Raw genomic sequence first — 113,448 nt, forward strand, 5'->3', positions numbered from 1 at the left:
TCCTGCTCATCGCGGTGAGTTACTGGCTGTACTCCCTCGTGCGCAACGCCGTCCCGGAGCAGAAGGCCGCCGCCCTCGCCAACGCCGACTGGATCTGGTCGGCGGAGCAGTCCATCGGCCTCGCCTTCGAGGAAACGGTCAATCACGCGGTCAATTCCGTGACATGGCTGATCGTGTCGATGAACTACTACTACGCGACCCTGCACTTCATCGTGACCATCGGTGTGCTCGTGTGGCTGTACCGCAGCCACCCCGGCCGGTACGCCGCGACCCGCCTGGTCCTCTTCTCGACGACGGCGGTCGCCCTCCTCGGCTACTACCTCTACCCGCTCGCCCCGCCCCGCCTGATGAACGGGGCGAACTTCATCGACACGGTCCTCGTCCACGAGACCTGGGGCTCGATGGCCTCGGGCGACTTCAAGAACATGTCCAACCAGTACGCGGCGATGCCCTCGATGCACATCGGCTGGTCGCTCTGGTGCGGGCTGACGATCTTCGCCCTGGCCAAGGCACCCTGGGCGCGCATCCTGGGCCTGCTCTACCCGATGGCCACCCTCGTCGTGATCGTGGCCACCGCCAACCACTTCTGGCTGGACGCGGTGGGCGGCATGGCCTGTCTGGCCTTCGGTTACGCGCTGTCCCGCGCCTGGTACGGATCGCTGCCTCACCGGCTGCCGAAGTGGGTGCCGACGGGGAAGAGCCGACTGACCGGGGTGCGCACGGCCCGGCTGCCACGACCGGGCCCGGCGGCGGACGCGCTGGCCCGCGAGGACGCCCCGGCGACGGCGGACACCCCTGTCCGCGAGGACGCCCCGGCGACGGCGGTCCGCCACCCGTAGCGCGTACGGCGCTTGAGGGGCGGGGCCTCGGCGGCGCCCCGGTAGTTCCGAAGGCTCACCCCGCCCCGTAGAACCGCTCCTCCACCACCGCCCGAGCCCGCCGCGTGATCCGCCGGTAGTCGTCCAACATGTCCCCGACATGCCCCGGCTCGTACCCCAGGTACCGCCCCACCGCCGTCATCTCCCGCGACTCCGACGGGAACGTGTCGCCCGGCCGTCCCCGCACCAGCATCACCGCGTTGCGCACCCGGGTGGCCAGCACCCACGCCTCGTCCAGTGTCTGCGCGTCCTCGGCCGGAATCAGCCCCGCCGCGCACGCCGCGGCCAGCGCCTCGCGCGTACCGGTCGTCCGCAGGCCCGGCTCCGCCCACCCGTGCTGCATCTGCATCAGCTGCACGGTCCACTCGACGTCGCTCAGCCCGCCCCGCCCCAGCTTCGCGTGGAGCGTGGGGTCCGCACCGCGCGGCATCCGCTCGGACTCCATGCGCGCCTTGAGCCGGCGGATCTCGCGTACGGCGTCCTCGCCGAGGCCCTCCATCGGATACCGCAACGGGTCGACCAGCTCGATGAAGTCGCGGCCCAGCTCCTCGTCGCCCGCCATCGGTTCGGCCCGCAGTAGCGCCTGGCTCTCCCACACGAGGGACCAGCGCCGGTAGTAGGCCTCGTACGACTTCAGAGTGCGCACCATCGGCCCGGTCTTGCCCTCCGGGCGCAGATCGGCGTCGATCAGCAGCGGCGGATCGGCGGTGGGCAGCTGGAGCAGCCGGCGCATCTCGGAGATGACCGTGTTGGCGGCCCGGCTCGCTTCCTCGTCGCTGACTCCCTCGCGCGGCCGGTGGACGAAGAGCACGTCGGCGTCGGAGCCGTAGCTCAGCTCGTGCCCGCCGAAGCGGCCCATGCCGATGACGGCGAACCGGGTCGGCAGGGTGTCGCCCCACCGCTCCCGTACGGCGGCCCGCAAGGCGCCCGCGATGGTCGCGGCGTTGAGGTCGGTGACGGCCGAGCCGACCCGGTCGACGAGGGCCCCGTGGTCCTGCTCGGCGGGGCTGTCCTCGGTGCCGTACGAGCCGATGAGGTCGGCGGCCGCCGTACGGAACAGCTCGCGCCGCCGCACCCCGCGCACCACCGCGATCGCAGCCTCCGCGCCGTCCGCACGCCCCACCGCGGCCACCACCTCCTGCTCCAGGTGGTCCCGGGTGCGCGGCCGCAGCCCCTCCGGGTCGCCGAGGATCGCCACCGCCTCCGGGGCCCGCAGCAGCAGGTCCGGGGCGAGGCGGCCCGCGGAGAGGACCCGGGCGAGGTTCTCCGCGGCCGCTCCCTCGTCGCGCAGCAGCCGCAGGTACCACGGGGTCTTGCCGAGCGCGTCGGACACCTTGCGGAAGCCGAGGAGCCCGGCGTCCGGGTCGGCGGAGTCCGCGAACCAGCCGAGCAGCACCGGCAGCAGCGTGCGCTGGATCGCCGCCTTGCGGGACACCCCGGAGGACAGGGCCTCCAGATGCCGCAGGGCGGCCGCCGGGTCCGCGTACCCCAGCGCCTCCAGCCGGATCGCGGCGGCCTTCGCGCTGAGCCGGGACTCGGCGGGGGCCAGCTGGGCGACGGCGTCCAGCAGCGGCCGGTAGAAGATCTTCTCGTGCAGCCGCCGTACGACGGAGGCGTGCCGCCGCCACGCCTTGTTGAGTTCGGCGACCGGATCGGTGCGCATCCCGAGCGACCGCCCGAGCCGCCGCAGGTCCGCCTCGCCCTCGGGGACCAGGTGGGTGCGGCGCAGCCGGTAGAGCTGGATGCGGTGCTCCATGGAGCGCAGGAAGCGGTACGCCTCGTCCAGCTGGGCGGCGTCCGCGCGCCCCACGTATCCGCCCTCGGCGAGCGCCCGCAGGGCCTCCAGCGTGGTGCCGCTGCGCAGCGAGCCGTCGCTGCGCCCGTGCACCAGCTGGAGGAGCTGGACGGCGAACTCCACGTCCCGCAGCCCTCCGGGCCCCAGCTTCAGCTCACGCTCGATCCGGTCGGCGGGGATGTTGTCGACGACGCGGCGGCGCATCTGCTGGACGTCGGGGACGAAGTTCTCCCGGTCGGCGGCCTGCCAGACGAGCGGGGAGACCGCCTCGACGTACTCCGCGCCCAGCTCGGGGTCCCCGGCCACCGCACGCGCTTTCAGCAGCGCCTGGAACTCCCAGGTCTTGGCCCACCGCTGGTAGTAGGCGAGGTGGGAGCTGAGCGTGCGCACCAGCGGCCCGTTGCGACCCTCGGGGCGGAGGTTGGCGTCGACCTCCCAGATCGTGCCCTCGACGGTGTTCTCAGAGCAGATCCGCATCATGTGGGCGGCCAGCCGGGTGGCGGCCTGTATGGCCCTGGTCTCGTCGACCCCGTCCCGGGCCTCCCCGACGAAGATCACGTCGACGTCCGAGACGTAGTTCAGCTCCTGGCCGCCGCACTTGCCCATCGCGATGACGGCGAGCCGGCACCGCGCGGCGTCCTCGGGCGCGGACGTCCGGGCGATGGCGAGGGCGGCGCGCAGGGTGGCGGTGGCGAGGTCGGCCAGTTCGGCGGCGGTCTGGGCGAGGCCGGTGGTCCCGCAGACGTCGCGGGCGGCGAGGGTCAGCAGGCACCGGCGGTAGGCGACCCGCAGCGAGTCCGGGTCGACGGCGTCGGCGAGCCCGCGCTCGAACTCGGCGACCCCCGGATGCAGGTCGACCGCCTCGTACGTGACGAGCGCCTGCCAGTCGCGCGGATGCCGGGCCAGGTGGTCCCCGAGCGCCTCGGACGCCCCGAGGACCCCGAGGAGCCGGTCGCGCAGCGGCTTGGCGGTGACGAGGGTGTCGAGCAGCACCTGCCGCCCGTCCTCCGTCTCGGCCTCCACGAGCCGGACGAGGCCGCGCAGGGCCAGATCCGGGTCGGCGGTGGCACCGAGCGCCTCCAGGAGGACGGGGTCGGACCGTACGGAGGCGAGGTCGTCCACCTCCAGGAGCCGTTCGGCGGCGGACGGGTCGGTGAATCCGTGCCGCAGCAGCCTGGTGAACGTACTGCTTCTGCGCCCCGGCACCGTCGTCATTGCACGCTCTCCTGCCGCCCGAACCGATCTGCGAAACTGCTCGCCGCCCGTTGGCCGCGCCACAGCGCTTCGAGCCTAAGGGCTGTGCGGGCGGATTCGGGACGCGGCCACGGCCCGGCTGACGACTACTGCGCTGCGGTGCCGATGACGACGGTGGCGTACAGCTCCTCGCAGACCACCACGCGCGGGACCAGTCCGGCGCTGCCGACGACCTCCACCGCCGCGTCCCGCTGCCGCTCACTCGTCTCCACCAGCAGGCTCGCGCCGGGCGCGAGCCACCCGGGCGCTTCGGCGGCGACCCGGCGCATCACGTCGAGCCCGTCGCCACCCCCGTCCAGGGCGACGCGCGGTTCGTGGACGCGGGCCTCGGCGGGAAGGAGTTCGACGTCGTCGGTCGGTACGTACGGAACATTGGCCAGCAGCACATCGACGCGGCCGCGCAGGGTGGCGGGCAGGGGGCCGAACAGGTCGCCCTCGTAGACCTGCCCGAGGGCGCCGACGTTGCGCCGGGCGCAGCGCACGGCGGCGGGCTCGACGTCGCAGGCGTGCAGTTCGGCCGCCGAGGCTTCGGTGGCGAGGGCGACGCCGAGCGCGCCGGAGCCGCAGCAGAGGTCGACGACGACGGCGCGCCGGGGTGCGAGGGCGACGGCCTGCGCGACCAGGAATTCCGTACGGCGGCGGGGTACGAAGACGCCGGTGTCGACGCCGAAGCGGCGGCCGCGGAACTCGGCCCAGCCCACGACGTGTTCGAGCGGGAGCCCGGCGGCGCGGCGTTCGACGAGGGCGGTGAGTTCCTGCGGGGACCGGGCCGCCTCGTTCAGGAGCGCGGCCTCGTCCTCGGCGAAGACGCAGCCGGCGTGGCGCAGGGTGGCAACAGTGGTGGAGAGGGAACTCACGGGGTGAACGGACATACGAGCGAAGCCTTTCGGGAGTACCGATGGGCGCTCCGCGATCGGCTAAGCCGTCCGTCCGACGTCTGCCGTCCGTTCGACGCGATCGTGCGAGGTGAGCACCCAGCCTGATCCAGCGGTAATGGGTCTCACCTCCTCGGTCCGTCCCCGTGCCGGTGCACGGGGGGCGTAGCACTGGGTCGTAACCCTACAACAGCGGGTGGTTCACAGGTCCACGCTGTCGCGCGGCTCCGTAGGCGTCAGGAACAGCGCGGCGATCACACCGGTCACCGGCCGGGGACCCCCGCCTACCGGGGCGCAACGGCCGCGACCACACCCCTAGCGGCCGTTCCGTCCGGCCAGACCCACCCGGCGACCAGGTATCCGGACGGCGTCCTGGCGGCCTCCTCCGCCCGCAGGACCCGGTTGACCCGGACGTCGAGCCCGCCCTCGGCTTCAGCCCCGTGCACAGTGACGGTCGGGTCGGGGGTGTCGCTCTCGTCCTGGTGCTGCGGCACCGCCTCGCCGCGCATGAGCGCGCGCAACTGGGCCATCACCACCGGGTCGTGGACGCCGTCGTAGATCCACCGGGTGCCGAGCACCCCGTGCTCGGACGTCCCGATCAACGCCTCGCCGGGAACGTCCTCCAGCGCCGCGCCGCGATAGCCCAGCGGCACCGCGTACGCCACCGGCTCCCGCTCGGTGGCGTGCGCCACGATCATGAACTCGATCCCGACCTCGCCGTCCGGATCGTCCAGCCGGAAGCCACCGGCCTTGACCGGTTCCGGTGTTTCCGCGTCGCCCGCATACCAGCTCTGCTTCGGAAGCCAGTCGGCGAGCAGTTCCAGCTTGGTGGGCGACATCGTGGTGCGATGAACGGCGGCCATGCGAACTCCTTTGTCAGGCCCAGGAACCGGGACCGGGACCGTCAGTACGGGACCATCAGAACCGGGACCGGTCGACGTCGATCTCGTACGCGATCTCCCAGCGGATGTCCGGGACGATGATGTCGGCGGTCTCCACCGGGCGTCCCTCGTTGTCGTAGTACGTACGCTCCAGCTGGGTGACCAGGTCGCCCACGGAGATCCCGAGCAGGTTGGCGTGCTCGCGGGTGGCGCGGGCCGGGCGCGGCACTTCGAGGGCGGTGACGATGTGCACGCCGATGGAGTTCATGCGCTCGACGACTCCGGCCTTGCCCTTGGGGCCCATCTCGGGGAGCAGGACGGGCGTGCCGCCGGTGATGGCCATCGGCTCCCAGCTCTTGGCGAGCTGGACCGGCTGCCCGTCCGCGAGGAACTCGTAGTCGGTCACGACGCACAGGTCACCGGGCTCGATCGCCAGCCGCTCGGCGATGTCCTCGGTGGCCGGGACCCGGGCGGCGCTGTTGCACTCCCAGACGCCCGCGGCTCCCTGGTCCCGCATGTTGGCGCGGAACGGGCTTCCGTTGCGCTGCTCGCGGTGGCGTGAGCGGACCATCCTGCGGCGCTCGCGGGCCTTGCGGACGTACGTGCCCGAACCGGCGCGGCCTTCGAGGATGCCCTCGATGATCAGGCGCTCCATCGCGCGCTGGGCGACGGACTGGCCGACGCCGTACTCCTCGGCGAACCGGGCCCGGGAGGGCAGCTTGTCACCCACCGCCCATTCGCCCGCCTGCACCCGGGCACGGAGAGCGTCGGCCACCTGCAAGTACGGCGTATCGCGAGGCATTTCAGCGGCTCCGTGAGGGGTGCGGCGTTCCGGGCTCGACATTGACAAAGCTAACCCATCAGGTTGAAGCTGAATACTCAGCATTACATGGAGTGACATCAGCTTCACCAGGGGAGAAGTGTGCGCTCAGCTCAAGCGCGGGCAGTGGCCCTGACCGGCATGCTCACCGCCGCCATCGGCGCCGGGCCGCGCGTCGCCGACACCGCGGCCGGTATCCGCATCGAGGCGGACCTCCCCGCCGAGCTCACCGAAGCCGAACACGCGGCGGTCCTCGCCGCCCTCGCCACGGCCGACCGCTTCGGGCACACCCTCACCCGCACCAGCGAGTTCGTCTGGGCCGAGATCAGCAGAGAGGCGACCATGACCACGACCGACTCCCCCGACGCGGCCTACCGCGCCCTGCTCGGCCACACGACGACGTGCGACGCCTGCCGCGCGGGGGCCATCTGCCCCGACGCCACGAAGCTCGTCCGCGTGTGGCGGGAGACCCGCGGATGAGAGGGAAACCCGCGGACGAGAAGCGGTACGACGTCCGGCAGGGCCTCCTGAACCGGCAAGGACCTCCTGAGCCCCGGCCGGACCCCTCTGGACCGGCAGGACTCCCTGAAACCCGGCGGGACTTCCCGAACCCCGGCCGGACCCCCTGAACCCCCGCCCCGGCCGCTCGTTCCTCGGCAGGGCAGCGCGGCCGGGCCGGGTTCACCACCCATCCGCTCCACGAGCGACGGAGGCACCTCATGCGTACCACCCGCCGGGCCTTGCCCGCACCGCCCGGGAGGCCCCGATGATCACCCTCTCCGCGACGGACGTCCGTGTCTGCGAGGCGTGCTGGAACGCCCCGGTCACCGCCGCCCGGCACACGCCCACCGGCCGTGACCTGCTCTGCGAGGAGTGCGCGGAGGGCGACTACCCCCGCCGCGTCGACCTCTTCCCGCCGTACGGCATCTACGGCCTGACGGCGCGCAGGGTCATGGACGACGGCAGACACGGCAGCGGCCCCCCGAAGCTCCCGCCCAACCCGGGCCCTCCCCTGCCCAACCCGCCTCCGGCCCCGTCACCGCCGGGGACACCCCCGGTGTAGGACCGGGCGCGGGCCCTCGGGACTACCGGCCGCTCGCCCCTGCCACCTCCCCGCTGCCCGTCGGCGCGGCCTTCCGGGCCGGTTCGCGTTCGTCGGTGATCGCGGGCGGCAGGGGCGAGGACCCGCCCGACGGGGTGCAGACCTCCTTGCCGCCCACCACCGCACAGGCCCGCGCGGCAGCGGGGTAGGGCGCCTCGACCATGGGCGAGTAGACGTCGTTCTCGTAGGTCACCGCGCGCTGGCTGCGCACCCCCCTGGGGCCCTCCACCCTGGCGGTGTCACCGACTTCGGCCTCCGTGATACGGGCCCATGCGGCCCGGCACCGCGGGCTGTAGCGCAGTTCGACATAGGTACGGCCCGACCAGGTGGCCGCGGCGGTCCATGCCCCCAAGTGACACCCCACGCGTTGTGAGTCCTTGTTACGGCATTCGAACTCAATACATCCGGGATCAATTCCAGCGTTTTGCCGGCCCGTCCGCTCCGCGTCATTCCCGCCGAACATCCAGGCGCCGAGCAGTATTCCGGCGACCAGCGCCAGGAATGCGGAAGCGATGGACACCAGCGTCGTTCTCCGCCGATGTCCACGACCGGGTGAATCCACCTCTTCCGGTACGGCCGGCACTTCGGCGGGATTTCCGTCGCCGTTGGGTGGCGGGGCCGCACCCGGACTTTCGCCCGCCGCTGACTCACGGTGCGGGGGACCGTCCCGGGACCCGGATCTCCAAGAACGCTTTTCCTCTTCTCTCAGCTGCTGGAGAGGGGGCGCGGCGACCCCGACAGCCGCCGCGAACTCGTTGAGCGCCGCCCGGGGCGGCACGGCCTTGCCGTTGAGGTACCGCTCCCAGGAGGACCGGCTGTAGGAGGTGCGCTCGGCCAGACCGTTGAGGGTCAGACCACTGCGTGTGCGCAGGAAGCGCATTTGCTCCGCCAGCGCACCTTGCCTCTTTCGTTGGATTTTGCCTAACTCATGCCTATCTGTCATCAAATCCGGCTTCCCTTGCGCGGAGTTGGTGCGGGACAGGGGATCCCATTCTTTCCCAACCCGGCCACCGCTCCAACAGGTCCCCCAAGTCGTCGCGCTGCGCGTCTCCGGGACGTCCTGTCCCTGCCCTGGGACCTGCTGGGACACTTCCACGTCCGGTTCGGCGACCCATACTCGTGCCGAGCCGCCGGTCGACCGGCCCGGCGGATTTCCCGAACGCGGGGAACCAGAAAGGGATTTCACATGCGTTTCACCCGGATCGCCGTCGTTGCCTCCACACTCGCCCTCGCAGGGGGCGGAATGGTGGCCACGGCGGGCTCGGCGCAAGCCGCCAAGTCGGACTGTCCCAAGACCTACCTGTGCTCGTGGGCCGTCCCGAGCTTCGTGGGCACTCCCGGAAAGGTGGCGGGCAACAACAGCAACCTGCGCCAGTACACCAAGTTCGCCAATTCCCGCTCGATGTACAACAACGGCACGAGCTGCAGCGTGCGCGTCTGGTCGGGGACCTACCAGACCGGCTCCTCCGTCGTGTTCAAGATCGGCTACCAGCTGAGCGAGACCAAGAACAGCGTGCTCAAGAACGGCGCGGGGTCGAACCGCTGGTGCTGACCGGCCGCATCCGCTGACCAGGTGGCGCCCGTCCCGGCCGCACGACGAAGGACTGCCGGGACGGGCGCCACCGCACCACCGCACCACCGCACCCAGCATCCCGAGGAGACGGCTTGAAGACCCGGATCAGCGCGGCCGTGCTGCTGCTCGTCCTGACCGGCGCCACGACCACGGCCTGCGGCACGCCCGCCCGAACTCCCGCATCCGGCGCACAGACGGACGCCCTGGTTCCCTTCGGGCGGTCCGTACCGAACCTGACGGACGGCCAGCAGCGGCGGCTGGACCGGCTGGAGCGTCGGATCGTGGACGACTGCCTGGCGGACAGGGGCGTCGAGGCCGAGCCGGTGGACCTTCCGCCACCGGCCGCCGTCAGCGACGAGATGCCCGCCTGGAATCCGTACGGCTTGCTCACCGAGGACTTCGCCGCCAAGGAGGGCTACGGCGTCACCGGTCCCGTACTGCGTGGTGAGCCATCCCTCCGGGAGGAGCCCGCTCGGGACACGGGCGACGACGAGGAGGCGTACGACAAGGCGCTGACCGGTACCGAGGCGCACGAGAGGACGGTCCGGCTGCCGACGGGCGAATCCTTCACCGTCAACACCGACGGATGCCAGTTCCGGGCCGGGGAGGAACTGTACGGCCGGGGCTGGGACCGGCTGATGTACACGTACCAGTTCCTCGCGAACCACGTGGTCGAGGACGTGGAGCGGGCCGCGGAGGTCAAGCGGGCCAGGAGCCGGTGGGCCTCGTGCATGGCGGATGCCGGTCACCCCGTCCCCGCCGGCTCCTCCGCCCGGGAACCGGTCGAGAAGAGGACGGAGACCGCGAAGGGCGAGGGCACCGGCGAAACCGAAGCGCTGCGGGCGGCGGCCCGGTACGAACTCGCCGTGGCGCGGAACGACGCCCGCTGCCAGCAGGAGAACGGCCTGCGGAAGGCGGTCTCCGACGCCCAGCGCACGGTCGAACAGCCCCTCGCCGACAAGCATCGCGAGTCGCTGGCCGACTACGCCAGGGCCTTGGACAAAGCCGTGCGACGACTCTGAGCCGCCGGGACCCGGCAGCCGCCCGCACGGCGCCTTCCAGGCCGCCGCCGACCTGCTCCTACAGCACCGGCAGCAGGTTCTTCAGCTCGAACGCGGTGACCTCGCTGCGGTACTCCTCCCACTCCTGCTTCTTGTTGCGGAGGAAGAAGTCGAAGACGTGCTCGCCCAGCGTCTCGGCGACCAGTTCGCTCTTCTCCATCAGCGAGATCGCCTCGCCCAGGTTCTGCGGGAGCGGCTCGATGCCCATCGCGCGGCGTTCGGCGTCGGAGAGGGCCCAGACGTCGTCGTCGGCACCGGCGGGGAGTTCGTAGCCCTCCTCGATGCCCTTGAGGCCCGCGGCCAGGAGGACCGCGTAGGTGAGGTACGGGTTGGCGCCGGAGTCGATGGAGCGGACCTCCACGCGGGCCGAGCCGGTCTTGCCGGGCTTGTACATCGGGACGCGGATGAGGGCGGAGCGGTTGTTGTGGCCCCAGCAGATGTACGAGGGGGCCTCACCGCCCGCGCCGGCCGCTCGGGAGGAGCCGCCCCAGATGCGCTTGTAGGAGTTGACCCACTGGTTGGTGACGGCCGAGATCTCCGCGGCGTGCGTCAGCAGGCCCGCGATGAACGAGCGGCCGACCTTGGAGAGCTGGTACTCCGCGCCCGACTCGTAGAACGCGTTGCGGTCGCCCTCGAAGAGGGAGAGGTGGGTGTGCATGCCCGAACCGGGGTACTCCGAGAACGGCTTCGGCATGAACGTGGCCTGCACGCCCTGCTCCAGCGCCACCTGCTTCATCACCAGACGGAACGTCATGATGTTGTCCGCCGTGGAGAGCGCGTCCGCGTAGCGCAGGTCGATCTCCTGCTGGCCGGGGGCGCCCTCGTGGTGGCTGAACTCCACCGAGATGCCCATGGATTCGAGCATCGTGATCGCCTGGCGGCGGAAGTCCATGCCGACGTTCTGCGGGGTGTGGTCGAAGTAGCCGGAGCTGTCCGCCGGGGTCGGGCGGGTGCCGTCGACCGGCTTGTTCTTCAGCAGGAAGAACTCGATCTCGGGGTGGGTGTAGAACGTGAAGCCGAGGTCCGAGGTCTTGGCGAGGATGCGCTTCAGTACGTAGCGGGGGTCAGCGAAGGACGGTGAGCCGTCCGGCATCAGGATGTCGCAGAACATCCGCGCCGTGCCCGGGGCTTCCGCGCGCCAGGGAAGGATCTGGAAAGTGGCCGGGTCCGGCTTGGCGATCATGTCCGACTCGTAGACGCGGGCGAAGCCCTCGATCGCCGAGCCGTCGAAGCCGATGCCCTCGTCGAAGGCCTGCTCCAGCTCGGCCGGGGCGACGGCGACGGACTTGAGGAACCCGAGGACGTCGGTGAACCACAGTCGCACGAAGCGGATGTCGCGCTCCTCAAGGGTCCTGAGGACGAATTCCTGCTGCTTGTCCATTGCCACATCCTTGCAGTTCAGACGGTCTGTGCACCACCGCCCGGGGTAGGGGGGACACTGCCAGTATCACGACCCGGGATTTCACCCACATTACGCACTCGGTGTGAGAGAGAGCACTCGGCCACCCACTACGATCGGCGACCGTGGCGCACGGCGGCGGTGGCCGAGCGGTGACCGGCTTTCCGCCCGTCGTTACCGCCCCTCCGCGCGCGTCGGTCCACGGACCGTTCTCCCGCCATCCCGGCCCCTTCGCAGAAGGACTCCACGACATGAGCTTCGACCCCCGCCACCCCCAGCCGCAGGCCCCCGACACCCGTGCGCGCGGCACCCGCAACCGGGCCATCGCCATAGGGGTGAGCGCCGCCGTCGTGGCCGGTCTGGTCACCTTCGGCTCGTATCTGCTGCTGGAGAACTCCGAGGCCAACGACAAGAACGAGAAGTCCGACGGCACCGCCGCGGCCCAGGACGGCAAGCACCCCGGCGGGCACGGCGACTCCCAGGGCGACCACGCCGGCGGGACCATCGACGGGCTGAAGTCCTGGGACGCCGCGAAGCTGGGCCGTAACCACGTGGCGGGGGCGGTCGACTATCCGATGAGGCCTCCGGTCGGCGGCGACCACAACCAGACCTGGATGAACTGCGACGGCGACGTATACGAAAAGGCCCTCCCCGACGTCAACGCGGTGCACTCCCTGGAGCACGGCGCGGTCTGGGTCACGTACAACGGCAAGGCCGCCGACGCGGACGTCGCCGAGCTCGCCGAGCGCGTCAGGAGGACCCCGTTCACGCTGATGAGCCCGTACGCCGAGCAGGAGGGCACGATCGTGCTCAGCGCCTGGGGCAAGCAGGTCACCGTGGACTCCGCCGACGACAAGCGGGTGGACCAGTTCCTCACCCAGTACGTCCAGGGCGCGCAGACGCCCGAGCCCGGCGCCCCCTGCACCGGCGGGCTGGCGGCGGTGCCGCGGTGACGGCGGAGCGCACGGCGGAGGACGGGGGCGAAGACTCCCATGCCCTCGCCGAGCGGCAGAAGACCGCGCGCGTGCGGTGGGCGGCCGGGGCCGCCGTGGCCCTCGCCCTGCTCTTCGCGGGGGCGGCCACCGTCGCCTCCGCGCGCGGCGACGGGGAGCCCGGTGCGCCCGGCGTGCCGAGTTCGCCCGCCGCGGACTCCGCCGACGCCGGGTTCGCCCGGGACATGGCCGTCCACCATCAGCAGGCCGTCGAGATGTCGTTCATCGTCCGCGACCGCACCGACGACGAGGACGTACGGCGTCTCGCCTACGACATCGCCAACACCCAGGCCAACCAGCGCGGCATGCTGCTCGGCTGGCTCGATCTGTGGGAGCTGCCGAAGGTCGCGCCCGGCGACGGGAAACCCATGGCGTGGATGGGGGACGGCGGCGGGGACGGACACGCACACGGCGGGCACGGTCTGGACGGTGGCGACGACGGTGTGCTCATGCCCGGCATGGTCCGGCGCTCCGAGCTGGAACGGCTGGGGCGTCTCGACGGCGAGCGGGCCGAGGTCCTCTTCCTCCAGTTGATGACGGATCACCACAAGGGAGGCGTCGCCATGGCCGAGGGCTGTGTGTCGCGGTGCTCGGTCCCGGCCGAGCGGCGGCTCGCCCGGGGCATGGTCGAGGGGCAGCAGTCCGAGCTGGGGCTCATGCGCGACATGCTCGCCGAGCGCGGGGCGAAGCCGCGCCCCTGAGCGTCGGTCCCGGGCCACCGTGAGTCAGCCCGCGTCCCCGCACCGGCGCACCCGAACGGGTGATTGCGGTCGCGCGCGGCCGCCCGGCCGATGACGATGGGTGCGCTCGGGGCCGTACGGCAGTGCCATCGGCACGCAGGAGGAAATCCCCCATGACGACCGCCAAAGACATCATGCACAGCGGGGCCCACTGGATTCCGGCCCACGAGACCCTTGACCGTGCGGCGCAGCTGATGCGTGAGCACAACGTCGGTGCCCTGCCCGTCTCCGCCAACGGTGGTCAGGACCGCATGGTCGGGATCATCACGGACCGCGACATCGTGGTCGGCTGTGTGGCGAAGGGGCACGATCCGTCGAAGGTCACGGCGGGCGACCTCGCCCAGGGGACCCCGCGCTGGATCGAGGCGGAGGCGGATGTGAACGCGGTCCTGGAGGAGATGCAGACCCACCGCATCCGTCGGCTGCCCGTCGTCGAGAACAAGAAGCTGGTCGGCATGATCAGCGAGGCCGACCTCGCGCAGCACCTCACCGAGGAGCAGATCGCGGGCTGGGCGGAGAAGGTGTACGCCCGCGGCTGACCACCGCGCGCCCCCGTGCCCGACGGCCCGTTGCACCGCGGCCCGGCACCCCGGACCGCTCCGGCGACGGCTCCCGGGGCGCCGGGCCGCCGTCCGTCCGGATACCCGCCGGGGGTAGGGTGGCCGGTATGGCGGCCAAGGCGCGGAGCGGGAGCGGAAAGGGAGCCGGGAGCGGTTCCTGCCGGCGGTTCCTGCTGTTCGCCGCCCTGCTGTTCGGCATCTTCACCATGCATACGGTCGGCCATCCGGCGGAACACAGCACTCCACCGTCAGCCGCCGAGGCTGCCGGGGCCACCACGACGGCCGAGGCCGCCGAGGCGGCTGCGAACGCGGCCCGCACGGCCCCCTCCGGCCACCACCCCGACGCCCCCATGAGCGGCATGGATCCGCTCTCCGTCTGCCTCGCCGTTCTCGGCGTCTGGGGGCTCGCCCTCGCCGGTTCCTGGCTGCTGCTCCGGGCGCGTGCCGACGGGCGGCCCGCGGGTACGCATGCCGGGGCCGGGTTGCCGCGGGTCCTGCGGGCGAATCCGCCGCCCCGCATATCGGTGCTCGCCAGCGTCTCGGTGCTGCGTATTTAGGAGTGGGCGTCTCACCTCCGCCCCTCAGAGATCCACCGGACCAACACAGTTCTTCAGAGGTGTATTCAGCATGCCCACCCAACCCACTCGACGCGCCCTGCTCGGCGCCGCTCTCGCCGTCGCCGGTACGGGAGCCCTCGCCGCCTGTTCCGACGGCGGCGGCCACGGCGGCACGCACTCCGCCGCTGGGGCCCAGGACTCCGGTACGTACGTCTCCCCCGACGGCAAGGAGGTCCGGGCGGCCGAGGCGGCGCGCGGCTCCGGGCCCGTACGCAAGGTCTCCCTCACCGCCACCCGTACCCGGCTCGATCTGGGCGGCGGCATCACCGTCCCCTCCTGGGCCTACGGGGACCGGCTGCCCGGGCGCGAGGTGCGGGTGACGGCCGGGGACACGCTCGACCTCACCCTCGCCAACCACCTTCCGCGGTCCACCTCGATGCACTGGCACGGCCTCGCCCTGCGCAACGACATGGACGGGGTCCCGGGGCTGACCCAGCGGGAGATCGCGCCCGGGGCCGCCTTCGGCTACCGGTTCGCCGTGCCGCACCCGGGCACGTACTGGTTCCATCCGCACTCCGGCGTCCAGCAGGACCGGGGGCTGTACGCGCCGCTGATCGTCGAGGACCCGAAGGAGCCCCTGGCGTACGACAAGGAGTGGGTGATCGTCCTCGACGACTGGGTCGACGGGGTGGCGGGGTCCACGCCGGACGCCGTGCTCAAGGAGCTGTCCGGGGGCATGGGCGGCGGGATGGATCACGGCGCGCACACCATGTCCGGCGAGGGTGAGGGCAAGGACGAGCCGGACGGCGGCGGGCCCTCGCGGATGATGATGGGGGCCACCAGTGAGCTGCTCGGCGGGGACGCCGGTGATGTGGCCTACCCGCACTACCTGGTCAACGGACGCGTGGCGCGGGATCCGGAGACGTTCCGCGCCCGGCCCGGTGAGCGTGTCCGGCTGCGGATCATCAACGCCGGTGGCGACACCGCCTTCCGGGTGGCGCTCGGCGGGCACCGGATGACCGTGACGCACACCGACGGCTTCCCGGTCCGGCACACCACCGGCGACGCGCTGCTGCTGGGGATGGGCGAACGGTACGACGTTCTCGTCACCGCCGGGGACGGGGTCTTCCCGCTCACCGCGGTGGCCGAGGGGAAGAAGGCGTCGGCCCTCGCCCTGCTGCGGACCGGGAGCGGTGCGGCGCCCGCCGCCTCCGTACGGCCGAAGGAGCTGGACGGGAAGCTGGTGGAGGCCGGGCGGCTGGTCCCGGACGAGGCGGTGGCGCTCGCGGGCCGGGCGCCGGACCGGACGATCCGGATGCGGCTCACCGGCGGAATGGCGAAGTACGACTGGGCCTTCGACGGGCAGCCGTACTCCGCGAAGCAGCGGCGGCCCGTGGAGGCGGGCGAGCGGGTGCGGATCGTCTTCGACAACGGGACGGCCATGTGGCACCCGCTGCATCTGCACGGGCACACGTTCGCGCTGGCGGGGAACGCCGCCGGGGCCCGTAAGGACACCGCGATCGTGCTGCCGCACCGGTCGCTGACCGTGGAGTTCGACGCCGACAACCCGGGGCTGTGGATGGTCCACTGCCACAACGTCTACCACGCGGAGGCGGGGATGATGACGGTCCTGGGCTACCGGGGCTGACCTGCGGTTCCGGCGGGCCCGGGAGGATTCTGCCCGGCCCGCCGGGACATCGCGTCAGAAAGACGATTACACTGGCCGACGTGCCTCAACTACGCCTCGCACTGAATCAGATCGACTCGACCGTCGGCGACCTCGCCGGCAACTCCGAGGCGATCGTCCACTGGACCCGGCACGCCGCCGAGCAGGGCGCCCACCTGGTGGCGTTCCCCGAGATGGTGCTGACCGGATATCCCGTCGAGGACCTGGCCCTGCGGTCGTCCTTCGTCGAGGCCTCGCGTCAGGCGCTGCGTGCGCTCGCCGCCCGGCTCGACGCGGAGGGCTTCGGCGAGCTGCCGGTCGTCGTCGGCTACCTGGACCGCTCCGAACACGCCGCGGCGTGTTACGGGCAGCCGGCCGGTTCCCCGCGCAACGCGGCGGCTGTGCTGCACCGCGGCCGGATCGCGCTGAACTTCGCCAAGCACCACCTGCCGAACTACGGGGTGTTCGACGAGTTCCGGTACTTCGTGCCGGGCGACTCGATGCCCGTCGTCCGCGTCCACGGCATCGACGTGGCCCTCGCGATCTGCGAGGACCTGTGGCAGGACGGCGGGCGCGTCCCGGCCGCCCGGTCCGCCGGGGCCGGGCTGCTGCTGTCGATCAACGCCTCGCCGTACGAGCGGGACAAGGACGACACCCGGCTGGAGCTGGTCCGCAAGCGGGCCCAGGAGGCCGGTTGCACGACGGCCTATCTGGCGATGATCGGCGGGCAGGACGAGCTGGTCTTCGACGGTGACTCGATCGTCGTCGACAAGGAGGGCGAGGTCATCGCGCGCGCCCCGCAGTTCGCCGAGGGCAGCGTGATCCTGGATCTGGAGCTGCCCGCCGCCGAAGCCGCGGCGCCCTCGGGGGTCGTGGCCGACGGTCTGCGCATCGACCATGTCGTGCTGTCCGACCGGCCTGTCGACACCTACGAACCCGAGCTCGCGGGCGGGTACGCGGAGCGGCTGGACGACGATGAGGAGATCTACTCCGCGCTGGTCGTCGGGCTCCGTGCGTACGCCGCGAAGAACGGTTTCAGCAGTGTGCTGATCGGGCTCTCGGGCGGGATCGACTCCGCCCTCTGCGCGGCCATCGCGTGCGACGCGCTCGGCGCGCAGAACGTGTACGGCGTGTCCATGCCGTCGAAGTACTCCTCGGAGCACTCCAAGGACGACGCGGCGGAGCTGGCCCGGCGGACCGGGCTCAACTTCCGTACGGTGCCGATCGCGCCGATGTTCGACGCGTACATGGGGTCACTGGAGCTCACCGGGCTCGCGGAGGAGAACCTCCAGGCGCGGCTGCGCGGCACGACGCTGATGGCCATCTCCAACCAGGAGGGGCAGATCGTGCTCGCACCCGGCAACAAGTCGGAGCTGGCGGTCGGTTACTCCACGCTGTACGGGGACGCGGTCGGCGCGTACGGGCCGATCAAGGACGTCTACAAGTCGTCGGTCTTCCGGCTGGCGAAGTGGCGCAACCGGGCCGCGGAGGAACGGGGCCAGACCCCGCCGATCCCGGAGGCCTCGATCACCAAGCCGCCGAGCGCGGAGCTGCGGCCGGGCCAGGTCGACACGGACTCGCTGCCGGACTACGACGTGCTCGACGCGATCCTGGAGCTGTACGTGGACCGGGACCAGGGCATGGACGCGATCGTGGCGGCCGGGTTCGACGCGGAGCTGGTGGCGAAGACGCTGCGGATGGTGGACACGGCGGAGTACAAGCGGCGGCAGTACCCGCCGGGGACGAAGATCTCGCCCAAGGGATTCGGGAAGGACCGGCGGCTGCCGATCACGAACCGGTGGCGCGAGTCGTCCTGAGGGCTGCCCGCGGGTCAGCCCTCAGGGGTGCCCGCCCGCCGGGGTCGTCCGGACACCCACCAGCGGGTCGCCCCGGCGGGTCGGCGGTCACCGGGGGCGCTCGGTGACCGCCTTGTCCCCATGCGCCGGACGGGCCTGAGGTGCCGGACCGGTCTCACGGGCTCCCGCGACCACCCGGGACGCCTTCCCCGGGCCGCGGTCCAGGAGGCCCGCCGTCGCCGCTATCGCCAGGCCCGCCAGCGCCAGCACCGCGCCCACGAGTGCCGGGGACGTCCAGCCCCAGCCCGCCGCGATGGCCATGCCGCCGAGCCAGGCGCCGCCCGCGTTGGCCAGGTTGAACGCGGAGTGGTTGGAGGCGGAGGCCAGGGTCGGGGCATCCTTCGCCTTGTTCATCACCAGCATCTGGAGCGGGGTCGTCGTCATGAACCCGACTCCGCCCAGCAGCACCACCATCACCAGCGCCGCCCACTGCACGTGCACCGTGAACGGGAACACCGCCAGGACCACCGCGAGCGCGCCGAGCGAGCCGTACAGGGTCGGGCGCAGGGCCCGGTCCGTGAGGGGGCCCGCGGCCAGGGCTCCCAGGGTCATGCCGGTGCCGAAGAGGGCCAGGACGACGGTGACGGAGGATTCGCCGAAGCCCATCGCCTTCGTGGTCATCGCCGAGAGGTAGGAGTACACCGCGAAGACCCCGGCGAAGCCGAAGACCGCGGTGAGCAGGCCCAGGAGCACCTGGCGGTTACCGAGGGCGCGCAGTTCGCGGCGGACGTCCTGGTGTGACTCGACCGGGATGCGCGGCACCAGGCGGGCCAGCGCGGCCATCGCGGCGAGGCCGATCGCGGCGACGACGAGGAAGGTCGCCCGCCAGCCGAGGTGCTGGCCGAGCAGGGTGGCCGCGGGGACGCCGACGATGTTGGCGACCGTCAGGCCGAGGAACATCGTCGCGACGGCCCGCGCCTGACGGCCCTCGGAGACCAGCCGGGCGGCGACCACCGCGCCGACGCCGAAGAACGCGCCGTGCGGGAGCCCGGCGAGGAAGCGCCCCGCGACCAGCCAGCCGAAGTCGGGGGCGAGCGCCGAGGCCAGGTTGCCCACGGTGAACAGCGCCATCAGGAGCAGCAGCATCCGCTTGCGCGGGACCCGGGAGCCGAGTCCGGTGAGCAGGGGCGCGCCCAGGACGACACCGATCGCGTACGCCGACACGAGGTGCCCGGCGGTGGGCACGGACGTGCCGAGGTCGTCCGCCACATTGGGCAGCAGCCCCATCATGACGAACTCCGTCGTGCCTATGCCGAAGGCGCTCACGGCCAGGGCGAGCAGGGCCAGAGGCATGGGGAGGACCTTTCACGGTGGAGCGGTGAGCGGTGCGGCCGGAAGCGGTGCGGCGGAGCCCGTGCGGCGGGAACGGGGAAGGCGCCACGCGCCGAACAGCGAGCCGCCGCCTCGGTGAGGGTCACCGGGCGACGGCTGGCACCGCTATATGTAAGTTACTGGAACAAATTCTCGCAGACGTTCGGCGGGGGGTGCGTCACAGCTCCACGCGGGCCGCGATCGGCAGATGGTCGCTGTCGGTCGCCGCCAGGGTCCAGGATGCCTGCGGCTCGACGCCCTTGACCATGATCTGGTCGATCCGGGCCATCGGGAACGAGGCGGGCCAGCTGAACCCGAAGCCGTCGCCCGCCGCGCCCTGGGTGGAGCGCATCTGCGAGGTGACCGCGTTCAGTGAGCGGTCGTTCATCGTGCCGTTCAGGTCGCCGAGCAGGACGACGCGCCTGACGGGTTCGTCGGCGATGGCCTCGCCGAGCGCGTCGGCGCTGTCGTCGCGCTGGTTGGCGGTGAACCCGGCGTGCAGCTTCACGCGGACGGACGGCAGGTGGGCCACGTACACCGCGACCTCTCCCTGCGGGGCCTTGACCGTGGAGCGCATGGCCCGGGTCCAGCCCATCTTGATGTCGACCGGCCTGGTGTCGGCGAGGGGGTACTTGCTCCACAGCCCGACGGTGCCCTGGACCGAGTGGTACGGGTAGCGGTCGGCCAGTGACTTCTCGTACGTGGAGACCTGCCCGCCCGGGAGCTCCTGGAGGGCCACGACGTCCGCCCCGGAACCGGCGACCTGCTCGGCGGTGCCGCCGGGGTCGGGGTTGTCGGCGTTGACGTTGTGGGTGGCGACGGTGAGGTCGCCGCCCGCGCCGGACTTGTCGGTGAGGAGGCCGCCGAACACGTTGAGCCAGACCACGGCGGGCAGCAGCAGCGCGACGATCGCGGTGGCGGAGCGCCGCAACAGGGCCAGGACCAGCAGGACCGGGATGAAGAGGGCGATCCACGGCAGGAAGGTCTCGGTGAGGCTGCCGAGGTTGCCGAACCGGTTCGGGATCCGCGCGTGGACGACCATCGGCAGGGTCAGCAGCACCGAGCAGAGGGCCAGGACGATCCCCCGCCGCCAGACGCCGCGGTCCTGCTTCAGTCTGTTCCACAGGCCCCCGAAGCGGGATTCCCCGGCCTGCGGCTGCTCCGCGCTGCCGTTGCCCGTGTCCGCTCCGTACGCCTGCACCATCGCGCTGTCCTCACTGCCTTGCCCTACACATCGCCGCGCTCCCGACCCTAGGTGATGGGCGGCTTCTTTCCCGCCGCCGACGTCCCGGGCGACCGGCGACCGTACGCAGAGCAGGACGACGAACCGGCGACCGCGGGTTCCCGGTCCGGGCCGGGCGGACGGGCCTGTGACAGAACGATCACACTCGCCCGGAGCGGGGGCTGGCGGGGGGGGCGGCGGAGTGCCGGGCCGTCAGCCGCGGGCGCCCGCCGGCGCCAGGCCTTGGAGCAGGGCGCAGATGATGCGGTCCGCGAGGTCGTCGGGGAGCGGTGCGTCGGGGCGGTGCACCGTGCGCACCAGCATGGGGCCGACGAAGAGGTCGTCGATCAGCTCCACGTCGAGGTCGTCGCGCAGCTCCCCCGCCGCGACCGCGCGCCGCACCGCCGCCAGCATCGCGACGCGCCGGGGGGCGATCACCGTGCCGAAGTACTCGTCCCACAGCTTCGGGTGGCTCTTCATCTGGGCGAACATGTTGTGCAGCAGCACCGAGGAGCGCTGGGCGAGGCCCCGGGTGCGCAGGGATTCCAGCATGACGCGCAGATCGGCGAGGCCTGCGGTGCCGGAGACGGGCGGGTCGTCGGGTTCCATGTCCCGTACGACGTCGACGAAGAGCTCCTCCTTGCCGGACCAGCGCCGGTAGATGGTGGCCTTGCCGACGCCCGCCGTACGGGCGATGCGCTCGATGGAGAGGCCCGCCAGGGGTTCGCCCGCCTCCAGGAGGGCGATGACGGCGTCCAGGATCGCGCGTTCCGCCGCGGCGGAACGCGGGCGGCCGCGGCGGGGTTCCGGGTCGGCCGCCCCGGCCGGCGGCTCGCCCCCGTCCCGCGGCGCGCCCCGGTCCTGCCCGTCGCCCTGGTCCCGCACCTGAAAACCGCCTCTCTCCGTGCTGTCGTACGCGTACGCCCTTCGGCGCTGTCGTACGGCTCCGCCCTTCGGCCCGATTCTCGCCGACCGGGGAGGCGGTGGATGACGACCCGCGCGCGGCACGGCGGATCTGCCCGGCGGTCAGCGGCCCACCGGTTCCTCCGCGGCGCGGGGCGCCGGCTCCGCCGCGGCCGCGGGGGTCCGCCCCGGCAGGTACAGGCCGACGACCACCGCGCCGATCAGGGCGACGGCCGCCGAGCCGAGCGCGGTCACATGCATGGCGTTGATGAACGCGTCGTGGGCGGCGGCGACCAGAGGCTTTCCGGCCACCGGGCCGAGCTTCTCGGCGGCCCCGAGCGTGGCCTCGATGGACTCACCGGCCACCGCCCTGGCCCCGGCCGGGACCGCGCCGAGGTGGCCCTCGATGTCGCCCCGGTAGACGGTGGAGAGGACCGAGCCGAGGACGGCGATGCCGAGGGCTCCGCCGACCTGGCGGAAGGTGTTGTTGACGGCCGAACCGGAACCGGCCTTCTCGCGGGGCAGCGCCTGCATCACGGCCACGGTGACGGGCGGCATGATGTGCGCCATCCCGGCGCCCTGGACGAAGAAGACGAGGCACAGCACCCACACCGGCGTACCGGCGTCGAACAGGGCGAACGACGCGAGTCCGGCGGCGACGAGCAGCATGCCCGCCGTGCAGACGGCACGGGCGCCGAAGCGGTCGACGACCAGCCGGGCCCGGGGCGCGAAGATCATCTGTGCGGCCGCGAGCGGAACGATCAGCAGGCCCGACTGGAGGGCGCTGTAGCCGCGCACGCTCTGGAGGTAGAACGCCGAGAAGAAGGTCACGCCCATCAGCGCGAAGAAGACCAGCGCTATGGCGGCGACCGCGGCGGAGAACGCGGGCTCGCGGAAGTACGTGATGTCGATGGCCGGGTGGCTGCTGCGCTTCTCGTGCCAGATGAATCCGGCCAGCACCAGCAGCCCGCCGACGATCGCGAGGAGCGCTGTGGCGTCGGTGAAGTCGGCCAGCTCGCCGCCCCGGATGATCCCGTACACCAGCAGGACCAGGCCGACGATGGAGAGCACGACGCCCAGCGGGTCGACCTTGCCGGGGTCCGGGTCGCGGGAGTCGGGGACCAGGACCGCCATCGCGACGAGGGCGATCACCACCACGGGGACGTTCACCAGGAAGATCGAGCCCCACCAGAAGTGCTCCAGGAGCAGCCCCCCGGTGATCGGGCCGATGGCGATGCCGAGGCCCACGCTGCCCGCCCAGATGCCGATGGCCTTGGGCTGTTCGTCGCGTTCGAAGACGTTCATCAGGACGGCGAGGGTGGCGGGCATCACGAAGGCCGCGCCGAAGCCCATCAGGGCGCGCCAGGTGATGAGTTCGCCGGGCGAGGCGGAGAGCGCGGCCAGCGCGGAGCCGATGCCGAAGACCAGGATGCCCGCGAGGAGGACCTTCTTGCGGCCGATGCGGTCGCCGAGCAGACCCGCGGTGAACAGGAGCCCGGCGAAGACGAGCGTGTAGGAGTTGATCGCCCACTCCAGCTCGCTCTGGGTGGCGCCGATGCCGGTGGGTGCGGGGCTGGCGATCGTCTTGACAGCGACGTTCAGGATCGAGTTGTCCAGCACCACGATGAGCAGGCTGAACATGAGGACGGTGAGAATCCACCAGCGGCGGCGGTGGATCGCCTCGGGTATGCGGGGCGCGGCGGGCGCGGAAGGGGGCGGCGAGGAGGCGGGAGACGGTCGGGACATGCGGACGAGCCTAACCTCATTTCGATACGAGACCGTCTCGTATTGTTAAAACTTTGCCGAACGGCCGTCGGACGGACGTGTGCGGGCCCACTTCCCGTTCGCCCGGGCGGGATGCCACCATGGAAGGGATCCGGGGACGCCGTCAGGGTGCCTCGAGATGACGAAGGAGCCGTTGGCCATGTCGCTTCAGGCTGCGCAGAATCAGCCCTCCCGTGCAGGTGCGTCACCCGACAGCAGCAAGGCGCTGTACGGAGGAAAGTCCACCCGCCGCATCACCGTCCACGACATCGCCGCCGCCACCGAGCGCGGCGAGAAGTGGCCCATGCTCACCGCCTACGACGCGATGACCGCGTCCGTCTTCGACGAGGCCGGAATCCCGGTCATGCTCGTCGGGGACTCCATGGGCAACTGTCACCTCGGCTACGAGACCACCGTGCCCGTCACGATGGACGAGATCGCCATGCTGTCCGCCGCCGTCGTACGGGGCACCAAGCGCGCCCTCATCGTCGGCGACCTGCCCTTCGGCTCGTATCAGGAGGGCCCCGTCCAGGCGCTGCGCAACGCCACCCGGCTGATCAAGGAGTCGGGCGTCGGCGCGGTCAAGCTGGAGGGCGGCGAGCGGTCCCACGAGCAGATCCGCCTGCTGGTCGAGGCGGGCATCCCGGTCATGGGCCACATCGGCCTGACCCCGCAGTCGGTCAACGCGATGGGCTACCGGGTCCAGGGCCGCGGCGAGGAGGCCGCCCAGCAGCTGCTGCGCGACGCGAAGGCGGTCCAGGACGCGGGCGCGTTCGCCGTCGTGCTGGAGCTCGTACCCGCCGAGCTGGCCGCCGAGGTCACCCGTACGCTGCACATCCCGACCGTCGGCATCGGCGCCGGCTCCGGGACCGACGCGCAGGTGCTGGTCTACACCGACATGGTCGGGCTGACCGGCGGCAAGGTGCCGCGCTTCACCAAGCAGTACGCCAATCTGCGCCAGGTCCTCGGGGACGCGGCGAAGGAGTTCGCCGACGAGGTCGTCGGCGGCACGTTCCCGGCGCCGGAGCACACCTTCCACTGAGGTGCCGAGGTGCCCGAGGCGCTCGGGCACGCCTCCCTCTGACGGGCCGAGGTGCCCCGCCGGCCCGCGCTGAACCGTTTCCCGCACCACCGACAGCCCGCCGACATCCCCCATCGGCGGGCTGTCGCGCGTTCTCCGGCCCGTCCGCCCCCTGTCGGCGGCCTGTCGGTGAGCTGTCGGTGAGCCCTGGTCCCATGGTGGGCATGGAACGAATCGACAAGAACCCCGATCACGGCCGGAACGCCGTCGAGGTACGGGGGCTGGTCAAGCACTACGGCGAGACCAAGGCGCTGGACGGTGTGGACCTCGATGTCCGCGCGGGCACCGTGCTCGGTGTGCTCGGCCCCAACGGCGCGGGCAAGACCACCCTCGTACGCTGCCTGTCCACGCTGGTCACCCCCGACGCCGGTCACGCCCTCGTCGCGGGCTACGACGTGGTCAAGCAGCCCCGCCAGCTGCGCCGCACCATCGGCCTGACCGGGCAGTACGCCTCGGTCGACGAGAAGCTGTCCGGCTGGGAGAACCTCTACATGATCGGGCGGCTGCTCGATCTGCCCCGCAGGCAGGCGCGGGCCCGGGCCGACGAGCTCCTTGAGCGGTTCTCGCTCACCGAGGCCGCCAGGCGGGCCTGCATGGAGTACAGCGGTGGCATGCGGCGGCGGCTCGACCTGGCCGCCTCGATGATCGGCAGCCCCGCCGTGCTCTACCTGGACGAGCCGACGACCGGGCTCGACCCCCGGACCCGCAACGAGGTCTGGGACGAGGTGCGGCGGATGGTCGCCGAAGGCGCGACCGTACTGCTGACGACCCAGTACATGGAGGAGGCCGAGCAGCTCGCCGAGGAGCTGACGGTCATCGACAAGGGGAGGATCATCGCCCGGGGCGGGGTGGACGAGCTGAAGGCGAGGGTCGGCGGCCGCACGCTGCACATCCGGCCCTCGGACCCGGCGGAGCTGCCCGCGATGGCCCAGGCGATCCGGGAGGCCGGCCTCGACGGGATCGCCGGTGCGCAGGCCGTACCGGACGAGGGGCTGCTGTACGTGCCCATCCTCAGCGACGAGCAGCTGACCGCCGTGATCGGGCTGCTGGGCACCCGGGGCTTCTCCCTCGCCCATGTCGCGACCGCCCTGCCCAGCCTGGACGAGGTGTTCCTCGCGATCACCGGCGACAAGGCATCCACCTTCTCCGACGCCGCTCCCCAGGAGGTCGCCGTATGAGCAGCACCACCACGACCCTGCCCCCCGCACCCGCCGGGCCCACGGGCCCCGCACCGTCGAAGGCGGCGGTGGCCGGGGAGGGCCGGATCGGGCTGCGGGCCAACCTGCGGCACGTCGGAGCGCTGGTCCGGCGCAATCTCCTCCAGATCAAGAAGGACCCGGAGTCGATGTTCGACGTCCTTCTGATGCCGGTCGTCTTCACGCTGCTGTTCGTGTACGTCTTCGGCGGCTCGGTCGGCGCCAGCCTCGGCGGGGGCAGGCAGGACTATCTGAACTACCTGGTCCCGGGACTGATGGCGATGATGGGCGTGAACATCGCCATGGCCGTCGGCACCGGCGTCAACGACGACTTCCGCAAGGGCGTCATGGACCGGTTCCGGACGATGCCGATCGCGCGCTCCTCGGTACTCATCGCCAAGATCGTGGTCGAGCTGGGCCGGATGATGGTCGCCATCCTCATCCTGCTCGCCATGGGCTTCGCCCTCGGCATGGAGCTGAAGGGCTCGGTGTACGGACTCCTCGGAGCGGTCGCGCTGACCGGGGCGTTCGGCGCCGCCATCATGTGGATCTTCATCCTGCTCGGGCTGAGCATGAAGACGGCCCAGGCCGTCCAGGGGATGGGAATGCTGGTGCTGATGCCGCTTCAGTTCGGTTCCTCGATCTTCGCGCCGACGCAGACCATGCCGGGCTGGCTCCAGGCGTTCACCGACTACAACCCGCTGTCCAACCTCGCGGACGCGGCGCGCGGGCTCGTGATGGGCGGCCCGACCGGGAACTCGGTCTGGTGGACGCTCGCCTGGGCCGCCGGGATCACGGTGGTGATGGCGCCGCTGGCGGTGGCCAGGTTCCGCAGGAAGGCCTGAAGCAGGGGCGGGCGCGCCGCCCGGGCAGGGCACCTGCGCCCCTGGCCCGGGGCGTTACGCCGGCGGGTCCCTCCGGTACGTCTCCGCCAGGGCGGTGGCCTCCTCGATCGTGAGGCCACCGCCCTGCTCGTACGCCGCCGTGTAGGCGTCGTCGTCGAGCCGGGCCCGCACGGCTTCCTCGGCCTCGATGAGGCCCTGGCACTCCAGGGCGGTCGGTACGTGCCCGGCCGGCACCAGGGTCGCCCGGAGGCCGAGCAGCCGGGCCGCGGCGGCCGGGGCACCGGGGGCGTCGAGTCCGGCGACGGCGCGGGCGATGGTCATCAGCTGTCCGGACGCCAACTGCGGGGCCATCATCCTGGAGAGCCGGTCCTGGGCGCGGGCCAGCGCGTCCAGCCCGGTGGCGAGTGCGGAGGCATGATCACCCACCAGGTTGTCCAGCCATGCCAGCACCCCGAGCACGAACCCGTCGAAGACCCCGATCGTGCGGGAGCTGAACTCATCACGCAGCAGGACGATCTGCTCCCGTGCCTCGGCCACCCGGCCCACGCGGCCGTACAGGAACCCCAGATGCAGCCGGGCGGTCGGCATCGCCTGGTGCCCGGCGAACCGGCCGCTGTCGACGACATCGCGCAGGACGGCCTCGGCCTCGTCGAAGCGGTCGAGTTCGGCGAGGGCCCCGGCGTACCGGGCTCGCAACACGGCCACCTGGGCGTGGGCGCCGAGCGCCCGTGCGTAGTCGATCGCGGCCAGATAGTCGGCGGCGGCCTCGGCGAACCGGCCCTTGCGCTCGTTCGCCTCCCCCCGGGAGGACAGCGATTCGGCCGCACCCCAGTCGTCGCCGAGCCGGACGAAGATCTCCAGGCTCTCGTCGGCGTCGGCCAGCGCCTCGCCCGCCCAGTCGGGGCGGTTGGCCAGTACCTTGGCGCGGATGTCCAGCGCGGCGCCCAGCTCCCATTCGTAGGCGAACTCACGGGAGGACCGGACCGTCTCGTCCATCACCTCCCGCATCTCGTCGGCCTCGCCGGTGAGCAGGACCGCGAACATCCAGAGCGAACCGGGTGTACGGCAGGCCTGGGGCTGCCCGGCCCGGTAGGTGCGGGCGATGATCCGCATCCGCTCCTGGCCCTGCGGGGTGAGCCACTCGTCCATCGCGCGGTCCATGCTGACCATCCGGATCAGCCCCGCCCCGCGCCGCGCCTCCTCGACCTGCTCCGGTTCCCAGGGCGGCGGCCGGTCGGTGGTCCGCTCCAGCAGGGAGGGGGCCCGGACGCCGGGCGGGGCGAACGGGTCAGGGCCGAGAGCGGTCACCGCCCCGGACCACTGGCGGGCGTCGGCGTTCAGTTCGTGCATCAGCCAGTACCAGGCCATCGAGAGGACGATGCAGAGTCCTTCCTCCTCCTCGCGGGCCGCGACCGCGTGCCGGAGGGCGGTGCGCAGGTTCTCGTACTCGCGACGGAAGAGCCCGGTGGCCTCCCGCTGGCCGGTGCCGCGCAGCTTCGGCCCGGTGGTGCGGGCGAACTCCCGGTAGTGGACCAGGTGGCGCCGCTCGACGGCGTCCCGCTCGCCCGCCTCCGCCAGCCGCTCGGCGGCGTACTCCCCGACGGTCTCCAGCAGCCGGTAGCGCATCTCCGCGTCATCGCCGGGCGCGGCGACGACGAGGGACTTGTCGACCAGGGAGCCGAGCAGGGCGGCGACGTCGAGGAGGCCGACGGCGACACCGTCGTCCGGGGCGGGCAGGGAGCAGACCTCCTCGGCGGCGGCGAGCGAGCAGCCGCCCGCGAAGACGGCGAGGCGGCGCAGGACGGCCCGTTCGGCCCCGTCCAGCAGCTCCCAGGACCAGTCGACGACCGCGCGCAGGGTCTGCTGGCGGGGCAGCACGGTCCGGCTGCCGTTGGTGAGGAGGCGGAAGCGGTCGTCCAGCCGGTCGGCGATCTGGCGCGGGGTAAGCATCCGCAGGCGGGCCGCGGCCAGTTCGATGGCGAGCGGCAGCCCGTCGAGCCGACGGCAGATCTCGGCGCAGGCGGCCGCGGTCGCCTCGTCCGCGTCGGTACGGAAGCCGGGGCGGGCGGCGGCCCCGCGCTCGGCGAGCAGCCGCAGCGCCATCGGGCCGGGCAGCGGTTCGACGGGACGGACGGACTCACCCGGTACGCCGAGGGGTTCGCGGCTGGTCGCGAGGACGGTGAGCCGGGGGCAGTGGGCCAGCAGATGGTCGGCGAGGGCGGCCGCCGCGCCGATGACGTGCTCACAGTTGTCCAGGAGCAGCAGCATCCGGCGCGGGGCGCAGTGTTCGGTGAGGCGTACGAGGGGGTCGTCGCCGGTGCGGTCGACGGCGCGCAGCTCCCCGGCCCCGGCCCCGCGCAGCACGGTCTCGCGGGCCCCGAGCGCGCCGAGTACGGCCTCGGGCACGGCGTCCGGATCGTCTACGGGGGCCAGCTCCGCGAGCCAGACACCGTCGGGCCAGGCCTCGGCGGCCGCCTCCGCGGTCTCCTGGGACAGCCGGGTCTTGCCCGCGCCGCCGGGGCCGAGGAGGGTGACGAGCCGGGTGCGGGTGAGGTCCTCGCGGAGGGCGGCGATGTCGGGGTCGCGTCCGACGAAGCTGGTGAGCCGGGCGCGGAGGTTCCCGTGCGGGGGCGACGGGCTTTCCGGGGCGGGCCGTTGCCGGGCCGCGGGCGTCCCCTCGGAGGCCGACGCGGGCTCCGGGGCGGGTGCGGCCGGTTCCTGGTGGAGGAGTTCTCCGTACAGGCCGCGCAGTTCGGGCCCGGGGTCGGTGCCCAGGCGCTCGGCGATCGCGGTGCGCACCTCGTCGTACGCCGCCAGCGCCTCGGCCGTGCGTCCGGCGTCCCGCAGGGCCCTGATGCGCAGTGCCTGGAGCGGTTCGTCGAGCGGGTGGGAGGCGCAGAGCGCGGTCAGCTCCCACAGGGCCTCGTCCGCCCGCCCGAGCACGCGCAGCGCCTCCAGCCGGGCCCGACGGGCGCCGAGCCTGCGGGACTCCAGGCGGGAGGCGGGCGCCGTACGGTCGGGCAGGTCGGCGAGCGGGGGCCCGGCCCAGAGCGCGAGGGCCTCGTCGAGGACGGTGACGGCCCTGACCGTGTCGCCCTGCTCCAGCGCCCGGCTCCCCTCCCCCGCCAGCCGCTCGAAACGGTGCAGGTCCACGGCGTCCGGCTCGGCGGCGAGCCGGTATCCGCTCTCCACCGACTCGACGGCGCTCCGGCCGAGCACCCGCCTGAGCCGCCCGACCAGGGCCTGGAGGGCGCCGGTCGCATCGGCGGGCGGGTCGCCGTCCCACACCTCGTCGACGAGGACCCCGGCGGGCACGGTACGCCCGGGGCGCAGCGCGAGGACGGTCAGCAGCGCGCGCAGCCGCGCCCCGCCGAGGGCGACGGCCGTACCGTCGTCGCGGAGTGCCCGGGTGGTGCCGAGGATGCAGTAGCGCACGGGCCCATTGTCCGTGACCAACCGGGTCACGGCGTCGACAGGGTGGAACTCCGGCACCGGTCCCCGACGTTCCCGCCCTGTCGGCCACTGCCGTGACCGCCGTCGCCGCCCAGCCCCAGCCCTCCAGTCCCCCGCTCCAGGAGTGTGTGCCGATGACCACCGCAGCCACCCGTGGCGACCGGAGGATCAGCCCGGTCTTCCTCGGCATCGCCGCCGTCACCGCCGTCGCGGGCTGGGCGGTGTGGACGGGTTTCGCGGACGCCACGGGCTTCGCGGTCTTCCTGTTCGTCACCGGAGCCTGGATCGTCTCGCTCTGTCTGCACGAGTACGCGCACGCCCGCACCGCGCTGCACAGCGGGGATCTCTCGGTCGGGTCGAAGGGCTATCTGACGCTCAACCCGCTCACGTACACGCACGCGCTGCTCAGCATCGTGCTGCCCGTCCTCTTCGTGATCATGGGCGGGATCGGGCTGCCGGGCGGCGCGGTCTACATCGAGCGGGCCCGCATCCGCGGCCGGTGGAGACACAGCCTGATCTCGGCGGCGGGCCCGCTGACGAACGTGGCGTTCGCGATCGTGTGCACCGCCCCGTTCTGGCTGGACGCGCTCGACGGGGTGCCGCTCGCCTTCCAGTACGCGCTGGCGTTCCTGGCCATGCTCCAGGTGACGGCGGCGATCCTGAATTTCCTGCCGATCCCGGGGCTGGACGGCTACGGGGTGATCGAGCCCTGGCTCTCGTACCGGATCCGCCGCCAGGTGGAGCCGATCGCGCCGTTCGGGCTGATCGCGGTGTTCGCCGTCCTGTGGATTCCCGGCGTGAACATCGCGTTCTTCGACGGGATCGACGCGCTGCTGCGGGCCCTGGGGGTCGACGAGGTCCAGCGCTATTGCGGCCTGGACACCTATCGCTTCTGGAAGGCGTTCTTCGACGAGCAGGACCCGGCCTGCGCGGTGGGGTGACGGGTCAGCGAGCGGCTTCGGAAGCGGTCATACGGTGCTTGCGCACGTAGAACCAGACCATGTTCGACGACAGCCCCGCGATCAGCACCCAGATGATCCCGAGCAGGCTGCCCTGGACGAAGGAGATCACGGCCGCCGCGACGGCGAGGACGCAGACGGCGAGGGCGAGGAGAGCGAGGCGGGGCATGGGGGCGGCTCCTGTCGGGAACGGTCACGGTCCCGTCCAGTGTCCCCCATGCCCCGTTGTGCCCCGCCTGGGGCCCGGACCTCCGGGTGCCGGGGCGTGGGTGACGTCAGACGTCGGTGGTGCGGAGCCCGGCGTGCGCCTTGTAGCGGCGGTTGACCGAGATCAGGTTGGCCACCAGTGACTCGACCTGGTGGGCGTTGCGCAGCCGGCCCGCGAAGATGCCGCGCATCCCGGGGATGCGGCCCGCCAGCGCCTGCACGATGTCCGTGTCGGCGCGCACCTCGCCCAGGACCAGCACGTCGGTGTCGATCTCCTCGATGGACTCGTCCTGGAGCAGCACCGCGGAGAGGTGGTGGAAGGCTGCGGTGACCCGGGAGTCCGGCAGCAGGGCGGCGGCCTGCTCGGCGGCGCTGCCCTCCTCCGGCTTGAGGGCGTAGGCGCCCTTCTTGTCGAAGCCGAGGGGGTTGACGCAGTCGATCACGAGCTTGCCCGCGAGCTCCCCGCGCAGGGACTCCAGCGTCTTGGCGTGACCGTCCCACGGCACCGCGACGATCACGATGTCGCTGCGCCGGGCGCACTCCGCGTTGTCCGCGCCCTCGACGCCGAAGCCCAGCTCGGCCGCCGCCTGTTCGGCCCGCGCCGCGTCCCGGGAGCCGAGGGTGACCCGCTGTCCGGCGCGGGCGAGCCGGTAGGCGAGACCGCGCCCCTGCGGGCCGGTCCCGCCGAGCACGCCGACGCTCAGGCCGGAGACGTCGGGAAGGTCCCAGGGGTCCTTGACGGGGGGCTTGGGCGCGCTGCCGCTGTCCTGTGTAGTCATGGGGCCGACCCTACTGCCAGGTAGCGGCCGTGCGGCCGCCCCCCGGGCAGGCGGTCCCGCTCAGCACCCGGTCCCCCGTTCGGGTGAGGGGCAGGGCGACGGGCCCGGCCGGGGCTGGGCGCGGGGCAGGATGCCGGGCCATGGATGCCGTACGTGTCGCCCTGCTCCGTGACGTACTGGCCGGGACCGGGTGGCCGGACTCCGCCCGCCGGTTCGCGCTGGCCCTGCGCGCGTCCGTCCTCCCGCAGGGCGGCGGGCTGCTGCTGGTGGGGACGGAGCGGTACGAGCCGTGGCATCTGGCGGCCCATCTGACCGACGAGTCCGCGTGGTCGGGGCTGCCGGAGCTGGTGCCCACGCTCGTACGGCACCGGGTGGCGCCCGGTGATCCGGCGCATCTGGCCGTGGGCCTCGGCCGGATCGAGGCGGCGGGCCGGCGCGAGACGCTGGTGCTGGTCGCGCCGGAGCGGCCGGAGAGCGGGCTGCTGGAGCGGGTGCACGACGCGCGGCGGGCCGGGGCGCGGGTGCTCACCCTGGACGGCGGCGATCCGGAGGTCGGCTCCCTGGCGCACGAGTCGCTGGCGGTCGGCGGGACCGACGATGTGGACCTGGACCTCGTGCAGCACCTGGTCAGCGCGGCCGCCGGGGAGAACGGGGCGCCTCCGGCGCGCGGCCGCCGCACCTTCCGGGACCGGCTCGCCCGGCTCGCCGACCAGCTGACCCAGCCGCCGCCCGCCGGCTGGTAGCGCGCGCCGCGGCTACCCGGAGATTCGGGGCCGCTCGGGCCGCCCGCCCCGGAGGTTCAGGCCACCCCGGACCGGCCACCGGATTCGGGGTACCCCGGACCGCTCACCCCGAAATCCGGTTGCTCCGGGCACCCAGCAGTACCGAACATGGCCCCTCGTGACCTCAGCACCGCCTTCCCCCTCCTCCCCGGACTCCCCCTCCTCGCCGCCGTCGGCGCGGCTCCGCGCGCTGCTGCCGGACCTCTCGCCGTGGCGGTCCTCGGCGGACTTCCGGCTGCTGTGGGTCCAGGGGCTGATCACGTACTTCGGCAGCTTCATGGCGCTGATCGCGCTGCCGCTCCAGATCAAGGACCTCACCGGCTCGCCGCTCGCGGTCGGGGCGATGGGCGCGGTGGAGCTGGTGCCGCTGGTGGTCTTCGGGCTGTACGGCGGGGCGCTCGCGGACTCGGTGGACCGGCGCCGGGTGATCCTGCTGACCGAGGCCGGGCTCGGTGTGCTCGCGGCGGTCCTGCTGGTGAACGCCCTGCTGCCGGAGCCGTTGCTGTGGCCGCTTTACGTGGTGGCGGGCGGGGTGTCGGCGCTGGCCGGGCTCCAGCGGCCCGCGCTGGACTCGCTGATGGCCCGGATCGTGCCGCACGCCCAGCAGACGGCGGCGGCCGCGCTGAACTCGCTGCGCTGGCAGATCGGGGCGATCGCGGGCCCGGCGCTGGCCGGTCTGGTGGTGGCGTACGCCGGTCACGGCACGGCGTACGCGGTGACGGTGGGCACGTTCGCCGTCTCCGTCGTGCTCTGTCTGCGCCTGGCCCCGGCGCCGCCCGCCGGGGACGCGGCGAAGCCGTCGCTGCGCGGGATCGTGGAGGGGGCGCGGTATGCCTGGAGCCGGCCGGTGCTGCTGGGGACGTACGCGATCGACCTGGCGGCGATGTTCTTCGCCTTCCCGAACACGATCTTCCCGTTCCTGGCGGACGAGCTGGACGCCGAGTGGTCGCTGGGCCTGATGTACGCGGCGGGCTCGGTCGGCTCGCTGGCGCTGGGGCTCACCAGCGGCTGGACGTCCCGGGTGCGCAGGCACGGGCTGTTCGTGGTGTTCGGGGCGACGGCGTGGGGGCTGGCGATCGCCGCGGCGGGCTGGTTCTCCAGCGTGTGGGTGGTGCTGCTGTGCCTCGCCGTCGCGGGGGCGGGCGACATGCTGAGCGGGCTGGGGCGCGCGACGATCTGGAACCAGACCATCCCGGAGGAGCTGCGGGGCCGACTCGCGGGCATCGAGGTGCTCTCGTACAGCATCGGCCCGCAACTGGGGCAGGTGCGGGCCGGGGCGATGGCGGGCTGGACCGGGACCCGGTCGGCGATCTGGACGGGCGGGGTGGCATGTGTGGCGTCGGTGGCGCTGCTGACCGCCGCGCTGCCGAAGCTGGTGCGGTACGACTCGGAGACGGACGAGGACGCGGTACGGAGGCGGGAGGCCCGGGTGGAGGGGTGATCCGGGGCTCCGCTCCGTACCCCGCTCCTCAGTCGCCGGACGTGCTGGGGTTCTCGCCGGACGGGCTTGATGTGCCCTTGTCCTCGTCGTGCCACTTCGGGTCCGTCTCCCACTGGAGGTTCCGTTCGCGCGCCGTGTCCATCGCGTGCTGGGCCGCCTCGCGGGAGGTGTAGGGGCCGAACCGGTTCAGCGCCGGGCACTCCGGGCCTTCCTCGACCTTCTTGTGCTGGAGGCAGTAGTACCACTCGCCCGGTTTGCCGACCGTGCGCTTCTTGAACAGGGCCATCGACGGCTCCTTTCCTTATCGCCATGGTGCCCCGGAGCCGCTGGTTAGACTCGCTGGCATGTCTGGCCAGTCGCTTCTCGTACCAGGGGAGATCACTCCCGTCCGTTCCGTACCCGGAAACATCCGGCGCCCCGAGTACGTGGGGAAGCCGGCCCCGACGCCGTACACCGGCCCGGAGATCCAGGACGCCGATACCGTGGAGCGGATGCGCATCGCGGGCCGTATCGCCGCGCAGGCCATGGAGGAGGCCGCCAAGCACATCGCCCCGGGCGTCACCACGGACGAGCTCGACCGGGTCGCGCACGAGTTCATGATCGATCATGGCGCGTACCCCTCGACGCTCGGCTACCGGGGCTTCCCGAAGTCGCTGTGCAGCTCCCTCAACGAGGTCATCTGCCACGGCATCCCCGACTCCACCGTGCTGCGCGACGGGGACATCGTGAACCTGGACGTCACCGCGTACATCAACGGGGTGCACGGCGACAACAACGCCACCTACCTCTGCGGCGAGGTCGACGAGGAGTCCCGGCTGCTCGTCGAGCGCACCCGGGAGTCGCTGAACCGGGCCATCAAGGCGGTCAGGCCGGGACGGCAGATCAACGTCATCGGCCGGGTCATCGAGTCGTACGCGAAGCGGTTCGGGTACGGAGTGGTGCGCGACTTCACCGGGCACGGGATCAACTCCTCGTTCCACTCCGGTCTGATCATCCCGCACTACGACAGCCCGCACGCGACCACGGTGATGCAGCCCGGGATGACGTTCACCATCGAGCCGATGCTGACGCTGGGCACCCACGAGTACGACATGTGGGAGGACGGCTGGACCGTGGTGACGAAGGACCGGAAGCGGACGGCCCAGTTCGAACACACGCTGGTCGTCACGGAGACCGGGGCGGAGATCCTCACCCTCCCTTAATCACCCAAAAAACCCTTAAGCACCCATTTCCAGCCTTCGGGGCGTAGTTTTTTACCGACAAGCAGTCGGGAACCAGTTGACTTAGGTAAACCTAAGTAGGAGGATCGGGCGTACCGGCGCGCACCGCCGCACCGTCGCGGCGGTCGCCTGCCGACATTTCCGTCTCTTTCTGGACTTCCCGTCCCCCTCGGTCCCCGGAGGCCCGCCTTGGACGCAACCGCCACCGTCACTCCCTTCTCGACGCTCATCCGCACCGCGTCGCACGAACAGCACACCGAGGCCGAGACCTCGACGTTCATGGGTGACCTGCTGGGCGGGCGGCTGGGAGTGGACGCGTACACGCGCTACACCGAGCAGCTGTGGTTCGTGTACCAGGCGCTTGAGGAGGGCGCGGAGGCCCTGCGCGACGACCCGGTCGCGGGCCCGTTCATACAGCCCGAGCTGATGCGCTCCACCGAGCTGGAACGCGACCTCGCGCACCTGCGCGGGGAGAACTGGCGCGAGGACCTGGAGGCGCTGCCCGCCACCGCCGCGTACGCCGCCCGGGTCGCCGAGTGCGCACGCACCTGGCCCGCCGGATACATCGCCCACCACTACACCCGCTACCTCGGCGACCTCTCGGGCGGTCAGATCATCCGCGACAAGGCGGAGAAGACCTGGGGCTTCGAGCGCAAGGGCGACGGCGTGCGCTTCTACGTCTTCGAGCAGATCACCAACCCGGCCGCCTTCAAGCGGGGTTACCGCGAACTGCTTGACGCGGTGAACGCGGACGACCTGGAGAAGCAGCGCATCATCGAGGAGTGCAAGCGGGCCTTCGCGCTGAACACCGCGGTCTTCCGCGAGCTGGGCGAGGTCTTCCCGCGCAGCGCGTGAATTTCCCGTGAGGGAGCGGCACTTGAGCATCGGCGCGTAAATCCGCACAGCGTGAACGTACGGCTCCACCGGAGGTTCCGGTGGAGCCGCCCTCCATTCCCCTTTTCCCCATTTCCCCTTTTTTCGCCGTACGAAAAGGGCAATTCGGTGCTGCCGCCAGAGGTTTGACGCCCCATCGACCTGCGGGTAGATTCCGATGCCGTCTTCACTTCACTTTCACATGACATCCGGGCGGGGGGCCTTCTAATGCGTGGGTGCCATGCCTGAAAGGGGTATTCCGCCGCCGGGTCATGTCCAGCGCGGGCAACACCACCACCCGGGCCCGAGTGCTCCTTTCGGGCTTCCGGGCTTCCGGGGTGTTTCCCGTACCGACTACACCTACCGACAGGAAATGCCACCGTGTCACACCTCCGCCCCCGTGCGGCTGTGACGAGCGGCCTGCTGGCAGCGGCTCTCGTCTCCGGTACCCTCCTCGCCCCCGCGGCCCATGCCATCGTGGGAACCCCGTCCGCGAACAACGCGTACGCGTTCACCGCCCGTCTGGACATAGGCGACGGCAAGCGCGCGTGCTCCGGCACGCTGGTCGACCGCGACTGGGTCCTGACGGCGGCCAGTTGCTTCGTGGACAACCCGGCCGGGGCCCTCCAGCTCCCGCCGGGCGCGCCGAAGGACGCCACCACCGCCGTCATCGGCCGCACCGACAGCACCACCACCGCGGGCCAGGTCCGCACGGTCGTCGAGCTCGTGCCCCGCGCCGACCGGGATCTGGTGCTGGCCCGGCTGGCCAAGCCGGTCACCACCATCGCCCCGGCGCCCCTCGCCGCGACGCCGCCCGCCCCGGGCGAGACCCTCACCGGGACCGGCTTCGGCCGGACTGCGGACGAGTGGGCCCCGGTGAAGATGCACCAGGGCCGCTTCTCCGTCGACCAGGCCGACGCGACCACCGTGAACATCACCGGCCTGGACGGCGCCGCCGTGTGCGCCGGTGACACCGGTGGCCCGATGCTGCGCGAGCAGGGCGGGAACGTCGAGCTCGTCGCCGTCAACAGCCGCTCCTGGCAGGGCGGTTGCTTCGGCACGACGGAGGAGGAGACCCGTACCGGCGCGGTGGAGAGCCGGGTCGACGACCTGCACGCGTGGGTCACCGAGACCGTGACGGCCGCCCCGTTCGTCGACTTCAACGGGGACGGCCACCGCGACGTGGCCGTCGCCGACCCGAAGGCCGCGGTGGCCGGCGCGGCCGGTGCCGGACTGGTCCGCGTGGTGTACGGCAACGGCGCGGGCGTCGGCGAGCTGGTCCAGGGCAGTCCCGGTGTCAACGGTGGACCCGAGGCGGGCGACGGTTTCGGTACCGCGCTGGCCACGGTGGACTACAACGCCGACGGCTACACCGATCTGGTGGTCGGCGTGCCCAACGAGGACATCGGCAAGGTCGCCGACGCCGGGGCGGTGCAGATCGTCTACGGTTCGCCCGCGGGGCTCGGCAAGGGCCGAGGCGGGACCTGGTTCGAGCAGGGCAGGGGAGCCGGAGCGCTCCTCGGCTCGGCCTCCGAGGCCAAGGACCACATGGGCTTCTCCGTCGCCGCCGGGAAGACCGCGGCCGGTGATCCGTACATCCTGATCGGCGTGCCCGGTGAGGACCTGGGCTCCGTCGCCGACGCGGGCAACGCGATCTACCTGCGGGGCGACACGAACGTCGCCATCAACCAGAACACCGCATCCGTCCCGGGGGGCGCGGAGAAGGGCGACCAGTTCGGCTACTCCGTGGCGGGTTCACCGAACCATCTGGCGATCGGCATCCCCAACGAGGCCATCGGCACCATCGCGAAGACCGGCGCCATCCAGATCCTGAAGCACGACCTCAACGCCAACAAGATCCCCACCCCGGTCAAGGCGCTCCACCAGGACACCGAGGGCATCAGCGGCGTGAACGAGGCGAACGACCTGTTCGGCAAGGCCCTGTCGATGACCTCGCACCGGCCGGAAGGGGCCGCCACCGACAGCGACTCGATCCTCGCCGTCGGCTCCCCGGGCGAGGGCCTCAAGGTCTCGGACGTGAACAAGACGAACGCGGGCCGGGTCGTCGTCCTGCGCATCACGGCGGGCGGCACGGTCAGCGAGCTCCAGGACATCCACCAGGAGAAGGCCGACGTCACCGGGGCCGCCGAGGCGGGCGACCGGTTCGGCGAGCGGGTCGCCGCCGTCAACACCCGTCCCAGGAACGTCGGTACGACCGCGACGATGCTGCTGGCCGTCGGCATCCCGGGCGAGAACGAGGGCGCGGTCGTGGACTCCGGCGCCATCCAGAAGTTCTCGCTGCTCGGCGCCCCCGGCGCCGCGGACCGCTGGATCTCCCCGGGCGGCGCGCCCGGTCTGCCGGGCGCCCCCGGCACCAAGCAGTACGTCGGCAGCAGCATCACGGCCACCCCGACGCACCTGTACATCGGTATGCCCGACGGTCCGGGCGCCCGTGGCGCCGCGCATCTGATGCCGTGGTCCAACGTCACCGGCGGCCCGGTCCAGCCCGTGACCAGCTACGAGCCGGGCAAGGGCGGCCTCCCGGCCGTCGGCGAGGCGTTCGGCAGCGCGATCCAGTAGGCGGTCACCGACCGAAGCCGGAACAACGGCCGTCCGGGGTTCAGCCCCGGGCGGCCATCAGGACGCGGCCCCCGACCTCCACCGTGCCGTCCGGCGCGGGAGCGGTGAGGATCTGGGAGCCGCGTCCCTGTCTGATGTTCAGGGCCCGGCCGAGGTGCGCGCTCAGCAGCATGGCCGCCGCCCCGGTCGCCTCGTCCTCGACGATGCCCTCGCCGCGCCGGGGAAAGGCCCGCGCACGCACCCGTCCGGCCGCCTCGTCCTCCCAGGCCCACGCGTAGAGCCAGCCCTCGCCGGGCGGCGGCCCGGGCAGCGCCTCCACCTCCTCCGCCGTCGCGTACTGCTGGAGCGTGCGCGGCGGGGCCCACTCGGGGCGGGCGGTGATCCAGGTGAACTCCCCGTCCTGGCGTGCGAACACGTCCCCGACGTCCAGCTCCAGGATCTCCAGGTCCAGCAGCCACGCGGTGCCGACCAGCGGGTGCCCGGCGAACGGCAGCCGCAGCCCCGGCGTGTGGATGTCCACCCGTCCGCGCTCCGGGTCGTCGACGAACACGGTCTCGCTGAAGCCGAGTTGCCGGGCGAGCCGCTGCCGGGAGGGCTCGTCGGGGTGGCTGCTTCCGTCGCGTACGACCCCGAGAGCATTGCCGTGGCGTCCGTCGGGCCCGCAGAACACCCGCAGGACGTCGATGCCCGGGGGTACGTCGTAGTCGTTCACGGGGGCATTCAAGCACTGCCGGACGGCGGTACGGGAACCGAGCGGGTACGGCCGCAGGGCCGCGCCGGGAGCACTGCTGCTGCCGGTACGGCCCTGCGGGTCGTTCAGTGGTGCGGGTGGTGCCGGTCGGTCAGGCGGTGGCGTTACGGCGACGGCGCGCCGCGATCACGACACCGGCACCGGCCGCCACGACGATGCCCGAGGCGGCGATCAGGGCGCCGGCCGGGACGTCGGAGCCGGTGGAGGCCAGCGCGCCGGAGCCGCCGACCGAACCGCCGGTGGTGGAGCCGCCGACCGTGCCGCCGGTGGTGGTTGAACCGCCCGTGGAGCCCGTGGAGCCCGAGCCGCCGGTCGAACCGCCCGGAAGCCGCGCGTCCTCGTCGAGGGAGACCGCGACGTTCAGGGCGTCGAGCTCGTCGCCCTTCTTGTACATGCCCTCGAACGCCTGGGAACCGGCCTCGGTGAGGGTCGCCGGGATGTCCTTGAGGTTCACGATGCCGTCCTTGGCGGCGAGCGCGCCCGCGGGCACCTTCAGGTCCGCGAGAGCCAGGCCGGTGCGCTCGGCGACCTTGCCGGTGCCGCGGTCCTTGGCGGAGACGTCGGCGAGGAGCTTGCCGGAGGCGCCCTCGATGTCGACCTTCAGGTTGCTGAGGGAGAGGTCGAGGACGTACTCGCCGTTCGTCTCGTGGCCCAGGAAGCGCACCTTGCCCTTGAACGCCGCGTTGAGCGTGTTCTTGTCGGCGTCGAGGTGGCCGGTGGCCTTGCTGAAGCGGTAGCCGTCGGTGGCGGTGGCGGCGCCGCCGCTCGTCTCGACCTTGCCGTGCGCGATCGGGCCGACGACGTACGAGCGGAAGGACGCCTTGACGCCCCAGTCCAGGGTGCCGTCGACGACCGGGCCGCTGGTGGGCTCGGCCGTCTCGGAGCCGGACGGGGTGGGGTTGGTGCTCGGCTGACCCGTCGGCTGGCCGGTCGGCTGACCCGTCGGCTCGCCCGTGGGCTGCTCGGTCGGCTTGCCCGTCGGCTGCTCGGTCGGCTTGCCGGTGGGCTGCTCGGTCGGGGTCGTGGCGAGGGGCTTGACCGTCAGGGTGGCCGGGTCGATCGGCTCACCCTCCTCGTAGGGCGGGCCGAAGACCGCCGCGCCCTCCTTGGTGAAGGTGACGGGGATACTCGCGAACTTCATGCCGTCCACGCCGTTCGAGGCCTCGACGTCGGTGAGGTCGAGATCGGCCATCGCCAGATCGTCGGTGACGACGGCGTCCTTGCCCGGGGACTTGGTGGTCACGTCGACGGTGATCCGGCCGCTCTTGCCGACCGTGAGGACCTTGACGTCGGACAGCTTGATGTCCAGGGCGCCGCCGTGCGCCTCGTAGTGGACGCTGCCCTTGAAGGAGGACGTCACGGCGTGGGTGCCGAGCGCGTACTCGCCCTTGTCCAGGGGGAACTTGTACGAGCCGTCCTCGTTCCGCGTGGCTCCGTCGGCCAGCGTGGCGGTGCCGCCGAACCGGTCGATCATGGCGCGGAAGGACTCCTTGAGACCCCAGTCGAAGGTGCCCGACTCCAGCTGGTAGATCACCGAAGGGGCGGCGGCGGCCGCCTTCGGGGAGGGGCCGTCGGCCGCGATGGCCGGGAGGGCGAAGGTCGCGCCCAGCGCGGCCGCCGTGGCGACGGCTGCGGCGAGGGCTGTCGGGCGGCGAGTTGCTGCCATGTCGGTGGGTCTCCTATGAGGACAGGGGCGGAAGAGAAGCGGGAGGGGCGGCGCGATGATCCATAAAGCGCGCCTGGGGGGGAGGTCAGGAAGTCCGGGAGGAGTCAGGGGACTCGGGGGCCGCCTGCGCGGTGCGGCGACGCAGGACGAAGAACGCCGCTCCGGCCGCGACGAGCAGCAGCACACCGCCGCCGATCGCGGCGTACGTGCCGGTGCCGGTGCCCGAGTCCGAGACGGCCGCCGCCGGTTGGGTGGAGGGCTCGGCCGAGGGCTTCTTCGTGGGCTCGGCGGCCGCCGTCGGCTCGCTGCCGAGGTCGGGCAGCGCGGGCAGCTGGGCCTTCTCATCGACGGCCACGGCGAGCGAGACCGGGTCCATCGCGGTGCCCGCCTTGTACATGGAGCCGAACGCCTCGGCGCCGTCGGCGGTGAGGGTCGCCGGGACCTCGGTGAGGACGGCCAGGCCCTCCTTCGGCGCGAAGTCCTCGGCGGCGAAGGTGATGAGCGGCACGTTCCTGGTGGTCTTGCCCTCGCTGGTGACGTCCGCCGACAGGGTCCCCTCGCCCTGGGCGACGCTGACGGTGACGGCGGCGAACTTCAGGTCGAGCTCGTGGGCGCCGGTGAAGCGGATGCTGCCGCTGAAGTCCGCGTCCAGGGTCTGCCTCTTCGCGTCGTACGTGCCCTTGCCCTGCGGGAAGCGGAACAGGGCCCCGCCGTCCTGGGCACCGTCGGCGAGTGTCCACTTGCCCTGGCCGATGGAGCCGGTGACGTACTCGCGGAAGGTGCGGCGCACGCCCCAGTCGACGGCGGCGTCCTCGAAGCGGCCCGCCTTCTCCTTGTCCGCCTTGTCCTTCTTCTCGTCCTTCTCGGCGTCCGCGTCGTCCTTCTTCTCCGAGGGGGACGGCTTCGGTTCGGCCGCGCCCTTGGTGTCGACGGAGAGGCTGATCGGGTCGAGCGGGGTGCCCGCGGTGTAGTAGCCCGCGAAGGCGGAGGCGCCCTGGGCGGTCAGCGTCGCCGGGATGTTGTTGAGGGCGATGGGGGTGGAACCGCCCTTCATGCTGATCCCGGACAGGTTGAGCGCGGCGAGCGGGACCTGCGAGCGGTTGGAGACCTTGCCGGTCCCCCGCTCCTTGCTGACCATGTCCGCGTAGAGCGTGCCGCTGCCGCCGTTGATCCGGACCGTGGGACGGCTGATCCTGAGGTCGAGCTCGTTGCCGCCGTCGGCCTTCCGGTGACCGGTGAAGTGCACCCCGCCCAAGAAGCCGGAGCTGAACGCCCCGGTGTCCGGGTCGTAGGAGCCGGCCGCGGAGTGGAAGCGGAACTGGCTGCCGCCGACCGTCGCGGCACCGCCGGTCAGGTTCCAGCTGCCGTTCGCGATGGGCCCGGTGACGTAGCTCTGGAAGGAGGACTTGATGCCCCAGTCCAGCCGGCCGCCCTGCACCGTACGGCTTGCCGCTTGCGCGGTGGCGGCGGGGAGCAGGGCCGCCGACAGCACCGCGAGGAGCGCGACGGCGAGCGCGCGGGCGGATCTGGACGACAGCATGAGGGACCCTCCAGGGACTGGATACATAGGTAAGGCTAACCTAAGGTATTCCCAGTCGGTGCCGGAACCCCGTCGGCACCTCCGCACTCCCGCCACATCCCAACCACCCACCGCGGACCGCAGAACGACAGGACGGTGCCCCGTGCGCATCTCGCAGGACTTCGCCCCGAGAGGCCCTGAGACCGAGGGCCCTGACGCCGGGCGTACGGCGCTCCGCCGCCCGGCCCGGGGCAGGGCTGCCGCCGCCCTCACCGCCGCGGTGGCCTTCGCCCTGGTCCTGACCGGCTGCGGCGGAGGGGACGAGCCCGCGCCCGGGTCCGCCAGGGGCGCCGCCGCCCCGGACCGGGTGGAGCCGCTGGCCGCCGCGCCCGCCCCGAAGCTGCCGGTGACGGTGGATTCGGCGGACGGCGAGAAGGTCACGGTCGACTCCACCGACCGGATCGTGCCGCTGACCGGATCGCTGAGCGAGATCGTCTTCACCCTCGGCTTCGGCAAGCAGGTCGTGGCCCGCGACATCACCGCCACCTTCGAACAGGCCGAGAAGCTCCCGGTGGTGACCCGCGCTCACGACGTCTCGGCGGAGAGTGTGCTCTCGCTGAAGCCGACCGTCGTCCTCGCGGACACCACCACCGGCCCGAGCGAGGCGATCGGCCAGATCCGCGACGCGGGCATCCCGCTGGTCGTCGTCGAGCCCGCCAAGGGACTCGGCGACGTCGGCCGCCGCATCGACACGGTCGCCGAGACGCTCGGCGTACCGTCCGCCGGGACCGAACTGAAGAAGCGCACCGAGGACCGGATCGCCGCCGTCCAGAAGTCCGTCCCGGACCCCGCCGACGGCGAGAAGCCCCGGGTGGCCTTCCTCTATCTGCGCGGTTCGGCCTCCGTCTATCTGCTGGGCGGCGCGGAGTCGGGGGCGAGTTCGCTGCTGGAGGCGGCGGGCGCGGTCGACGCCGGGAAGGAGTCCGGCCTGAGCAAGGACTTCACCGCCATCACCAGCGAGGCTCTCGCCAAGGCCGCACCGGACGCGATCCTCCTGATGACCAAGGGGTTCGAGTCGGTCGGCGGCATGGACGGCCTGGTGAAGATCCCCGGCATCGCGGAGACCCCGGCCGGAATGGACCGCCGGGTCGTCACGGTCGACGACGGCGTGCTGCTGAACTACGGCCCGCGCACCGACCAGGTGCTCACGGACATCGTCGAGCAGCTGTACGCGAAGGGCGGCACGGACAAGTGACGACCTCGTACGAGGAACGTACGGGCGAGGGTGAGTCGGTCTCCGAGGAGGCACCCGCACCCGCCACCGAGGCTGCGGCCACCGCCCCCAAGTCCCCCCGGAGCAAGACGTTCGTGCTCACCCTGGGGCTCTCCGTCGCCCTGCTCGCCGGTGCGCTGCTGTCCGCCGCGATCGGCGCGTACTCCATCCCGCTCGGGGACGTCCTGTCCTCCGTGCAGCATCGGATGGGGCTCGGCGGCCATGAGCTGGACCGGGTCGGCGAGAGCGTCCTGTGGAACGTGCGGTTCCCCCGGGTCGCCCTGGCGCTGCTCGTCGGCGCGTCCCTCGGCTGTGCGGGCGCCCTGATGCAGGGCGTGTTCGGCAACCCGCTCGCCGAGCCCGGCGTCATCGGGATCTCGGCGGGTGCGGCGGTCGGCGCGGTCGCCTCGATCGCGCTCGGGCTGAGCTTCCTCGGCAACTGGACCATCACCGTTTTCGCGTTCATCGCCGGGCTGGGAACCGTCCTGCTCGTCTACGCGCTCTCGCGGTCCGGCGGCCGCACCGAAGTGGTGACGCTGATCCTCACCGGCATCGCCGTCAACGCCTTCGCGGGCGCGCTGATCGGTCTGTTCATCTTCTTCGCGGACAACGCGCAGATCACCCAGATCACCTTCTGGCAGCTCGGCTCGCTCTCCCAGGCCACCTGGCCCAAGGTGCTCGCCGTCCTGCCGTGCGCGCTGGCCGGGCTCATCGTCGCCCCCTTCTACTCCCGCAAGCTGGACCTGCTGGCCCTGGGCGAGCGGCCCGCCCGCCACCTGGGCGTGGACGTGGAGCGGCTGCGGATCATCCTGGTCCTGGTCGTGGCGCTGCTGACGGCCGCCGCGGTCGCCGTCGCCGGGATCATCTCCTTCGTCGGTCTGCTCGTCCCGCATCTGCTGCGGATGGCGAACGGCCCCGGTCACCGCTTCCTCGTCCCGGGCAGCGCGCTCGGCGGCGCGCTGGTCCTGGTGGCGGGCGACCTCGCGGCCCGGACCGTGGCCGCCCCCGCCGAACTGCCGCTCGGGGTGCTGACCGCGCTCTTCGGCAGCCCGTTCTTCTTCTGGCTGCTGCGCAGGACCCGTCGTAGGCAAGGTGGTTGGGCATGAGGACGCTGAGAGACCTGTTCGCGGTGCGCACCCGGGAGCTGCCCACTCCTCTCTCCCCCGGCTCCCCCGCCGTCGAGGCCGCCGCTCTGTCGGTCCGGCTGGGGCAGCGTCAGGTGCTGGACTCCGTCGACCTGACCGCCCACGCGGGCGAGGTGGTCGCCCTGGTGGGGCCGAACGGCGCGGGCAAGTCGACCCTGCTGGCGGCGCTGGCCGCCGATCTGCCCGCCGGGAGCGGTGAGGTGAGGATCGGCGGGCGCCCGGCCGCCGAGTGGTCCGCGCCCGATCTGGCCCTGCGCCGCTCGGTGCTGCCGCAGTCCGCCGCGCTGTCCTTCCCGTTCCCGGTGGAGGACGTCGTACGGATGGGACGGGCGCCCTGGTCCGGTACGGAGCGGGAGGACGAGGACGACGCGGCGGTGGCGGCGGCGATGGCGGCCACCGAGGTGACCCGGTTCGCCGCCCGCCCCTTCGAAGCGCTGTCGGGCGGTGAGAAGGCCCGGGTGGCACTCGCCCGGGTGCTGGCGCAGCGGGCCCCGCTGGTGCTGCTCGACGAGCCGACCGCCGCCCTGGACCTGCGCCACCAGGAGCTGGTGCTGCGGATCTGCCGGGAGCGGGCCGCCGCCGGGGACGCCGTGGTGGTCGTACTGCACGACCTGGGGCTCGCCGCCGCGTACGCGGACCGGGCCGCCGTGCTGCACGCCGGGCGGATCGCGGAACTGGGCCCGCCGGAGCAGGTCTTCAGCGGCGGACTCCTCGGCAAGGTGTACCGGCAGCCGGTGGAGGTCTTCCCGCATCCGCGCACGGGCACACCGCTGGTCGTGCCGGTGCGCGACAGCCCTTAGGGGCGGGCGGACCCGGTCCGTCAGGTCACGGTGTGGACGCTGTACCAGGTCCCGGCCCGCACGCCGTTCGCCGCCCGGTAGGGTTTCGACGGTCAGTGCGGGCGACGGATCAGAAGGCGCAGAAGCAACGGATGACAAGGCTGGGTCGACTGACGGCGGGGCTCACCACGGCGACGGTGCTGTGCATGACGGCGAGCGGCTGCATGACGGTGCACGGGGAGCTGGCGGTGCTGCCCGGAGCGACGGAGTCCGAGGCCGCGCAGGCCCTGACGGACTTCCTCACCGCCTACAACGCGGCGGACAAGGCGTTCGATCCGGCGCTGGACGCGGACCGGGTGACGGGTTCGCTCGGCGCGATCAACCAGGCCGGGCTGAAGGCGCGGCAGACGTACAACCCCGACGGCAACAAGGCGCACAAGCCGCTGGTCCTCGACGACGCGACGTACGTCATACCGAAGAAGGCGGGCTGGCCGCGCTGGTTCCTCGCGGACACCGACTCCAACCGGGACCAGGACGGCGGGAAGCTGGACACCCGCTGGCTGGTGGTGTTCGTACGGACGGCCCCCGACGCGGTGTGGAAGGCGGCCTATCTCGGGGTCGTCCCGGTATCCCAGGTGCCGGAGTTCGCTCTGGACGGGGACGGGCTGGCCACGCCGGTCGAGCCGCGCGACGGTGGACTGGCCGTCCCCCCGGCCGACTTGAGCAGCACCTACACCACGTATCTCAAGGACGGCGCACCGGACGTGTTCGCACCCGGCGCATCGACCTCGGGCTGGCGCGAGACGCGCCGCACCACGCGGCGGGCGGGGTTCTCGTATCAGTACATCGACCAGCCGATGACGGCGACGACGTTCGCGCCGCTCGGGCTGCGCACCGAGGACGGCGGGGCGCTGGTCTTCTTCAGCAGCAAGCACTTCGAGCGGCAGACCGCGGCGAAGGGGCTCAAGCCGGAGGTCAACGCGGATGTGGAGGCGCTGCTCACCGGCGAGGTGAACAGCAGCCTCACCAAGGAGCGGGTCTCCAGCCAGCTGGCGCACGTGCCCGCGCGCGGCGCCGACGGCGGCGGCAAGGTGCGGATACTGAACCGGCTGCCGGGCCTGGTCGCGGCGAAGGGCGAGTAGCGACGGGTCGCCGTGCTCCCCGGGCCACCGGGCACCTCCCCCGGGCCCCACCGGCTCAGCGTCTCATCGGCTCATCGGCCAGGCGATCGAGTCGTGGTCCAGCTCGCTCTGCTCGGCACTGCCCGCATACCGTGCGCAGGCGTCGGTGAGCGTCTCCAGCAGCGTCAGCGGGTCGGGCAGCTCGTGCTCGGGGCCGCGCACCCAGTGGACATCGACCTCACCGGGGAGCCGGGCGGGCGGCAGGAGGACGTAGCTCCCCCGGCAGTGCCAGCGCAGGCCCGGATGGGCGTCCATGGTCTCGGGGTGGCAGTCCAGCTCGCAGGGCCACCACTCGTCCTCGTCCTCGGGGGTACCGCGGGTGGCGGTGAAGAAGAGCATCCGGTCGTCGCCGGACTGGGCGACCGGGCCGACGTCGATGCCCGCGGCGAGAAGGCGCTCCAGGGCGCTGCGGCCGGCGGTGAGCGGGACGTCCAGCACATCGTGGATCATGCCGGTCGCGGTGATGAAGTTGGCCAGGGGCTGGCCGCCGGCCCAGCGCTCGATCTGGGCACGGTCGGTGGTCGACTGCGTCTGCCAGGCGAAGGAGATGGGGTGCCGGGCGGGGGTGGGGCATCCGATGCGTTCGCAGGAACATCGGTAGCCCTGGGGATGGGCGGCGGGGGCGATGGGCATGCCCGCGTCGGCGACGGCCAGGAGCAGCTGCACTCTGGCCGTGTCGGCGGCCTCGGCTCCCTGTGGTTTGGAGCGTCGCCGCAACCACTGGGAGATCCTGCTCTCTGTGCCGCGATAGCGGCCGGAATCGGCGCCCATCTATCCCCTCACCTCAGCGTTGCCCCTCCATGGTCGCACCATCCTGCGCTTCGGGTGGCCAGAGTTCACCTACGGGGCCCCGTACCACTGCGCCGAGTGAGCACCATCACGCCCGATGTCACCACATAGCGGATATGGCTCACGGGCACCGGGTCAGCGGGACACCCCCAGCCCGCCCAGGGCGTAGTCGACGACCTCGTCGGCGTAGGCGTGGGTGAGCGGCAGGGTCCTGAGCAGCCAGCGGTGGAAGAGCGGGCCGATGAGCAGCTCCAGGGCGATCCGCGGATCGGCGTCGGCACGGAGCTGGCCGGCCTCCTGGGCGGCCCGGAGCCGTGTGACGTACAGCGCGAGCTGCGGGTCGAGCAGCTTCCCGATGAATTCGGCGCCCAGCTTCGCGTCCACGATGCCTTCGGCGGTCAGCGCGCGGGTGGGGCCGTCCAGCACCGGGTCGTTCAGCTCGTCGACAGTGGCCCGCAGGACCAGCTTGAGGTCTGCGGCCAGGTCGCCGGTGTCGGGAAGGCCCCGCGCGACGCCGCCGGGCTGGGCAGCGGCCTCCTCGGCGGCCCGGTCGGCCAGGTCCAGGAAGGCTTCCATCAGGACGGCCGCCTTGGAGGGCCACCAGCGGTAGATGGTCTGCTTCCCGACCCCGGCGCGGGCGGCGATACCCTCGACCGTCGTACGGGGATACCCCACCTCGCCGACGAGGGCGAGGGCGGCGTCGTAGATCGCCCGGCGGGAGCGGTCGCTGCGGCGGCTGGAGTCGGGGGACTTGGTGGGTGCCATACGGCCAATTTACCGCCGACGAGCCGATACGTATCGTCTTGTTGCGTTCACGATCCCGCTGGATGGCCGGAAGGCGGCCGCGGCCGGGCGGTCCGGTGAACCACCCGATCGGTTCACTGCGGATCGGGCGCGCACGGCGCACCATGGGCTCACGCGCGGACCGCGCGCATCCCACCGTTCCGCGGCCCCGGCCGCCGTTCGCGAGGAGCCCCAGTTGAACCGTGACGCCACCCCTCGTCGCTACCTGATGTGCGCGCCCACGCACTTCCGGGTCACCTACTCCATCAACCCGTGGATGGACCCGTCGAAACCCGTCGACCTGCCGCTGGCCCAGACCCAGTGGGAGGACCTGCGCGACCGCTACCGCGGTCTCGGCCACACCGTCGAGCTGCTCACACCCCGCCCCGACCTGCCGGACATGGTCTTCGCCGCCAACGGCGCCACGGTGATCGGCGGGCGGGTGCTCGGCGCCCTGTTCGCCTACCGGGAGCGGTTCGAGGAGGCCGGGGCCCACCGGGACTGGTTCCGGGCGCACGGCTTCACCGACGTCCATGAGCCGGAACACGTCAACGAGGGCGAGGGCGACTTCGCCGTCACGGACTCGTACCTGCTGGCCGGGCGCGGCTTCCGCGCCAGCCCGCTCTCGCACGCCGAGGCGCAGGAGTTCTTCGGACTGCCGGTGATCGGGCTGGATCTGGTGGACCCGCGCTACTACCACCTGGACACCGCACTGTGCGTCCTGGACGCGGCGGCCGACGAGATCATGTACTACCCGGACGCGTTCTCCCCCGGCAGCCGGGCCGTGCTGCGCCGGCTCTTCCCGGACGCGCTGCTCGCCAGGGAGGCGGACGCGGCCGCCTTTGGCCTCAACGCGGTCAGCGACGGGCGTCACGTGCTGCTGCCGCAGGGTGCGACGGGCCTGCTCGACCCGCTGCGGGAGAGGGGCTTCGAGCCGATTCCGATGGACCTGGGCGAGCTGCTGAAGGGCGGCGGCAGCGTGAAGTGCTGCACGCAGGAGCTGCGGGGCTAGGGAGGGCTAGGGAGTGTCCGGCGACGGCCAGGCGTCGCCCCAGGCGACGTCCCTGGCCGCCCGGTACAGCTCGCCGTGGCGCTTGGTGACCGTGGAGCGGGCCAGGCCCTCGTCCCGGGTGCACAGCTCCAGCAGGACCTGGCCCTTACGGATCTGCGGCTTGCGGGTGACCCGGGCGGGGGCCGGGTCGGCGGGGAAGCGGGTGGCGACGACGTAGCTGAACTTCTCGTCCTCGTGGCTCAGGGAGCCGCCCTTGACCTGCCGGTGCAGCGAGGAGCGGCTGACCCGGGCCGAGAAGTGGCACCAGTCGGTGCCGGGTGCGATCGGGCAGGCGTCGCTGTGCGGGCAGGGGGCCGCGATGCGCAGCCCGGCGGCGATCAGCCGGTCGCGGGCCTCGATGATCCGGGCGTAACCGTCGGGGGTGCCCGGCTCCACGATGACGACGGCCTGGCCGGCCGCGGCGGCCGCGTCGACCAGCTCGGTCCTGGCCTGGACGGTCAGCTCCTTGAGTACGTAGCTGACGGTGACCAGGTCCGCGGGCGCCAGCTCCAGCGCCGCACCGATCCTGGCCCGCTCCCACCGGGCCGCCCGCAGCCCAGGCACCCCGGACGCCTCGGCCAGTTCGCGGCCGAGCGCGAGGGCGGGCTCAGCCCAGTCAAGGACGGTGGTGGCCGGGCCGTCCCAGGCCCCGGCCACCGCCCAGCTCGCCGCGCCCGTGCCGCCGCCGACATCGGTGTGGGTGGCGGGCGCCCAGTCGGGCGCGGCCTCGACGAGGGCGTCGAGGGCGGAGCGTACGGCTTCGAAGGTGGCGGGCATCCGGTACGCGGCGTACGCGAGGACGTCGGAACGGTCCCGCAGGATCGGCGCGCTGGTCGGGGTCTCCCCGCGGTAGCTGGCGATCAGCCGGTCGACGGCCTGCGCGGCCTGCTTGGGTGGCAGCCCGTCGAGCAGTCCGGACAGCGCCGCCCGCAGGGACTGAGCGGTGGGGAGGGTGACGTTCACCGCCGAATTGTAGGCGCGGGGAGAGCGCCGGGCGTATTCGGGCCCGGCGGCTCCGCAACAGCCGCGGCACAGCCCTGGAACAGCCGCAGAACAGGGCGGGAAGTGAACTCCTCTTCGCGTTGGGCCTGTTGCTACGCTGACCGGCGCGAGATCGGCCTGGCCCCAGCGGCCATATCGAGGCGGCCATGGGCATGCGGCCATGGCCGGAGGACCTTGTCCAAGCGGCCTTGTTCAGCGGGGGAGCCGGGAAGCCATGAGACGGAAGATCGTACGGCTGGCCCTGGTCGGCGGGGTGGTCTTCCTCGCCCTGCTCCTGCTGCTCGCGACCTGCGGCGGGAGCCCCGGCGACGGGAAGGGCAAGGCGGGCGACGCGGCCACCGGCACGGCCAGGCCCGCGGCGGCGAGTGCCGGTCCGGTGACCCGGCTCACCGTTCCGCCGCAGTACACGACGGACCGGGGCTGGGAGATCATCGGCTCCTCCCCCGAGATCGCGGTCTCCCACGCGACGGGCCTGGTGGCCTATCTGGAGCGGTCCGCGGGGAACCGCTACCGGCTGCGCACGGTCGACACGGCGACCGGCAGGCCGGGCTGGCGCGGTCAGCCCTGGCGGCAGCCGGACCCGCTGCACTACCCGAGGATCGCCACCGTCACCCGGGGCGACCGGCAGTTCTTCGTGACCTGGTCGTACGGGAAGGTCGGCGACGGGATGTCACCGTCGAGCACCTTCCTCTCGCTCGATCTGTACGACGTCACGAACGGGTCCTGGCAGCGCGTGGAGGTGCCGTGGCAGGGCGCCCCGGACGTCAGCGCGAGCGGGCCCGACATCGTGATCAGCGACGGGAAGGCCAACAGTGTGCTGGTCGACCCGGTGACCGGCACGGTGTCGGAGCTGAGCGCGGACGAACTGAAGTACCCGAAGGGCTGCCCGGCCTGCAAGCAGCTGACCGAGGTGCACGGGCAGACCATCGGGGGGCTGCTGGTCGGCGGGGCCCGGGAGTTCTGGGTGCACGGCGGCTGGTTCAGCCGGAACGTGGCGCCCAAGGGCACCGACCGGACCAGCGGCGTCCCGACCTCGGTGACCTCGGACCTGGTGCTGGCGAAGTGGGCCCTGGCGAGGAAGGCGAAGCGGGCGGCGACCCACGAGCTGTGGGCGGTGCACGACGCGGTGACCGGCGAGGCGGTGGCCTCGGTGGAGTGCCACCGGCCCGCCATAAAACCGGGGCGCTATCCGCAGGCGGTGCTCTCCCCCTCGGGCGACTATCTGATCGCCGGGAACCTGGCCTTCGACCTGGCGGCGCAGCGGGGCCGCTGTTTCGAGGACGAGGGCGGCGTCGGCCATCTGACGCTGGCCACGGTGACGGACGACGGCATCGCCTACGGGGCCGAGAACGCGCGCGACGCGTCGGAGGCGCTGGCGGGCGGCGGGCTCCCGGTGTCGATGGACTTCGCGACCTGGACGACGGACCGGCTGGCCCGCAACGCGCGGCTGCCGGGCATCGAGACGACCGGGGTCGGGGTGTTCCGCTGGACGGACCGGCAGGAGCGCACGCACCTGATCGGCTACCCGCGCACCGACTGATCCCCCGCAGTCCCCCGGTGATCCCCTACAGTCCCCCGGCCTCGCGGTCCGTGCGCTGCCACGGGCGGCACAGCCCCAGGAAGCAGCCGACCGCGGCGAGGGCGCAGACCACCTGCACGAGGGCCATCGGGACGGCCGTGTCCTCCCCCGCGATGCCCACCAGCGGGGAGGCGATCGCGCCGATCAGGAACGAGGACGTGCCGAGCAGCGCGGAGGCGGAGCCCGCCGCGTGCTTGGTCCGCATCAGGGCCTGGGCGTTGGTGTTCGGCATCGCGAGGCCCATCGCCGACATCAGCACGAACAGCCCGGCCGCGACCGGTGCGAGCCCCACCTCGCCGAAGACGCCGGTCGTCATGAGCAGCAGCGCGACGGCGGCCAGCACGATGACCGCGAGACCGAGCCCGAGGACCTTGTCCAGGCGGAACCGGCCCACCAGCAGCTTGCCGTTGATCTGCCCGACGGCGATGAGCCCGATCGAGTTGAGCCCGAACAGCAGGCTGAAGGTCTGCGGGGACGCCCCGTAGATCTCCTGCACGACGAACGGGGAGGCGGAGATGTAGGCGAACAGGACGGCGAAGGCGAGTCCGCCCGCGATCATGTAGCCGGTGAAGACCCGGTCCGCGAGCAGCCCGCGCATGGTGCGCAGGGCCTCGCCGACCCCGCCGGTGTGGCGGCTGCCGGGCGGCAGCGTCTCGTGGAGCCATTTCCAGACGACGAGGGTGAGCACGATGCCGACGCCGGTGAGCACGACGAAGATGCCGCGCCAGTCGGTGACCCGCAGGACCTGCCCGCCGATCAGCGGGGCGATGATCGGGGCGGCGCCGGAGATCAGCATCAGGGTGGAGAAGAACCGGGCCATCTCCACGCCCTCGTAGAGGTCGCGCACCACCGCCCGGGCGATCACGATCCCGGCGGCGCCCGCGAGGCCCTGGAGCAGCCGGAAGCCGACGAGGAGCCCGGCGGTGGGCGCCAGCGCGCAGATCGCGGTGGCGATGACGTAGACGACCATGCCGAGGAGCAGCGGCCTGCGGCGGCCCCACCGGTCGCTCATCGGGCCGACGACGAGCTGCCCGAGCGCCATGCCCGCCAGGCACGCGGTCAGTGTGAGCTGGATGGTGGCGGCGGGGGCGTTCAGCGAGTCGGTGACGGCGGGGAGCGCCGGGAGGTACATGTCCATGGAGAGCGGCGGCAGCGCCGTGAGCCCTCCGAGGACCAGGGTGACCAGGAGCCCGGTGCGCCGGGCGGCCTTCGTCCGCTTCGGAGAGACGGGCGGAGCGCCTGCGCCGGGCTGTTCGCTCCGGGGGGTGGGTATGTGTTCTCGCTGGGACCGGCTGCCGCCGCTGTCCGGCATTCTCGTCTCCACATCGTTGAATCCGCATCTATGCTCTCAGCTCGGCCGGAGTGGTCGATACCTTTTCGTCGCGGCGGTGGGGACGGGCATGAGCGCGGACATGAACGTGGACATGAGCGGGACGGTGCGCTGGGGCGTGCTGGCGACAGGCGGCATAGCGGGGACGTTCACGGCGGACGTGCAGGGGCTGCCGGGCGCCGAGGTGGTGGCGGTCGCCTCGCGTACGGAGGCCTCGGCGCGGGCGTTCGCCGAGCGCCACGGGATCGGGCGGGCCTACGGAAGCTGGGCGGAGCTGGTCGCCGACGACACGGTGGACGTGGTGTACGTGGCCACCCCGCACTCGGCGCACCACGCGGCGGCCTCGCTCGCGCTGAGGGCGGGAAAGCACGTGCTGTGCGAGAAGGCGTTCACGCTCAACAGCCGGGAGGCGAAGGAGCTGGTCGCGCTCGCCCGGGAGCGCGGTCTCTTCCTGATGGAGGCCATGTGGACCTACCTCAACCCGGTGGTCCGCCGGCTGACCGAACTGGTCCGGGACGGGGCGATCGGCGAGATCCGCACCGTACAGGCGGACTTCGGCTTCGCGGGCGGCTTCGCCCCGGGCCACCGGCTGCGCGACCCGGACCTCGGCGGCGGGGCGCTGCTGGACCTCGGGGTCTACCCGGTGTCCTTCGCGCACCTGTTGCTGGGCGAGCCGGACCGGGTGCGGGCCGACGCGCTGCTCTCGCCCGAGGGCGTCGACCTGAACACGGGGATGCTGCTGGGCTGGGAGTCGGGCGCGACCGCGCTGCTCTCCTGCTCGATCGTCGGCCACCACCCGACGGCGGCCACCGTCATCGGCACGGCCGGCCGGATCGACGTTCCGCGCGACTTCTTCCACCCTGACCACTTCGTGCTGCACCGGCCGGGCCGGGAGCCGGAGACGGTCACCTCGGGGCCGGGCCCGCAGGGTCTGTCCGGCATGCAGTACGAGGCGGCCGAGGTGATGCGCGCGGTGCGGGCGGGCGAGAGCGAGTCCCCGCTCGTACCGCTGGAGGGTTCGCTCGCGGTGATGCGGACGCTCGACGCGGTACGGGACCGCATCGGCGTCCGCTACCCGGCGGACCGCTGACGCCTGCGCCGCGCTACACGGGCGTGAGCCCCGGGTTCCCCGCCTCGGTGACGAAGGAGGCCGCCGTGGCGAGCGGCGCTCCGGGGGTGGTGACGGCCGCCACCGTACGGAAGTCGGCGCGCGCCTCCTGCTCCGTGAGCGTGACCAGCGCGTAGCCGCGCCGCCCGTTGTAGTGCTTCATGTGCGGGTTGGCACGGGTCTGGTTGTCCCAGTTGGCGGGCCGGTCCGTACCGTCCTTGCCGCTGGAGATCGAGGTCGTGACGATCTCCGTGCCGACGGTGCGCGACGCGGGGTCCTCGAAGTCCTTCTTCAGGTCGAAGGCGTAGGAGACGTGGACGTCCCCGGTGAGGACCATGAGATTGTCGACCCCGGCGGCCTCGGCGCCGGCCAGCACCCGCTGCCGGGAGGCCGGGTAGCCGTCCCAGGAGTCCATCGAGAGCTTGTAGACGTCGGTGGGAACGTTGCGCCGCCGGGCGAAGGTGACCTGCTGCGGGACGACGTTCCAGGTGGCGTGCGAGGCGCGCCAGCCGTCGGTCAGCCAGCGTTCCTGGGCGGCCCCGGTCATCGTGCGCGCGGGGTCCTCGGACTCGGGGCCCGGGGTGCGCCACCCGTCGCCGTACGCCTGGTCGTCGCGGTACTGGCGGGTGTCGAGGATGTCGAACTGGGCGAGCCGTCCGAAGCGGAGGCGGCGGTAGAGCGTCATGTCGGGGCCGGTGGGGCGCTGCGGCGGGCGCAGCGGCTGGTTCTCCCAGTACGCGCGGTACGCGGCGGCCCGCCGGATCAGGAACTCCTCGGGCGGTACGTCGTTCTCGGGGATCTCGCCCGCGTAGTTGTTCTCGGTCTCGTGGTCGTCCCAGGTGACGACGAAGGGGTGGGCGGCGTGGGCGGCGCGCAGGTCCGGGTCGGACTTGTAGAGGGCGTAGCGCAGCCGGTAGTCCTCCAGTGTGGCCGTCTCGTGGTTGTAGTGGTCGGGGAGGCGGCGGTCGGTGTAGTTGCGGGCGCCGCCGGTGGCGTCGACGGCGTACTCGTAGAGGTAGTCGCCGAGGTGGAACACCACGTCGACGTCCTCGGCGGCGAGGTGGCGGTGGGCGGTGAAGTACCCGTGGTGGTAGGCCTGGCAGGAGACGGCGGCCAGGGTCAGGGAGGTGTTGCGGGCCCCGGTGGCGGGGGCGGTGCGGGTGCGGCCGGTGGGGCTGGTCCAGCCGCCGACACGGAAGCGGTAGTAGTAGACGCGGCCGGAGGCCAGGCCCCGGACGTCGGCGCGGACGCTGTGGGCGAACTCGGGGTGGGCGGTGAGCGTTCCGCGCCGCACGATCCGGCGGAAGCGCTCGTCGCGGGCCAGCTCCCAGCGCACCTCGACCCGGCCGCGGGGCAGGCCGCCGCCGGGCTCGTAGGGGCGGGGAGCCAGCCGGGTCCAGATCAGGACGGACGTGGGGTGCGGATCGCCGGAGGCGACGCCGAGGGTGAACGGGTCCTCGGCGATGCGGCGGGCATCGAGCTCGGCGGCGCTCGCGGTACCGGCGGCGGGGAGGTTCACCGCGAAGGCGAGCGCGGCGGCGGCTCCGGTGGCGGTGAGGAAGCGCCGACGGCCCAGGCCCGTGTGGGGTAACGCGGCGGCGGCAGCGCGGAGTTCGGCGGAATGACTGTGGGGGTCGGCGGTCCGGTGGTGACGGTCGGGCGCCATGCTGGTCTGTGCGGTTGACATATGCCCCTCCTGTGCCCGGATGCTGTCAGCCCATGGCAGCCCGGCGCGACGACGCGCCGTTGTCGCGTGCACAACATCCATATGGCGGGTCGATGAGCACCACGTGCCCCGTGCACCGACCTCTCCCGTACGCTCCCGGGCCATGAACACTGAGCAGACGGAACAGAGAGTCGCTGTCGTCACGGGTGCGGGTTCGGGGATCGGCCGGGCCGTCGCACTCGCCCTCGCGGGTGCGGGCTGGTCGCTCGCACTGGCCGGCCGGCGGGCGGAGCCGCTGGCGCAGACGGCGGCCGCGGCGGGGGCCCCCGAGGCCCTGTGCGTCACCACGGACGTCACCGACGCCGACGAGGTCGGCGCCCTCTTCGCCGCCGTACGGGAACGGTTCGGCCGGCTGGACCTGCTGTTCAACAACGCGGGCACCTTCGGTCCCGGCGGCGTCCCGCTGGAGGACCTCGCCGCCGAGGACTGGCGGGCGGTGGTCGACGTGAACCTGACGGGCGCGTTCCTGTGCGCACAGGCGGCGTACCGGCTGATGAAGGAGCAGGACCCGCAGGGCGGCCGGATCATCAACAACGGCTCGATCTCCGCGCACGCACCGCGCCCGCACTCGATCGCGTACACCGCGACCAAGCACGCGATGACCGGTCTGACGAAGTCGCTGTCGCTGGACGGCCGTCCGTACCGGATCGCCTGCGGACAGATCGACATCGGCAACGCGGCGACGGAGATGACCGAGCGGATGCAGACCGGCATCCTCCAGGCCAACGGGGAACTGGCGACGGAGCCGGTCATGGCGGCGGCCGATGTGGCACGGACGGTGCTGCACATGGCGGAACTGCCCCTGGAGGCCAACATCCCGTTCGTGACGGTCATGGCGACGAACATGCCGTACGTCGGACGGGGCTGAGCCCGGCCTGAGCCCGAGTTCGAGCCCCACCCTGACAAGCTCCGCACGGGCAAGGGCATCAAGAGCTGCCACTGACCGGCCGTAGCGCTGGGGCGGCGTACAGGGAATTCCCGGGGCGGCAGCGGAGTTGGGGTGGTGCATGACACGTGATTCCGCCTCTGCCGCCTCCACCCCCGAGATCCTGCGCTACACCGCCTTCTCCGCCGACCCGGAGGGCGGAAACCCCGCCGGCGTCGTTCTGGACGCCTCGGGTCTCGACGAGGAGCGGATGCTGGCCGTCGCGGCCGAACTGGGCTACAGCGAGTCGGCGTTCCTCACGGAGCGGACCGGCGAAGGCGCTTACACGATCCGCTACTTCAGCCCCAAGGCCGAGGTCCCCTTCTGCGGCCACGCCACGGTCGCCACCGCCATCGCCCTGGCGGAACGGGACGGTCCGGGCGCGCTGGAGTTCGCCACGGCCGCCGGTACGGTGCCGGTCAGCGTCGTCCGGGACGGCGGGGAGCTGCGCGCCACCCTGACCAGCGTGGCCCCCCATGTCACGGGGATCGACGCGGCGGACCTGACGGAGGCGCTGGCGGCGCTGGACTGGGCGGCCGCCGACCTCGACCCGGCCCTGCCACCCCGGATCGCCTACGCGGGGGCCCGGCATCTGGTGCTGGCCGCCGGGACCCGCGAGCGGCTCGCGGACCTGGACTACGACTTCGCGCGGCTCGAAGCGCTGATGCACCGGCTGGACCTGACGACCCTGCAACTGGTGTGGCGCGAGGGGCCGGACGTCTTCCACGTCCGGGACCCGTTCCCGGTGGGCGGGGTGGTGGAGGACCCGGCGACGGGCGCGGCGGCGGCCGCCTTCGGCGCGTACGCCCGCGAGCTGGGTCTCGTACCGGAGGCGGCCGTACTGGCCCTGCACCAGGGGACTGACATGGGCCGCCCCGGCACCCTCACCGTCGAGCTGCGGACGGGCGACGCCCGCATCCGGGTGAGCGGAACGGGCACCCGGATCGGCTGATCCGCGCGACGGGGGGGGCGGGGCCCCGGGTTCAGCCGGTGGCGTCCTTGGCCGGGGAGACATGGGCGAACCAGCGCTCGGTCTCCTCCGGTTCGAGGGCGCGCTCCAGCAGGACGTCTCCGCGCATGCCGGGGAAGAAACGGCCCGCGGGCCACTGCCGCCGGTACGACGGCTTGTCGAGCACCAGCAGGCGTACGCCGTCGACGACGGGGATGTCCGCCGGGGCGCCCTCGTTCCAGAGCCGGGCGCCGTCCGGCGCGGTCAGGTCGAAGGAGCCCACGGTATCCACCTGCCCCGGGGTCTCCCGGCAGACGGCGGCCTCCTGCGACGAGGGCGCGTGGCCCTCCACATGGCCGCCGCCTATGAGCGCGTCGGCGAGCAGGGTGTGCAGCTGGAAGTTGTCCCCGACGCCGGAGAACCGGAGCAGATAGCCGGTACCGCTCGCCCGGTGGAGGGCCACAAGCGGTTCGTCGTCCAGCACCAGGAGCGCGTAGGCGAGGCACTTGAACTCCGCCCCGGAGGCCCGCTCCACCGAGGTGAGCAGCCGCAGCAACTCACCCCGGACACCGGCCGCGTCGACCCGCACCACCGGGTGGTTCAGCATCGCGACGGCGGCCGTCTCCCACTGGTGCAGCGTCCACCAGCCGGCAGCCGCGTCCGCGCCCACCCGCTCGACGATGTCGTCACCGGGCGCGTCGCCGTCCGCCGCCGGGAACGCCCCGCCCCCGGTCGCCGCCCACGCGTCGGCGAACGCCACGGCCTGCTCCAGCGCCTCCCGCAGCCCGGCCAGCACCCCCGGCGCGCAGCGCCCGGCATCCGCGCCACGTTCGACGCAGGCCCCGACGAGGACGGCGACGACGGCACGGGGCCCGGGCGGGACCTGCTCCAGTACGCCGGCGAGCCGCGGCCCGCCGTCCAGCAGGTCCGCCTCCTTGGCCTGCCCGAAGGTCTCCTGCAACCGGACGAACGCCTTGCCGGACCGTTTCGCGTCCTGGGCCACCACGGCGGCCTCGAAGTCCGCGACCGCGCCCCCGAAGCCGGTCTTACCGAATATCATTCCTTCACTTTATCGACGCTGTGTCGGGCCCCGTGAAGCCGGTCGCGATCCACTGGGCCGGGGGCGGCCCGGGGCTCCCCGTGGGCGGGCCGAGGGGCGGGCCGGGGGGCGGAACCGCGCCGATCGCGGGAGGATGCGGGCATGGCTGACCGCAAGCCTGATGTGACGCCCGAGCCCGACGCCGATGTGTCGGGCCCGGGATTCGGTGCAGGGGCCGGCGTGGGGCCCCGTGCAGGGCCCGGGGCCTATGCGGCGGCCGGGGTGAGACCCAGAGCCGATGCGGCGGCCGGGGTGGGGCCCGGCGCGGGGACCGGGGCTGCGCCTGGGGACGAAGCGGGGGCCGGCATTGACCCCAGGGCCGCCCCGGCGGCCGACGCCCGCCCCGGGGCCGAAGCAGGGCCCGGCCCTGGCTCGGATGCCGACTCCCCGCCCGGTCCTGAGCCGCTGACCGTACCGAGCATGTCCGCGGGCCCCGACTTCGTTCTGCGCCCCTGGGAGATGAGCGACCTCCCTCTGATCCGCGAGGCCGCGCAGGACCCGTACATCCCGCTCATCACCACCATCCCGTCCCGCTACTCGGTCCAGGCGGCCGAGGCGTTCGTCCGCAGGCAGTGGGAGCGGGCGGCCACCGGTGCCGGGTACCCGTTCGCCATCGTCCGCTCGCGGGACCGGCGCCCGGTCGGCGCGATCGGGCTCTGGCTGCGGGACCTGCCCGAGGGCCGCGCCTCGCTCGGCTACTGGCTGACCGCCTCCGCCCGCGGCCAGGGGGTCGCCCGCGCGGCGCTGCGTACGGTGACGGGCTGGGCCCTGCACGATCTCGGCGTCCCCCGCCTCCAGCTCTTCATCGAACCGTGGAACACCGCCTCCGCCCGGATCGCCGAGGACGTCGGCTTCCGGCGCGAAGGGCTGCTGCACGGCTGGCAGCAGGTGGGCGACCGGCGCCGCGACATGGCCGTGTACGCGTTGCTGAACACCGACGGGCCCGCAGATGGCCGGGCGGCGACCACGAACTGAACAGCGAGACGTTACGATCGCGGGCACCGCTGCCGACCAGCAACCGACGACCGGCAGCCGAGCCCAGGAGTACCGATCTTGTCCGCACCACGCATCGGCGTATCCATCGTGACCATGGGGGACCGCCCGCAGGCGGTCGAGGCGCTGCTCGCGTCGGTCGCGATGCAGGACGTCAGGCCCACCCGGCTCGTGATCATCGGCAACGGTGCGGCGCTCCCGGACTTCACCGCGTTCCCCGGCCTGGAGAACCTCGACGGCGGGGTGACCACCATCGAGCTGCCCGAGAACCTGGGCTGCCCCGGCGGCCGGAACGAGGGGCTGCGCAGGCTGGCCGAGATCGGTGACGTGGACGTGGTGATCGAGCTGGACGACGACGGGCTCCTGGTCGACAAGGACGTCTTCCGCCGGGTCCGGGACCACTTCGCCGCCGACGACCGGCTCGGCATCGTCGGCTTCCGGATCGCCGACGAGCACGGCGAGACCCAGCGCCGGCACGTGCCCCGGCTGCGGGCGGGCGACCCGATGCGCGGCGGCCCGGTGACGGCCTTCCTCGGCGGCGGCCACGCGTTCTCGATGAAGATGCTGGAACAGACGGGCCTGTGGCCCGCGGAGTTCTTCTTCACCCACGAGGAGACGGACCTCGCCTGGCGCGCGCTGAACGCCGGCTGGAAGGTGATCTACGAGCCGGAGCTGCTGCTCCAGCACCCGAAGACCTCCCCGGCCCGGCACGCGGTGTACTACCGGATGACGGCCCGCAACCGCGTCTGGCTGGCCCGCCGCAACCTCCCTCTCCCCCTGGTCCCCGCCTACCTCGGCACCTGGACCCTGCTCACCCTGGCCCGCACCCGCGACCCGAAGGGCCTGCGCGCCTGGGCGGGCGGCTTCGCGGAGGGCGTCCGCACGCCGTGCGGGGAGCGGCGCCCGATGCGCTGGTCGACGGTGTGGCGGATGACACGACTGGGCCGCCCGCCGGTCATCTGACCCGGTCCTCAGGGGCCGGATCTACGGGGTCCAGCGATACAGCACGTCCGGCTCGCCCTCCTCGTTCCGGCTGCCGTCGTCGAACGCGACGGCGGTGAACCCGTGCCGTTCGTAGAAGGCGCGGGCGGCGGCGTTGCGCTGGAACACGTACAGACCGAGCGCCCCGTCCACGGCCCCGCGCACCTCGCTCAGCAACCGGCTCCCGATCCCGCGCCGCAGCGCGTCGGGCCGCAGGTAGAGGTGATCGAGCTCGTCGTCCCCGGCGAGCACGGCGAACCCGAGGACCTCACCGCCCGCCTCGCCCTCCGCCACCCACACCGCGGTACTGGTGGGCAGGACGACATGGGTGATCCACGCCCGGGTGTCCTCGTCGCTGTGGACCCGGGGCAGATACGGCATGGCGGCGGCCCGGGAGGCGAGGAAGACCTGGGTGACGGCCTCCGCGTCCCGGGCCGTCGCCCGGCGTATCCGTACCGCGTCCGATGCCGTACGTCCGCCCGCGTACACGTTCTCCGTCACCCGCATCACTCCCTGTTCCGGGCCCCTTGAGTCCCCACCCGGACGGTTGGGGAACAATGGCCGCGGACAGCCGACCACACAAAGGGGTCGGCGCGCAGGTGAAATACCGGTGCGGCGAGAGGGCCGGGGACCACGCCGGGAAGCACAGGGGGGAAATCGCGATGAGCTGGTTCTGGTGGATTCTCATCTTCTTCTGGGTCGGCGGCTTCGCCTGGACCCAGGACACCGTCCGCAAGGCCCTGCGCAAGCGGCACAAGCGGAAGCTGGCACTGCTGAAGGCGACGACGCAGAGGCAGCTCGCGATCGAGGCCGCGCACAAGCCTCCGGAGCCGGTGTGCGGCTGCACCCACCACCTCGCCAAGCACGACAAGCGGGGCCGGTGCCACGAGCGGGTCGAGGTGCCGACGGCCTGGGACGAGAAGAAGAAGCCGCTTCACTACGAGGCCGGGCAGTGCAACTGCCAGCAGTACGTGGGCCCGCAGCCGCTCTCACAGGTGTACGCGGAGGAACTGACGGACCGCTGGCCGACCGGGCCGACGACGACGGAAGAGCCTCCGACCAGGTGAGACACCTTGCCGAAGGCCCTTGTCGGAGGGGCGGCAGACGAGTCGTGCTGTACGCCGGGGACTGTCGGCGTAACGCTCCTACCGGCACAAACGTGCAGGGGTGGTGCTTCCGTGGCTACTTTGATGGCTACGCAACAAGATGTCCCCGCCCGGATCGGCCCGAACGGGGACGTCGCCGCTCCTGAGATCAGACGGTCCCCTCGATGCGTTCGAAAATGTCCGCGTCCGTCTCCCGCTGCCAGACCGGCAGGTCAGACCAGTCGGCAACATATCCGGGCTTCGGGTCTTCGAAGTTCCTGAACATCTGGGCGGTCCAGCAGATCGCGACGAATCGGCCCTTCTGCTCGCGGGTGAGCCGGGCCGCATGCCCGCCGCTGACCTCGATGAAGTCGCGCACCTGCCCGTACACGGCGGTGGCGGCTTCGCGCTCCCACGCGGGCGTCTCGTCCCACGGCGTGACGTAGCCAGGCTTGGGCTCGCCGGGATAGTGCTTGTTCACACCGTCGATCCACGCCTCGCGGAAGATCCGGCCGTCATTCATGCGCGTGTCCCTCTCATCATGCGGTGCGCGGAAGCGCCGCGATTCGGTGATCAAGAGTCGAGACTCGGTCATCGGACACGAGCGGGGCAAGACGCCCCCGAAGCCCGTCCAGCTTCTTGCGGATGAATCCCGAATTCGACCGGTCGGCCAATCCGAGTGCTTGCTCCGCGTAGTGCACGACCTGGCCGATGTCCCGCCTGTGCGCTCCGAGCACGGCGAGGTCGCTCAGAACAGCAGCGCGGCGACGCAGGGACAGAGGCTGGGCAAGGGCTGTGGTGAGCGCTTCCTCGGCGAGATCAGGGCGGCCCAGTTGGAGGTAGCAGGCCCCTCTCTCCTCCGCCAGGCGGGAGCCGTCGAAGCGGAGCCAGCCGCCGTTGTGGGAATGAGCGCCGTCGAGGGCGTGGACTTTCTCGGCTTCGTCCAGAGCCCGGTTGCACGCGTCGAGATCGCCCACGGCCGCGTACGCCTGCGCCTGGACGGCCGCGACCCAGTGACGGGTGGAGAGAGTGCCGTCGCCCCTTCGGGCGATGCGAAAAGCTGCCGCGAGCAGGGGTTGGGCAGCGTGCGCGCGGCGCGCGTACAGCTCGACATACGCGTGGCGGGTCATGGCACAGGCCCACAGGTCGTGGTCGCCACCGGCGTAGGCCGCGTTGGCGGCCAGTGTGTAGCACTGCGCGGCGTCGGTGTACCGGTTGGCGTCGAAGAACAGCTCGCCGACGAGCTGGTAGAGGTCGGCCGTCATCCGACACAATCGGGACCGATCCACAGCAGTACGGGTCTCGGTCAGTCCCTTCGCCATCACATCGAGCTGTGCGCGCGCCGCAGGGAAGACGACCTGCTTGGCGTCCGATAGCACGTACACCTGCCAGAGGCTGCGGTGCAGGTCGTCCCCTGTCTCCAAGAGCGTCGAAGCTGCCCGCCCTCGGGCGGCCTCACCGGGATCAGGAAGAGCGACCAGCGCACCCGTAACGGCGAGCAGACCCAGGACTTCGCGGCGCTTCATGTCGTCATCATCACCGTGGAGGAGGGGTGGAGCAGCGGCGAGCCCGGCTGTCTCGGCCGACTGTTCGTCGGAGAGAAGGGTTTCCAGCTCGGGGAGGGTCACTCCCAACAGCCCTGCGATCTTCGGCCGTTGGTGGGGACGCGGGGTGGCACGACCACTTTCCCAACGGACCACGGTGGACGTGGCCACCGAAAGCGCTTCTGCGAATTCCTCCTGAGAGTAACCCCGGGCCGCGCGCCGTTCCGCAAAGTGCTTCCGTCTCGACGTCATAGGTCTCCCCTCACGAGAACCCTTTCACGCACTCATGCCCGCCACGCGCCAACGCCTGGAAAACGCCCGGATATTGCGCGAGGTCCACTCTGGGAGAAGGTAACGGATCGTCGTTCACTGGTCACACGCCGCTCGGAGGTCGAAGGCCCTCCGGGCGGCTCCCCACGGAGAGGAGCGACCTCGTGACAACCTCCGGACTGCCCCGCAGGAACCCTGGCGCCGGTGGCCGTACGTACACGCTGCCGGAGCCCCGGCCGGGTGCGCCGAGCCGGGCTCTGCGGGAACGGGCGGCCAGCGGTTGGGAGAGGTTCATGCGCCGCGTCGGGGCCCGGCAGGAGCCGGAGGAGTGAACCCGGCCGGTTCCGACGGCTACGAGCACCAGAACATCCAGGCTGCTCGCCCCTGAGCCGCTGCCCGCAGGTCGCCGTCCGCGCCCCCTGGCGCAGACGGATACGCGCACCACACCCTTCACCCCAAGGAGTCTCATGACCACCTCTGTCGCACTCCCCTCCCCAACGCGGCCGTGGGGTGCGGGCCGACTCGCGCCCTACCCGACGGTCACCCGCCGACCCCACGCAACGGTCGCCATCGACCCCACGACACAACTCGGAGTGTTCCGCGACCGTGCCGGGCAGGTGGTCGAGATGGGCAAACACGGCACCAGCTCCGGCACCGAGACCTCCACGACGACGAACTCGGACTCCCGGAACGACCAGGGTCACGATCAGGACAGCAATCAGGACTGATGACCATGACCGAGGAGAGGCCTGTTCTGGTGGCCACCGAGGCGGACGACATCACCGCCGACATGGTGATCACCGAACTCAACCGGCGCGATGTGCCGGTGGTCCGGTTCAACCCCGCCGACATCGGCGAAAACCTCACGGTCTCGGCTCGGCTCGGCACCTGCCCGGCCCCGATGGTCGGGCAGGTGCGCACCCCGTCGAGAACCGCTGATGTGACCCAGGTCCGGTCGGTGTACTGGCGCCGCCCGGAATGGCCCACGTTTCCCCACCTGTCCGCTGACGACTCACGGTTCGCGACGGCGCAGGTCCGCTACGGACTCGGCGGCACCCTCTACGCCTTGGGCGGCCCGCTCTGGGTCAACCACCCCCTGCGCGTTGCCGCAGCCGACTACAAACCCGCGCAGCTCGTTCTCGCCCAGCAACTCGGCTTCACCATCCCGCCCACCCTTGTCACCAACGACCCGGACGAGGCCCGCGAGTTCGTCCACTCTCAGGGGCAGGCGATCTTCAAGACGCTGCGATGGACCCCCTACACGCGTGACAGCGTGCCGGTGACGGGATGGGCTGCCCCCGTCGCCCCCGAGGAGATCGACGACAGCGTTCGGGTGGCGCCCCATCTGTTCCAGGCCCGCGTGGACAAGGTCGCCGACGTTCGCGTACTCCTCGTAGGCCGGCATACGTTCGCCGTACGCATCGACTCCGACCTCCTCGACTGGCGCAAGGACTACAGCGCCCTGACCTACACCGTGGAGCACCTTCCCGACCGGGTGACCGAGGGACTGCACGCCTACCTGGGCCGGCTGGATCTGGTCTCGGGAAGCTTCGACCTCGCGGTCGACCGCACCGGGGACTACTGGTGGCTGGAACTGAATCCCAACGGACAGTGGGGGTGGCTGGAGGCCGAGACCGGCCTCCCGATGTCCGCTGCCTTCGCCGACCTACTCGCACAGGGAGACCGTCGATGACCGACCCTGCATCCGAGCGACGCCGCATGGCGGCCGTGCTCGTGAACGAAGGCGCCCTGAAGTCCCTCTGGCTGCGTGCGGCCGTCGAGACCGTCTCCCGCGAGCGGTTCCTGCACCCGGGAGTGTTCCTGGACGAGGGGCGGACCTGGCGGCCCGTCACCGCCGCCGACACGGATCCGGACGACTGGCTGAAGATCGCATACAGCGTCGACACCCTCACCACCCAGCTCGACGGCCACCTGACCGCCGACCAGGCCGGTGAACCGGTCGTGGGCGTGCCCACGTCCTCCTCGACCGACCCGGTCACCGTCGTCGGCATGATCGAGGCCCTGGACCTCATGGTGGGTCACCGTGTCCTGGAGATCGGTACGGGCACCGGCTACTCCACAGCCCTGATGTGCCACTACCTCGGTGAGGACAACGTCACCACGGTCGAGGTGGACACGCAGGTGGCCACCCGGGCCGATGTCGCTCTCGAAGCCGCCGGCTTCTCGACGTGGACGGTGACGGGCGACGGCCTCCTCGGCCACCCGTACCGGGCACCGTACGACCGGGTCATCGCCACCTGCGCAGTCCGCCGCATCCCGTACGCGTGGATCAGGCAGACGAGACCCGGAGGCGTTGTCCTCGGCACGGTCGGCTCGTGGCCGTGGGGGACCGGCCTCGCGAAACTGGCCGTCGGCGATGACGGCACCGCCGAGGGCTCGATCGTCGGGCGTTCCTCCTTCATGCAGGCGCGGGCCCAGGCAGTGGCCCCCGTGGCCGGAGATCTCTCCGCCCGGACCGCGTACGCGGACAGTGAGCGGCCCGCTCTGCTGTCCCCTCTGGTCCTTGAGGAATGGATGCCCGCCTTCCTGGCACAGCTGGCCGCGCCCGGCGCTCAGTTCGTCCGCGCGACGGGCGGTGACGGGTCGCCCATGCTGTACCTGTTCGATCCGGAGAAGGAGTCGTTCGCCGAGTTCCTCGCCGACGGCGAGAGCTGGACCGTTCGCCAGGGCGGCCCGGTGGCCCTGTGGGACGACGTGGAGCGTTTCTCGTCGTCTGGCAGGACGCCGGGGCGCCGGGGATCGACTCCGTACGGCTCCGTGTGACGCCCGCGTCCCACCGGTACTGGATCGACCAGGTCCCCTCCCTGCGCTGGGAGCACCGCATCGCCTGACCCACTACGCTCCGGACATGGACGACGAACCGCTCTCCCAGTGGGCCGAGCGTCGCGACGCGAGGATCGGGCAGCTCCGCGCCGTACCCCTCGTGACCGGCGACGGCCCGAGAGCTTCGCATCTGAACCCCGATGCGCCCCGTGCGATCCAGCGGTGGAACGGCCATCTGTGGGAGGCGCACGGCTTCGCGGCGAACCTCGCGGAAGCACGGCGCATCCTGTTTCCCCACGCCGAGGCTGCCGCCACTCCTGAGGCGTCACCGAAGCTCGGTCCCGGGACCGGCAAACACCGGAAGCCTCCGACGCCCTCATGACTCTGCTGGAGTCCCGGCCCGTGCCATGTATCTGAAACCGGCTCCCACCCGGTGGACCACCTGCGGCACACTGGCGTCCGTGAGCAACGAGACATCCGATGACCTGTGGCACAGCCGGTGTACTTGACGTGGCTGGCCCGCGACACTCGCTACGCTCTGGCAGCCTTGGACGCCCTGATCGGATGCGCAGACCACTCCGGTCCCGCCAGCCGCCTGGGTCTGCTTCGAGGGCTTCCTTTCCTTCCTCGGAAAGGTCTCCCGGACTCTGTGGCCCGGGAACCGACGAGGGCCTGGCTTGACGAGCGGAATTCAACCGCCCCCGGGACAGCAACGGGAGATGCCGAGGCGTAGGCACAGGACGTGGAAGGCCCCTCCGCGGCTCGGTCGACGCTCACGCCAAGCCGGCCAGCGTGGCCACTTTCGTAGCCGTGAGGTCCGGTTCAAGCCGGTACGGAACGGGGTGAGGCAGCGCCCACGATTCCACGAAAAAAGGCCCCTGGCCTGCGATATTGCAGGTCAGGGGCCTGTGGGGCAGACGAGTCGTGCTGTACGCCGGGTTCTGTCTCCCGGTCGCCTCGCGGCGGCCGGGGAGACGGCCATCCATCTAGGACCGGCATTGCTGCCGGCCTCGTGCGGTCTACCCGTGAACTCGGGCGAGCAGCCCTCGGGCGTTCACGCAGGGCCGTCCCGTTTCCGGCACGACCCCATCTTGACCTTGCTCCGGGTGGGGTTTACCTAGCCGCCTGAGTCACCTCAGGCGCTGGTGGTCTCTTACACCACCGTTTCACCCTTACCCGCGACCGAAGTCCCGGGCGGTCTGTTCTCTGTGGCACTGTCCCGCGGGTCACCCCGGGTGGCCGTTAGCCACCACCCTGCTCTGTGGAGCCCGGACGTTCCTCGGGAGGATCCGGGGATCCCCACGCGGCCGTCCGCACGACTCGTCTGCCGTGAACGCCATCCTACCGGGCCGTACGGGGAGCCCTGCCGACGTCCCTCAGCCGAGGTCTCTCCAGGTCGAGGACGAAAGGCTCGGGGAGCGGGAGGCTCTGGGAGCGGGATGGGGAGCGGCTGACCGTACGGGATCGTGAGGGCGACGGCTCACCGCGGTTTCCCCTTAGACCGGTTCCGCAGGGACACGATGCTTGACCTTGTCGCAGCGTCAGCGTTTCTACTGGCCGCATGCGTATCGGAGAGATCGCCGCGCTCGTCGGAGTCACCTCCCGGGCCGTCCGGCACTACCACCACATCGGCCTCCTGCCCGAGCCCGCCCGGCAGGCCAACGGCTATCGCGCGTACACCGTCCGTGATGCCGTGCTGCTGGCCAGGATCAGGCGGCTGACGGAGATCGGGCTCTCCCTGGACGAGGTGCGGGACGTGCTCGCGGACGACGCGGGGCGGGACCTGGCCGAGGTGCTCGGGGAACTGGACGCCGATCTGGCGCGGCAGGAGCGGGAGATCCATGAGCGGCGGCAGGTCCTGGCCGCGCTCCTGGAGGCGCCGCTCGCCTCGGACGGGCCGTTCTCCCCCGCCCTCGCCACGCTCTTGGAGAACGCACCCGCCACCGCGTCCCCGGCCGCCGCGAAGGACCGCGAGCATCTGGCGTTGCTGGACGCGGCGGGCGGTGGGGCCGGGGCCGAGGTGTTCGCGGCGCTGCGGCCGCTGGCCGAGGACCCGGGCGTACTCGCCCTGTACACGCGGCTCGACGAGCTGGCCGGGGCCGGGGCGGACGATCCGCGTATCGCGCCCCTGGCGGCCGAGCTGGTCGCGGCCGTGCCGGACGAGGTGCTGGCGGTGATCCCGGACGGGGAGCCCGCGCCGGCCGGGTTCGGGCGGGTGCTGCTCGACGACTACCCGCCCGCGCAGCGCGAGGTGGTGCGCCGGGTGATGGTGGCGCTGGCCGAGCGGGTACGGGGGAGGAAGGCGTGAGCGCCGAGAGGGCGCCGGGGCTGCGGGTGGCCAGGGCCGCCGCGTGGTCGGTGCTGCCCGGTGAACTGGTGCTGGTCGTCTGTGCGGTGGCCGGGGTGCGGATACCCGCCCCGGTCCTGCTGGGGGCCGGGGCCCTGGTGGTGGCCGTGCTCGTCCTGGAGGCCTCGGTGCTGTGGCGGCTGTACGCGGCGTCCCGCCGACGGGACGGCACCGGGCGGCGGGCGGCCCTGCGGTCGGCGGTGGGCACTCTGGTGCCGGTGGCGTTGCGGCGGCTCGTGACGCACGAGTTCAGGGCCCTGCACAGCCTCGGGCTGTGGGTCGTACGTCGTCGGCACCGGATTCCGGAGGGAGCACTGCCCGTCCCGTACACCGAGCCGCAGACCGGGGTGATGTACACCTTCGCGTTCGTCTCCGTCCTGGAGACGGTGGTGCTGGCCCTGGTGATCCCCTGGCCGCTGGTCCACGCGATCCTGCTCGTCGTGGATGTGTACGGCGTCCTCGTGGTCCTCGCGATGCACGCGGCGTGCGTGACCCGGCCGCACGTGGTGGAGGCGGACGGGTCGCTGCGGCTGCGCTACGGCGCCCTGTTCGACCTCCGGGTGCCCGCCGCCGTCATCGCCGCCGCCCGGGTGGAGCGGCGCTTCCCGGGCGGGGGGCTGGTCCGGGTGGACGAGGACGGGACGCTCGATCTGGCGGTGGGGAGCCGGACGACGGTGACCGTGGAGCTGACGGAGCCGGTGGAGTTCGTGCGGCCGCTCGGCCGGCGCGGGAGCGCCCGTACGCTCCGATTCAACGCGGACGATCCCCGGGCGGCCGTCGCGGCTCTCGTGACGCCCTCGCTCACGCCGGAGCGAACAGCACCGACCCCGACCCCGGGCCTGCCTGCGTGAGCCGGACCCGCAGCCGTTCCCCCAGCGGGAGCGGGGCCGTGCCGCCCTCGACCCGGCCGACGACCGCCGGGTCCCGGAGGTGAACGGTGCCGACGGACGGATCGCGGTCCTGGACGTCGACGACGTACGCGTCGAAGACCTCGCCCACGTGCCGCTCCAGCAGCGCCGCCTCGACCAGGTCCACGCTGGCGCGCTCCACGGTGTTGGCGCGGCGCGTGCCCTCGGCCATCTCCTTCGGGAGGGCGGGGAGCGCCTCCCGTGCCCAGTCCGGGACCTCCTTCCCGGCGGTCGCGGCGAGGCAGAGTTCGGAGGCGTACCGGTCGACCAGGCGGCGCAGCGGCGCGGTGCAGTGCGTGTAGAGGTCGGCTACGGCGGCGTGCACGGCGGGGTCGGGGAGGTCGTCGTCGTCGAAGGCCGTGTACCCGGCCCCGCGCAGCAGGGTGGTGCACTCCTGGAGGAACGCCGCGTCGTTGGCCTTGCCCGGGTCGAGGGAGCGGACGACCTCGGCGTACGGGACGTGGTGCGGCCAGTCGACGCGCAGGGCGCGGGCGGAGCGCCGCAGCCGGGCGACGGCCCCGTCGGGGGCGACCGGGAGGGTGCGCAGGATGCCGGTGCCCGCGTCGGCCATCAGCCGGGCGGCGGCCATGCCGGTGAGGAGCGAGATCTGTGCGTTCCAGGCCTCGGCGGGGAGCGTGGCGCGGTAGGCGAGGCCGTAGGAGCCCTCGTGCTCGACGATCTCCTGTTCGGGGACGTTGAGCGAGATGCCGCCGCGCGCCAGCTCCTGCTCCTCACGCAGCCGGCCGATGTCGCGGAGCAGGGCGAGGGGCTCCTCGGCGGTGCCCGCGTCGATCTGTCGCTGCACGCCCGCGTAGTCGAGCTTCGCCCGGCTGCGGACCAGGGCCCGGCGTACGTCGGTGGCGACGGCCCGCCCATCGCTGTCGAGGTCGATCCGCCACAGGGCGGCCGGGCGCACCTCGCCGGGGAGAAGGCTGGCGGCTCCCTCGGAGAGGACGGCGGGATGGAGCGGAAGCCGGTCGTCGGGAAAGTAGAGCGTGGTGACCCTGCGGTGGGCCTCGGCGTCGAGCGCGCCGCCCGGCCGTACGAAGGCGGCGACGTCCGCGATGGCGTAGTGCACACGGTAGCCGTCCCGGCGGCGCTCCAGGTGCATCGCCTGGTCGAGGTCCGTGGAGGCGGGCGGGTCGATGGTGAGGAACGGCAGGTCCGTGGCGTCCTCGCGGGCCCCCCAATCCGGGGCTCTCGCCGCCGCCTCCGCCTCCGCGAGCACCTCGGGCGGGAAGGCGCCGGGCAGACCGGGCTCGGTGCGCAGCGCCCGCAGGGCGGCCCCGAGCGAGCAGTCGGCTGCGCCGGTCATACGCAGGTGGCGGCGGGGCATGGACCGAGCGTAGGCCGGGAGGGGGCGGGCGGCATCCGGGCGGTGCGCCGTGGCCCGAGCACGGGGAGCACCGCCGCGAGCCGGACGTGGCGGCCCGGCTGTGCGCCGCCGTCCCGCGCGTACGGGCAGGGCCGGCCCGTCCCCGTACCCTTGCCGGGGACCCGGAGCGCCCGCACGCGGACCGGGCCCGCGCTTGCGCCGTACGTACGAAGGAGAACCGCCGTGCTCGTGCTGTTGCCGCCCTCCGAAGGAAAGGCCGCCTCGGGGCGGGGGGCGTCCCTGAAGCCGGAGTCGCTGTCGCTTCCGGGGCTCGCCCCGGCCCGGGCGGCGGTGCTGGACGAGCTGGTCGAGCTGTGCCAGGCGGACGAGGAGAAGGCGCGCGAGGTGCTCGGGCTCAGTGTGGGGCTGCGGGGCGAGGTCGCGAAGAACGCCGAGTTGCGGACCGCCGGGACCCGTCCTGCCGGGGAGCTGTACACCGGTGTGCTGTACGACGCGCTGGATCTGGCGTCTCTGGACTCGGGCGCCCGGCGGCTCGCGTCGACGTCGCTGCTGGTCTTCTCCGGGCTGTGGGGCGCGGTCCGGATCGGCGACCGGATTCCGCCGTACCGCTGCTCGGGGGGCGTGAAGCTGCCCGGCCTCGGAGCGCTCGGCGCGTACTGGCGCACGCCCATGGCAGCCGTCATGCCCGAGGCCGCCGGGGGCGGGCTCGTCCTGGACCTGCGGTCCTCGGCGTACGCCTCCGCCTGGAAGCCGAAGGGTGAGGTGGCCGCGCGCACGGCGAGTGTGCGGGTGCTCCAGTCCCAGGTGGTGGACGGCGTCGAGAAGCGGTCCGTGGTGAGCCACTTCAACAAGGCGACGAAGGGGCGGCTGGTACGGGATCTGCTGCTGGCGGGGGCCCGGCCGAAGGGTCCGGCCCAGCTGGTGGAGGCGTTGCGGGACCTCGGTTACGTGGTGGAGGCCGAGGAGCCTGCCCGGGCCGGGCGGCCGTGGGCGCTGGATGTGGTGGTGACGGAGATCCGCTGAGGGCTGTTCCGTCATCCCTGGCGGGCGGTCGGCAGTCTGACGACAGGCCCTGGGGAGGAAAGGAGATCCGCTGGGCCCGGGACAGCCGTGCGTTGCAGTGTGCGCAACGTGCGTTGCAGATACTGACGCCCGCGCGGCACTATGACCCCATGAACTCCTCCGCGCCGCCCTCCGTCCTGGATCTCGCCCCCGTCGTCCCCGTCGTCGTCCTGCACGACGTGGCCGACGCGGTGCCGCTGGCGCGGGCACTGGTGGCGGGCGGGCTCCCGGCGATCGAGGTGACGCTGCGGACGCCCGCCGCACTGGAGTCCATCCGGGCCATGGCCGCCGAGGTGCCGGGCGCGGTGGTCGGTGCGGGCACGGTCATCTCCCCGCAGCACGTGCGCGACACCGTCGGCGCCGGGGCCCGCTTCCTGGTCAGCCCGGGCTGGACGGACGCGCTGCTCGACGCGATGAAGGCGTCCGGCGTGCCGTTCCTGCCCGGTGTCTCGACGACCTCCGAGGTGGTGGCCCTGCTGGAGCGCGGGGTGAGCGAGATGAAGTTCTTCCCGGCCGAGGCGGCGGGCGGCACGGCTTACCTCAAGGCCTTGTCCGCGCCGCTCCCCCAGGCCCGGTTCTGCCCGACCGGCGGCATCTCGCCCGCCTCCGCCCCCGCCTACCTCGCCCTGTCCAACGTGGGTTGCGTGGGCGGCAGTTGGATGGTTCCGGGCGACGCGCTGGCGGCGAAGGACTGGGACCGGGTGGCCCGGCTCGCGGCGGAGGCCGCGGCACTCGGGGCCTGACCCGCAGAAGGTCAGCGCGGCATCCGGACCGCGTGGAGCCCGCCGGTGCCCAGCGCAGGCAGCCCCAGCAGGAGCCGCGGCGCCCTCTCCGGCGGACGGGGCCGGAGGCGCGCGCCGAGGCAGCCCCGCACAGGCCGCCAGGGGGCGCGATGTCCCCGGTCGTCGTCAGGGAGAGTCGTCGTCAGGGAGAGCAGTGCGTGCGTCCCCCGCCCCCACGACCGAGGGCACGAAGGTGGCGACGAGCGCGGCCGGGGCGACCTTCGCGACCGGCATCCCGCACCCGAGGAGGATCGGGCCGGTACCGCGAACACCCGGATCACCGCGCCCGAGACGCCGACCTTCGCGGCCGTCACGGAGACCAGCGGCCCGGCGGCGCGCCCGAGCAGCTCCGTCGACCAGGTCGGCGTCGGCCCTAGCGCAGGTGGGAGGTGTCGTTGAGCAGCCGTACGGAGGCGTTGCCGTCCCCGTAGTACGCGACCTCGGAGATCGAGGCCGCCGACAGCTCCATCCGGAACAGCGCCTCGGGCGGGGCCCCCAGCGCGAGGCGGACCAGTGTCTTGATCGGGGTCACATGGGTGACGAGCAGGACCGTGCGGCCCGCGTACCGGGCGACGATCCGGTCCCGCGCGGCCGCGACCCGGTCGGCGACCTCCGTGAAGCTCTCGCCACCGCCGGTCGGCGCGGTGTCCGGGGAGGCCAGCCACGCGGTGAGGTCGTCGGCGTACCGGTCCCGTACCTCCCCGAACGTCAGGCCCTCCCACGCGCCGAAGTCCGTCTCGCGCAGGCCCTCGTCGATGCGCACGTCCAGGCCGAGACGGGCGCCGACGGCGGCCGCGGTCTCGCGGCAGCGGCGCAGCGGCGAGCTGACGATCTCCTGGACCGTGCCCAGGGCGGCGAAGTGCTCGGCCGCGCGCTCGGCCTGGCCGCGGCCGGTGGCGGAGAGTTCGGGGTCGGTGCCGCCGCTTCCGGAGAACCGCTTCTGGGGCGTGAGCGCGGTCTCGCCGTGCCGGAGCAGAACGAGGGTGGCGGGCGCGCCCAGGTCGGGGGCCGAACCCCAGCCGACCTGCGGCGATCCGGCGGTCTCGGGCGAGGTCCCGCCCGGAGTCGCGGCGGGCGCGGATGCGGCGGCGTCCGTCGGCTCCGGGGCCACCGTCCGTGAACCCTCCGAAGTCCCCGGCGCCCCCTCGGCCGCTTCGGCCCCCGGCACCGGGAAAAGCCCGTCCGCCTCCGGGGCCGCCGAGCCACCACGCGCGGCCGCCAGGGCCGCGCGGGCCTTCGCCGCGCCTGCGGCCGCGTCGCCGGGCGGACCCTGGACGGGCGGAGCCGTACTCGCGGTGCGGTGGCGCGACGGGGCGTCCAGCTCGGCCGTCGAGGCGGACGCCTCCCACTGCCTGCCGTCGCGGCCCGCGTCCATCGCCTCGTTGGCGAGCCGGTCGGCGTGCTTGTTCTGCGCGCGCGGGATCCATTCGTACGTCACGGAGGACGGCGGCAGGATCGCGGCGGCGCGGGCCGCCAGCGGCTTCATGTCGGGGTGCTTGATCTTCCAGCGCCCCGACATCTGCTCGACGACCAGTTTGGAGTCCATCCGGACGTGTACCCGCAGCCCGCCGCCCTCGCTCCCCGCGTCCGGGAACAGCGCCTTCGCGGCCGTCAGACCGGCGATCAGGCCCCGGTACTCGGCGACGTTGTTGGTCGCGACGCCGATGTACTCGGCGACCTCGGCGAGGGTCTCACCGGTGGCCGCGTCGATGACGACGGCGCCGTAACCGGCGGGCCCCGGGTTGCCCCGGGAGCCGCCGTCGGCCTCGACCACCAGTCGGCGGACAGCGGGGGCAGCGCTCATTACAGGCCCGACTCCGAGGTGCGGACCAGGATGCGGTGGCAGTTCTCGCAGCGCAGGACCGTGTCGGGAGACGCGGCCCTCACCTCGCCCACCTCGGCCATGTTCAGCTCCAGGCGGCAGCCCTCGCAGCGGCGCTGGTAGAGCCGGGCGGCGCCGACCCCGCCCTGCTGGGCGCGGAGCTTGTCGTACAGCTTCATCAGGTCGGCGGGGATGACCTCGGCGACGACCTGGCGGTCCTTGGTCACCGTGGCGGCCTCGGCGTCCAGCTCGGCCGTCGCGGCGTCGCGGCGGGCGGTGGCGGCGTCGACCTTGGCCTGGACGGCGGAGACCCGCTCGGTCAGTTCGGCGACCCGCTCCTGGGCGGCCTCGCGGCGCTCCATGATCTCCAGGACGACGTCCTCCAGGTCTCCCTGGCGCTTGGCCAGCGAGGCGATCTCGCGCTGGAGGCTCTCCAGGTCCTTGGGCGAGGAGACCGCGCCGGAGTCCAGGCGCTGCTGGTCGCGGACGGCGCGCTGGCGCACCTGGTCGACGTCCTGCTCGGCCTTGGTCTGCTCGCGGCTGGTGTCGCTCTCCTCGGTGGTGGAGGCGACCAGCAGGTCACGCAGCTGGGCGAGGTCGTTGCCGAGCTGCTCGATCTCGGCGTGCTCCGGCAGCGAGGTGCGCTTGTGGGAGAGCTGGGCGAGACGTACGTCGAGGGCCTGGACTTCGAGGAGTCGGATCTGGTCGGCGGGCGCGGCGTTCAGTTGGGGGCTCCAGAGGAATGGTGGGTGGTCCAGGGGTCGGTGACCTGCTTCGAGACATGGACCCGCAGGTCCCATCCGTGGCGGTCGGAAAGCGCGTCGAGCTGCGCGGCCGCCTGCTCGCACCAGGGCCACTCGGTGGCCCAGTGCGCGGCGTCGACCAGGCCGAGCGGCGAGTGCTGCACGGCCTCGGACGCCGGGTGGTGGCGCAGGTCGGCGGTGAGGAAGGCGTCGACGCCCGCGGCGCGCACGGCGTCGAAGAGGCTGTCGCCGGAGCCGCCGCTGACGGCGACGGTACGCACGAGCGCCTCCGGGTCGCCCGCCAGCCGGATGCCCTGCGCGGTGGCGGGGAGCCGGGCGGCGGCCCTGGCGGCGAAGGCGGCCAGGGTCTCGGGGTGGTCCAGCTCGCAGATCCGGCCGAGTCCGCGCCGCCCGGCGGGGTCGGTGGGGTCCGGTACGAGGGGTCCGGTGATCCGCAGGTCCAGGGCGCCGGCGAGGGCGTCGGAGACACCGGGGTCGGCGGAGTCCGCGTTGGTGTGCGCGACGTGCAGCGCGACGCCGTGCTTGATGAGGGTGTGGACGACCTTGCCCTTGAAGGTGTCGGCGGCGACCGTCGTCGTCCCGCGCAGATAGAGCGGGTGGTGGGTGACGATCAGCTGGGCGCCGAGCTCCAGGGCCTCGTCGGCGATCTCGTGGACGGGGTCGACGGCGAACAGCACCCGGCCGATCTCCGCGTCCGGGTCGCCGCAGACCGTACCGACCGCGTCCCATCCCTCGGCCCGCTCGGGGGGCCAGAGGGCGTCGAGGGCGGCGATGACTTCAGACAGACGGGGCACGGGGGAAAGGCTACCTGTCCGGCGTGGTCCGCCGCCCCTGACCGCCGGACCTGTACGCCGGGACCGGCGGCCGGGCACGAATCGTTACTTCACCAGGTCGGGACCGCGCGGCCGAAAGGACTACTTCACCAGGTCCGCGCGCAGGTCGTCCAGGACGAGGCCCGCCGAGGTGACGCCGAGGCCCAGGTACCAGGTCTCGTCGGAGACGTCCTTGGCCCGGCCCTCCTTGACGGCCTTCAGGTTCTTCCACAGCGGGTTGGACCGGGCGGTGTCGCGCTGGGTGGCCTTCGGGTCGCCGTAGACGCCGGTGAAGATCCAGTCGGCGTCCGCCTCGTCGATCTTCTCCGGGCTGATCTCGGTGGCGAGGTCCTCGATCTGCTGGTTCTTCGGGCGGGGCAGGCCGACGTCTTCCAGGATGGTCCCGATGAACGAGGCCTTGGCGTACAGCCGGAGGCGGTCGGGCAGGTAGCGGACCATGGAGACGGTCGGCTTGTCGGCGCCGATGTCGTCGCCGAGCTTCTTCGCCTTCGCCCGGTACGCGGCCAGCGCCGATTCGGCCTGCTCCGTGCGGTCCAGGGCGGCCGCGTTGAGGAGGTAGTTCTCCTTCCAGGTGAAGCCCGGGCGGATGGAGAACACGGTCGGGGCGATCTTGGACAGCTCGTCGTACTTGTCCGCGGCGCGCAGCTGGCTGCCGAGGATCAGGTCCGGCTGGAGGCCCGCGATGGCTTCGAGGTTGAGGCTGTTGATCGTGCCGACACTCTTGGGCTCGCCCGCGTCCTTCTCCAGGTACGAGGGGATGGCCGCGTCGCCCTCGCTGGGCGCGTAGCCGACCGGCTTCAGGCCCAGCGAAACAACGTTGTCGAACTCGCCGACGTCCAGCACCACCACGCGCTTCGGCGCCGCCTTGATCTCGGTCCTGCCCATGGCGTGGGTGAGGGTACGGGGGAACTCGCCGGCCTCGGCGTCGGTGCCGTACGCCGCCGTCTTCTTCGCCGCGTCCGCGAAGTCCTTGCCGCCGGTGGCGACAGCGGCCTTCTTGTCGCCGCCCGCGTCGGAGCCGGCCGCGCCGCCGTCGCCGCCCCCGCAGGCCGAGAGGGAGAGGGCGGCGGCAACCGCCAGGGCGACTGCGGCGGTACCGCGGGGCCGAAGGGACATCGCTTGCTCCTGCTGATGCGCGTACGTGCCGGGGGCACGCCTGTTTGGTTAGGGCTGCCTAACCATAGGCGCGGCCGCCTCCGCCAGCACACTCACCCCCTCCACCTCAGGAGAATCCGGGCATCGCCACCCTTATGTGTGAAGTGAGGTGGCTCGCGTTGTTCGGCTGGAAGTGCGAAAACTAGCTTTCGTAGCCGGAGGTGACGAGTCCATGACTGCCTGTGCCATCGAGGGTGGAACCGCCGGGGCCGCCGCGACGGCGGAACCCGGACCGGAAGAGGAACCCGGACCGGAGGAGAAAGGGTCCGCCGCGCCCGAAGCGCCTGCCGGGGCGCACATCCCCGCCCCGCCCGCGTTCCCCCCGTCCGCGATCCCGGGCCGGGGCGCACCCGGAGGCTCGACCCCACGCACACCCCCCGGTGGCCTCACGCTCACGGCGGACGGGGCGTACGCGGCACGGCTCACCGCGGCCCCCGGGGCGCCGGGCGAGCGTGCCTGGTATCCGGAGCGCTGGACCCTGGACGGGCCCGAGCCGTACGCGGTGCCCCTCCCCCTCGGCCAGCCCGAGGAGCCGGACTCCCAGGTGGTCCCGCTCACCGACGGGCGGGTGCTGATCCAGCGCCGGGTGGCGGACCGGCAGATGTTCTCGCTGCTCTACCCGACCGGACCCGGCACCGGCGAACTCCCGCTGGGCGCCGTCGAGTCCCCGGAGACGACCCTGCTGCCGCCGTCGCCGGACGGCCGTAGCGTGTACGCCCTGGCGGTCGGCGGGCACGCCTCGTATCTGTGGCGGGTGGCGGGCGGCGCCTTCGGTCCCGAACGGATCGCGCAGATCCCCGGGCGCTGCTCGGGCGGGGTGTGGCTGGACCGGGCGGGCCGGATGCTGGCGCTGGACCGGCAGGTGCCGGGCGGCGGTCCGGTCAAGACGGTCGCCGTCGATCTCGGGCGGCAGGGCGAGGTGACACCGCTGCTCCAGATCGCACCGGAGAGCAACGACCGGCTGCTGCTCGCCGACGCCGACAGCGGGCTGCTGCTGCTCCGCTCCGACGCCCCGGGCCACGACCGGCTCGGCTGGGGTGTGGTGGGCAGTTGCCTGCCGGTCAGGTTTCCGGAGTGCCTGCGCCCGGCGGATGCGGCGGTGACGCCGTTCGCGGTGCAGCCCGGGCAGATGCTGATGCCGGAGAGCTGTGCGGTGGCGCTGCGGATCGACGGCGCGGCGGGCAGCTGGGTGGGGGTCTGGCGTCCGGCGGGGCGCAGGCTGCACCACTTCGCGGCACCGGAGGGCTGGTCGGCGGGGGCCGGTTACTGGAGCCGGGAGGGGGTGCTGCATCTCCCGTACGCGAACGGCGCGACGCCCTGCGGTGTGGCGCGGCTGGAGGCCCCGGAGGACACGGAGTCATCCTCCGGCACGGACCGGGCGCAGGGCTCGGGCAGCGGAGCGGAACCGTCCGCCGCCGTTGCCGCTCCTGCTGTGTGTAAGCCCGTTCCGTTGGGGCAGGCACCTCTGCACCGAGCCGTGCGACCGACCTGTGACAGGTCCTAGACTCGGGCCCCTGGGCTGACAGCCGCACGTGCGACACAAGCAAGCGATCACAACGGGGTGACTTCCCACATGTCCGAAGCGCGAACCGACACGACCCAGACGCGCCCGCAGGGGGCGGACGAGGGAGCAGGAACCGGCGGTTCCGGCAAGCACCGAGGGGGTGCGTCGATGGAGAACACGTCGGTGCAGCCGCACGGGCGCCACCGGCGGCCCGCCGAGGACGAATCCAGGGCGGCCTGAACCACCGGGCGGATGCACCGCGGGAGGGCCCGGACCGGCGAACAGCCGGTCCGGGCCCTCCCCCGTTTCCGTTTCCCTACTGCCGCTTCAGCCCCAGCACTTCGGCTGCCGCGAAGGTCTCGTTCGGCGGGCGCTCCGCGTAGTACGGGGTGAGCAGCTCGTCCAGTTCGGCGAAGGTGAACGCCTCCTTCGCCGCGTCGAACCGGGCGGCCACCCGCGGCCGTTCGACGACGGCGACCATGCCCCCGTGGACGACCAGCAGCTGCCCGTTGACCCCGGCCGCCGCAGGTGAGGCGAGGTAGCCGACGAGCGGGGAGACATGCTCGGGAGCCAGCGGGTCCAGGGTCCCGTCGGCCGGTTCCTGGAAGCCCGCGAACACGTCCTCGGTCATCCGGGTCCGGGCGCGCGGGCAGATGGCGTTGACGGTGACGCCGTACCTGGCGAGAGCCAGTGCGGTGGAGGTGGTGAGACCGACGATGCCGCCCTTGGCCGCCGCGTAGTTGGGCTGGCCCGCCGAGCCCGCGAGGAACGCCTCCGACGAGGTGTTGACGATGCGCCCGTAGACCGGGCCGCCCGCTTCCTTGGACCGGGCGCGCCAGTGGGCGGCGGCGAAGTGCGTGGTGTTGAAGTGGCCCTTGAGGTGGACGCGGACCACCGCGTCCCACTCGTCCTCGGTCATCGAGAAGATCATCCGGTCGCGCAGGATGCCCGCGTTGTTGACGAGGATGTCGAGCCGGCCGTAGGTGGAGACCGCCGATTCCACGAGCGCCCGGGCCTGTTCGTGGTCGGAGACGTCGCCGAGGTGGGCGACGGCACGGCCGCCGGCTGCCCGGATCTCGGCGGCGACCTCCTCGGCGGGCGCGGCGGACGCCTCGCCGGAGCCGTCACGGCCCGGCTGTCCGTAGTCGTTGACGACGACGGCCGCGCCGAGCCGGGCCAGTTCGAGGGCTTCGGCGCGGCCGAGGCCGCGGCCCGCGCCGGTGACGATCGCGGACAGCCCGTCCAGCGGGAGGGGAAGTGACATCGGATTCCTCAACGTGGTCGGTCGGGTGCCGGGCTCAGAGCTCGATGCAGGTACGCAACGACTCACCCGTGCGCATCTGGTCCAGGGCGTCGTTGACGCCGTCCAGCCGGACCCGGTGGGTGATCATCGATTCCAGGTCTATCCGGCCCGCCCGCCAGAGCGCGACGGCCCGTTCGTAGGAGCGCAGGACGTCCCCGCCGCCGTACATGGAGGGCAGGATGCGCTTCTCGTCGAAGAACAGCTCGAACATGTTGAGCTGGAAGTTGTCGTCCATGGCCCCGGCCCCGACGACGCACAGGGTGCCGCCACGGCGGGTGTGCTCGTAGGCGGTGCGGGTGGTGGCGGACTTGCCGACGACCTCGAAGACGTAGTCGAAGCCCTCGCCGCCGGTGATGCGCTGCTTGGCGTCGGCCAGCCCGTCCGGGTCGAGGGCCTCGGTGGCGCCGAAGCGGAGGGCGGCCTCGCGGCGGGAGGCGACCGGGTCGACGGCGACGATCTGGGCGGCGCCCTGGACCCGGGCGCCCTGGATCGTGGAGATGCCGACCCCGCCGCAGCCGATGACGGCGACCGATGAACCGGCCTCCACCTTGGCGGTGTTGATGGCCGCTCCGAGGCCGGTGGTGACCCCGCAGCCGATCAGGGCGGCGATCTCGAACGGTACGTCGTCGGGGATCGGCACCGCGCAGCCCGCGCCGACGACGACCTCCTCGGTGAAGGTGCCGGTGCCCGCGAAGCCGAAGACATCGCCGCCGGGGCGCTTGAAGTTCGGGGTGCCCGCGTTCATGAAGCCCGCCAGGCACAGCTGGGTCTGGCCGCGTTTGCAGGACGGGCAGGCGCCGCAGGCGGGCAGCCAGCAGACGAGGACCCGGTCCCCGGCGCTCAGCCCGGTCACCCCGTCGCCGACGTCGACGACCTCGCCCGCGCCCTCGTGCCCGGGGACGAAGGGGGCGGGCTGCGGGAGGACGCCGCTCATGGCGGAGACGTCGGAGTGGCAGAGCCCGGTGGCCCGGATGCGGAGCTTGACCTTTCCGGGGCCGAATCCCACCGCCTCGACGTCGTCGAGGACTTCCAGCTTCTCCTGGCCTGTCTCGTGCAGTACGGCTGCGCGCATGGGTACGGCTCCCCTCACATCGTGATCTTCGGCAAGGCTGCTGGCACTGGTTCTGGCGCTGACGCTGGCACTGGCGCCGGTGTGTTCAGGAGTGCTCGACGAGCGTGTCGGCGAGGACCGCCGCGTCGTCCCGCTCGACGGCGGAGACGGTGACCTGGACGCGGCCCTCGTCGGCCCACATCCGGATGCGGAGGGTCTCGCCGGGGAACACCACGCCGGCGAAGCGGGTGCGGTAGGCACAGATGCGGGACACATCGCCGTCCAGCAGGGTGTCGGTGACGGCCTTCAGGGTCATGCCGTAGGTGCACAGCCCGTGCAGGATCGGCCGGTCGAACCCGGCGAGCTTGGCGAAGGCGGGGTCGGCGTGGAGCGGGTTCCAGTCCCCTGACAGCCGGTAGAGCAGCGCCTGGTCGTCACGGACGGGGCGCTCGACCGTGCGGTCGGGGGCCCGCTCCGGCGGGGCGAGCCGGTCGGAGGGACCGCGCTCACCGCCGAACCCGCCCTCTCCCCGTACGAAGATCTCGGCGTCGTTCGTCCACAGCGCCCCGTCGCTGTCGCTCGCCTCGGTACGCAGCACGATGACGGCGGCCTTGCCCTTGTCGTACACCGCCGCGACCTTCGAGGTCTGTACGGCGCGTCCGGCGACCGGGAGCGGCCGGTGGACCCGTACGGACTGCCCGCCGTGCAGGACGCGCGCCAGGTCCACGTCGATCCCGGGCGCCCCCATGCCGCCGAACGCAGCCGTCCCCGCGCCCGCGACGGTGGCGAAGCTCGGCAGTACCTGGAGCCGGGATTCCAGGGTGTAGCGCAGCTCGTCGGGGTCGGTGGCGGGGCTGCCCGCGCCGAGGCCCAGGTGATAGAGCTGCACGTCCTTGTGGTCCCAGCCGATCTCGGCTCGGCGGGGTTCGGCGGCGATGGCCGCTCGGGCATCAATGGGCATGGCGAAGCCGCTCCTTGATGATGGGAAGACCTCGGCGCGACCGTCCGCACCGTCGCCCGCACCGAGGTCGTGCGGTGACCGGCAGGGCGCGCCTCGTGTAGAACGCGTTCTAGCCGATGGCCCATGTATAACGCAGCCCCCCGAAGTTGGGAAGACTGCTGACGTCGTGTCAGATCAGGGCGCCCGGCCGACGGCTGCCTACCCTGGGCGGGTGAACGAGATGCCCCGGGAGCACCGGCCCACGAGGTCCGTCCGTGTCCTGCTCGCGGAGGACGGGGCGGCGGCCCGTGGCGCCCTGGCGATACGGCTCGGCATGGTGCCGGACTTCGCGGTGGCCGCCCGGGCCGGCACCGGGGACGAGGCCGTGGCGGCGGCCCTGACGTCACGCCCCGATGTGGCTCTGCTGGACTTCGAACTGCCGGACGGGGGAGGCCCGGCGGCCGCCGCCGCGCTGCTGGCGGAGGTGCCGGAGTGCCGGGTGCTGATCCTGGCGACGTTCGGCGGTCCTGACCGGCTGCGGCAGGCGCTGGCGGCCGGGGCGGTCGGGTTCCTGGTCAAGGACGGCCCGGTGGAGGATCTGGTCCGGGCGATCCGGGCGGCCCTGACCGGGGAGACGGTGATCGACCCGGCGTTCGCGGGGGCGCCCCCCGAAGCCCCGACGGCCACCTGACCCCTCCCCGTCACACCTTGGCCGGGACCTCGGCCGGAGGACGCGGGCTGCGGTGGTTCGGCAGCCAGAGCAGCATCACGACCGCCCCGGCTAGCAGCACCCCGCTCGCCGTACGGAAGGCCATGGCGTACCCGGCGGTGATCTCGGCCGCGTCGCCGGACCCCCCGGTGCGGGCGGCGGCGACGGTCGAGAGCACCGCGAGGCCGAGCGCCCCGCCCATCGTGCGGGAGGTGTTGATCAGCCCGGAGACGAGTCCGGCGTCCCCGGGGGCCGCGCCGGAGGTGGCGAGGGCGGCGAGCGGGGTGGAGGCGAGGCCCGCCCCGGCCATCATCAGGATGCCGGGGAACATGATCGCGGTGAGGTAGGAGCCGTCCACACCCATGGTGGACTGCCAGCCGAATCCCGCGGCGGTGATCAGGACCCCGGCGACGGCGAGGCTCTTGGCCCCCGTACGCACCATCAGCCGGGGCCCGATCTTGGCGCCGATGACGACGGCGGCCGAGGTCGGCATCAGGGCGAGCCCGGCCTGCAACGGCGTGTAGCCCAGGACGTTCTGGGCGTACACGGTCATGAAGTACCACATGGAGAAGGTCGCCGACCCCATGAGCAGCATCGATACGTTGGCCGACGACACCGCCCGTACGGAGAACACGCGCAGCGGGATCAGCGGCACCGCCGTCCGCGCCTCGACCGCCACGAACGCGGCGAGCAGCGCCACCCCGGCCAGCAGCGGTACGAGCGTGGCGGCCGCCCAGCCCTCGGCCTCGGTCTGGACGATCCCGTACGCGACGGCGGCGAGGCCCGCGGTGACGAGGACCGCGCCCAGCAGGTCGATCCGGCGCCGGTCGCCCGCCCGGCCCTCGGTGATCCGCAGGGCGGCGGCGACCAGGACGAGGGCCCCGATCGGCACGTTGATCAGGAGGACCCAGCGCCAGGACAGGGCGTCGGTGAGCACCCCGCCGACGAGCCCGCCCGCCGCACCGCCGCCCGCGCCGACCGCCATCCAGGTCCCGATGGCCTTGGTCCGGGCGGGGCCCTCGGGGACGGCGGCCGTGAGGATGGTGAGCGTGGCCGGGGCGAGCACGGCCGCCCCCAGGCCCTGAACGCCACGCGCGGCGAGGAGCTGCCAGCCCTCCTGGGCGAGGCCGCCCGCGAGGGAGGCGGCGGTGAAGAGGCCGAGCCCGACGAGGAACATCAGCTTGCGCCCGTAGATGTCGGCGGCCCGCCCGCCCAGCAGCATGAACCCGGCGAACGCGATCGAGTAGGCGTTGACGACCCACTGGAGCGCGGCGGCGCTCAGCCCCAGGTCGGCCCGCATCGAGGGAAGCGCCACATTGACGACGGCGACATCGAGGACGACGAGGAACTGGCCGGTGCAGGCGGCGAGGACGACGGCCCAGGTGCTGGGTGGTATTCGCGGGGTGGCCGATGGGGCGGAGACGGGCACGGAGACGTCAGGCATGCAGGTCATGGTCGCAGGCGGCGAGCGGCCCGTACATCGGGCATCGGACGCAGGTCCCGGGTCCCGGGCCACAGGCGTCGCGCGCCCCCGGACCCAGGGGCGGATTCAAGGGGCCGTACGCACCGCACGCGCCCCGGACCCAGGGGCCGATTCGCGGGGCCGAACGCACCGCACGGCCGCAAGGCTCAGGTGCGCCGCAGCAGCGTGACCACCGCCGCGCCGCCCAGTCCGATGTTGTGGGCGAGGGCCGTCCGTGCGCCGGGGACCTGGCGGGCTCCGGCCTCGCCGCGCAGGTGCCAGGTCAGCTCGGCGGCCTGGGCGATGCCCGTGGCGCCCAGGGGGTGGCCCTTGGAGATCAGCCCGCCCGACGGGTTCACCACCCAGCGCCCGCCGTAGGTGGTCGCCCCGGACTCGACGAGCTTGCCGGACTCCCCCTCGCCGCACAGGCCGAGCGCCTCGTAGGTGAGGAGTTCGTTGACGGAGAAGCAGTCGTGCAGCTCGATGACGTCGAGGTCGTCCGGGCCGAGGCCGGAGGCCGCGTAGACCTGCTGGGCCGCGGCCTTGGACATCGGGGCGCCGACCGCGTCGATGCAGCTGCCGGAGGCGAAGGAGGCGTCGGTGTCGGTGGTCATGGCCTGGGCGGCGATCTCCACGGCCCGCTCCCCCAGTCCGTGCCGCTCGACGAACCGCTCGGAGACGACGACGGCCGCCGCGGCCCCGTCGGAGGTGGGCGAGCACTGGAGCTTGGTGAGGGGGCGGTGGACGGTACGGGCGGCGAGGATCTCGTCGACCGTGTACGGGTCCTGGAACTGGGCGTACGGGTTGTTCACCGAGTGCCGGTGATTCTTGGCGCCGACCGCCGCGAGCTGCGCGGGCGTGGTCCCGTACCGCTCCATGTGCTCACGGGCCGCGTTCCCGAAGATCTGCGCGGTGGGCGGGGACGTCTCGAAGCCGTGGGCGGCGGCCATGATTCCGTAGTGCCGGGCGACGGGCGAGGTCGCGAAGTCGCCGCCGGAGCCTGATCCACCACCCGATCCGCCGCCCAATGACCCGCGCGCCATCTTCTCGAAGCCGACCGCGAGCACGCAGTCGCTGCCGCCGCCCGCCACGAACTGCCGGGCGAGCATCAGGGCGGTGGAGCCGGTGGCGCAGTTGTTGTTGACGTTGTAGACGGGGACTCCGGTCAGCCCCAGCTCGTAGACGGCACGCTGTCCGGCGGTGGAGGCCTGGAAGCAGTAGCCGACGGGAACCTGTTCGACCTGGTCGTAGCGGACGCCCGCGTCGGCCAGGGCGGCGGTGCCCGCTTCGCGGACCATGTCCCAGTACTGCCAGTCGCGGGTCTCCGGCTTCTCGAACCTCGTCATACCGACGCCGACGATGTAGGCCTTCATCTTCCGACTCCTCTTGTCTTTGCGGTCAGTCCCGGGGGAGGCCGAGGATCCGTTCGGCGATGACGTTCAGCTGGATCTGGGTCGTGCCGCCCGCGATGGTCAGGCAGCGGGACATCAGGAAGCCGCGGAGGGCCTGCTCCCCCGCTCCCGGCTCGTCCACCGCGCCGTCCGGGCCGAGGAGTTCGAGGGTGAGTTCGGCGGCCTTCTGCTGGTGGACGGTCTGGAGGAGTTTGCGTACGGAGGCCCCGGCACCCGGTTCGAGGCCGGAGACCTGCCGGAGTGTGGTGCGCAGCCCGATGCAGGCGAGGGCGTGGGCCTCGGCGGCGAGCGTGCCGATACGTGTCCGGGTCGTGTCGTCGAGTCCGGCGGAGCGGGCGATCAGCGCTTCGAGGCCGCTGCCGAAGGTCATCCGGTCGGCCATGTGGACGCGTTCGTTGCCCAGGGTGTTGCGGGCGACGCGCCAGCCGCCGCCGACCTCGCCGACGACTGCGTCGGCGGGGAGGAGTACGTCGTCGAAGTAGACCTCGTTGAAGAGGGATTCCCCGGTGATCTCCTTCAGCGGGCGGATGTCGATGCCTCGGGCCTGCTTCATGTCGACCAGGAAGTAGGTGAGGCCCCGGTGCTTGGGCGCGTCCGGGTCGGTGCGGGCCAGCAGGATGCCGTGGTCGGCGGTGCGGGCGGCGCTCGTCCAGACCTTCTGCCCGGTGATCCGCCAGCCCTCGTCGGTCCGTACGGCGCGGGTGCGCAGGGCGGCGAGGTCGGACCCGGCGTCGGGCTCGGAGAAGAGCTGGCACCACTGGAGGTCGCCGCGCAGGGTGGCCGGCAGGTAGCGCTCCCGCTGAGCCTCGGTCCCGTACGCGATGAGGGATGGCACGACCCAGGTGGCGATGGAGAGGTCGCTGAGGCGGATGCCCTGCTCCCTCGATTCCTGCTGGATCGCCAGCTGTTGTACGGGGCCCGCGTCCAGTCCGTACGGGGCGGGCAGGTGCGGGGCGGCGTAGCCGGTGGCGGCCAGCGCCCGGCGGGCCTCGCGGGGCGGGAGGCCCTGGGCGGCTGTGAGGTGATGGCGGGCCTCGGTGCGGTGGCGGGCGGCCTCGGCGGGGAGTTCGAGGGCGAGTTCGCGGCGGGCCCCGGCCTCGGCGAGGCGGGCGGCGCGCAGCCGGTGGACGTCGGCGGTACCGAGGAGCTGCCGGGCGAGGACGGCTCGGCGCAGGTGGAGGTGGGCATCGTGCTCCCAGGTGAAGCCGATCCCGCCGAGGATCTGGATGGCGTCCTTGGCGCAGCTGTACGCGGCTTCGGGTGCGGTGGCGGCGGCGAGGGCGGCGGTGAGCGCGCGCACTTCAGGTTCTCCGTCCGCCGCCCGGGCCGCGTCCCAGGTCAGCGCGCGAGCCTGTTCGAGGCGGACGAGCATGTCGGCGCAGAGGTGTTTGACGCCCTGGAACGCGCCGACGGGCCGCCCGAACTGCTCGCGTACGGTGGCGTGTTCGACGGCCGTGTCCAGGCTCCGGGCGGCTGTCCCGCAGGCGTCGGCGGCCAGGAGGACGGCGGCCAGTTCGCGGACGAGCGCGGGGCCCGGGGGCAGGGACCGGTGCGCCGGTACGCGGACGGCGTCGGCGCTCACCTCGGCGGTGGGGCGGGTCGGGTCGACGCTGCGGTGCGGGCGCACGGTGAGCCCGTCGGCCCCGGCGTCCACGAGGAACCAGCGCTCGCCGTCGGCCGTGGCGGCGGGCAGGAGCAGCAGGTCGGCCGCGGCGGCGGAGAGCACGGGCGGCGCGGTGCCGTCGAGCCGGTGACCTCCCTCGACGGGGGTGGCGGCGAGGGTGCCGGGGGCGAGGGCGAGCGCGGCGGCGAGGCCCCCGCCCGCCAGGTCGCGGAGCACCCCGCCCAGCGCGCCGGCCGCCGGACCGGCGGCCCGGTGGAGCACGGCGGAGGTCAGCGTGGTCGCGAGGTACGGGCCCGGCAATGAGGCGTAGGCGGCCTCCTCCAGGACGACGGCGAGGTCGAGGAGATCCCCGCCGCCACCGCCGTACACCTCGGGCAGATGTATCCCGGCCAGCCCCTGCGCGGCGAGCGCCTCCCAGTGCGCGGGGCGCGCGCCGGGGGCGGCCAGGCCCTCCGCGTCGAGGAGTTCGCGCACCTCGCCGGGCGGCGCGGCGTGCGCCAGCCATCCGCGTACGGAGTGCGACAGCGCGCGGTGTTCTTCGGTGATGCCGATACCCGTGCCGATGCCCATGCGAGTCCTCGCCGGTCGCAGCCACTGGAACGGCGCAAGAGTAGAACACGTTCCAATCTGACGGAAGGTCAGGAGGGCGATCGGTCCACGGGGGAACCTCCGGGGCGGCATGCGGAGTACGTAGGCCCGGAGGAAGCGTTTAGCATGAACGCACCTGAGGGAGCCCGGGTGGAGAACGCTGCCCGGGGGCCCTGCGCGGCGGCCCGTACGGAGATTGCGCAGATACGGACGGAAACCCAGGGGGACCACCGATGAAGAAGAAGCCGACCATGGCGGCCGTCCGCCGGGAACTGCTGCACATCGCCGTGCTGTCGGTGCCGGTGGGCATCGCGATCCTGCTCGTCGACCGCTTCCTGGGCGACGGCTAGCCCCGCCGACCGGAGCGGACGACCGGTACGGCACGATGGTCGCCGCCCTGGAACAGCCCCGGGCCGCCCCGCCCCACCTGGAGGAACCCCGTGACCGCCGAGTCCGCAGCCACTCCTGCGTCCGCGCCCGCCGCCGGACCCGGCCCGGAGATCCTCGCCGCGTTCGAGGCCGCCAAGGGCTTCATGCCCGTCCACGAGGGCCTCGCCCTGTACACCGCCGCCACCGGGGCCGGCGCGCTCGGGCTGCCCCTGCTGGAGGTGGGCACGTACTGCGGCCGCTCCACGATCCTGCTGGCGGACGCGGCGCGGGCGGCCGGGGTGAGCGCGCTCACCGTCGACCACCACCGGGGCAGCGAGGAGCAGCAGCCGGGCTGGGAGTACCACGACCCGAGCGTGGTGGACCCCGAGGTCGGGCTGATGGACACCCTGCCGACGTTCCGCCGCACCCTGCACCGGGCCGGTCTGGAGGACCACGTGGTGGCGCTCGTCGGGCGCTCCCCGCAGGTCGCCGCCGTCTGGGCAGGTCCGCTCGGGCTCGTCTTCATCGACGGCGGACACACCGACGAGCACGCGAACGGGGACTACGAGGGCTGGGCCCCGCATGTCGCCGAGGGCGGGCTGCTGGTCATCCACGACGTGTTCCCCGACCCGGCCGACGGCGGGCAGGCCCCGTACCGGGTGTATCTGCGGGCGCTGGCCTCCGGTGCGTTCACCGAGGTGTCGGCGACGGACTCGCTGCGCGTGCTACGGCGTACGGGTACGGGCATCTGACACCCGGGCCGCCACCCTGGTGGCCGGACACGGCTATCCGACACCCGGGCCGCCGCCCCGGCAGCCGGACACGGGCATCCGGGTCGGCACCCGGCGGCCGGGTGGGTAGCATCGCCGCGTGCCGTACGACGACAGCCCTCCCCCCACCCGCCGTACCCGGCCCCTGTTCGCGGCCGCCGCGCTCACCGCGCTCTGTCTGACCGCCGCCGGATGCGGTGGCGGCCCCGGAGCGGACCAGGCCGGTGCGGCCTCGCCCGGGCCGGGCGGGAGCGGAGCCTCCGCGACGGCCGCGACTCCGCCGCCCGCACCGACCGGGGACCGGCCGGAACCCTCCGCGTCCCTCGCCGAGCCGCTGCCGCGCGGCCCCCTGACCGGCCGGACGGTGGTGATCGACCCGGGCCACAACCCGCGTAACCGCGAGCACACCCGGGAGATCAACGCGAAAGTCGACATCGGCACCGGGCGCAAGGAGTGCGATACGACCGGTACAGCCACCAACGACGGTTACGCGGAGGCCCGGTTCACGCTCGACGTGTCACACCGGCTGCGCGCCCTGCTGGAGGCGCAGGGGGCACGGGTCCGGCTGACGCACGACGACGACCGGCCGTTCGGGCCGTGCATCGACGAGCGGGCGCGGATCGGCAACGAGGCCAAGGCCGACGCGGTGGTCTCGGTGCACGCCGACGGGTCGGGCGTGGGCAACCGGGGCTTCCATGTGATCCTGCCCGCCCGGGTGAAGGGCGGCGGGGCCGACACCACGAAGATCGTGGAGAGTTCGGCCGACCTCGGGGCCAGGATCGCCGGGCACTTCGTCCGCACGACCGGAAGCGCGCCTTCCAATTACATCGGCGGGAATTCCGGTCTGGACACGCGCAGCGATCTCGGCGGACTGAATCTGTCGACTGTGCCCAAAGTGTTCGTCGAATGCGGCAATATGCGTGACCCGAAGGACGCCACCCTGCTTACCAGCGCCAGTTGGCGACAGAAGGCGGCCCAGGGCCTGGCCGACGGGATTGCGAGCTACCTGGAGGGGTAGTTCTGCGGTGATATTGGGGGGATACCCGTTCAGAATCCGGGCTGGGACGCAACCCGCCCGAGCAGACGATAGATTCATCCGTACGATGGGGAGCCGCTCCCGAGCTTCGTGCCGTACCGCCGCACCGGCGGCAGCGACGACCGCCCCGACGAGACGACCGACTAAGGACCTTCACGTGAATATCCGCTCCCTCACTCGAGGCGATGGCGTGGTGATCGGAGCAGCGGTCGTGCTGTTCATCGCCTCTTTCCTCGACTACTCCAGCTATGACTGCCCCTCGGGCATCGACTGCTCCCGCTTCGACAGCCCGAACGCCTGGGACTCGCTCGGGCTCCTGATGAGCGTCTTCCTCGCCGGTGTCATCGGCGCGGCGCTGGTGGTCGTCGGCCGGACCATGCCGGGCCGCAAGGTCGCCGGGCTCGACATCGGCCAGTTCGGTGTGGCGCTCACGGTCTTCGCGCTGTGGACGGCGTTCTGGACGATCCTCGACATCAACGACGCCGGGGCCGGTCTGATTCTCGGCCTGCTGGCCGCCATCGTGCTCGCGGCGGCGGCGGTCGCCGCTCCGCTGATCCCCGCGCTCAAGGCCCCGCTCGTCGGCGCCCCGAAGCCGGCTCAGGGCATCCAGCCGCCGTACGGCGCGCAGCCCGGCCAGGGCTACGGCTACCCGGGCGCCCAGCAGCAGCCGTACGGCGCTCAGCCGAGCCAGGGTTACGGCTACCCGGGTGCGCAGCCCGGCGGCCCGCAGGGCCAGCCCGCCCCGGCCGACCCGGCGCAGCAGGCGCAGGCCCCGGACCAGCAGCCCTCGCAGGGCGGCGCGGCCCCGGCGGGCGACTTCACCCCGTTCTGGTTCGCCGTTCCGGTGGCGCGCCCGCTGTACGGCGAGGACGGTTCGCCGAACCCGATCGCCGAGCTGGCGCCGGGCACCTGGTACCTCGCGGTGGAGCAGCGCGGCCAGGGCCTCATCGCCCAGACGCAGGACGGCCGTCGCGGCGTCCTCCAGGACACCACGGGCATCCAGCGCGGCTGATCCGCACGCAGCTCACACAGTGGCCCCCCGCCCTTCCGGGCGGGGGGCCACTGTCGTACAGTCCACTCCTGACAGCAGCTGACGCATCGTCAGCAACGGCCGGAGGGAACGGAATGCGGCTAGGACTCGCGCTCGGATACTGGGGCCGCGGCCCGGACCCCGGCCATCTCCCCCTGGCCCAGGAGGCCGAGCGGCTCGGCTATGACTCGGTCTGGACGGCGGAGGCCTGGGGGTCGGACGCCTTCACCGCGCTGACCTGGATCGCCGCCCGCACCTCACGGCTCCGGCTGGGCACCGGGATCGCGCAGATGGCGGCCCGCACCCCCACCGCGACGGCCATGCACGCGCTGACCCTGGACCATCTCTCCGGTGGCCGGATGCTGCTGGGCCTCGGCCTGTCCGGGCCGCAGGTGGTGGAGGGGTGGTACGGGCGGCCGTTCCCGAGGAGCCCGCTGACCGCGACCCGCGAGTACGTCGAGGTGATCCGGCAGGTGCTGGCACGGCAGGCCCCGGTCGAGCTGGCGGGTCACTTCCACTCCCACCCGTACACCGGCCCCGACGCCACCGGCCTCGGCAAGCCGCTGAAGCCGATCACCCACCCCCTGCGGGCATCCCTCCCCGTCCTGCTGGGCGCGGAGGGCCCGAAGAACATCGCGCAGACGGTGGCGATCGCGGACGGCTGGCTGCCGCTGTACTGGTCGCCGCTGCGCACGGACGTCTACGAGGCCTCGCTCACCGGACTCCGGGACGGGTTCATGATCGCGCCGATGGCCCGCGCGCAGGTCTGCGACGACGTGGCCGAGGGGCTGTGGCCGGTGAAGGCGATGCTCGGCTTCTACATCGGCGGGATGGGCCACGCGGCCCGCAACTTCCACGCGGACCTGATGGCCCGGATGGGGTTCGAGGAGGAGGCCCGCCGGATCCAGGAGCTGTTCCTCCAGGGCCGCAAGGAGGAGGCGGTGCGGGCGGTGCCCGACGCGTTCGCCGACGAGATCTCGCTGGTGGGCCCGCGCGCCCGCATCAAGGAGCGGCTGGAGCTGTGGCGCAAGGGCCCGGTGACGGACCTGCTGGTCACCGCCCCGGACCCGCACACACTGCGGGTCCTGGCGGAACTCAACAGCTAGAGGCGCCGGTTCATCCGAAGGACGACCGGTCCAGCCAGAAGTCCAGCAGCTCCGCGTCGCCGAGCACCTCCACCCGGTCGTCGGTCGGATCGAGGCGGCGGTTGAAGACGAGCATCAGCTCGGTGAGCGGGCCCCGCAGCACGACCGTCGCCTTCTCGTGGGCCCGCCGCCAGGTGAACCGGTCCTCGCCGAACCCGATCAGCCACTCGGCACCCGGCACGTCGGTGGCGTGCAGGTGCAACGAGCGCCCGCCACCCCGAAGTTCGGACGCCTCCGGGTCACCGTCCTCCTGGGCGAAGGAGACGATGCGCAGCCACTCCTCGATGGTGTCGGCGGCCACCTCGGGGCCGACGGTGTACGGGACCCGCGCGGCGAGCGCCGCGTCCGCGCGGTGCACCACCGTCTCGTGCGTCATGCGCCGCGCCCAGAAGTCGGTCCGCCGCTCCCACGCCCACGTCCACACCTCGGCGTCCGGCCCCGCCTCCCGCAACGCGGCCACCGCGTCCGCCGCCCCCTCGGCGAGCCAGGCGTCGAGCGCCCCGGGGTCGTCACCGCCGGGCCCCTCGATACCCGGCACCTTGTCCTCGGGAACGTCCTCGGCGGCCCGGGTGCGCACGATCTCACCGACCCAGCGGTGCGCGCCGCCGACATGCACGGCGAGTTCGCGCAGCGTCCAGTCGGGGCAGGTGGGCACGGTCACGGTGAGATCGGCACCGGCCAGCGTCGCGCGCAGGGCGTCGGTCTGGGCCAGGATCTCGTCGCAGTAGCGGTCGTACGGGAGCAGCGTCATGGCGGGCACCCTAGTCGGCGACACCCGAGTGGATCACCTGGTTATCCCCTGCCCACCGGCCCTACCCGGTCGGAGGAACCGGGTTCCGCCCTCCCCGCACCGGTCGCCACCCGGTGCGGGCCGTCCGGTCCTCACCCTGCGCGAACCGTCCATCGGGCGGTGTTCAGCGGCAGCAGTCCGGCTCCAGGCCGACCGGCAGCCGCTCGCCCCCGAAGACCGCGGTGGTCGCCTCGTCCCCCCCGAGCGCGGCCACCGCCAGCAGCAGGGAGCCCGCCGTCCAGGTGGTGAGCTCCTCGGGCCAGAACGCCTTGTTGCCCTCGAAGACGTAACCCGTCCAGTACAGGCCGCCCTCGGCGCGCAGGTGCTGGACGGACTGGAGGATCTCCAGCGCCCGGTCCGACTCCCCCGTCACCCAGAGGGCCAGGGCGAGTTCGCAGCTCTCGCCGCCGGTGACCCACGGATTGGGGAGCACACAGCGCACCCCGAGCCCGGGCACGACGAAGCGGTCCCAGCCCTCCTGGATACGGGCGGTGGCCTCGGCCCCGGTGACCGCGCCGCCGAGGACCGGGTAATACCAGTCCATCGAGTAGCGGTTCTTGTCGAGGAAGCGCTCGGGGTGGCTGCGGATGGCATGGGCCAGCGCGCCGGTCGCCAACTCCCAGTCGGGCTGCGGCTCCTCGCGGCGCTCGGCGATGGCCAGCGCGCAGCGCAGCGCCTGGTGGATCGAGGAGGAGCCGGTCAGCAGCGCGTCGTTCACCGGCGTGCCGTCGGCCTCCCGCTTCCAGCCGATCTGCCCGCCGGGCTGCTGGAGCCCGAGCACGAACTCGACCGCCGAGAAGACCGTGGGCCACATCCGGTCGACGAACGCGTCGTCGCCGGTGGCCAGATAGTGGTGCCAGACGCCGACGGCCACGTACGCGCAGAAGTTGCTTTCGAGACTCCGGTCGGTCGGCTGCTGCGGGTCGCCGTCGTGGTAGGCGGCGTACCAGGAGCCGTCGGCGTTCTGGTTGCGGGCGAGCCAGTCGTAGGCGCGCGCCGCCGCCGCGTGCTCACCGGCCGCGTCCAGGGCCATCGCGGCCTCGGTGTGGTCCCACGGGTCGAGGTGGTGGCCCCGGAACCAGGGCAGCGCCCCGTCCGCACGCTGCACGGCGAGGAGCGCGGCGACCGTCTCGGCCGCCTGCCCTGCCGTCAGGACGCCAGGGAGGACAAGGTGTTCGGTCTGTTCGGGAGTGCTCACGCCTCGGCCTTCGGAAGGTGCGGCTTGGTGGCGTACGCGACGAAGCTCTTGCCGACGACCGGGTTGAGGAGCTGTTCGGCGACCCGGGTGGCGAGCGGCTTCTTCATGATGTCCCAGACCAACAGCTTGTGGTACGCGCGCACCGGCAGGGCCTTGTCGTTGTCGACCCCGAAGGCGCACTTCAGCCACCAGTAGGGCGAGTGCAGCGCGTGGGCGTGGTGGGTGCCGTACGGCTTGAGTCCGGCCTCGCGGATGCGGGCGAGGAGCTGGTCGGCCTTGTAGATACGGATGTGGCCGCCCTCGACCTCGTGGTACGCGTCGGAGAGGGCCCAGCAGACCTTCTCGGGGCCGTAGCGCGGGACGGTGACGGCGATCCGGCCGCCGGGCTTGAGGACCCGGACCATCTCGGCGAGGACGCCCTTGTCGTCCGGGATGTGCTCCATGACCTCGGAGATGATCACGACGTCGAAGGAGTCGTCGGGGAACGGCAGGTTGAGGGCGTCGCCCTCCATGGCGGTGGCGGTGGCACCCTCGGGGGCCTCCCCCGCCTCCTTCATCGCGGCGAACCACTTGGCGACCTCGCGGATCTCCTCGCCGTTCTGGTCGAGGGCGACGACCTGCGCACCGCGCCGGTAACACTCGAAGGCATGCCGGCCGGCACCGCAGCCCAGGTCGAGCACTCGGTCGCCTGCGGCGAGCGGGAAGCGGGTGAAGTCGACGGTCAGCACGAGGGCCTGCCTTCGAGGTCGGAGGTACGGTTCAGATGAGCGGGGTACGGGTTCCGGTCGACGGGTCCGCGGTCTGCGGACCTGCGTCCGCCTGCGGGGCGTGCGTCACCTGTGGGCTCCGCGGGCGGCGATCGCCTGACGGTACAGCTCGGCCGTTCCGGCGGCGGCCCTGGCCCAGGTGAACTTCTCCAGCACCCGTGCCCGGCCCGCCGCACCGAGCCGGGCACGCAGCTCCGGATCGGCCAGCAGCCGGGCCAGCGCCCCGGCCAGCGCGTCCGCGTCACCGGGCGGCACGGCGAGACAGGTCTCCCCGTCGCGGCCGGAGACCTCGGGGATCGCACCGCCGGTGGTGGCGACGAGCGGGGTGCCCGTGGCCATCGCCTCGGCGGCGGGCAGCGAGAACCCCTCGTACAGCGAGGGCACGCAGGAGACCTGGGCGCTGCGCACGAGGTCGACCAGCTCGGGATCGCTGATGCCCTTGACGAACTCGACCGCGTCCGCCAGCCCGTGCCGCTCGATGGCCCGTGCGACCGGCCCGTTCTCGGCGCGCTTGCCGACGACGACGAGGTGGGCGTCGGGATTCTCCGTACGGAGCTTGGCGAGCGCGTCGACGAGGTGGACCAGGCCCTTGAGGGGGACGTCGGCGCTGGAGGTGGTGACGATGCGTCCCGGCACCTCGGCGACGGAGGGGTCGGGCGACCACAGGTCGGTGTCGGCGCCGATGTGGACGACGCTGATCCGGTCCGCCCGTACGCCGAGGTCCTCGACGATCTCGTCACGGGAGGAGCCGGAGACGGTGAGGACGGAGTCCAGCTTGCGGGCGACCCGCTTCTGCATCCGGGTGAAGGCGTACCAGCGGCGTACGGAGGCACGTCGGCGGCGGCTGGTGGCGGCGGCCAGGTCGAGCCTGCGGTCCACGGTGATGGGGTGGTGGATGGTCGTCACGAGCGGGGCCCCGAGGTCGCCGAGCAGCCCGTAGCCGAGGGTCTGGTTGTCGTGGACGACGTCGAACTCGCCGCGCCGGGAGAGGAGATGGCGGCGGGCGCGCAGGCTGAAGGTGAGCGGCTCGGGGAAGCCGCCGGTCCACATGGTGGCGACCTCGGCGAAGTCGATCCAGTCCCGGTACTCGCCGCGCTTCGGCGTACGGAAGGGGTCGGGCTGCCGGTAGAGGTCGAGGCTGGGCAGCTCGGTGAGCGGGACGCCCTCGTCGAGCACCGGGTAGGGCTGCGCGCCGATCACTTCGACGCTGTGGCCGAGCCGCGCGAGCTCCCGCCCGAGGTGGCGGACGTACACGCCCTGGCCGCCGCAGAACGGATTGCCCTTGTACGTGAGGAGTGCGATGCGCAACGGCCGGTCACCGGCCCCGGCGGAGCCGCCTTCGCCCGTGCGGGGGCCCGTTTCTATGGCCTCAGCGGTCACACTCGGCCCCCTTCTGACTGCGTGTTCGCCGGAGCGTAACCGGTCGCGCTAATCTAGAACAAGTTTCAGACTTGATCGTTCAACGTGCATCGAATCTACCGGCAGGTAGCGTCGGTGTGACGGCCGGATCAGGTGATTCGCGCCACGACGGACGTCCTGGCATGCTGTGCGCGCCCGGGGCGCCCGCTCGTCCGCCCGGATGCCGAGGAACAAGGCCATGGATCATGGATGGTGACAGCATGACCGCGGACGCCAGACCGGCAGCGCCCACGCCGACCGAACGCGCGACGCCCGCATCGGCCGAGCGCGGGGCATCCCTGTCGGCGTCGACCGACCGCACGGCGCCTCCGTTGACCGAGCGGCAGGAGGCCCGTCGCCGCCGCATCCTGCACGCCAGCGCCCAGCTCGCCAGCCGGGGCGGGTTCGAGGCGGTGCAGATGCGCGAGGTGGCGGAGGCGGCCGGGGTGGCGCTCGGCACGCTCTACCGCTACTTCCCCTCCAAGATCCATCTGCTGGTCGCCACCATGCAGGACCAGCTCCAGCACATGCACACCACACTCCGCAAGCGCCCCCCGGCCGGCGACGACGCGGCCCAGCGGGTCGCGGAGACCCTGATGCGGGCCTTCCGCGCCCTCCAGCGCGAACCGCACCTCGCGGACGCGATGGTCCGCGCGCTCACCTTCGCGGACCGCAGCGTGAGCCCCGAGGTGGACACGGTCTCCCGCCTCACCACGGCGATCATCCTGGACGCGATGGGCCTGGAGCGCCCGACGCCGGAACAGCTCTCCGCGGTCCGCGTGATCGAGCACACCTGGCACTCGGCGCTGATCACCTGGCTGTCGGGCCGGGCCTCGATCGCTCAGGTGAAGATCGACATCGAGACGGTCTGCCGCCTGATCGACCTGACGGCGGAACCGGGCCGGGGCTGAGGGGCTGCGCCGGACCGGCATCCCGCCAGGGGCCCGCGCCCGCGAGTGCCACCACGGCCGCGCGGTGGTGGTCCGTCCACTCGGCCAGCCGGACGTCGTCCCGCCCGGCCTTGAACAACGCCTCCCGGCGGACCCACAACCGCAGCAGCGCCGGACCGGGGTCCGGCGCGGCGCGGGCGGCGTCCACCTCGGCCTCCGACAGCAGCCGCCGCAGTACGCTCACGGGCCCCGGCCGACGCGTCAGGGGCTCCACGTCGATACCGACCGGGCCGGGTCCGACCGCCGCCGCGGCCAGCCCGTCGGCGTGACTGAAGGCGGCGCCCAGCCCGGGGCGGTCCGGGAGATACGGCCGCCCATGCCCGTCCTGCCCGCAGCCGGGGCAGCGCTGGGCGGGCCCCACCTCCCGCGGCGGCAGCCCGGTGACCCGGGAGGCGCACAGCCGCAGCAGCAGTCGGGCCGCCACGACATCGTCGCGCCGGCCGGGCACCCGAATCCCCGCGAGCCGACGCCGCTCCCACGGGGCGAGCATGTCCTCGTCCAGCTCCGGGTGCGCCAGCACCTCGGCGGTGGCAGCCACCAGAGCGACGGCGGCCGTGGCCTTGTCGCAGTCGTGCTTCGCGTCGCACTTCTCGTACGGCGACGGGAGGTACGGGAGGTACGGGGGCGGCAGGCGCGACGGGAGGAGACGCGGCCGCGGGAGGAGCGGCGGCGGGAGACGGGTCATCGGCCCGTACTCACCCGGTCGGCACCTCCGCGAGCGACGGAGCCCATGAAGCGTTCCCTGACACGGGCGAGGGTGCGGAAGTCGTCGATGGTGACCTCCTGCAGATCGATACCGCTGCCCGAGATCTCCTCCAGGAGATCGATGAACTCCAGGAAGTCCATCGAGTCGATGAGGCGGGCCTCCACGAGGTCCTCCTCGACGCCGATCGGGCCGTCAAGGCCGGGATTCTTCTCGTTGAGCCACGCTACGACACGTTCCATGGGGGGAGATCGCTCCTCTTGTTCTGTTCCGGCTGTCTGCCGGGGTGAAGGTCAGGAACCGGCGGCGCGGAGCCGCCCCAGGGCCTGCTCGGCGGAGCCGTGGGCGAGGGTCATCGCGTGCACCCAGCGCTCGACGCCGAAGGCGAGCAGGAGCTGTACGCGGGCCCATGGGAGCCGGCGCGGATGCCGAGCCGCTCGCCGAAGAAGTCGCGGTGCCGGTTGACGGAGGCGATGGCTGTGCCGTCGGGAGCGCTGTATTCCTACTTCACCGGGTCCAGCGCCATCAGACGGGCCCGCGATCCGCCGTTGTCAAGAACGGGTCGTCGGCCGCCGCCCGGGTCAGGGCCAGCCCCCGTCGCCCGGCCACTTCCTGGACGAACTCCCTTGCGCGCTCCTGGTGTTCGGCGGCACCGCCCTTGGTGCCGAGGTAGACCGCCTCCCGCATATGGAACCCCCGCAGCCGGCGCAGGCCGTCGTAGCGGGTCTCGCTGCGGAAGTAGCGGCCGACCGCCGAGAGCCGCAGCCCTTCCTCGCCGACGTCCTAGCCCTCCAGGGAGAGCAGCAGCCCGCAGCAGGTCGCGGACGGCAGCACATGGCCGGTCGGGTGCAGCGGGAGGTCCTACGGTGAGCCGCCGGAGGCCAGTTGGTCGAGCGCTTCCGCGCCGAACCGCCCGGCGGAGACCCCGAGATGGGGAAAGTTACGGAAGAAGTCCAGCCGCGCCAGTCCGTCGACGGACAGCAGGGGCGGCCCCACGGCCTCGGGGGCGGGGAGCCGCCCCGCAGCAGTGCGGTGCGGACCGGGTCCAGCGTGATCAGCCCGGCACCGGGACTCTTCAGCTCGATACCCGGCAGGGCCGTGATGCTGGATGTGTTCATGAAATCGCGTCCTTCTCGGTGTGGGTCGGCAAGCGGGACACCCACCGGACGCACCGACCACATCGCCGTGGCGTCGGTGGTCCCGAACAGGGCCGTCACCGGCCGGAGCACAGGAAGGGAAACGGTTGACAGCCCGTCACGAACCCGACCGCACCCTTGGACATTAGGCCCGTCGCTCGCCTGTTGTCTAGACCAAAAATACCGAACGGCAGGTATCGGCTCCGTGACCGCCAGGTACATGACCGCTACCCATATCGCCATATTTACCGGGCACTTGACAGCCCATGCGGTCTGGACCAATCCTGCTGATCGACGTGGCCACGGCTCCTCCCGCCACGCCGCTGCCAACCGTCCCGCCGTCCGCGGCGACCCCGCTCCCCCGGGGTCGCCGCACGGCCGGCCGAGGACAAGGACCTGCCATGAACCTCATGACGACACCCGCCCCTCGCCGCCGGCCCCGCCCGCACCGCGCGGCGTCGGACATCCCGTACTTCAGCGCGGACGGCGAGACCCGCCTCGCGCAGACCGCCCTGCGGGAGCTCGACAAGTCGCATCCGGTGCGGGTGCCGTCCGAGGAGGACTTCACCCACTGGCAGACGTACGGTTACGTCATCGTCCGGGAAGCCGTACCGGCCTCGGTGGCACGTCAACTGCTGCACTTCACCTGGGACTTCCCAGACCTCGATCCCGAGCGGCCGGAGACCTGGTACGAGGACCGGCCGCTGCGCTCCGAGCTGGGCCGGCAGCTGCAGCATCATCGCGCTCAACGACACCCGGCCGGAGACGGGCGGCTTCCAGTGCTGCCCGGAGCTGTTCCGGCAGTTCGACACCTTGAAGACCAGCCGGCCGACGGATCGGGACCCCCTGCGCCCGGACATCGACCGGGGCGAACTCCCCTTCGTGCGACCGGATCTGAGCCCCGCCGACCTGCTCATCCGGAACGGTCTGCTGGCCCACGGAGTGGCGCGCAACCTCTCCGAGAACGGGGTAGGGGCCGTGCAGTACCTGTCGATGATGCCCGCGCTGGAGGAGCACGAGCGGCTGCGCGAGTCCCGGGTGGAGTCCATGCGCCATCTGCGCACCGAGGACATCGCACCCGCCGCACAGGGCGTCCAGGGCACGGATTCCGCCGCGCAGAGCGGGGAGCCTTCGTGCGGCGCGTCTGGCTGGCCCTACCCACCAACCGGGCGTGCGCCGGGGCCATCGCGGCGGTCGGCGAGGAAGCGGCGTACGGTGCACGGCGGTTCGGCATCGAGGTGCACCTCCTGGTCCTGGATCGCGCCCCCGCGTCGGCGCACGCCGAGCACCGGAAGGCGGTGGCCGCGCTGCCCCCGTCCCGCGTCTCCTACGGAGCCTGCGCTAACCGGGCGTTCCTCATCGCCCAGGCCCTCGGCTGTACGTCCGTCCACCGCCGGGACTCCGACAGCCGCTACCAGCGCCTCGACCAGGACACGTACCGCGAGCTGGTCGGACTGTCGACACCCGAGGACTACCCGGAGATCTGGCGCGGACATCTGATCGACGCGTCCTTCCGGGGCGCCGGGGACACGGCGTTCGGTGGCGACCGCATCACTCTCACCACCATCAGCCCGATGCACGCGGGCATGTGCGACATCGGGCTCGGCCACGAGGTCTACGGCAAGGTCCCGCTGCCGCCCACCACCAACACCATCGGCAGCGAGTGCTTCCTGACCCATCTCGTCCACGACGCCCGGCTGCCCGGCGTCCAGCACAACCGGCACATCGCCAACTTCCATACGGAGGAACGGCGTACGGACTCCGGGTTCCTCGCGTACCAGCTGCGCTTCGCGAAGTTCCTGCTGTCGATGACATACCTCAACGCCGTGTACGCGAGGACGGCGGCGGCCGGTGACGCGCCGCTCGACGCCGAGAGGCGCATCCGGGCCCGTGTGGTCGCCGGTTTCGTCCGGGACAGCATCGGCCTCGACCGCGGCGGCCGCTACGCGACGGTCACGGACACGCTCGCCGACCGCCGCTCCCGGCTCCTGGACGAGGCCCGGGACGGCATGGCCGACTTCGCGCTCCTGATGGACCACTGGGAGGCGCTGACCCGTGCGAGCGCCGCAGCGGGTCGGGGGGACGTCTCGCCGGTCACGGCCGGACACCCCCCGGCCGTGACCCGATGAACTCCGCTGTCGGCAAGGACACCATGCACCGGAATCCCGCGCACACCCCGCGCACCCCGCATGCTCCCCGTACCTTCACCGTCGCCTATGCGGGCGGTGACGAGCGCCGCGGCCCCCTCACCATGGGCCAGGCCAACATGATCCGCTGCATCCTGCGGGATGATCCCGAGCACATCAACAACCACGATGTGTGGGCGATCCCCCCGGGCACCGGCCTGGACGCCGCGATCGACGCCCTGCGCACGCTGGCCCTGCGCCACGAAGGGCTGCGCACCACGTTTCCGCACGTGCCGGGGGCCACGCCCGTGGAGCAGGTGGTGGCGGGCGAGGGCACGTTCACGGTGACCGTCGTCGACCACACGGAGTTCCCCGAGGAGCCCGCCCGGTACGCCGAGACGGTGGCGCGGGCGGCCCGCGCCGGCCGCTTCGCGCTGGACCGGGAGTTTCCCCTGCGGATCACGGTGCTCACCCTCGGCGGCGTCCCCGTCCACGCTGCCCTGGCCTCCAGTCACGCGGTGACGGACGGCAGCGCGCTGGCTGTCCTGCGGGAGGAGTTCCTCGCCCTGCTGGCAGGCGAGGAACTGCCCGCGCCGGCCTCCTTCGCCCCGCTCGACCTGGCGGCCGAGGAGGCATCCCCCGCCGGGAAGCGGAAGTCTCAGGCGTCGCTGCGGTACTGGGAGCGGATCATCCGCACCGAGCCGCAGGAGATGTTCGCCGAGCCGCGTGCGGCGGGCGCGGACGGCCGGGCCCGGCAGCTCACCCTCCGGTCCCGGCGCGGCGCGCGGGCCCTCGCCGCAGCAGCGGGGCGCATCAGGAACCCGGAGGCCACGGTGCTGCTGGCGGCCTGGTGCGCGCTGGTGGCCCACCGGGCGGGCCAGGACTCCTGCGTCACCGCCGTCCCGACCTCCAACCGGTTCCACCCCACGATCGCCCGCTCGGTGAACACCCTGTCCCAGGACGCGCTGCTCTGCCTGGACGTCAGGGTCCCGTCCTTCGACACGCTGGTCCGCAAGACCTGGGGCGCGGCGCTCAACGCCTACCGGCACAGCCAGTTCGACTCCGTACGCCTGTGGGAGATGATCGGCCGAGTCGCCGGTGAGCGCGGCAGCCACTTCGCGCGGGACGTGGTCTTCAACGACGTCAGCGTGCTTCCCGCCACGCTTCTCTCCGCCGCGCCGCAGAACAGCGGCGCGGCCGAACTGGATCTGACCTGGGGCCCGTTGCAGGTGCTGCCGACGCGCATGCTGGCATTCACGTACGAGACGACGCCCCAGCTCCACATCTCCCTGTGGGCCGACCCCGCACTGTTCACCCCGCAGGAGGCAGAGGGCTTCCTGACCGGCTTGGTGCGGCTGCTGGAGGCGGCCGCCGAGGGTGACGTACCCCTCGGCTCGCTCACCGGGGTGACGAGCGTCGGGCCTGCCGAGCGCGGTCCCGAATGGACGCGGGTGGACGGCTGTTGGGCCTCGCCGACCGCCGTACGGGACGCGCTGAGCGGGGCGGTGGGGGGCCTGCCCGTACACATCGAGGCGGACCGCCCCCGCGCGGGTTCGCCCCCGGGCCTCACGGCGTACATAGCGCGCGGCGGCGACACGGCCCTGACACCGGTCGGCGCCCACGAGGCACTGATGAACAAGCTCCCCGCCCACGGCGGTACGGGCGTCATCGCACCCCGCCGCTACGTGCTCGTCGAGCACCCGCCCGCCGAAGCGCACCGGAGCGACGCGTGGCGTCGGCAGCAGATCATCGAGGAAGGGACCGGCAGGAGCCGGCAGGTGCGACATGAGCGTTGACGACACGACCCTCCAGCAGAAGCCCGAGCCGTTGCCCAGCCCCTGGCGGTCGGGCCGGTTCCAGCTGTTCTTCACGGCCCGCAGCGCGTCGCTGCTGGCCGACGGCATGCTGATGGTGTCCCTCACCACAGCCGTGCTGGGAGCGGGCCACGGGGCGAGCGGCGTCGGGTACGCGCTGGCCGCGTGGATGACCCCGATCGTCCTGCTGGTGCTGTTCGGCGGGGTGCTGGCCGACCGGTTCACCCCGCAGCTGATGATGATCTGCGCCGACCTGGTGCGGATGCTGGCCATGATCACGCTCGGCGCGCTGCTCTTCTTCTCGGACGGCGTTCCGCTGTGGCAGATCATGGCGCTGATGGCGCTCAGCGGGGCCGCGACGGCGATGTTCCAGCCTGGCATGGCGAGCATGGTCCCCCGGGTCGCCGAGGACATCCAGAAGGCCAACGCGCTGCTGCGGATCTCCGAGGCCCTGAGCACCCTGCTGGGCCCCGGCCTGGCGGGCATCCTGGTCGCGTACTGGCAGGTCTCGGGCTCGTACCTGGTCATCGCGGCGGCGTACGCGCTCAGCGCGGCGGTGCTGCTACCGCTGCGGAAGCTGCACACGGTCCGTGACGAGGGAGACGCACCGATGTGGCGCAGGCTCGCGACGGGCTGGCAGGAGTTCCGGTCCCGCCAGTGGCTGTGGGGCGTCATCTCGGTCTGGTCCGTGTACGGCCTGTTGGTGTTCGGTCCCGCGCTGCCGCTGGGCGCGGCGCTGATGATCGAGCAGCACGGGGCGAGCGGGTACGGCTGGATCGCCTCGGCGGACGGCGCGGGCACGATCATCGGCGGCCTGATCGGTATGCGGGTCCGCCCGCGCCGTCCCCTGGTCGCGGGCGCCCTGGCGATGCTCTGCTTCGCGCTCAACCCCCTGGCCCCGGCCCTGGAATGGTCCTTCGCAGCCACGGCCGTGGCCCACGTCATCGCGGGTTACGGCTTCGCGTTCTGGGGCGTGATGTGGGCGACGAGCGTCCAGTCCCACATCCCGCTGACGGTCCTGAGCCGCGTCTCCGCGTACGACGTCGCCGGCTCCATCATGGTCATCCCGCTGGGCCGCGCCCTGGCGGGGCCGGCGGCCGACGCGTTCGGCGCGAACGAGGTGCTGATCTTCTCGTCGGTCATGTCGTTCGTCCTGCTGGCCGTCATGCTCGGCGTCCCCGCGATCCGCGCGCTGCGGCGGGCGCCGGAGGGCTTGCTCCGGAAGGCGGAGGGCGAACCGGCGGTCTGACCCGTTCCACCGGGGTACGGCGTACCGGTCAGCCCCGCACGACCGGTACGCCGTACTGCGGGATCCAGGCGTTCCGGGTGACGAGGACCAGCCGATGGGTCTGCGCCTGCGCGACGAGCAGCCGGTCGAAGGCGTCCTCGTGGACCATCGGCGGCCGCCCGGCGCGCACCCCGTGCGCGGCGGTGACGGGAAACTGCACCAAGGGCAAGATCGCCGACGGGCGCCTCGTCTGGTCGTGACCAGACGAGGAAGCTCCGGACGCCCCTCACTCCTCCGGCGGAAAAACCACCTCCCCCGACCCCGCCAGCGTCAGCGTGATCGCCTCCACCGGGCAGCCCTCCGCCGCCGCCAGGACCTGTTCGGCCGCGTCGCGGTCCTCGTCCCTCGGGTGGGACTGGCGGGCGGTGTCCAGGTGGAAGGCGTCCGGGGCGTGGTTGACGCACATGCCGGAGCCGATGCAGACGGACCGGTCCACCTCCACGTGCCAGCGGTCGCCCATTCACGCCTCCCGGTAGTCGGCGGGGAGGTGGATCATCTTGTGCTCGAAGAACTCGCCGTAGCCCTCGGGGCCGAATTCGCGGCCCAGGCCCGAGTTCTTGTAGCCGCCGAACGGGCCCAGCATGTCGAGGCTGAAGGTGTTCACGCTGTACGTGCCGGTGCGGACCTGGCGGGCGATGTCGATGCCGCGTTCCGTGTCGGCCGTCCAGACGCTGCCGCTGAGGCCGTACGGGGAGTCGTCGGCGATGCGGACGGCCTCGGCCTCGTCGCCGTACGGGATCAGGCAGACGACCGGGCCGAAGATCTCCTCGCGGGCGATGCGCATGGAATTGTCGACCGAGCCGAAGAGTGTGGGTTCCACGTACCAGCCTCGTTCCTGGGAGGCGGGGCGGCTGCCGCCCGTGAGGATCTTGGCGCCCTCCTCCTGGCCCAGGCGGATGTAGTCCAGAGAGCGTTGTTGCTGGCGGCGGGCCACCAGGGGGCCGAGTTCCGTGGCGGGGTCCAGGGGGTCGCCCACGCGGAGCGCGCCCGCCGCTGCCGCGAACGCCTCCGCCACCTCGTCGTAACGGGAGCGCGGGGCCAGGATGCGCGTCTGGGCCACGCACGCCTGGCCGTTGATCATCCAGGCGAAGGGGACGATGCCCGCGACCGCCGCGTCCAGATCCGCGTCGGGAAGGATCACCGCGGCCGACTTGCCGCCCAGTTCGAGGGTGACCCGGCTGAGGTTGCGGGAGGCGACCTCCATCACGCGGCGGCCCGCGGCGACCGAGCCGGTGAAGGAGACCTTGTCCACGTCCCGGTGGCCCACCAGGTACTCGCTGACCTCCCGGTCCGCCGGGAGGATGGAGAGGACGCCCTCCGGCAGGCCCGCCTCCGCCGCTGTCTCCGCCAGGAGGTAGGCGTCCAGGGGGGTTTCCGGTGAGACCTTCAGGACCGCCGTGCAGCCTGCCAGGAGTGCTGGGGCCAGTTTCGCGGCGGCCGTGAACTGGGGGACGTTCCACGGTACGACCGCGGCGACCACACCGACCGGTTCGCGGCGGACCAGGAGCGGGCCGAGGACGCCGTCGCGCCGTTCCTCGTAGGGGAAGGCGCGCGCCACCGTGATCGCCGAGTCCCAGACCATCATCGCCGCCAGCGCCTGCACCATGACGCTCGCGCTGTACGGGGTGCCGTTCTGCGCGCTGATCAGCCGCGCGAACTCCTCGTGGCGTACGGCGAAGGCGTCCTTGATCCGCGTGATCACCGCGATCCGCTCGTCCAGCGGCATCCGCGGCCAGGGGCCCTCGTCGAAGGCGTGGCGCGCGGCGGCGACGGCCCGGTCGACGTCGGCCTCGGAGGCGTGCGGCACGCGGCCGATGACCTGTTCGGTGTGCGGGGAGATCACCTCGATGACCTCGCTGCCGAGCGGATCGGTGAACTCCCCGCCGATGAACAGTTGTCCGTGCTCCACAAGCTCGGTCATGGCTGCTGCCTCCCGCCGCCCGGCCCACTGACTGACTAGTCGTCAGAACTGATACCAGTTCCTGTTCCAGGAGTCCACGGATCGGACCGCACCGGCCCGTACAGGAACACCCCTTGCGCGAAGGGTTTGGTAGACCAGGGCTACCACTGGAACGAGTTCTCGTTACAGTGGAGGCCGAAGCGGAGATGGGGAGCCCATGACTCAGGTGACCGACCACGGCGGAGGCGTCCACAGCATCCAGGTCCCCATCCCGGACAATCCCCTCGGCCACACCCTGGTCCACCTCGTCGACACCGACCGGGGGCCCGTCCTCATCGACACCGGCTGGGACGACCCGGCCTCCTGGGACACGCTCGTGGCCGGGCTCGCCGCCCTCGGCACCGCCGTCACCGACGTCCACGGCGTCGTCATCACCCACCACCACCCCGACCACCACGGCCTCTCCGGGCAGGTCCGCGAGGCATCCGGGGCCTGGATCGCGATGCACGAGGCCGACACCGCGATCGTCCGGCGCACCCGGGACTCCGAGCCCGGCACCTGGCTCGACTACCTCACCCGTAAGCTCGCCGCCGTCGGTGCGCCCGAGGAACACCTCGCCCCGCTGCGCGCCGCCCGCGGCGCGGGGCGGCTGCGGACCCTGCCCGGGCTGCGCGCCGCCCTGCCCGACCGGGACATCGTCCCCGGCGAACTGCTCGGCCTCTCCGGGCGGCGGCTGCGGGCCGTCTGGACCCCCGGCCACACCCCGGGCCATGTCTGCCTCCATCTGGAGGAGCGGCATCCGGCGAATCTGCCGGGGCACGGGCGGTTGTTCTCCGGAGATCACCTGCTGCCGGGGATCAGCCCGCACATCGGGTTGTACGAGGACCCCGACGACACCGCCGTCACCGATCCGCTCGGGGACTACCTGGCCTCGCTGGAACGGATCGGGCGGCTCGGGGTGGCCGAGGTGCTGCCCGCCCACCAGCACGCGTTCACCGACGCGGGCGGGCGGGTGCGGGAGCTGCTCGACCATCACGAGGAGCGGCTGACCGGGCTCCTCGCGCTCCTCGCCACGCCGCTCACCCCGTGGCAGCTGGCCGAGCGGATGGAGTGGAACCGGCCGTGGGAGCAGATCCCGCACGGTTCGCGGTCGATCGCCGTGTCGGAGGCCGAGTCCCATCTGCGGCGGCTGGTGAAGCTCGGGCGCGCGGAGGCCGTACCGGGCGGGCCCCCGACGACGTACATCGCCGCGTGAGTCGGCCGCGGATCGCCGGGTGAGCCGCGCCGTACATCGCCGGGCGAGCCAGCCGTGAACCCGCCGTACACCGCCCGGCGAGCCCGCCGTGAGCCCGCCGGGGCCGGTGCCCCGGTCTCGTACGTCCGTGGGTTCCCGATGCCGTACACGGTCCGCCACCCCCAGGTCCACGTGGTACGGACCGGTAGAGTGAGCGGGTCGTCATCATGCCCGTACAGGGGTGGGCCGGTGCGAATCCGGCGCTGGACCCCAGCCGTGAACCGTCCGCCCGACGGCAGCCGGACCGCCCTGTCCGCGGAGCGTGAGCGGCTCGGGCAGGTCGGCACTTCGACGACCGGCCCTCGGGCCACCGGAACCCCGGTGGCCGGCACCGTCGAGGCATACGGGGCCGGAGCCCGGTGCCCTCGTGCGCCCGGGGAGTCCGGCCCTCGCAGGAGAGGCCCAGCCCGCCATGACCGTACGCCGCAGCGCAGCCGCGCTCGCGACCACCGCCGTGCTCCTGGGCGCGGCCGCGCCCGTAGCGGTCGCCGCACCGAGCCCCTCCCCGTCGGCCGAGCTGCCGCCGGGGCTCTACGGCACCACCGACCCGACGTACGACGGGGTCTGGCGGCAGTCGCTGGCCTTCCTGGCGCAGAAGATCGAGTACGTCACACCGTCGACGCAGGCGGTGGACTGGCTGGTGGGGCAGCAGTGCGACAGCGGGGCGTTCACCTCGTACCGGGACGCCTCCGAGCCCTGCGACGCCTCGACGGTGATGGACACCAACGCCACCGCCGCCGCCGTCCAGGCCCTCGTCGAGCTCAACCAGCACCGCGACGCCGCGAACAACGGCGCCGACTGGCTGAAGTCCGTCCAGAACGAGGACGGCGGCTGGGGCTACAACCCCGGCAGCCCGAGCGACGCGAACTCCACCGGTGTCGTGATCGGCGCCCTCGCCCGGGCCGACGTGCCGATCAACGAGCTCACCACCGCCGACGGCAGCACCCCGTACACCGCGCTCCAGGCCCTCGCCATCCCGTGCGGGGAGAAGGACGGCGGCGCGTTCGCCTACCAGCCGGGCAAGAAGGGCGAGCTCGTCGCCAACCTGGACTCCTCGGCGGCCGCCGTGCTCGGTCTGCTGGGCCGGGGCATGGCCATCGGGAACGCCAACGCGGTGAAGGACCCCGTCTGCACGAAGGGCGACGACCTCAGCCCGGAGCAGAGCGCGCAGAACGGCGCTTCCTTCCTCGCGGACACGCTGGAGAAGTCGCCGTATCTGGAGCAGCCCCCGATGCCGGGCGCCGAGGACAGCGCGCCGCAGCCCGACTTCGGCAACACCGCCGACGCCGTCGTCGCGCTCTCCGCCTCCGGGCACAAGGACAAGGCCGAGGCCTCCGTCAGCTGGCTGGCCAAGAACTCCAAGACCTGGGCGCAGCAGGGCGGTCCGGCCGCCACAGCCCAGTTGATCTTCGCCGCGCACGCGACCGGCGCGGACGCCCGCAGCTTCGGCGGCGTCGACCTCGTCAAGCAGCTCAACGCGACCGGCCCCGCCCCGGCCGCCACCGCCACGCCCGCACCGACGCGGACCGGTACCCAGCCCACCAGCGGCACCAGCAGCGACGACGGCGGGCTCGGGCTGTGGTGGCTGATCGGCATCGGACTGCTCGTCGGCACGGGCATCGGCTTCCTGCTCAGCATGCGCCGGAAGAAGCAGCAGCCGTGACGAGGCGTACACCGGCCCTGGCACATCTGCGGGCCCCCGTCGTCGCTCTGCTGACCGCGCTGGTCGCCGCCTCCGCCGTCCTGCTGGGGGCGGGCAGCGCCGAGGCCGCCGGGTACCGCTACTGGTCCTTCTGGGAGGGCAACGGCAAGAACTGGGAGTACGCCACCCAGGGCCCGGCCGTCCTGCGCCCGGACGACGGTACGGTCCAGGGCTTCCGGTTCGCCGTGAGCGAGGACTCCGGCGACGCGGACCAGCCGCGCCGCGCCCCCGACTTCGGGGCGATCTGCGCGGACACCCCGGCGGAGGACGGCTCCAAGCGGATCGCCCTGGTGATCGACCCGGGAACCGCCGCCGACGCCCCGGACGGCGAGAAGCCGCCCGCGCTGCGCACGGCGTGCGCGCAGGTCGCGCCGGACGCCAGCAGCGCGGACGCGCTCGCCTCGGTGGCGAAGCCCCTGCGGTACGACAGCAGCGCCATGCTCTGCGCGATCTCCGGCTACCCCAAGTCGGGCTGCGGCGAGCAGGTGTCGGGGGACGGAAGCGGGAAGTCGTCCGGACCCTCCAGGACGGCCGAAGAGGCGGAAGGCGCTGACGAGGGAGGTGACGGGGGTAGCGGAGGTCCCTCCGTCGGGCTCCTCGTCGGCATCGGCGCCGTCCTGCTGCTCGGCATCGCCGCCGTCATCCAGGCCCGCCGCCGCCGGTGACCGCCGCCCCGGCCCCCGCCCGGCTGCTCCGCCGCGCCCTGCGCGCGCCGCAGGCCGACCGCGGCAACGCGCTGCCCGCCGGGGCGTGGTGGCTCTGGGCCCTGGGGCTCGCCACCGCCGCGTCCCGGACGACGAACCCGCTGCTGCTCGGGCTGCTGGTGGGCGTGGCGGGGTACGTGGTCGCGGCCCGGCGGACGGACGCCCCGTGGGCCCGTTCCTACGGGGCGTTCGTCAAGCTCGGGCTGTTCGTCGTGGCGCTGCGCGTGGTGTTCTCCGTCTTCCTCGGGTCGCCGATCCCCGGTTCGCACACGGTGTTCGTTCTCCCCGAACTTCCGTTGCCCGACTGGGCGCAGGGGGTGCGGATCGGCGGCCGGGTCACGGCGGAACAGCTGGTGTTCGCCCTGTACGACGGGATGAAGCTGGCCACGCTGCTGATCTGTGTCGGCGCGGCGAACGCGCTGGCCAACCCGGCCCGGCTGCTGAAGTCGCTGCCCGGTGCGCTGTACGAGGTGGGGGTCGCCGTCGTGGTGGCGATGACGTTCGCGCCGAACATGGTGGCCGACGTGGTCCGGCTGCGCACCGCGCGGCGGCTGCGGGGCCGTCCGACCGGTGGGGTGCGGGCGGTGGCGCAGATCGGGCTGCCGGTGCTGGAGGGGGCGCTGGAGCGGTCCGTGGCGCTGGCCGCGTCGATGGACGCGCGCGGCTACGGGCGCACCGCCCAGGTTCCGGCGGCCGTCCGGCACACCACGAACGTCCTCACGCTGGGCGGGCTGCTCGGGGTGTGCGCGGGAACGTACGGGCTGCTGGCCGCTCAGGGGGCGGTGTACGGGCTGCCGCTGCTGCTGGCCGGTCTGGTCACGGCGCTGGCGGGGCTGCGGCTCGGCGGCCGTCGCTCGGTGCGGACCCGCTACCGGCCGGACCGGTGGGGGGTACGGGCCTGGCTGGTGGCGTGCTCGGGTGCGGCGGTCGCGGCGGTGATGATCTGGGCGGGCGCGGCCGATCCGGACGCGCTGCGCCCCGGTGTCGTACCACTGACCGCGCCGGTGCTGCCGCTGTGGCCCGCGGCGGCCGCGCTGATCGGGCTGCTGCCCGCGCTGGTCGCGCCCGTACCGCCGTCGTCGTCCCCCGGGGCAGGGAAACAGGCACATCGCAGCAAGGAGCTGGCGTGATCAGGTTCGAGCGGGTCTCCGTGCGGTACGAGGGCACGGAGCGGCCCACGCTGTCCGGCGTCGACCTCACGGTCCCCGAGGGCGAACTCGTGCTGCTCGTCGGCCCTTCGGGGGTCGGCAAGTCGACTTTGCTGGGGACGGTCTCGGGGCTCGTCCCGCACTTCACGGGCGGGCTGCTGTCGGGCCGGGTCACGGTGGACGGGCGCGACACCCGTACGCACAAGCCGCGTGAACTGGCCGATCTGGTCGGCACGGTGGGGCAGGACCCGCTCGCGCACTTCGTCACGGACACCGTCGAGGACGAGCTCGCGTACGGCATGGAGTCGCTGGGTCTGGCCCCCGACGTGATGCGCCGCCGGGTCGAGGAGACGCTCGACCTGCTGGGCCTGGCCGAGCTGCGCGACCGCCCGATCGCGACCCTGTCGGGTGGCCAGCAGCAGCGCGTGGCGATCGGCTCGGTGCTCACTCCGCACCCGAAGGTGCTGGTGCTCGACGAGCCGACCTCGGCGCTGGACCCGGCGGCGGCCGAGGAGGTCCTCGCGGTGCTCCAGCGGCTGGTCCACGACCTGGGCACGACCGTGCTGATGGCCGAGCACCGGCTGGAGCGGGTGGTGCAGTACGCGGACCAGGTCATCCTGCTGCCCGCGCCGGGCGTCGCCCCCGTCACGGGGCCGCCCGCCGAGATCATGAGGGTGTCGCCGGTCCGGCCGCCGGTGGCCGAACTGGGGCTGCTGGCGGGCTGGGACCCGCTGCCCCTGTCGGTACGGGACGCGCGGCGCGGGGCGGGTGCGCTGCGGACCCGGCTGGCGGACGCGGCCGTGCCCGCGCGTACGGCGGCCGCACCGGTGCCGGAGCCTGCGCGGCCGGTCGCTCCGGAGCGACCCGGGCCCGGACGGCTCGCCCGGCTGCTGGGCCGGGGCCGGACGGGCGGCCCCCGCGTGTCCGACCGGTCCGCCGCCCCCGCCGTCGATCCGGTCACCCGGGTCGAGGGGCTCGGGGTGCGGCGCGGCCGGATCGAGGCGTTGCGGCGGGTGGAACTCACCGTGGCCCCGGGCGAGACGGTGGCCCTGATGGGCCGCAACGGGGCCGGGAAGTCCACGCTGCTCGGCGCGCTCGTCGGCATGATCGAGCCCACCTCGGGCGCCGTGCGCGTCGGCGGGCTCGCCCCGGCCCGGACGGGCCCGGGGGCGATGGTGCGCCGGGTCGGGCTCGTACCGCAGGAGCCGCGCGATCTGCTGTACGCGGACACGGTGGCCGCGGAGTGCGCGGCGGCCGACCGGGACGCGGGCGCGGCGGAGGGCACCTGCCGGGCGCTGGTGTCGGAGCTGCTGCCCGGGGTCGGGGACGGCACCCACCCCCGGGACCTGTCCGAGGGCCAGCGGCTCGCGCTCGCCCTGGCGCTCGTACTGACCGGCCGCCCGCCGCTGTTGCTGCTGGACGAGCCGACGCGCGGCCTGGACTACGCGGCGAAGGCCCGCCTCGTCGGCGTCCTGCGCGCCCTGGCCGCCGAGGGCCACGCGATCGTCCTGGCCACGCACGATGTGGAGCTGGCGGCGGAGCTGGCGCACCGGGTGGTGATCCTCGCCGACGGGGAGGTCGTCGCGGACGGCCCGACCGGGCGGGTGGTGGTCTCCTCCCCCGCGTTCGCCCCGCAGACGG

The 113,448-nt window shown here is 72.6% G+C and carries 98 protein-coding genes, 1 other RNA gene and 5 pseudogenes (2 of these 104 cut by a window edge); 56 read left to right on the forward strand and 48 right to left on the reverse strand.

Going from position 1 to position 113,448, the window contains the following annotated elements:
* Positions 1–839: the 3' portion of a phosphatase PAP2 family protein gene (locus RI138_RS07535; protein WP_311119279.1), read on the forward strand. It extends 157 nt beyond the left edge of the window; the window shows 839 of its 996 coding nt (coding positions 158–996); the start codon falls outside the window, past its left edge; its stop codon occupies positions 837–839.
* Between the two features lie 55 nt (positions 840–894).
* Here the strand turns inward: RI138_RS07535 and RI138_RS07540 are convergent, their stop codons facing one another.
* The 4 genes from RI138_RS07540 to RI138_RS07555 form a co-directional block, all read right to left on the reverse strand.
* Positions 895–3,888 (reverse strand): bifunctional [glutamine synthetase] adenylyltransferase/[glutamine synthetase]-adenylyl-L-tyrosine phosphorylase, encoded by a 2,994-nt coding sequence (locus tag RI138_RS07540; protein WP_311119280.1) that lies wholly within the window; start codon positions 3,886–3,888, stop codon positions 895–897.
* Positions 3,889–4,013: 125 nt separating this feature from the next.
* On the reverse strand, positions 4,014–4,799 hold the full coding sequence (locus tag RI138_RS07545) for a putative protein N(5)-glutamine methyltransferase (RefSeq protein WP_311119281.1): 786 nt from the start codon (positions 4,797–4,799) through the stop codon (positions 4,014–4,016).
* Positions 4,800–5,086: 287 nt separating this feature from the next.
* Complete coding sequence (locus tag RI138_RS07550; RefSeq protein ID WP_311119282.1) at positions 5,087–5,665, reverse strand: maltokinase N-terminal cap-like domain-containing protein; 579 nt, start codon at positions 5,663–5,665, stop codon at positions 5,087–5,089.
* A 55-nt stretch (positions 5,666–5,720) separates the two neighbouring features.
* Positions 5,721–6,485, reverse strand: a complete 765-nt coding sequence (locus RI138_RS07555; RefSeq protein ID WP_311119283.1) for a GntR family transcriptional regulator — start codon at positions 6,483–6,485, stop codon at positions 5,721–5,723.
* A 159-nt stretch (positions 6,486–6,644) separates the two neighbouring features.
* Here RI138_RS07555 and RI138_RS07560 point away from each other — a divergent pair, with 159 nt between their 5' ends.
* Together RI138_RS07560 and RI138_RS07565 are read left to right on the forward strand one after the other, a co-directional pair.
* Positions 6,645–6,983 carry a hypothetical protein gene (locus RI138_RS07560; RefSeq protein WP_311122817.1) on the forward strand — a complete coding sequence of 113 codons (339 nt, stop codon included), beginning with the start codon at positions 6,645–6,647 and terminating at the stop codon, positions 6,981–6,983.
* Positions 6,984–7,269: 286 nt separating this feature from the next.
* Complete coding sequence (locus RI138_RS07565; RefSeq protein WP_311119284.1) at positions 7,270–7,566, forward strand: hypothetical protein; 297 nt, start codon at positions 7,270–7,272, stop codon at positions 7,564–7,566.
* A gap of 22 nt (positions 7,567–7,588) precedes the next feature.
* Here RI138_RS07565 and RI138_RS07570 read toward each other — a convergent pair whose 3' ends face one another.
* Positions 7,589–8,548: a helix-turn-helix domain-containing protein gene (locus RI138_RS07570; RefSeq protein ID WP_311119285.1), complete on the reverse strand. Its 960-nt coding sequence runs from the start codon at positions 8,546–8,548 to the stop codon at positions 7,589–7,591.
* Between the two features lie 243 nt (positions 8,549–8,791).
* On the opposite strand from RI138_RS07570, the gene RI138_RS07575 reads away from it, so the two are divergent.
* Both RI138_RS07575 and RI138_RS07580 read left to right on the forward strand, forming a co-directional pair.
* Positions 8,792–9,157, forward strand: coding sequence for a peptidase inhibitor family I36 protein (locus tag RI138_RS07575; protein WP_096627623.1), 366 nt, complete (start codon positions 8,792–8,794; stop codon positions 9,155–9,157).
* Between the two features lie 113 nt (positions 9,158–9,270).
* Positions 9,271–10,200, forward strand: a complete 930-nt coding sequence (locus RI138_RS07580; RefSeq protein WP_311119286.1) for a hypothetical protein — start codon at positions 9,271–9,273, stop codon at positions 10,198–10,200.
* A gap of 58 nt (positions 10,201–10,258) precedes the next feature.
* Here the strand turns inward: RI138_RS07580 and glnA are convergent, their stop codons facing one another.
* Entirely contained in the window at positions 10,259–11,620 is a 1,362-nt protein-coding gene (gene glnA / locus RI138_RS07585; RefSeq protein WP_164616245.1) for a type I glutamate--ammonia ligase, read from the reverse strand.
* 269 nt (positions 11,621–11,889) lie between these two features.
* Between glnA and RI138_RS07590 the strand changes: the two genes are divergently transcribed.
* The 6 genes from RI138_RS07590 (at position 11,890) to RI138_RS07615 (ending at position 17,970) form a co-directional block, all read left to right on the forward strand.
* Complete coding sequence (locus tag RI138_RS07590) at positions 11,890–12,591, forward strand: DUF3105 domain-containing protein (protein WP_311119287.1); 702 nt, start codon at positions 11,890–11,892, stop codon at positions 12,589–12,591.
* Entirely contained in the window at positions 12,588–13,331 is a 744-nt protein-coding gene (locus RI138_RS07595) for a DUF305 domain-containing protein (RefSeq protein WP_311119288.1), read from the forward strand. The genes RI138_RS07590 and RI138_RS07595 overlap by 4 nt, the downstream gene beginning before the upstream one ends.
* 152 nt (positions 13,332–13,483) lie before the next feature.
* A complete protein-coding gene (locus RI138_RS07600; RefSeq protein WP_096627618.1) occupies positions 13,484–13,909 on the forward strand; it encodes a CBS domain-containing protein in 426 nt (141 codons plus the stop codon).
* 128 nt (positions 13,910–14,037) lie between these two features.
* Positions 14,038–14,487, forward strand: coding sequence for a DUF6153 family protein (locus RI138_RS07605; protein WP_311119289.1), 450 nt, complete (start codon positions 14,038–14,040; stop codon positions 14,485–14,487).
* Positions 14,488–14,557: 70 nt separating this feature from the next.
* Positions 14,558–16,135, forward strand: coding sequence for a multicopper oxidase family protein (locus tag RI138_RS07610; RefSeq protein WP_311119290.1), 1,578 nt, complete (start codon positions 14,558–14,560; stop codon positions 16,133–16,135).
* Positions 16,136–16,215: 80 nt separating this feature from the next.
* Positions 16,216–17,970 carry an NAD+ synthase gene (locus RI138_RS07615; protein ID WP_311119291.1) on the forward strand — a complete coding sequence of 585 codons (1,755 nt, stop codon included), beginning with the start codon at positions 16,216–16,218 and terminating at the stop codon, positions 17,968–17,970.
* 87 nt (positions 17,971–18,057) lie between these two features.
* Here the strand turns inward: RI138_RS07615 and RI138_RS07620 are convergent, their stop codons facing one another.
* From RI138_RS07620 to RI138_RS07635, 4 genes are all read right to left on the reverse strand, one after another.
* A complete protein-coding gene (locus tag RI138_RS07620) occupies positions 18,058–19,302 on the reverse strand; it encodes an MFS transporter (RefSeq protein WP_311119292.1) in 1,245 nt (414 codons plus the stop codon).
* A 196-nt stretch (positions 19,303–19,498) separates the two neighbouring features.
* Positions 19,499–20,524: an endonuclease/exonuclease/phosphatase family protein gene (locus RI138_RS07625; RefSeq protein ID WP_311119293.1), complete on the reverse strand. Its 1,026-nt coding sequence runs from the start codon at positions 20,522–20,524 to the stop codon at positions 19,499–19,501.
* 231 nt (positions 20,525–20,755) lie between these two features.
* Entirely contained in the window at positions 20,756–21,427 is a 672-nt protein-coding gene (locus RI138_RS07630; RefSeq protein ID WP_311119294.1) for a TetR/AcrR family transcriptional regulator, read from the reverse strand.
* Between the two features lie 141 nt (positions 21,428–21,568).
* The gene (locus RI138_RS07635; RefSeq protein ID WP_311119295.1) at positions 21,569–23,191 is read right to left on the reverse strand and encodes a DHA2 family efflux MFS transporter permease subunit; all 1,623 of its coding nucleotides are present in this window, start codon (positions 23,189–23,191) and stop codon (positions 21,569–21,571) included.
* A 178-nt stretch (positions 23,192–23,369) separates the two neighbouring features.
* Between RI138_RS07635 and panB the strand changes: the two genes are divergently transcribed.
* The 3 genes from panB to RI138_RS07650 all read left to right on the forward strand — a co-directional run bounded on the left by panB (position 23,370) and on the right by RI138_RS07650 (position 26,331).
* A complete protein-coding gene (panB, locus tag RI138_RS07640) occupies positions 23,370–24,251 on the forward strand; it encodes a 3-methyl-2-oxobutanoate hydroxymethyltransferase (RefSeq protein WP_096627611.1) in 882 nt (293 codons plus the stop codon).
* A 194-nt stretch (positions 24,252–24,445) separates the two neighbouring features.
* Positions 24,446–25,468: an ATP-binding cassette domain-containing protein gene (locus RI138_RS07645; protein WP_398864219.1), complete on the forward strand. Its 1,023-nt coding sequence runs from the start codon at positions 24,446–24,448 to the stop codon at positions 25,466–25,468.
* Positions 25,465–26,331: an ABC transporter permease gene (locus tag RI138_RS07650; RefSeq protein WP_311119297.1), complete on the forward strand. Its 867-nt coding sequence runs from the start codon at positions 25,465–25,467 to the stop codon at positions 26,329–26,331. The genes RI138_RS07645 and RI138_RS07650 overlap by 4 nt, the downstream gene beginning before the upstream one ends.
* A 54-nt stretch (positions 26,332–26,385) precedes the next feature.
* On the opposite strand, the gene RI138_RS07655 is transcribed toward RI138_RS07650, so the two are convergent.
* Entirely contained in the window at positions 26,386–29,766 is a 3,381-nt protein-coding gene (locus RI138_RS07655; RefSeq protein WP_311119298.1) for an AfsR/SARP family transcriptional regulator, read from the reverse strand.
* A gap of 152 nt (positions 29,767–29,918) precedes the next feature.
* Between RI138_RS07655 and RI138_RS07660 the strand changes: the two genes are divergently transcribed.
* Complete coding sequence (locus RI138_RS07660; protein WP_311119299.1) at positions 29,919–30,725, forward strand: site-2 protease family protein; 807 nt, start codon at positions 29,919–29,921, stop codon at positions 30,723–30,725.
* A 4-nt stretch (positions 30,726–30,729) separates the two neighbouring features.
* Here RI138_RS07660 and RI138_RS07665 read toward each other — a convergent pair whose 3' ends face one another.
* Together RI138_RS07665 and npdG are read right to left on the reverse strand one after the other, a co-directional pair.
* Positions 30,730–30,912: a hypothetical protein gene (locus RI138_RS07665; RefSeq protein WP_096627608.1), complete on the reverse strand. Its 183-nt coding sequence runs from the start codon at positions 30,910–30,912 to the stop codon at positions 30,730–30,732.
* A gap of 106 nt (positions 30,913–31,018) precedes the next feature.
* The gene (npdG, locus tag RI138_RS07670; protein ID WP_096627607.1) at positions 31,019–31,729 is read right to left on the reverse strand and encodes an NADPH-dependent F420 reductase; all 711 of its coding nucleotides are present in this window, start codon (positions 31,727–31,729) and stop codon (positions 31,019–31,021) included.
* Between the two features lie 140 nt (positions 31,730–31,869).
* Here npdG and RI138_RS07675 point away from each other — a divergent pair, with 140 nt between their 5' ends.
* Complete coding sequence (locus RI138_RS07675) at positions 31,870–32,472, forward strand: hypothetical protein (protein WP_311119300.1); 603 nt, start codon at positions 31,870–31,872, stop codon at positions 32,470–32,472.
* Between the two features lie 157 nt (positions 32,473–32,629).
* The gene (locus RI138_RS07680) at positions 32,630–33,952 is read left to right on the forward strand and encodes an MFS transporter (RefSeq protein ID WP_311119301.1); all 1,323 of its coding nucleotides are present in this window, start codon (positions 32,630–32,632) and stop codon (positions 33,950–33,952) included.
* 28 nt (positions 33,953–33,980) lie between these two features.
* Here the strand turns inward: RI138_RS07680 and RI138_RS07685 are convergent, their stop codons facing one another.
* Positions 33,981–34,238: a hypothetical protein gene (locus RI138_RS07685; RefSeq protein WP_311119302.1), complete on the reverse strand. Its 258-nt coding sequence runs from the start codon at positions 34,236–34,238 to the stop codon at positions 33,981–33,983.
* Between the two features lie 58 nt (positions 34,239–34,296).
* Between RI138_RS07685 and map the strand changes: the two genes are divergently transcribed.
* The 3 genes from map to RI138_RS07700 all read left to right on the forward strand — a co-directional run bounded on the left by map (position 34,297) and on the right by RI138_RS07700 (position 38,625).
* A complete protein-coding gene (gene map / locus RI138_RS07690) occupies positions 34,297–35,154 on the forward strand; it encodes a type I methionyl aminopeptidase (protein ID WP_096627603.1) in 858 nt (285 codons plus the stop codon).
* Positions 35,155–35,361: 207 nt separating this feature from the next.
* Complete coding sequence (locus RI138_RS07695) at positions 35,362–36,027, forward strand: biliverdin-producing heme oxygenase (protein WP_311119303.1); 666 nt, start codon at positions 35,362–35,364, stop codon at positions 36,025–36,027.
* A 399-nt stretch (positions 36,028–36,426) separates the two neighbouring features.
* On the forward strand, positions 36,427–38,625 hold the full coding sequence (locus RI138_RS07700; protein ID WP_311119304.1) for a trypsin-like serine protease: 2,199 nt from the start codon (positions 36,427–36,429) through the stop codon (positions 38,623–38,625).
* A 40-nt stretch (positions 38,626–38,665) separates the two neighbouring features.
* On the opposite strand, the gene RI138_RS07705 is transcribed toward RI138_RS07700, so the two are convergent.
* The 3 genes from RI138_RS07705 to RI138_RS07715 all read right to left on the reverse strand — a co-directional run bounded on the left by RI138_RS07705 (position 38,666) and on the right by RI138_RS07715 (position 42,582).
* The gene (locus RI138_RS07705) at positions 38,666–39,337 is read right to left on the reverse strand and encodes a PhzF family phenazine biosynthesis protein (RefSeq protein WP_311119305.1); all 672 of its coding nucleotides are present in this window, start codon (positions 39,335–39,337) and stop codon (positions 38,666–38,668) included.
* 130 nt (positions 39,338–39,467) lie between these two features.
* Positions 39,468–41,042: an HtaA domain-containing protein gene (locus RI138_RS07710; protein ID WP_311119306.1), complete on the reverse strand. Its 1,575-nt coding sequence runs from the start codon at positions 41,040–41,042 to the stop codon at positions 39,468–39,470.
* Between the two features lie 85 nt (positions 41,043–41,127).
* Positions 41,128–42,582 (reverse strand): HtaA domain-containing protein, encoded by a 1,455-nt coding sequence (locus RI138_RS07715; protein WP_311119307.1) that lies wholly within the window; start codon positions 42,580–42,582, stop codon positions 41,128–41,130.
* A 142-nt stretch (positions 42,583–42,724) separates the two neighbouring features.
* Here RI138_RS07715 and RI138_RS07720 point away from each other — a divergent pair, with 142 nt between their 5' ends.
* The 4 genes from RI138_RS07720 to RI138_RS07735 all read left to right on the forward strand — a co-directional run bounded on the left by RI138_RS07720 (position 42,725) and on the right by RI138_RS07735 (position 46,900).
* Complete coding sequence (locus RI138_RS07720; RefSeq protein WP_311119308.1) at positions 42,725–43,816, forward strand: heme/hemin ABC transporter substrate-binding protein; 1,092 nt, start codon at positions 42,725–42,727, stop codon at positions 43,814–43,816.
* On the forward strand, positions 43,813–44,940 hold the full coding sequence (locus tag RI138_RS07725; protein ID WP_311119309.1) for a FecCD family ABC transporter permease: 1,128 nt from the start codon (positions 43,813–43,815) through the stop codon (positions 44,938–44,940). Before RI138_RS07720 ends, RI138_RS07725 begins: the two co-directional genes overlap by 4 nt.
* Positions 44,937–45,779, forward strand: coding sequence for a heme ABC transporter ATP-binding protein (locus RI138_RS07730; RefSeq protein WP_311119310.1), 843 nt, complete (start codon positions 44,937–44,939; stop codon positions 45,777–45,779). The genes RI138_RS07725 and RI138_RS07730 overlap by 4 nt, the downstream gene beginning before the upstream one ends.
* A 131-nt stretch (positions 45,780–45,910) precedes the next feature.
* Positions 45,911–46,900 carry a hypothetical protein gene (locus tag RI138_RS07735; RefSeq protein WP_311119311.1) on the forward strand — a complete coding sequence of 330 codons (990 nt, stop codon included), beginning with the start codon at positions 45,911–45,913 and terminating at the stop codon, positions 46,898–46,900.
* 63 nt (positions 46,901–46,963) lie between these two features.
* Here the strand turns inward: RI138_RS07735 and RI138_RS07740 are convergent, their stop codons facing one another.
* Both RI138_RS07740 and RI138_RS07745 read right to left on the reverse strand, forming a co-directional pair.
* Positions 46,964–47,710, reverse strand: coding sequence for a bifunctional DNA primase/polymerase (locus tag RI138_RS07740; RefSeq protein WP_311119312.1), 747 nt, complete (start codon positions 47,708–47,710; stop codon positions 46,964–46,966).
* Positions 47,711–47,863: 153 nt separating this feature from the next.
* Positions 47,864–48,493, reverse strand: a complete 630-nt coding sequence (locus RI138_RS07745; protein WP_311119313.1) for a TetR/AcrR family transcriptional regulator — start codon at positions 48,491–48,493, stop codon at positions 47,864–47,866.
* Between the two features lie 193 nt (positions 48,494–48,686).
* Between RI138_RS07745 and ddaH the strand changes: the two are divergent.
* Positions 48,687–49,523: pseudogene (ddaH, locus tag RI138_RS07750) on the forward strand (dimethylargininase); the annotation flags it as partial.
* Positions 49,524–49,529: 6 nt separating this feature from the next.
* On the opposite strand, the gene RI138_RS07755 reads toward ddaH, so the two are convergent.
* A complete protein-coding gene (locus tag RI138_RS07755; protein ID WP_311119315.1) occupies positions 49,530–50,525 on the reverse strand; it encodes a small ribosomal subunit Rsm22 family protein in 996 nt (331 codons plus the stop codon).
* Positions 50,526–50,778: 253 nt separating this feature from the next.
* On the opposite strand from RI138_RS07755, the gene RI138_RS07760 reads away from it, so the two are divergent.
* Complete coding sequence (locus RI138_RS07760) at positions 50,779–52,104, forward strand: hypothetical protein (protein ID WP_311119316.1); 1,326 nt, start codon at positions 50,779–50,781, stop codon at positions 52,102–52,104.
* 25 nt (positions 52,105–52,129) lie between these two features.
* Here RI138_RS07760 and RI138_RS07765 read toward each other — a convergent pair whose 3' ends face one another.
* Positions 52,130–53,455, reverse strand: a complete 1,326-nt coding sequence (locus tag RI138_RS07765; RefSeq protein ID WP_311119317.1) for a multidrug effflux MFS transporter — start codon at positions 53,453–53,455, stop codon at positions 52,130–52,132.
* Between the two features lie 112 nt (positions 53,456–53,567).
* On the opposite strand from RI138_RS07765, the gene RI138_RS07770 reads away from it, so the two are divergent.
* The gene (locus RI138_RS07770; protein WP_311122818.1) at positions 53,568–54,563 is read left to right on the forward strand and encodes a Gfo/Idh/MocA family protein; all 996 of its coding nucleotides are present in this window, start codon (positions 53,568–53,570) and stop codon (positions 54,561–54,563) included.
* Positions 54,564–54,576: 13 nt separating this feature from the next.
* On the opposite strand, the gene RI138_RS07775 is transcribed toward RI138_RS07770, so the two are convergent.
* Positions 54,577–56,268: an alkaline phosphatase D family protein gene (locus tag RI138_RS07775; RefSeq protein ID WP_311119318.1), complete on the reverse strand. Its 1,692-nt coding sequence runs from the start codon at positions 56,266–56,268 to the stop codon at positions 54,577–54,579.
* 142 nt (positions 56,269–56,410) lie between these two features.
* Between RI138_RS07775 and RI138_RS07780 the strand changes: the two genes are divergently transcribed.
* On the forward strand, positions 56,411–57,175 hold the full coding sequence (locus tag RI138_RS07780) for an SDR family oxidoreductase (RefSeq protein ID WP_096627588.1): 765 nt from the start codon (positions 56,411–56,413) through the stop codon (positions 57,173–57,175).
* A 139-nt stretch (positions 57,176–57,314) separates the two neighbouring features.
* Positions 57,315–58,184, forward strand: coding sequence for a PhzF family phenazine biosynthesis protein (locus RI138_RS07785; protein ID WP_311119319.1), 870 nt, complete (start codon positions 57,315–57,317; stop codon positions 58,182–58,184).
* A gap of 31 nt (positions 58,185–58,215) precedes the next feature.
* On the opposite strand, the gene RI138_RS07790 is transcribed toward RI138_RS07785, so the two are convergent.
* Positions 58,216–59,241 carry a hypothetical protein gene (locus tag RI138_RS07790; protein ID WP_311119320.1) on the reverse strand — a complete coding sequence of 342 codons (1,026 nt, stop codon included), beginning with the start codon at positions 59,239–59,241 and terminating at the stop codon, positions 58,216–58,218.
* A 459-nt stretch (positions 59,242–59,700) separates the two neighbouring features.
* On the opposite strand from RI138_RS07790, the gene RI138_RS07795 reads away from it, so the two are divergent.
* Together RI138_RS07795 and RI138_RS07800 are read left to right on the forward strand one after the other, a co-directional pair.
* Positions 59,701–60,255, forward strand: a complete 555-nt coding sequence (locus RI138_RS07795) for a GNAT family N-acetyltransferase (protein ID WP_311119321.1) — start codon at positions 59,701–59,703, stop codon at positions 60,253–60,255.
* A 78-nt stretch (positions 60,256–60,333) separates the two neighbouring features.
* Entirely contained in the window at positions 60,334–61,236 is a 903-nt protein-coding gene (locus RI138_RS07800; RefSeq protein WP_311119322.1) for a glycosyltransferase family 2 protein, read from the forward strand.
* Between the two features lie 21 nt (positions 61,237–61,257).
* Here RI138_RS07800 and RI138_RS07805 read toward each other — a convergent pair whose 3' ends face one another.
* Complete coding sequence (locus tag RI138_RS07805; RefSeq protein WP_311119323.1) at positions 61,258–61,761, reverse strand: GNAT family N-acetyltransferase; 504 nt, start codon at positions 61,759–61,761, stop codon at positions 61,258–61,260.
* 155 nt (positions 61,762–61,916) lie between these two features.
* Between RI138_RS07805 and RI138_RS07810 the strand changes: the two genes are divergently transcribed.
* Positions 61,917–62,321, forward strand: coding sequence for a hypothetical protein (locus RI138_RS07810; protein WP_311119324.1), 405 nt, complete (start codon positions 61,917–61,919; stop codon positions 62,319–62,321).
* A gap of 187 nt (positions 62,322–62,508) precedes the next feature.
* Here the strand turns inward: RI138_RS07810 and RI138_RS07815 are convergent, their stop codons facing one another.
* Together RI138_RS07815 and RI138_RS07820 are read right to left on the reverse strand one after the other, a co-directional pair.
* A complete protein-coding gene (locus RI138_RS07815; protein ID WP_311122819.1) occupies positions 62,509–62,862 on the reverse strand; it encodes a hypothetical protein in 354 nt (117 codons plus the stop codon).
* A gap of 16 nt (positions 62,863–62,878) precedes the next feature.
* On the reverse strand, positions 62,879–64,135 hold the full coding sequence (locus RI138_RS07820; protein WP_311119325.1) for a helix-turn-helix domain-containing protein: 1,257 nt from the start codon (positions 64,133–64,135) through the stop codon (positions 62,879–62,881).
* Between the two features lie 485 nt (positions 64,136–64,620).
* Between RI138_RS07820 and tgmA the strand changes: the two genes are divergently transcribed.
* From tgmA to RI138_RS07840, 4 genes and pseudogenes are all read left to right on the forward strand, one after another.
* Positions 64,621–64,881 (forward strand): putative ATP-grasp-modified RiPP, encoded by a 261-nt coding sequence (gene tgmA / locus RI138_RS07825; RefSeq protein WP_311119326.1) that lies wholly within the window; start codon positions 64,621–64,623, stop codon positions 64,879–64,881.
* Between the two features lie 5 nt (positions 64,882–64,886).
* The gene (gene tgmB / locus RI138_RS07830) at positions 64,887–65,846 is read left to right on the forward strand and encodes an ATP-grasp ribosomal peptide maturase (RefSeq protein WP_311119327.1); all 960 of its coding nucleotides are present in this window, start codon (positions 64,887–64,889) and stop codon (positions 65,844–65,846) included.
* Positions 65,843–67,005 (forward strand): annotated as a pseudogene (gene tgmC / locus RI138_RS07835) (ATP-grasp peptide maturase system methyltransferase). The gene tgmB and the pseudogene tgmC overlap by 4 nt, the downstream one beginning before the upstream one ends.
* 17 nt (positions 67,006–67,022) lie before the next feature.
* Positions 67,023–67,319, forward strand: a complete 297-nt coding sequence (locus tag RI138_RS07840; protein WP_311119328.1) for a DUF6087 family protein — start codon at positions 67,023–67,025, stop codon at positions 67,317–67,319.
* Positions 67,320–67,851: 532 nt separating this feature from the next.
* Here RI138_RS07840 and rnpB read toward each other — a convergent pair.
* Positions 67,852–68,260: RNase P RNA component class A (gene rnpB / locus RI138_RS07845), an RNA gene on the reverse strand.
* Between the two features lie 238 nt (positions 68,261–68,498).
* On the opposite strand from rnpB, the gene RI138_RS07850 reads away from it, so the two are divergent.
* Both RI138_RS07850 and RI138_RS07855 read left to right on the forward strand, forming a co-directional pair.
* Positions 68,499–69,245 carry a MerR family transcriptional regulator gene (locus RI138_RS07850; RefSeq protein ID WP_311119329.1) on the forward strand — a complete coding sequence of 249 codons (747 nt, stop codon included), beginning with the start codon at positions 68,499–68,501 and terminating at the stop codon, positions 69,243–69,245.
* Positions 69,242–70,135, forward strand: a complete 894-nt coding sequence (locus RI138_RS07855; protein ID WP_311119330.1) for a hypothetical protein — start codon at positions 69,242–69,244, stop codon at positions 70,133–70,135. Before RI138_RS07850 ends, RI138_RS07855 begins: the two co-directional genes overlap by 4 nt.
* On the opposite strand, the gene RI138_RS07860 is transcribed toward RI138_RS07855, so the two are convergent.
* Positions 70,086–71,528: an RNB domain-containing ribonuclease gene (locus tag RI138_RS07860; RefSeq protein WP_311119331.1), complete on the reverse strand. Its 1,443-nt coding sequence runs from the start codon at positions 71,526–71,528 to the stop codon at positions 70,086–70,088. The two genes, RI138_RS07855 and RI138_RS07860, sit on opposite strands and share 50 nt — an antisense overlap.
* Before the next feature lie 222 nt (positions 71,529–71,750).
* Here RI138_RS07860 and yaaA point away from each other — a divergent pair, with 222 nt between their 5' ends.
* Entirely contained in the window at positions 71,751–72,551 is an 801-nt protein-coding gene (yaaA, locus tag RI138_RS07865) for a peroxide stress protein YaaA (RefSeq protein ID WP_311119332.1), read from the forward strand.
* A 149-nt stretch (positions 72,552–72,700) separates the two neighbouring features.
* Positions 72,701–73,333, forward strand: coding sequence for a bifunctional 4-hydroxy-2-oxoglutarate aldolase/2-dehydro-3-deoxy-phosphogluconate aldolase (gene eda, locus RI138_RS07870; protein WP_096627641.1), 633 nt, complete (start codon positions 72,701–72,703; stop codon positions 73,331–73,333).
* 412 nt (positions 73,334–73,745) lie between these two features.
* Here eda and RI138_RS07880 read toward each other — a convergent pair whose 3' ends face one another.
* The 4 genes from RI138_RS07880 to RI138_RS07895 all read right to left on the reverse strand — a co-directional run bounded on the left by RI138_RS07880 (position 73,746) and on the right by RI138_RS07895 (position 77,907).
* Positions 73,746–75,176: a bifunctional RNase H/acid phosphatase gene (locus tag RI138_RS07880; protein WP_311119333.1), complete on the reverse strand. Its 1,431-nt coding sequence runs from the start codon at positions 75,174–75,176 to the stop codon at positions 73,746–73,748.
* The gene (locus tag RI138_RS07885) at positions 75,176–75,919 is read right to left on the reverse strand and encodes a zinc ribbon domain-containing protein (RefSeq protein WP_311122820.1); all 744 of its coding nucleotides are present in this window, start codon (positions 75,917–75,919) and stop codon (positions 75,176–75,178) included. Before RI138_RS07885 ends, RI138_RS07880 begins: the two co-directional genes overlap by 1 nt.
* Positions 75,916–76,752, reverse strand: coding sequence for a Nif3-like dinuclear metal center hexameric protein (locus tag RI138_RS07890; protein ID WP_096631623.1), 837 nt, complete (start codon positions 76,750–76,752; stop codon positions 75,916–75,918). The genes RI138_RS07885 and RI138_RS07890 overlap by 4 nt, the downstream gene beginning before the upstream one ends.
* A gap of 120 nt (positions 76,753–76,872) precedes the next feature.
* Entirely contained in the window at positions 76,873–77,907 is a 1,035-nt protein-coding gene (locus RI138_RS07895; protein ID WP_096631622.1) for an ABC transporter substrate-binding protein, read from the reverse strand.
* A 211-nt stretch (positions 77,908–78,118) separates the two neighbouring features.
* Between RI138_RS07895 and RI138_RS07900 the strand changes: the two genes are divergently transcribed.
* Positions 78,119–79,450 carry a hypothetical protein gene (locus tag RI138_RS07900; protein ID WP_311119334.1) on the forward strand — a complete coding sequence of 444 codons (1,332 nt, stop codon included), beginning with the start codon at positions 78,119–78,121 and terminating at the stop codon, positions 79,448–79,450.
* A gap of 316 nt (positions 79,451–79,766) precedes the next feature.
* Here the strand turns inward: RI138_RS07900 and RI138_RS07905 are convergent, their stop codons facing one another.
* From RI138_RS07905 to RI138_RS07915, 3 genes are all read right to left on the reverse strand, one after another.
* Positions 79,767–80,714 carry a 3-oxoacyl-ACP reductase gene (locus tag RI138_RS07905; RefSeq protein ID WP_311119335.1) on the reverse strand — a complete coding sequence of 316 codons (948 nt, stop codon included), beginning with the start codon at positions 80,712–80,714 and terminating at the stop codon, positions 79,767–79,769.
* A gap of 34 nt (positions 80,715–80,748) precedes the next feature.
* A complete protein-coding gene (locus RI138_RS07910) occupies positions 80,749–81,825 on the reverse strand; it encodes a Zn-dependent alcohol dehydrogenase (RefSeq protein WP_096631617.1) in 1,077 nt (358 codons plus the stop codon).
* 85 nt (positions 81,826–81,910) lie between these two features.
* The gene (locus RI138_RS07915) at positions 81,911–82,765 is read right to left on the reverse strand and encodes a MaoC/PaaZ C-terminal domain-containing protein (RefSeq protein WP_311119336.1); all 855 of its coding nucleotides are present in this window, start codon (positions 82,763–82,765) and stop codon (positions 81,911–81,913) included.
* Between the two features lie 220 nt (positions 82,766–82,985).
* Between RI138_RS07915 and RI138_RS07920 the strand changes: the two are divergent.
* A pseudogene (locus RI138_RS07920) lies at positions 82,986–83,408 on the forward strand (response regulator); the annotation flags it as partial.
* 37 nt (positions 83,409–83,445) lie between these two features.
* On the opposite strand, the gene RI138_RS07925 reads toward RI138_RS07920, so the two are convergent.
* The 3 genes from RI138_RS07925 to RI138_RS07935 all read right to left on the reverse strand — a co-directional run bounded on the left by RI138_RS07925 (position 83,446) and on the right by RI138_RS07935 (position 88,521).
* Positions 83,446–84,906, reverse strand: a complete 1,461-nt coding sequence (locus RI138_RS07925; RefSeq protein ID WP_311119337.1) for an MFS transporter — start codon at positions 84,904–84,906, stop codon at positions 83,446–83,448.
* Positions 84,907–85,082: 176 nt separating this feature from the next.
* The gene (locus RI138_RS07930) at positions 85,083–86,288 is read right to left on the reverse strand and encodes a lipid-transfer protein (protein WP_311119338.1); all 1,206 of its coding nucleotides are present in this window, start codon (positions 86,286–86,288) and stop codon (positions 85,083–85,085) included.
* A gap of 25 nt (positions 86,289–86,313) precedes the next feature.
* On the reverse strand, positions 86,314–88,521 hold the full coding sequence (locus RI138_RS07935; RefSeq protein ID WP_311119339.1) for an acyl-CoA dehydrogenase family protein: 2,208 nt from the start codon (positions 88,519–88,521) through the stop codon (positions 86,314–86,316).
* 551 nt (positions 88,522–89,072) lie between these two features.
* On the opposite strand from RI138_RS07935, the gene RI138_RS07940 reads away from it, so the two are divergent.
* The 4 genes from RI138_RS07940 (at position 89,073) to RI138_RS07955 (ending at position 92,850) form a co-directional block, all read left to right on the forward strand.
* The gene (locus RI138_RS07940) at positions 89,073–89,660 is read left to right on the forward strand and encodes a class I SAM-dependent methyltransferase (RefSeq protein ID WP_257002437.1); all 588 of its coding nucleotides are present in this window, start codon (positions 89,073–89,075) and stop codon (positions 89,658–89,660) included.
* A 118-nt stretch (positions 89,661–89,778) separates the two neighbouring features.
* Positions 89,779–90,696: an N-acetylmuramoyl-L-alanine amidase gene (locus tag RI138_RS07945; RefSeq protein WP_311119341.1), complete on the forward strand. Its 918-nt coding sequence runs from the start codon at positions 89,779–89,781 to the stop codon at positions 90,694–90,696.
* Between the two features lie 175 nt (positions 90,697–90,871).
* The gene (locus RI138_RS07950; RefSeq protein ID WP_311119342.1) at positions 90,872–91,726 is read left to right on the forward strand and encodes a DUF5336 domain-containing protein; all 855 of its coding nucleotides are present in this window, start codon (positions 90,872–90,874) and stop codon (positions 91,724–91,726) included.
* A 113-nt stretch (positions 91,727–91,839) separates the two neighbouring features.
* Positions 91,840–92,850 (forward strand): LLM class F420-dependent oxidoreductase, encoded by a 1,011-nt coding sequence (locus RI138_RS07955; protein ID WP_311119343.1) that lies wholly within the window; start codon positions 91,840–91,842, stop codon positions 92,848–92,850.
* 10 nt (positions 92,851–92,860) lie between these two features.
* Here the strand turns inward: RI138_RS07955 and RI138_RS07960 are convergent, their stop codons facing one another.
* The 4 genes from RI138_RS07960 to RI138_RS07975 form a co-directional block, all read right to left on the reverse strand.
* A complete protein-coding gene (locus RI138_RS07960; RefSeq protein WP_311119344.1) occupies positions 92,861–93,640 on the reverse strand; it encodes a maleylpyruvate isomerase family mycothiol-dependent enzyme in 780 nt (259 codons plus the stop codon).
* A 163-nt stretch (positions 93,641–93,803) separates the two neighbouring features.
* The gene (locus RI138_RS07965; protein ID WP_311119345.1) at positions 93,804–94,877 is read right to left on the reverse strand and encodes a prenyltransferase/squalene oxidase repeat-containing protein; all 1,074 of its coding nucleotides are present in this window, start codon (positions 94,875–94,877) and stop codon (positions 93,804–93,806) included.
* Positions 94,874–95,605 carry a class I SAM-dependent methyltransferase gene (locus RI138_RS07970; RefSeq protein ID WP_096631601.1) on the reverse strand — a complete coding sequence of 244 codons (732 nt, stop codon included), beginning with the start codon at positions 95,603–95,605 and terminating at the stop codon, positions 94,874–94,876. Before RI138_RS07970 ends, RI138_RS07965 begins: the two co-directional genes overlap by 4 nt.
* Before the next feature lie 105 nt (positions 95,606–95,710).
* Complete coding sequence (locus tag RI138_RS07975; protein WP_096631599.1) at positions 95,711–97,024, reverse strand: glycosyltransferase family 4 protein; 1,314 nt, start codon at positions 97,022–97,024, stop codon at positions 95,711–95,713.
* Between the two features lie 239 nt (positions 97,025–97,263).
* On the opposite strand from RI138_RS07975, the gene RI138_RS07980 reads away from it, so the two are divergent.
* Entirely contained in the window at positions 97,264–97,953 is a 690-nt protein-coding gene (locus RI138_RS07980) for a TetR family transcriptional regulator (protein ID WP_311119346.1), read from the forward strand.
* Here RI138_RS07980 and RI138_RS07985 read toward each other — a convergent pair.
* The 3 genes and pseudogenes from RI138_RS07985 to RI138_RS07995 form a co-directional block, all read right to left on the reverse strand.
* Positions 97,853–98,677, reverse strand: a complete 825-nt coding sequence (locus tag RI138_RS07985; protein ID WP_311119347.1) for a 4'-phosphopantetheinyl transferase family protein — start codon at positions 98,675–98,677, stop codon at positions 97,853–97,855. The genes RI138_RS07980 and RI138_RS07985 overlap by 101 nt on opposite strands.
* Positions 98,674–98,937, reverse strand: a complete 264-nt coding sequence (locus RI138_RS07990; protein WP_311119348.1) for an acyl carrier protein — start codon at positions 98,935–98,937, stop codon at positions 98,674–98,676. Before RI138_RS07990 ends, RI138_RS07985 begins: the two co-directional genes overlap by 4 nt.
* A gap of 51 nt (positions 98,938–98,988) precedes the next feature.
* A pseudogene (locus tag RI138_RS07995) lies at positions 98,989–99,813 on the reverse strand (hypothetical protein).
* Between the two features lie 419 nt (positions 99,814–100,232).
* Here RI138_RS07995 and RI138_RS08000 point away from each other — a divergent pair.
* The 4 genes and pseudogenes from RI138_RS08000 to RI138_RS08015 all read left to right on the forward strand — a co-directional run.
* A pseudogene (locus RI138_RS08000) lies at positions 100,233–100,980 on the forward strand (phytanoyl-CoA dioxygenase family protein); the annotation flags it as partial.
* Positions 100,965–101,960 carry a DUF6271 family protein gene (locus tag RI138_RS08005; RefSeq protein ID WP_311119349.1) on the forward strand — a complete coding sequence of 332 codons (996 nt, stop codon included), beginning with the start codon at positions 100,965–100,967 and terminating at the stop codon, positions 101,958–101,960. The pseudogene RI138_RS08000 and the gene RI138_RS08005, both read left to right, overlap by 16 nt.
* Positions 101,957–103,753, forward strand: coding sequence for a condensation domain-containing protein (locus RI138_RS08010; RefSeq protein WP_311119350.1), 1,797 nt, complete (start codon positions 101,957–101,959; stop codon positions 103,751–103,753). Before RI138_RS08005 ends, RI138_RS08010 begins: the two co-directional genes overlap by 4 nt.
* Positions 103,743–105,020, forward strand: coding sequence for an MFS transporter (locus tag RI138_RS08015; protein ID WP_311119351.1), 1,278 nt, complete (start codon positions 103,743–103,745; stop codon positions 105,018–105,020). The genes RI138_RS08010 and RI138_RS08015 overlap by 11 nt, the downstream gene beginning before the upstream one ends.
* A gap of 28 nt (positions 105,021–105,048) precedes the next feature.
* On the opposite strand, the gene RI138_RS08020 is transcribed toward RI138_RS08015, so the two are convergent.
* From RI138_RS08020 to RI138_RS08030, 3 genes are all read right to left on the reverse strand, one after another.
* On the reverse strand, positions 105,049–105,219 hold the full coding sequence (locus tag RI138_RS08020) for a hypothetical protein (RefSeq protein WP_398862582.1): 171 nt from the start codon (positions 105,217–105,219) through the stop codon (positions 105,049–105,051).
* Positions 105,220–105,285: 66 nt separating this feature from the next.
* Entirely contained in the window at positions 105,286–105,519 is a 234-nt protein-coding gene (locus tag RI138_RS08025; RefSeq protein ID WP_311119352.1) for a ferredoxin, read from the reverse strand.
* Positions 105,520–106,980: an aldehyde dehydrogenase gene (locus RI138_RS08030; RefSeq protein WP_311119353.1), complete on the reverse strand. Its 1,461-nt coding sequence runs from the start codon at positions 106,978–106,980 to the stop codon at positions 105,520–105,522.
* Between the two features lie 196 nt (positions 106,981–107,176).
* On the opposite strand from RI138_RS08030, the gene RI138_RS08035 reads away from it, so the two are divergent.
* The 5 genes from RI138_RS08035 to RI138_RS08055 form a co-directional block, all read left to right on the forward strand.
* Positions 107,177–108,214 carry an MBL fold metallo-hydrolase gene (locus RI138_RS08035; RefSeq protein WP_311119354.1) on the forward strand — a complete coding sequence of 346 codons (1,038 nt, stop codon included), beginning with the start codon at positions 107,177–107,179 and terminating at the stop codon, positions 108,212–108,214.
* A 451-nt stretch (positions 108,215–108,665) separates the two neighbouring features.
* Positions 108,666–109,916, forward strand: a complete 1,251-nt coding sequence (locus tag RI138_RS08040) for a prenyltransferase/squalene oxidase repeat-containing protein (RefSeq protein WP_311119355.1) — start codon at positions 108,666–108,668, stop codon at positions 109,914–109,916.
* Positions 109,913–110,620 (forward strand): SCO2322 family protein, encoded by a 708-nt coding sequence (locus RI138_RS08045; RefSeq protein ID WP_311119356.1) that lies wholly within the window; start codon positions 109,913–109,915, stop codon positions 110,618–110,620. The genes RI138_RS08040 and RI138_RS08045 overlap by 4 nt, the downstream gene beginning before the upstream one ends.
* Positions 110,617–111,789 carry an energy-coupling factor transporter transmembrane component T gene (locus RI138_RS08050; protein WP_311119357.1) on the forward strand — a complete coding sequence of 391 codons (1,173 nt, stop codon included), beginning with the start codon at positions 110,617–110,619 and terminating at the stop codon, positions 111,787–111,789. The genes RI138_RS08045 and RI138_RS08050 overlap by 4 nt, the downstream gene beginning before the upstream one ends.
* Positions 111,786–113,448: the 5' portion of an ABC transporter ATP-binding protein gene (locus RI138_RS08055; protein ID WP_311119358.1), read on the forward strand. It continues 71 nt past the right edge of the window; only the first 1,663 of its 1,734 coding nucleotides appear in the window; it begins with the start codon at positions 111,786–111,788; its stop codon lies beyond the right edge, outside the window. Before RI138_RS08050 ends, RI138_RS08055 begins: the two co-directional genes overlap by 4 nt.

Origin of the sequence: Streptomyces durocortorensis, from assembly GCF_031760065.1 — a bacterium.
Classification (GTDB): Bacteria; Actinomycetota; Actinomycetes; order Streptomycetales; family Streptomycetaceae; genus Streptomyces.

Bases quoted from the DNA above. Each gene is read 5' to 3' on its own strand.
- RI138_RS07540 (WP_311119280.1), bottom strand. From the start codon at position 3,888: ATGACGACGGTGCCGGGGCGCAGAAGCAGTACGTTCACCAGGCTGCTG.
- RI138_RS07545 (WP_311119281.1), bottom strand. From the start codon at position 4,799: ATGTCCGTTCACCCCGTGAGTTCCCTCTCCACCACTGTTGCCACCCTG.
- RI138_RS07550 (WP_311119282.1), bottom strand. From the start codon at position 5,665: ATGGCCGCCGTTCATCGCACCACGATGTCGCCCACCAAGCTGGAACTG.
- RI138_RS07555 (WP_311119283.1), bottom strand. From the start codon at position 6,485: ATGCCTCGCGATACGCCGTACTTGCAGGTGGCCGACGCTCTCCGTGCC.
- RI138_RS07560 (WP_311122817.1), top strand. From the start codon at position 6,645: ATGCTCACCGCCGCCATCGGCGCCGGGCCGCGCGTCGCCGACACCGCG.
- RI138_RS07565 (WP_311119284.1), top strand. From the start codon at position 7,270: ATGATCACCCTCTCCGCGACGGACGTCCGTGTCTGCGAGGCGTGCTGG.
- RI138_RS07570 (WP_311119285.1), bottom strand. From the start codon at position 8,548: ATGACAGATAGGCATGAGTTAGGCAAAATCCAACGAAAGAGGCAAGGT.
- RI138_RS07575 (WP_096627623.1), top strand. From the start codon at position 8,792: ATGCGTTTCACCCGGATCGCCGTCGTTGCCTCCACACTCGCCCTCGCA.
- glnA (WP_164616245.1), bottom strand. From the start codon at position 11,620: ATGGACAAGCAGCAGGAATTCGTCCTCAGGACCCTTGAGGAGCGCGAC.
- RI138_RS07590 (WP_311119287.1), top strand. From the start codon at position 11,890: ATGAGCTTCGACCCCCGCCACCCCCAGCCGCAGGCCCCCGACACCCGT.
- RI138_RS07600 (WP_096627618.1), top strand. From the start codon at position 13,484: ATGACGACCGCCAAAGACATCATGCACAGCGGGGCCCACTGGATTCCG.
- RI138_RS07605 (WP_311119289.1), top strand. From the start codon at position 14,038: ATGGCGGCCAAGGCGCGGAGCGGGAGCGGAAAGGGAGCCGGGAGCGGT.
- RI138_RS07610 (WP_311119290.1), top strand. From the start codon at position 14,558: ATGCCCACCCAACCCACTCGACGCGCCCTGCTCGGCGCCGCTCTCGCC.
- RI138_RS07620 (WP_311119292.1), bottom strand. From the start codon at position 19,302: ATGCCTCTGGCCCTGCTCGCCCTGGCCGTGAGCGCCTTCGGCATAGGC.
- RI138_RS07625 (WP_311119293.1), bottom strand. From the start codon at position 20,524: ATGGTGCAGGCGTACGGAGCGGACACGGGCAACGGCAGCGCGGAGCAG.
- RI138_RS07635 (WP_311119295.1), bottom strand. From the start codon at position 23,191: ATGTCCCGACCGTCTCCCGCCTCCTCGCCGCCCCCTTCCGCGCCCGCC.
- panB (WP_096627611.1), top strand. From the start codon at position 23,370: ATGTCGCTTCAGGCTGCGCAGAATCAGCCCTCCCGTGCAGGTGCGTCA.
- RI138_RS07645 (WP_398864219.1), top strand. From the start codon at position 24,446: ATGGTGGGCATGGAACGAATCGACAAGAACCCCGATCACGGCCGGAAC.
- RI138_RS07650 (WP_311119297.1), top strand. From the start codon at position 25,465: ATGAGCAGCACCACCACGACCCTGCCCCCCGCACCCGCCGGGCCCACG.
- RI138_RS07660 (WP_311119299.1), top strand. From the start codon at position 29,919: ATGACCACCGCAGCCACCCGTGGCGACCGGAGGATCAGCCCGGTCTTC.
- RI138_RS07665 (WP_096627608.1), bottom strand. From the start codon at position 30,912: ATGCCCCGCCTCGCTCTCCTCGCCCTCGCCGTCTGCGTCCTCGCCGTC.
- npdG (WP_096627607.1), bottom strand. From the start codon at position 31,729: ATGACTACACAGGACAGCGGCAGCGCGCCCAAGCCCCCCGTCAAGGAC.
- RI138_RS07675 (WP_311119300.1), top strand. From the start codon at position 31,870: ATGGATGCCGTACGTGTCGCCCTGCTCCGTGACGTACTGGCCGGGACC.
- RI138_RS07685 (WP_311119302.1), bottom strand. From the start codon at position 34,238: ATGGCCCTGTTCAAGAAGCGCACGGTCGGCAAACCGGGCGAGTGGTAC.
- map (WP_096627603.1), top strand. From the start codon at position 34,297: ATGTCTGGCCAGTCGCTTCTCGTACCAGGGGAGATCACTCCCGTCCGT.
- RI138_RS07710 (WP_311119306.1), bottom strand. From the start codon at position 41,042: ATGGCAGCAACTCGCCGCCCGACAGCCCTCGCCGCAGCCGTCGCCACG.
- RI138_RS07715 (WP_311119307.1), bottom strand. From the start codon at position 42,582: ATGCTGTCGTCCAGATCCGCCCGCGCGCTCGCCGTCGCGCTCCTCGCG.
- RI138_RS07730 (WP_311119310.1), top strand. From the start codon at position 44,937: ATGAGGACGCTGAGAGACCTGTTCGCGGTGCGCACCCGGGAGCTGCCC.
- RI138_RS07735 (WP_311119311.1), top strand. From the start codon at position 45,911: ATGACAAGGCTGGGTCGACTGACGGCGGGGCTCACCACGGCGACGGTG.
- RI138_RS07740 (WP_311119312.1), bottom strand. From the start codon at position 47,710: ATGGGCGCCGATTCCGGCCGCTATCGCGGCACAGAGAGCAGGATCTCC.
- RI138_RS07745 (WP_311119313.1), bottom strand. From the start codon at position 48,493: ATGGCACCCACCAAGTCCCCCGACTCCAGCCGCCGCAGCGACCGCTCC.
- RI138_RS07760 (WP_311119316.1), top strand. From the start codon at position 50,779: ATGAGACGGAAGATCGTACGGCTGGCCCTGGTCGGCGGGGTGGTCTTC.
- RI138_RS07765 (WP_311119317.1), bottom strand. From the start codon at position 53,455: ATGCCGGACAGCGGCGGCAGCCGGTCCCAGCGAGAACACATACCCACC.
- RI138_RS07770 (WP_311122818.1), top strand. From the start codon at position 53,568: ATGAGCGGGACGGTGCGCTGGGGCGTGCTGGCGACAGGCGGCATAGCG.
- RI138_RS07775 (WP_311119318.1), bottom strand. From the start codon at position 56,268: ATGTCAACCGCACAGACCAGCATGGCGCCCGACCGTCACCACCGGACC.
- RI138_RS07780 (WP_096627588.1), top strand. From the start codon at position 56,411: ATGAACACTGAGCAGACGGAACAGAGAGTCGCTGTCGTCACGGGTGCG.
- RI138_RS07785 (WP_311119319.1), top strand. From the start codon at position 57,315: ATGACACGTGATTCCGCCTCTGCCGCCTCCACCCCCGAGATCCTGCGC.
- RI138_RS07790 (WP_311119320.1), bottom strand. From the start codon at position 59,241: ATGATATTCGGTAAGACCGGCTTCGGGGGCGCGGTCGCGGACTTCGAG.
- RI138_RS07795 (WP_311119321.1), top strand. From the start codon at position 59,701: ATGTCCGCGGGCCCCGACTTCGTTCTGCGCCCCTGGGAGATGAGCGAC.
- RI138_RS07805 (WP_311119323.1), bottom strand. From the start codon at position 61,761: ATGCGGGTGACGGAGAACGTGTACGCGGGCGGACGTACGGCATCGGAC.
- RI138_RS07810 (WP_311119324.1), top strand. From the start codon at position 61,917: ATGAGCTGGTTCTGGTGGATTCTCATCTTCTTCTGGGTCGGCGGCTTC.
- RI138_RS07815 (WP_311122819.1), bottom strand. From the start codon at position 62,862: ATGAATGACGGCCGGATCTTCCGCGAGGCGTGGATCGACGGTGTGAAC.
- RI138_RS07820 (WP_311119325.1), bottom strand. From the start codon at position 64,135: ATGACGTCGAGACGGAAGCACTTTGCGGAACGGCGCGCGGCCCGGGGT.
- tgmA (WP_311119326.1), top strand. From the start codon at position 64,621: ATGACCACCTCTGTCGCACTCCCCTCCCCAACGCGGCCGTGGGGTGCG.
- tgmB (WP_311119327.1), top strand. From the start codon at position 64,887: ATGACCGAGGAGAGGCCTGTTCTGGTGGCCACCGAGGCGGACGACATC.
- RI138_RS07840 (WP_311119328.1), top strand. From the start codon at position 67,023: ATGGACGACGAACCGCTCTCCCAGTGGGCCGAGCGTCGCGACGCGAGG.
- RI138_RS07850 (WP_311119329.1), top strand. From the start codon at position 68,499: ATGCGTATCGGAGAGATCGCCGCGCTCGTCGGAGTCACCTCCCGGGCC.
- RI138_RS07860 (WP_311119331.1), bottom strand. From the start codon at position 71,528: ATGCCCCGCCGCCACCTGCGTATGACCGGCGCAGCCGACTGCTCGCTC.
- eda (WP_096627641.1), top strand. From the start codon at position 72,701: ATGAACTCCTCCGCGCCGCCCTCCGTCCTGGATCTCGCCCCCGTCGTC.
- RI138_RS07880 (WP_311119333.1), bottom strand. From the start codon at position 75,176: ATGAGCGCTGCCCCCGCTGTCCGCCGACTGGTGGTCGAGGCCGACGGC.
- RI138_RS07895 (WP_096631622.1), bottom strand. From the start codon at position 77,907: ATGTCCCTTCGGCCCCGCGGTACCGCCGCAGTCGCCCTGGCGGTTGCC.
- RI138_RS07900 (WP_311119334.1), top strand. From the start codon at position 78,119: ATGACTGCCTGTGCCATCGAGGGTGGAACCGCCGGGGCCGCCGCGACG.
- RI138_RS07905 (WP_311119335.1), bottom strand. From the start codon at position 80,714: ATGTCACTTCCCCTCCCGCTGGACGGGCTGTCCGCGATCGTCACCGGC.
- RI138_RS07910 (WP_096631617.1), bottom strand. From the start codon at position 81,825: ATGCGCGCAGCCGTACTGCACGAGACAGGCCAGGAGAAGCTGGAAGTC.
- RI138_RS07915 (WP_311119336.1), bottom strand. From the start codon at position 82,765: ATGCCCATTGATGCCCGAGCGGCCATCGCCGCCGAACCCCGCCGAGCC.
- RI138_RS07925 (WP_311119337.1), bottom strand. From the start codon at position 84,906: ATGACCTGCATGCCTGACGTCTCCGTGCCCGTCTCCGCCCCATCGGCC.
- RI138_RS07930 (WP_311119338.1), bottom strand. From the start codon at position 86,288: ATGAAGGCCTACATCGTCGGCGTCGGTATGACGAGGTTCGAGAAGCCG.
- RI138_RS07935 (WP_311119339.1), bottom strand. From the start codon at position 88,521: ATGGGCATCGGCACGGGTATCGGCATCACCGAAGAACACCGCGCGCTG.
- RI138_RS07940 (WP_257002437.1), top strand. From the start codon at position 89,073: ATGCCCGTCCACGAGGGCCTCGCCCTGTACACCGCCGCCACCGGGGCC.
- RI138_RS07955 (WP_311119343.1), top strand. From the start codon at position 91,840: ATGCGGCTAGGACTCGCGCTCGGATACTGGGGCCGCGGCCCGGACCCC.
- RI138_RS07960 (WP_311119344.1), bottom strand. From the start codon at position 93,640: ATGACGCTGCTCCCGTACGACCGCTACTGCGACGAGATCCTGGCCCAG.
- RI138_RS07980 (WP_311119346.1), top strand. From the start codon at position 97,264: ATGACCGCGGACGCCAGACCGGCAGCGCCCACGCCGACCGAACGCGCG.
- RI138_RS07985 (WP_311119347.1), bottom strand. From the start codon at position 98,677: ATGACCCGTCTCCCGCCGCCGCTCCTCCCGCGGCCGCGTCTCCTCCCG.
- RI138_RS07990 (WP_311119348.1), bottom strand. From the start codon at position 98,937: ATGGAACGTGTCGTAGCGTGGCTCAACGAGAAGAATCCCGGCCTTGAC.
- RI138_RS08010 (WP_311119350.1), top strand. From the start codon at position 101,957: ATGAACTCCGCTGTCGGCAAGGACACCATGCACCGGAATCCCGCGCAC.
- RI138_RS08015 (WP_311119351.1), top strand. From the start codon at position 103,743: ATGAGCGTTGACGACACGACCCTCCAGCAGAAGCCCGAGCCGTTGCCC.
- RI138_RS08025 (WP_311119352.1), bottom strand. From the start codon at position 105,519: ATGGGCGACCGCTGGCACGTGGAGGTGGACCGGTCCGTCTGCATCGGC.
- RI138_RS08030 (WP_311119353.1), bottom strand. From the start codon at position 106,980: ATGACCGAGCTTGTGGAGCACGGACAACTGTTCATCGGCGGGGAGTTC.
- RI138_RS08035 (WP_311119354.1), top strand. From the start codon at position 107,177: ATGACTCAGGTGACCGACCACGGCGGAGGCGTCCACAGCATCCAGGTC.
- RI138_RS08040 (WP_311119355.1), top strand. From the start codon at position 108,666: ATGACCGTACGCCGCAGCGCAGCCGCGCTCGCGACCACCGCCGTGCTC.